Source organism: Arthrobacter globiformis, assembly GCF_003261175.1.
Taxonomy (GTDB): domain Bacteria; phylum Actinomycetota; class Actinomycetes; order Actinomycetales; family Micrococcaceae; genus Arthrobacter; species Arthrobacter globiformis_A.
The window spans coordinates 340,770-433,477 of the sequence record NZ_QLNP01000098.1 but is presented as its reverse complement, the minus strand read 5'-3'; the positions used below and the strand labels follow the sequence as shown (position 1 = coordinate 433,477).

Annotated in this window: 84 protein-coding genes and 1 tRNA gene (1 of these 85 only partly in view); 26 read left to right on the top strand and 59 right to left on the bottom strand. The window is 66.9% G+C overall.

Annotation, left to right across the window (positions count from 1 at the left end):
- On the top strand, positions 1-720 hold a 720-nt coding region (locus tag DBZ45_RS18635), incomplete at its 5' end, for an SGNH/GDSL hydrolase family protein (protein WP_111905336.1).
- A 76-nt stretch (positions 721-796) separates the two neighbouring features.
- Here DBZ45_RS18635 and DBZ45_RS18630 read toward each other — a convergent pair.
- The gene (locus DBZ45_RS18630; protein ID WP_111905298.1) at positions 797-2,671 is read right to left on the bottom strand and encodes an ABC transporter ATP-binding protein; all 1,875 of its coding nucleotides are present in this window, start codon (positions 2,669-2,671) and stop codon (positions 797-799) included.
- Positions 2,672-2,750: 79 nt separating this feature from the next.
- On the opposite strand from DBZ45_RS18630, the gene DBZ45_RS18625 reads away from it, so the two are divergent.
- Complete coding sequence (locus DBZ45_RS18625) at positions 2,751-3,380, top strand: PH domain-containing protein (RefSeq protein ID WP_111905297.1); 630 nt, start codon at positions 2,751-2,753, stop codon at positions 3,378-3,380.
- 43 nt (positions 3,381-3,423) lie between these two features.
- On the opposite strand, the gene DBZ45_RS18620 is transcribed toward DBZ45_RS18625, so the two are convergent.
- From DBZ45_RS18620 to ychF, 4 genes are all read right to left on the bottom strand, one after another.
- Positions 3,424-4,557, bottom strand: coding sequence for an ABC transporter permease (locus DBZ45_RS18620; protein WP_440130533.1), 1,134 nt, complete (start codon positions 4,555-4,557; stop codon positions 3,424-3,426).
- Positions 4,554-6,095 (bottom strand): ABC transporter permease, encoded by a 1,542-nt coding sequence (locus tag DBZ45_RS18615; RefSeq protein ID WP_111905296.1) that lies wholly within the window; start codon positions 6,093-6,095, stop codon positions 4,554-4,556. The genes DBZ45_RS18620 and DBZ45_RS18615 overlap by 4 nt, the downstream gene beginning before the upstream one ends.
- A gap of 178 nt (positions 6,096-6,273) precedes the next feature.
- Entirely contained in the window at positions 6,274-8,052 is a 1,779-nt protein-coding gene (locus tag DBZ45_RS18610; RefSeq protein ID WP_111905295.1) for an ABC transporter family substrate-binding protein, read from the bottom strand.
- Positions 8,053-8,378: 326 nt separating this feature from the next.
- Positions 8,379-9,464: a redox-regulated ATPase YchF gene (ychF, locus tag DBZ45_RS18605; protein WP_111905334.1), complete on the bottom strand. Its 1,086-nt coding sequence runs from the start codon at positions 9,462-9,464 to the stop codon at positions 8,379-8,381.
- Positions 9,465-9,554: 90 nt separating this feature from the next.
- On the opposite strand from ychF, the gene DBZ45_RS18600 reads away from it, so the two are divergent.
- Entirely contained in the window at positions 9,555-10,805 is a 1,251-nt protein-coding gene (locus DBZ45_RS18600; protein ID WP_111905294.1) for a DNA recombination protein RmuC, read from the top strand.
- Positions 10,806-10,869: 64 nt separating this feature from the next.
- On the opposite strand, the gene DBZ45_RS18595 is transcribed toward DBZ45_RS18600, so the two are convergent.
- A complete protein-coding gene (locus DBZ45_RS18595; RefSeq protein WP_111905293.1) occupies positions 10,870-11,946 on the bottom strand; it encodes a 4-hydroxy-3-methylbut-2-enyl diphosphate reductase in 1,077 nt (358 codons plus the stop codon).
- Positions 11,947-11,986: 40 nt separating this feature from the next.
- Positions 11,987-12,835, bottom strand: a complete 849-nt coding sequence (locus tag DBZ45_RS18590; RefSeq protein WP_111905292.1) for a hypothetical protein — start codon at positions 12,833-12,835, stop codon at positions 11,987-11,989.
- Between the two features lie 303 nt (positions 12,836-13,138).
- On the opposite strand from DBZ45_RS18590, the gene xseA reads away from it, so the two are divergent.
- Both xseA and DBZ45_RS18580 read left to right on the top strand, forming a co-directional pair.
- A complete protein-coding gene (xseA, locus tag DBZ45_RS18585; RefSeq protein WP_111905291.1) occupies positions 13,139-14,422 on the top strand; it encodes an exodeoxyribonuclease VII large subunit in 1,284 nt (427 codons plus the stop codon).
- An 82-nt stretch (positions 14,423-14,504) separates the two neighbouring features.
- Positions 14,505-14,780 (top strand): exodeoxyribonuclease VII small subunit, encoded by a 276-nt coding sequence (locus DBZ45_RS18580; protein ID WP_223257151.1) that lies wholly within the window; start codon positions 14,505-14,507, stop codon positions 14,778-14,780.
- A gap of 52 nt (positions 14,781-14,832) precedes the next feature.
- Here DBZ45_RS18580 and DBZ45_RS18575 read toward each other — a convergent pair whose 3' ends face one another.
- The 8 genes from DBZ45_RS18575 to DBZ45_RS18540 form a co-directional block, all read right to left on the bottom strand.
- Complete coding sequence (locus DBZ45_RS18575) at positions 14,833-15,687, bottom strand: PPK2 family polyphosphate kinase (RefSeq protein WP_111905290.1); 855 nt, start codon at positions 15,685-15,687, stop codon at positions 14,833-14,835.
- Between the two features lie 35 nt (positions 15,688-15,722).
- Positions 15,723-16,943, bottom strand: coding sequence for a pyridoxal phosphate-dependent aminotransferase (locus DBZ45_RS18570; protein ID WP_111905289.1), 1,221 nt, complete (start codon positions 16,941-16,943; stop codon positions 15,723-15,725).
- A 244-nt stretch (positions 16,944-17,187) separates the two neighbouring features.
- A complete protein-coding gene (locus tag DBZ45_RS18565) occupies positions 17,188-18,147 on the bottom strand; it encodes an ABC transporter substrate-binding protein (RefSeq protein WP_111905288.1) in 960 nt (319 codons plus the stop codon).
- On the bottom strand, positions 18,144-18,887 hold the full coding sequence (locus DBZ45_RS18560) for an ABC transporter permease (protein ID WP_111905287.1): 744 nt from the start codon (positions 18,885-18,887) through the stop codon (positions 18,144-18,146). The genes DBZ45_RS18565 and DBZ45_RS18560 overlap by 4 nt, the downstream gene beginning before the upstream one ends.
- Positions 18,884-19,597, bottom strand: coding sequence for an ABC transporter permease (locus DBZ45_RS18555; protein WP_111905286.1), 714 nt, complete (start codon positions 19,595-19,597; stop codon positions 18,884-18,886). Before DBZ45_RS18555 ends, DBZ45_RS18560 begins: the two co-directional genes overlap by 4 nt.
- Positions 19,597-20,685 carry an ABC transporter ATP-binding protein gene (locus DBZ45_RS18550; protein WP_317616969.1) on the bottom strand — a complete coding sequence of 363 codons (1,089 nt, stop codon included), beginning with the start codon at positions 20,683-20,685 and terminating at the stop codon, positions 19,597-19,599. The genes DBZ45_RS18555 and DBZ45_RS18550 overlap by 1 nt, the downstream gene beginning before the upstream one ends.
- Positions 20,686-20,952: 267 nt before the next feature.
- Positions 20,953-22,014, bottom strand: coding sequence for a ribosome small subunit-dependent GTPase A (gene rsgA, locus DBZ45_RS18545; RefSeq protein WP_111905331.1), 1,062 nt, complete (start codon positions 22,012-22,014; stop codon positions 20,953-20,955).
- Between the two features lie 386 nt (positions 22,015-22,400).
- Positions 22,401-22,862: an NUDIX hydrolase gene (locus tag DBZ45_RS18540; protein WP_111905285.1), complete on the bottom strand. Its 462-nt coding sequence runs from the start codon at positions 22,860-22,862 to the stop codon at positions 22,401-22,403.
- Positions 22,863-22,918: 56 nt separating this feature from the next.
- Between DBZ45_RS18540 and DBZ45_RS18535 the strand changes: the two genes are divergently transcribed.
- Positions 22,919-23,965, top strand: a complete 1,047-nt coding sequence (locus tag DBZ45_RS18535) for a pirin family protein (protein WP_111905284.1) — start codon at positions 22,919-22,921, stop codon at positions 23,963-23,965.
- A 35-nt stretch (positions 23,966-24,000) separates the two neighbouring features.
- On the opposite strand, the gene DBZ45_RS18530 is transcribed toward DBZ45_RS18535, so the two are convergent.
- The gene (locus tag DBZ45_RS18530) at positions 24,001-24,873 is read right to left on the bottom strand and encodes an N-acetylglucosamine kinase (protein ID WP_111905330.1); all 873 of its coding nucleotides are present in this window, start codon (positions 24,871-24,873) and stop codon (positions 24,001-24,003) included.
- 165 nt (positions 24,874-25,038) lie between these two features.
- Between DBZ45_RS18530 and DBZ45_RS18525 the strand changes: the two genes are divergently transcribed.
- Positions 25,039-26,070, top strand: a complete 1,032-nt coding sequence (locus DBZ45_RS18525; protein WP_190243182.1) for a nitronate monooxygenase — start codon at positions 25,039-25,041, stop codon at positions 26,068-26,070.
- A 38-nt stretch (positions 26,071-26,108) separates the two neighbouring features.
- Here DBZ45_RS18525 and DBZ45_RS18520 read toward each other — a convergent pair whose 3' ends face one another.
- Positions 26,109-27,095, bottom strand: coding sequence for a LysR substrate-binding domain-containing protein (locus DBZ45_RS18520; protein ID WP_111905282.1), 987 nt, complete (start codon positions 27,093-27,095; stop codon positions 26,109-26,111).
- Positions 27,096-27,185: 90 nt separating this feature from the next.
- Here DBZ45_RS18520 and DBZ45_RS18515 point away from each other — a divergent pair, with 90 nt between their 5' ends.
- Together DBZ45_RS18515 and DBZ45_RS18510 are read left to right on the top strand one after the other, a co-directional pair.
- On the top strand, positions 27,186-28,448 hold the full coding sequence (locus DBZ45_RS18515) for an MFS transporter (protein ID WP_111905281.1): 1,263 nt from the start codon (positions 27,186-27,188) through the stop codon (positions 28,446-28,448).
- 118 nt (positions 28,449-28,566) lie between these two features.
- On the top strand, positions 28,567-29,076 hold the full coding sequence (locus DBZ45_RS18510; protein ID WP_076801434.1) for an Lrp/AsnC family transcriptional regulator: 510 nt from the start codon (positions 28,567-28,569) through the stop codon (positions 29,074-29,076).
- Between the two features lie 48 nt (positions 29,077-29,124).
- On the opposite strand, the gene DBZ45_RS18505 is transcribed toward DBZ45_RS18510, so the two are convergent.
- The 3 genes from DBZ45_RS18505 to DBZ45_RS18495 form a co-directional block, all read right to left on the bottom strand.
- Positions 29,125-29,361, bottom strand: a complete 237-nt coding sequence (locus tag DBZ45_RS18505) for a 2-nitropropane dioxygenase (protein ID WP_111905280.1) — start codon at positions 29,359-29,361, stop codon at positions 29,125-29,127.
- Positions 29,358-30,113 (bottom strand): ArsR/SmtB family transcription factor, encoded by a 756-nt coding sequence (locus DBZ45_RS18500; protein WP_111905279.1) that lies wholly within the window; start codon positions 30,111-30,113, stop codon positions 29,358-29,360. The genes DBZ45_RS18505 and DBZ45_RS18500 overlap by 4 nt, the downstream gene beginning before the upstream one ends.
- 139 nt (positions 30,114-30,252) lie before the next feature.
- Entirely contained in the window at positions 30,253-31,488 is a 1,236-nt protein-coding gene (locus DBZ45_RS18495; protein ID WP_111905278.1) for an MFS transporter, read from the bottom strand.
- Positions 31,489-31,662: 174 nt separating this feature from the next.
- Between DBZ45_RS18495 and DBZ45_RS18490 the strand changes: the two genes are divergently transcribed.
- From DBZ45_RS18490 to DBZ45_RS23700, 7 genes are all read left to right on the top strand, one after another.
- Positions 31,663-32,151, top strand: coding sequence for an Lrp/AsnC family transcriptional regulator (locus DBZ45_RS18490; protein WP_440130532.1), 489 nt, complete (start codon positions 31,663-31,665; stop codon positions 32,149-32,151).
- Between the two features lie 9 nt (positions 32,152-32,160).
- Complete coding sequence (locus tag DBZ45_RS18485; RefSeq protein ID WP_111905276.1) at positions 32,161-32,586, top strand: DUF1761 domain-containing protein; 426 nt, start codon at positions 32,161-32,163, stop codon at positions 32,584-32,586.
- Positions 32,587-32,611: 25 nt separating this feature from the next.
- Positions 32,612-33,607 carry a magnesium/cobalt transporter CorA gene (corA, locus tag DBZ45_RS18480; RefSeq protein ID WP_111905275.1) on the top strand — a complete coding sequence of 332 codons (996 nt, stop codon included), beginning with the start codon at positions 32,612-32,614 and terminating at the stop codon, positions 33,605-33,607.
- A complete protein-coding gene (zapE, locus tag DBZ45_RS18475; RefSeq protein ID WP_190243181.1) occupies positions 33,607-34,113 on the top strand; it encodes an AFG1/ZapE family ATPase in 507 nt (168 codons plus the stop codon). Before corA ends, zapE begins: the two co-directional genes overlap by 1 nt.
- A gap of 75 nt (positions 34,114-34,188) precedes the next feature.
- Positions 34,189-34,530: a hypothetical protein gene (locus DBZ45_RS18470; RefSeq protein WP_111905273.1), complete on the top strand. Its 342-nt coding sequence runs from the start codon at positions 34,189-34,191 to the stop codon at positions 34,528-34,530.
- Positions 34,531-35,405: 875 nt separating this feature from the next.
- The gene (locus DBZ45_RS18460; RefSeq protein WP_111905271.1) at positions 35,406-35,807 is read left to right on the top strand and encodes a hypothetical protein; all 402 of its coding nucleotides are present in this window, start codon (positions 35,406-35,408) and stop codon (positions 35,805-35,807) included.
- A 1,332-nt stretch (positions 35,808-37,139) separates the two neighbouring features.
- A complete protein-coding gene (locus DBZ45_RS23700; RefSeq protein ID WP_111905270.1) occupies positions 37,140-37,415 on the top strand; it encodes an EthD domain-containing protein in 276 nt (91 codons plus the stop codon).
- A gap of 119 nt (positions 37,416-37,534) precedes the next feature.
- Here DBZ45_RS23700 and DBZ45_RS18450 read toward each other — a convergent pair whose 3' ends face one another.
- The 11 genes from DBZ45_RS18450 to galU all read right to left on the bottom strand — a co-directional run bounded on the left by DBZ45_RS18450 (position 37,535) and on the right by galU (position 44,370).
- The gene (locus DBZ45_RS18450; protein WP_111905269.1) at positions 37,535-37,756 is read right to left on the bottom strand and encodes a hypothetical protein; all 222 of its coding nucleotides are present in this window, start codon (positions 37,754-37,756) and stop codon (positions 37,535-37,537) included.
- A gap of 29 nt (positions 37,757-37,785) precedes the next feature.
- The gene (locus DBZ45_RS18445) at positions 37,786-38,229 is read right to left on the bottom strand and encodes a DUF3592 domain-containing protein (protein WP_223257150.1); all 444 of its coding nucleotides are present in this window, start codon (positions 38,227-38,229) and stop codon (positions 37,786-37,788) included.
- Between the two features lie 524 nt (positions 38,230-38,753).
- Positions 38,754-39,380, bottom strand: a complete 627-nt coding sequence (locus tag DBZ45_RS18440; protein ID WP_111905268.1) for a hypothetical protein — start codon at positions 39,378-39,380, stop codon at positions 38,754-38,756.
- 265 nt (positions 39,381-39,645) lie between these two features.
- Positions 39,646-40,053 carry a hypothetical protein gene (locus DBZ45_RS18435; protein WP_223257149.1) on the bottom strand — a complete coding sequence of 136 codons (408 nt, stop codon included), beginning with the start codon at positions 40,051-40,053 and terminating at the stop codon, positions 39,646-39,648.
- A 112-nt stretch (positions 40,054-40,165) separates the two neighbouring features.
- The gene (locus DBZ45_RS18430) at positions 40,166-40,429 is read right to left on the bottom strand and encodes a hypothetical protein (RefSeq protein WP_111905266.1); all 264 of its coding nucleotides are present in this window, start codon (positions 40,427-40,429) and stop codon (positions 40,166-40,168) included.
- A 67-nt stretch (positions 40,430-40,496) separates the two neighbouring features.
- Positions 40,497-40,766 (bottom strand): hypothetical protein, encoded by a 270-nt coding sequence (locus DBZ45_RS18425; protein ID WP_111905265.1) that lies wholly within the window; start codon positions 40,764-40,766, stop codon positions 40,497-40,499.
- Between the two features lie 4 nt (positions 40,767-40,770).
- A tRNA-Ala gene (locus DBZ45_RS18420) sits at positions 40,771-40,843 on the bottom strand.
- A gap of 43 nt (positions 40,844-40,886) precedes the next feature.
- The gene (locus tag DBZ45_RS18415; RefSeq protein ID WP_111905264.1) at positions 40,887-41,687 is read right to left on the bottom strand and encodes an SDR family oxidoreductase; all 801 of its coding nucleotides are present in this window, start codon (positions 41,685-41,687) and stop codon (positions 40,887-40,889) included.
- A gap of 33 nt (positions 41,688-41,720) precedes the next feature.
- Positions 41,721-42,710, bottom strand: a complete 990-nt coding sequence (locus DBZ45_RS18410) for a hypothetical protein (RefSeq protein ID WP_111905263.1) — start codon at positions 42,708-42,710, stop codon at positions 41,721-41,723.
- 127 nt (positions 42,711-42,837) lie between these two features.
- The gene (locus DBZ45_RS18405) at positions 42,838-43,458 is read right to left on the bottom strand and encodes a GNAT family N-acetyltransferase (RefSeq protein WP_111905262.1); all 621 of its coding nucleotides are present in this window, start codon (positions 43,456-43,458) and stop codon (positions 42,838-42,840) included.
- 6 nt (positions 43,459-43,464) lie between these two features.
- The gene (galU, locus tag DBZ45_RS18400) at positions 43,465-44,370 is read right to left on the bottom strand and encodes a UTP--glucose-1-phosphate uridylyltransferase GalU (RefSeq protein ID WP_111905261.1); all 906 of its coding nucleotides are present in this window, start codon (positions 44,368-44,370) and stop codon (positions 43,465-43,467) included.
- Between the two features lie 88 nt (positions 44,371-44,458).
- Between galU and DBZ45_RS18395 the strand changes: the two genes are divergently transcribed.
- The 3 genes from DBZ45_RS18395 (at position 44,459) to cpaB (ending at position 46,463) form a co-directional block, all read left to right on the top strand.
- Positions 44,459-45,070, top strand: coding sequence for a 5-formyltetrahydrofolate cyclo-ligase (locus DBZ45_RS18395; RefSeq protein WP_111905260.1), 612 nt, complete (start codon positions 44,459-44,461; stop codon positions 45,068-45,070).
- 147 nt (positions 45,071-45,217) lie between these two features.
- Complete coding sequence (locus DBZ45_RS18390; protein WP_102973764.1) at positions 45,218-45,505, top strand: FmdB family zinc ribbon protein; 288 nt, start codon at positions 45,218-45,220, stop codon at positions 45,503-45,505.
- A gap of 208 nt (positions 45,506-45,713) precedes the next feature.
- Positions 45,714-46,463: a Flp pilus assembly protein CpaB gene (gene cpaB, locus DBZ45_RS18385; RefSeq protein WP_190243179.1), complete on the top strand. Its 750-nt coding sequence runs from the start codon at positions 45,714-45,716 to the stop codon at positions 46,461-46,463.
- Positions 46,464-46,553: 90 nt separating this feature from the next.
- On the opposite strand, the gene DBZ45_RS18380 is transcribed toward cpaB, so the two are convergent.
- From DBZ45_RS18380 to DBZ45_RS18315, 14 genes are all read right to left on the bottom strand, one after another.
- Positions 46,554-46,787 carry a hypothetical protein gene (locus DBZ45_RS18380; protein WP_111905258.1) on the bottom strand — a complete coding sequence of 78 codons (234 nt, stop codon included), beginning with the start codon at positions 46,785-46,787 and terminating at the stop codon, positions 46,554-46,556.
- Complete coding sequence (locus DBZ45_RS18375) at positions 46,784-50,929, bottom strand: AAA family ATPase (protein ID WP_223257148.1); 4,146 nt, start codon at positions 50,927-50,929, stop codon at positions 46,784-46,786. Before DBZ45_RS18375 ends, DBZ45_RS18380 begins: the two co-directional genes overlap by 4 nt.
- A 158-nt stretch (positions 50,930-51,087) precedes the next feature.
- Entirely contained in the window at positions 51,088-52,677 is a 1,590-nt protein-coding gene (gene guaA, locus DBZ45_RS18370) for a glutamine-hydrolyzing GMP synthase (protein WP_111905256.1), read from the bottom strand.
- A gap of 71 nt (positions 52,678-52,748) precedes the next feature.
- Complete coding sequence (locus tag DBZ45_RS18365) at positions 52,749-53,249, bottom strand: DUF3817 domain-containing protein (protein ID WP_111905255.1); 501 nt, start codon at positions 53,247-53,249, stop codon at positions 52,749-52,751.
- The gene (locus tag DBZ45_RS18360; RefSeq protein ID WP_111905254.1) at positions 53,246-54,109 is read right to left on the bottom strand and encodes an SURF1 family protein; all 864 of its coding nucleotides are present in this window, start codon (positions 54,107-54,109) and stop codon (positions 53,246-53,248) included. The genes DBZ45_RS18365 and DBZ45_RS18360 overlap by 4 nt, the downstream gene beginning before the upstream one ends.
- Before the next feature lie 70 nt (positions 54,110-54,179).
- Positions 54,180-54,668 carry a PTS sugar transporter subunit IIA gene (locus tag DBZ45_RS18355; protein WP_111905253.1) on the bottom strand — a complete coding sequence of 163 codons (489 nt, stop codon included), beginning with the start codon at positions 54,666-54,668 and terminating at the stop codon, positions 54,180-54,182.
- A gap of 50 nt (positions 54,669-54,718) precedes the next feature.
- Positions 54,719-56,470, bottom strand: coding sequence for a glycerol-3-phosphate dehydrogenase/oxidase (locus DBZ45_RS18350; protein WP_111905252.1), 1,752 nt, complete (start codon positions 56,468-56,470; stop codon positions 54,719-54,721).
- Between the two features lie 97 nt (positions 56,471-56,567).
- Positions 56,568-57,704 (bottom strand): GuaB3 family IMP dehydrogenase-related protein, encoded by a 1,137-nt coding sequence (locus tag DBZ45_RS18345; RefSeq protein WP_111905251.1) that lies wholly within the window; start codon positions 57,702-57,704, stop codon positions 56,568-56,570.
- A 143-nt stretch (positions 57,705-57,847) separates the two neighbouring features.
- Positions 57,848-59,761, bottom strand: a complete 1,914-nt coding sequence (locus tag DBZ45_RS18340; RefSeq protein ID WP_111905250.1) for an ABC transporter ATP-binding protein — start codon at positions 59,759-59,761, stop codon at positions 57,848-57,850.
- 80 nt (positions 59,762-59,841) lie between these two features.
- The gene (gene guaB, locus DBZ45_RS18335) at positions 59,842-61,353 is read right to left on the bottom strand and encodes an IMP dehydrogenase (RefSeq protein WP_111905249.1); all 1,512 of its coding nucleotides are present in this window, start codon (positions 61,351-61,353) and stop codon (positions 59,842-59,844) included.
- Positions 61,354-61,521: 168 nt separating this feature from the next.
- Positions 61,522-63,582 (bottom strand): acyltransferase family protein, encoded by a 2,061-nt coding sequence (locus DBZ45_RS18330; protein ID WP_111905248.1) that lies wholly within the window; start codon positions 63,580-63,582, stop codon positions 61,522-61,524.
- A gap of 184 nt (positions 63,583-63,766) precedes the next feature.
- Entirely contained in the window at positions 63,767-65,377 is a 1,611-nt protein-coding gene (groL, locus tag DBZ45_RS18325; protein WP_111905247.1) for a chaperonin GroEL, read from the bottom strand.
- An 86-nt stretch (positions 65,378-65,463) separates the two neighbouring features.
- The gene (groES, locus tag DBZ45_RS18320) at positions 65,464-65,757 is read right to left on the bottom strand and encodes a co-chaperone GroES (protein WP_003805290.1); all 294 of its coding nucleotides are present in this window, start codon (positions 65,755-65,757) and stop codon (positions 65,464-65,466) included.
- Between the two features lie 218 nt (positions 65,758-65,975).
- Positions 65,976-66,392 carry a hypothetical protein gene (locus tag DBZ45_RS18315; protein ID WP_111905246.1) on the bottom strand — a complete coding sequence of 139 codons (417 nt, stop codon included), beginning with the start codon at positions 66,390-66,392 and terminating at the stop codon, positions 65,976-65,978.
- A gap of 55 nt (positions 66,393-66,447) precedes the next feature.
- Here DBZ45_RS18315 and DBZ45_RS18310 point away from each other — a divergent pair, with 55 nt between their 5' ends.
- On the top strand, positions 66,448-67,689 hold the full coding sequence (locus DBZ45_RS18310) for a class I SAM-dependent methyltransferase (protein ID WP_111905245.1): 1,242 nt from the start codon (positions 66,448-66,450) through the stop codon (positions 67,687-67,689).
- Positions 67,690-67,724: 35 nt separating this feature from the next.
- On the opposite strand, the gene DBZ45_RS18305 is transcribed toward DBZ45_RS18310, so the two are convergent.
- Both DBZ45_RS18305 and DBZ45_RS18300 read right to left on the bottom strand, forming a co-directional pair.
- Entirely contained in the window at positions 67,725-68,552 is an 828-nt protein-coding gene (locus tag DBZ45_RS18305) for a shikimate 5-dehydrogenase (protein WP_262982872.1), read from the bottom strand.
- A gap of 42 nt (positions 68,553-68,594) precedes the next feature.
- On the bottom strand, positions 68,595-70,031 hold the full coding sequence (locus DBZ45_RS18300; protein WP_111905328.1) for a glycoside hydrolase family 3 N-terminal domain-containing protein: 1,437 nt from the start codon (positions 70,029-70,031) through the stop codon (positions 68,595-68,597).
- A gap of 490 nt (positions 70,032-70,521) precedes the next feature.
- On the opposite strand from DBZ45_RS18300, the gene DBZ45_RS18295 reads away from it, so the two are divergent.
- The gene (locus DBZ45_RS18295) at positions 70,522-71,673 is read left to right on the top strand and encodes a glutamate--cysteine ligase (protein ID WP_111905243.1); all 1,152 of its coding nucleotides are present in this window, start codon (positions 70,522-70,524) and stop codon (positions 71,671-71,673) included.
- 5 nt (positions 71,674-71,678) lie between these two features.
- Here the strand turns inward: DBZ45_RS18295 and tsaD are convergent, their stop codons facing one another.
- The 6 genes from tsaD to DBZ45_RS18265 form a co-directional block, all read right to left on the bottom strand.
- The gene (gene tsaD, locus DBZ45_RS18290) at positions 71,679-72,851 is read right to left on the bottom strand and encodes a tRNA (adenosine(37)-N6)-threonylcarbamoyltransferase complex transferase subunit TsaD (RefSeq protein ID WP_111905242.1); all 1,173 of its coding nucleotides are present in this window, start codon (positions 72,849-72,851) and stop codon (positions 71,679-71,681) included.
- The gene (rimI, locus tag DBZ45_RS18285) at positions 72,848-73,399 is read right to left on the bottom strand and encodes a ribosomal protein S18-alanine N-acetyltransferase (RefSeq protein WP_111905327.1); all 552 of its coding nucleotides are present in this window, start codon (positions 73,397-73,399) and stop codon (positions 72,848-72,850) included. The genes tsaD and rimI overlap by 4 nt, the downstream gene beginning before the upstream one ends.
- A gap of 44 nt (positions 73,400-73,443) precedes the next feature.
- Positions 73,444-74,115, bottom strand: coding sequence for a tRNA (adenosine(37)-N6)-threonylcarbamoyltransferase complex dimerization subunit type 1 TsaB (gene tsaB / locus DBZ45_RS18280; protein WP_111905241.1), 672 nt, complete (start codon positions 74,113-74,115; stop codon positions 73,444-73,446).
- The gene (gene tsaE / locus DBZ45_RS18275) at positions 74,115-74,711 is read right to left on the bottom strand and encodes a tRNA (adenosine(37)-N6)-threonylcarbamoyltransferase complex ATPase subunit type 1 TsaE (protein WP_440130534.1); all 597 of its coding nucleotides are present in this window, start codon (positions 74,709-74,711) and stop codon (positions 74,115-74,117) included. Before tsaE ends, tsaB begins: the two co-directional genes overlap by 1 nt.
- 2 nt (positions 74,712-74,713) lie before the next feature.
- A complete protein-coding gene (alr, locus tag DBZ45_RS18270; protein WP_111905240.1) occupies positions 74,714-75,997 on the bottom strand; it encodes an alanine racemase in 1,284 nt (427 codons plus the stop codon).
- A 63-nt stretch (positions 75,998-76,060) separates the two neighbouring features.
- Positions 76,061-77,152 (bottom strand): carbohydrate kinase family protein, encoded by a 1,092-nt coding sequence (locus DBZ45_RS18265; protein ID WP_111905239.1) that lies wholly within the window; start codon positions 77,150-77,152, stop codon positions 76,061-76,063.
- 125 nt (positions 77,153-77,277) lie between these two features.
- On the opposite strand from DBZ45_RS18265, the gene DBZ45_RS18260 reads away from it, so the two are divergent.
- The 4 genes from DBZ45_RS18260 (at position 77,278) to DBZ45_RS23495 (ending at position 83,157) form a co-directional block, all read left to right on the top strand.
- The gene (locus DBZ45_RS18260) at positions 77,278-78,762 is read left to right on the top strand and encodes a family 4 glycosyl hydrolase (protein ID WP_111905238.1); all 1,485 of its coding nucleotides are present in this window, start codon (positions 77,278-77,280) and stop codon (positions 78,760-78,762) included.
- Between the two features lie 189 nt (positions 78,763-78,951).
- Positions 78,952-80,229 (top strand): D-inositol-3-phosphate glycosyltransferase, encoded by a 1,278-nt coding sequence (gene mshA / locus DBZ45_RS18255; RefSeq protein ID WP_111905237.1) that lies wholly within the window; start codon positions 78,952-78,954, stop codon positions 80,227-80,229.
- 21 nt (positions 80,230-80,250) lie between these two features.
- Complete coding sequence (locus DBZ45_RS18250; RefSeq protein WP_111905236.1) at positions 80,251-81,963, top strand: formate--tetrahydrofolate ligase; 1,713 nt, start codon at positions 80,251-80,253, stop codon at positions 81,961-81,963.
- An 822-nt stretch (positions 81,964-82,785) separates the two neighbouring features.
- Complete coding sequence (locus tag DBZ45_RS23495; protein ID WP_317616968.1) at positions 82,786-83,157, top strand: DUF559 domain-containing protein; 372 nt, start codon at positions 82,786-82,788, stop codon at positions 83,155-83,157.
- A 99-nt stretch (positions 83,158-83,256) separates the two neighbouring features.
- Here DBZ45_RS23495 and DBZ45_RS18240 read toward each other — a convergent pair whose 3' ends face one another.
- On the bottom strand, positions 83,257-83,805 hold the full coding sequence (locus tag DBZ45_RS18240; RefSeq protein WP_223257146.1) for a DUF2306 domain-containing protein: 549 nt from the start codon (positions 83,803-83,805) through the stop codon (positions 83,257-83,259).
- A 99-nt stretch (positions 83,806-83,904) separates the two neighbouring features.
- Between DBZ45_RS18240 and DBZ45_RS18235 the strand changes: the two genes are divergently transcribed.
- Entirely contained in the window at positions 83,905-84,528 is a 624-nt protein-coding gene (locus DBZ45_RS18235; RefSeq protein ID WP_111905235.1) for a MerR family transcriptional regulator, read from the top strand.
- A 110-nt stretch (positions 84,529-84,638) separates the two neighbouring features.
- Here the strand turns inward: DBZ45_RS18235 and DBZ45_RS18230 are convergent, their stop codons facing one another.
- The 5 genes from DBZ45_RS18230 to glgX all read right to left on the bottom strand — a co-directional run.
- Positions 84,639-85,724, bottom strand: coding sequence for an inositol-3-phosphate synthase (locus DBZ45_RS18230; protein ID WP_111905234.1), 1,086 nt, complete (start codon positions 85,722-85,724; stop codon positions 84,639-84,641).
- A gap of 177 nt (positions 85,725-85,901) precedes the next feature.
- A complete protein-coding gene (gene mgrA, locus DBZ45_RS18225; protein ID WP_111905233.1) occupies positions 85,902-86,942 on the bottom strand; it encodes an L-glyceraldehyde 3-phosphate reductase in 1,041 nt (346 codons plus the stop codon).
- Between the two features lie 88 nt (positions 86,943-87,030).
- Positions 87,031-88,839 carry a malto-oligosyltrehalose trehalohydrolase gene (gene treZ, locus DBZ45_RS18220; protein WP_190243178.1) on the bottom strand — a complete coding sequence of 603 codons (1,809 nt, stop codon included), beginning with the start codon at positions 88,837-88,839 and terminating at the stop codon, positions 87,031-87,033.
- Positions 88,839-91,178 carry a malto-oligosyltrehalose synthase gene (gene treY, locus DBZ45_RS18215; RefSeq protein WP_111905232.1) on the bottom strand — a complete coding sequence of 780 codons (2,340 nt, stop codon included), beginning with the start codon at positions 91,176-91,178 and terminating at the stop codon, positions 88,839-88,841. The genes treZ and treY overlap by 1 nt, the downstream gene beginning before the upstream one ends.
- Positions 91,175-92,708, bottom strand: the 3' portion of a protein-coding gene (glgX, locus tag DBZ45_RS18210) for a glycogen debranching protein GlgX (protein ID WP_111905231.1). Its footprint extends 857 nt past the window's final position; 1,534 of the gene's 2,391 nt are visible here — the last part of the coding sequence; its start codon lies beyond the right edge, outside the window — the gene reads right to left on this strand; the stop codon is at positions 91,175-91,177. Before glgX ends, treY begins: the two co-directional genes overlap by 4 nt.

The following is a 92,708-nucleotide window of genomic DNA, read 5'->3' as shown; positions in this document are numbered from 1 at the left end:
GCCGCCCCGGTGGCCGCCCCCGGTGAGGCCGTGGCCGCCGGCTCGGCCGTCGTGACCGACCTGGGGGCCGCCGTCGACCCCGCCAGCCTTCCCGCCGGAGCGCTGTACCGCAATCCGGCCAACGGGCGGGACGAGGTAATCGTGGGCAACATCGCCCGCACCGCCCTGCTGATCGGCGACTCGCAGTCCGAGCCGCAGGCCAGCTGGCCGCGCCGGGCCCTGGCGGGGCTGGGCTACGACGTCTTCTTCTGCGGCAAGGGCGGCACCGGCTATGTCGCCTCCAACGGCACCACCGGCAATTACGTCGATGCCCTGCAGCGCGGCGACTGGCACCTCCCCTACGGTTTCCCCCCGCTGGTGGTCATCGAAGGTGGCGGAAACGACGCGAAGCAGGGGGCGAGCGACGAGCAGATCTCGGCCAACGCGGACCGGCTGATTACGACGATCAAGCAGCGGTACCCGGGCGCGAAGCTTGCCATGGTGGGAACCCTGGGCAAGGGAGCGGACCACGGCGGCGCCCGGCGCGCCGAGGTGGACGCGCTGCTGGGGACCGTCGCCGGGGACCACGACATTCCGTTCGTCAGTGTCGGGGACTGGCTCACCCGCTACGGACTGGAGGCGCAGCTCAAGGACAGCGTCCACATGAACAGCGACGGTCACCGCGCCCTGGGTGCGCTGCTGGGCGACAGGCTCGCGAAGCTGGGGCTGGCCCTGTCCTAGGGCCGGCACCTATCACTTAGACAGGAGCCGGTATCCACGTTGAGTGGATACCGGCTCCTGTTTTTTGTTGTCCCGGCTACTCCGGTCCGGTGGCCAGCAGCTGTGCCCGCAGTTCCCGGCGCTCGCGCTGCTTTTCCGGGTCCGGCAGCGGCACGGCGGCAAGCAGCCGCTGCGTGTAGGCCTCCTGCGGGTTCCGCAGGATCTGGTCGCGGGAGCCCTGCTCCACGATGCGGCCGCGCTGCATGACGCAGATGCGGTCTGCCAGCACGTCCACGACGGCGAGGTCGTGGGTGACGAACAGGCAGGCGAACCCGAGCTCACGCTGGAGGTTCTGGAACAGCTCCAGGACCTTGGCCTGCACGGACACGTCAAGCGCAGACGTCGGCTCGTCCGCCACCATGAGCTTCGGCTTGAGCGAGAGTGCCCGGGCGATGCCGACGCGCTGCTTCTGCCCGCCGGACAGCTCGTGCGGGTACCTGTTCCGGTAGTTCCGGGGCAGCTCCACCTGGTCCAGCAGCGCCTCGATGCGCTTCTGCAGGTCGGCGCCCTTCGCCACCCCGGCAAGGTACATCGGCTCGCCGATGCTTTCGCCGATGGGCAGGCGTGGGTTCAGCGACGAGGACGGGTCCTGGAACACCATGCCGATGTGGCGCCGCACCTGGTGCAGCTGCTTGCCGTTCTTCTTGGCAGCGGAGATGTCCTCCCCCACAACACGCATCGTTCCGGCAGCCACCGGCAGCAGTCCGACGGCGGCACGCCCGATGGTGGTCTTGCCCGATCCCGACTCCCCCACGAGGCCCACCACCTGCCCCGGATGGATGGTCAGGTTGGCCCCCTCGACGGCGCGGAAGGCCGGCACGCGTCCCTGCTTCGGATACTCGATGGCGACGTCGGTCAGCTCCAGGACCGGTTCCCCCACGGGTCCCCGGGATTCGGCGGCTGCCAGGGCCGCCGCGTTCTCCCGCTCGCGCCGGACCAGTTCGTCGTGGTCAACGGAGTCAAGCTCGGCATGGGTGGCCGCTGCCAGCGCAGCTGTCACGTCAACGTCCGGCGCGGTGTCCGCCCCGCCCTGCCCGAGGTGCGGCACGGCCGCAAGCAGCGCCTGCGTGTAGGGATGCTGGGGGTTGTGGAAGATCTGCTCCGCGGTGCCGGTCTCCACGATCAGGCCCCTGCGCATGACGGCGATCCGGTCCGCCAGGTCCGCCACGACACCCATGTCATGGGTGATCAGGACGATGGCGCTGTCCAGCTTGTTGCGCAGGTTCCGCATCAGGTCCAGAATCTCCGCCTGCACCGTGACGTCCAGGGCCGTGGTGGGCTCGTCGGCGATCAGCAGCTTGGGATCGCAGGACAGCGACTGGGCGATCATGGCACGCTGCCGCTGGCCGCCGGAAAGCTGGTGCGGGTACGACTTGAACGCCTTCACCGGGTCCGGCAGCTCCACCAGCTCCAGCATCCGCAGCGCGCGCTCCTTGGCCTGGTCCGGAGAGACTTCATTGTGAAGCCGCACCGTCTCGACGATCTGCGCACCCACCGTGTAGACCGGGTTCAGCGCGGTCATGGGCTCCTGGAAGATGACGGCCACGTCCTTGCCGCGGACACTGCGGAGGTTGGCCGCATCCGCGCCCAGCAGCTCCCGGCCGGAGAGCCTGACGCTTCCGGACACCCTGCTGTTGCTGGGCAGCAGGCCGAGCAGCGCCATGGAACTGGCGCTCTTGCCCGAGCCCGACTCCCCCACAATGGCCAGGACCTCGCCGGCGCGGACCTCATAGTTAAGTCCGACGGCGGCCGGCACCCACTTCTTTTCCACGCCGAAGTCGACGCTGAGGTCGCGCACTTCGAGGACGACGGACCCCTTCCCGTCTGCCCTTCGCCGTCCGGCGCCGGGCTCAATGGAGTCCGGCTCCAGCGGGTCCGTCGAGGGGCGGTCAGGGCTGATGTAGTCAGACATGTTGGGGTTTTCCTTCCACCCGGGCCAGCGGAGCAGCTGAGATTAGTGCTGCGGCCGGGAATACTGAATTATTGGGGGCATGAGCACAGTGCCGCATGCCGGAAACGCCGCAATCTTCAAGGCGCGCACCAACAAATGGTTTGCCGGTTTCTCGTGGTGTGTGGCGGCCACGGGGCTGGCCGGCCTGGTGGTGGCGGGTGGGCTCCCCGCCCTGGCCGGTGCCGCGCCGCTGCTGCTCATCGCCTACCTGGGCTGGCTGCTGTTCTGGCGTCCGGCGGTGGTTGTCCACGACGCCGGCGTCACCATAGAAAATCCGTTCCGCGCCATCACGGTGCCGTGGGCGGCGCTCGTGCAGGTGGACACCCGGTACGCGCTGACCCTCGTCACGCCCGGCCGAAGCTACGGGGCCTGGGCGGCTCCCGCACCCGGCATCTGGGGCGGACGCAACGCCCGCCCGGAGGACCTCAGGGGACTGCCGGACAGCACGTACGGGCCTGGGAACTCCGTCCGCCCCGGCGACCTCAAGAGCACTGACTCCGGGCAGGCCGCGCAGCTGGTCCGCGGACGCTGGCAGCAGCTGGTCGAATCGGGGCTCCTTGATGCCGGAGCAGCCGAGGCCACGCCGGTCAGCGTGAAGTTCCGCTGGCGCGAAGCTGCCGCGACCCTGATCCTTCTCGGGCTCAGCTACTGGAGCGTGGCCGCCCTGTAGGCCGGCAGCCCGCTGCACCCGCCCACGGCATCCCACCAGCACGTCAGGCTCCCCTGTCCCCGCCGGCGGTCCGGCCGTCATCAGCCCTGCTCTCCAGGGCCGCCACGGGCGTCTTCTCGGGAACGGCAGCGTCGGCGTCCTTGGCCTTCTTGGCGTTAAACTTCTTTTGCCTCGGGTCGAAGGCGTCCCGCAGGCCGTCGCCAATGAAGTTGATGCTGAGGCAGATGAGGACGATGAACAGCCCGGGGAACCAGAAAAGCCACGGTCGGGTGGCGAAGGCTTCCTGGTTCTGCGAGATGAGCAGGCCCAGCGAGGTGTCCGGGGACTTGACGCCGACGCCGAGGTAGCTGAGGGCCGTTTCGGTAAGGATCGCCGCTGACATGGTGAGGGTGACGTTGACGATCAGCACGCCCACTGCATTGGGCAGGATGTGCTTGAAGATGATCCGGGCGTTGCTGGCCCCGGAAATCCGCGCCGCATCGACGAACTCGCGCTCACGCAGGGTGAGGAACTCGCCGCGCATGAGCCTCGCCAGGCCCACCCAGCTGATCAGCCCCAGGAAGATGCCGAGCGCGAGGACACCGTTGCTGCTGGCGAAGGACGCAAACCAGCTGCCTTCATCCCGGCGTCCTGCCAGCTGCGCCATGACGGCGGCGAGGAGCAGCGCCGGAACAATGATGATGACGTCGGTGAGCCTCATCAGGACGGCTTCCATCCAGCCCCGGAAGTAGCCGGACAGCGCCCCGACCACCACACCGACCAGGCCGGCGATGAGGCCGATGACCACCATGATGGTGATGGACTGCTGGGCACCGCGCATGGTCATGGCGAAGAGGTCGCGCCCGATCCGGTCCTGACCGAAGGGATGCTCCCCCCAGGCCAGCGGCCACAGCGACGCCGTGGGCGTGCCGTCGTTGACCAGCGGCGAGACGGCCTCATGGGTGTACTTCCACCAGCCCGGGATCCCGGCGTACCCCACGGACGTGAAGGCCATGACGAAGATGATTGCGAAGACCACAAGGCCGACGATCGCCCCGGAATGGCCAAGAAGCCTTTTGCGGACGATCTGGCCCTGGCTCAGGCCCCGGGCTTCGGAGACAGGCTCGATCCCGGCAGCTTCCTGCCGCAGGGCGGCCTCCTCCGCCATGATTTCGTCCTGCTGGCTGGGCTGGCTCATGCTTTCACCCTTACTCGTGGATCCAGTGCGGAGTAGGCGAGGTCCGCGATGAGGTTGAACGCCATGGCCGTGATGGCGACGCAAATGAAGACGCCCATGACGGGGTTGGGGTCAACGTGCAGGATGCCGTCCAGGAACAGGAACCCCATGCCCCGGACGGAGAAGACCGTCTCGGTGATCACCGCCCCGCCGATCAGGCCGCCGATGTCAAAGGCGACGATGGTAGCCACCGGGATCAGGGCGTTGCGGAAAGCGTGGCGCATGACGACAGTCCGTTCCGACAGGCCTTTGGCCCGCGCCGTCCGGATGTAGTCCATGTTCATGATCTCCAGCATGGAGGCCCGGGTGAACCTGGTGTAGCCGGCGAGGGAGATGAGGATGAGCGCGGTGGTGGGGAGGATCAGGTGCGTGAAGGAATCCAGGCCGAGGATCCAGAAGTCGCCTTCGATGTTCGGCGTGCCGGCGCCGATGGTGGCAATCGGCCGTCCCCGGACCCTGCTGTTGTTGAAGTACGCGGGCCAGGCCTGCATGAAACGGTCGAGCACGATGAGGAAGCCCACCAGGAAGGAGGTGATGGCCGCCGCGCGCATGGACTGGCCGCGGTCGTAGCCGCCCATGAAGTAGCCAATGGCCATGCCGATGAGGACCGCGACAACCGCCAGTAGCACGACCATCAGGAATGTGGCCTGGTTCAGCAGCGGCTGGACCACGAAATAGAGGACCAGCCCCACGCCCACGGCGATCAGGGCGGACTGCAGCGCCTTGCGGTTCCGGAGCCCTGCGGTCAGCAGGGTCACGGCAAAGGCGATGCCTACCCCGGCGATGGCGATGACCACCGGGCCCAGGCCCGGCGTCTTGAACCACTGGGTCACGGAGAAGTAGATGAGGACCGCGGCGACGGCGGCGAAGACGATGCCGCCGGTCATCACCTTGCGTCTGGCATCGCCGCCAGCCACGATCAGGGCCACGGCACCCAGGACGGCGCCGATGCCGAGACAGACCGGCAGCGGAATCTCCGGGTTGCGGAGGAAGTTGTTGAAGCCGATGGCGCCGAATTCCTTGAGCAGGACGGCGACCCAGAAGATCGGCAGGGAGAAGAACAGGAAGGCCATGAAGGTCACGCCGTAATCCAGTGTGCTGTACTGCCGCAGGGCGGTGATGATGCCCAATGTGATGCCCACGAGGATGGCCAGGACGGCGGCCCCGGTGACCAGCGTCAGGGTCTGAATAAGTGCATGGCCGAGGGCGTCCGTAATGGGCTGGCCGGCGATGTTCTTGCCGAGATTGCAGGACCCGGTGAACGGCACTAGGCACTGGGCCGCACCGCCGAGCCATTTGAAGTACCGCACGGGCGCCGGCGTATCGAGGTCCAGCAGCGCGGACCTCGAGTCCATGAGCTGCTGCTTGTTCGGCGCGCTGCTGGCACGGAACTCTGCGAGCGGGTCGCCTGATGCTGCGGTCAGCAGATACACCAGGAAGGACGCGCCCAAAAGGATGAGTGCGGCGGTGACAAGCCGCCGGACTATGTAGGTCACCATTGTGATAGAACCTCAGGATTCGGGCCCGGGGATCGCCCGGACCGGTCGCAGGTTTGGCGGCGCCTTACTGCTTGTGCTGCCAACACAGGCACTGCCGAGAGATGGCGCTGCAAGGCGCCGGGACCGTGGTGCATGGTCCCGGCGCCTCACCTAGCTGGTTGAACTTCGTGGCACGGGCTTACTTCTCGGCCCACTCCCAGAAGTTCCACCAGACGCCCGTCTGGTTCGGCATGAACTTCACGCCGGTGATGCGGTCGCTGTAGGCGTCAACACCAACGGACTGGAACAGCGGGAGGCCGTAGGCCGAGTCCCAGATCTTCTTGTCGATCTGCTTGATCAGTTCATCCTGCTTGCTGCGGTCAGTCGTCACAATGAGCTCGTCCATGAGCTTGTCGGCTTCAGGATCGCTGAACTTGTTGAAGTTGGAACCGTTGCCGGTGCGGAAGATCTGCGGCACGCCGGAAACTCCGACGCCAGGGTTGATCCAGCCGAAGATGGTGGCGTCGTAGCCGCCCTTGCCGAGGGCCTTCCCCCAGTCAGAGGCGCCAAGTCCGCCGTCGACAATCTTGAAGCCAGCCTTGGTTGCGGACTCGCGGATGAGCGAGAACGCGTCCACACGGTTCGGGTTGTCCTTGTTGTACATGATGCGGACCTCGGGGGTCGCACCGTTCAGGAGCTTCTTGGCGCCGTCAACATCTGCATCGGCGTAGGACGAGGAACCGTTGGCCTGGACGGAGGCGTCGTAGGCCGGCTGCGCGGGAACGAACAGCTGCGAATCCAGGGGCTTTGCCTCGGGGTCGAGCTTCTTGATGATCTTGTCAACGATGTCCTTGCGCGGAACCGTCTTCATGAATGCCTCACGGACATTCTTCTCGGCGAACGGTCCCGAGTAGTTCAGGTCGATGTGGTCGTAGGAGAGCTGGTTGCCCTGCTCGACCGTGACACCCTGGCTCTCGAGCGCCTTGAGCTGATCGAGGGTGTCAGCCGAAGCCTGCGGGGCGATAATGTCGGCTTCGCCATTCTTCAGCGCCTGGACCTGGGCCGGGGAGGAACCGATGTAGCGGACGGTGATCTCGTCCAGCTTTGCCTCGGGGCCCCAGTTGTAGTCCTTGTTGCGGACCATGGTCAGGGACTGGTCCTGGTTGATGCTCTGGACAACGAACGGGCCGTTGGAGAGGAATAGGCTCGGATCGCTCGGCAGGGTCTTGGAGTCGAAGCCGGTGTTCCACATGTCGGACATGGCCTTGAGCTTGGCGTCAGCGGCCTTGGGCGCCTTGGCGTCGCCGCGCGGCATGCTCTTGAGGTGGTCGATGAAGGCCTGCGTGTCGGCCAGCCCGGCCTTCTTGGCCAGGACGTGGGCAGGGATGTCAATGCCCGGTCCGCCCAGTGCGATCTCCCAGTCAGCGAACGGCTTGGAGTACTTGATGGTCATGGAGCGGTTGTTGTCGCCGATTTCGGGGAAATCGGTGAGCGCCAGACCAGTGGGGTCGCCGGCGTAGGAGAAGTAGGACGTTCCCGCCTTGCCCTCGGCGTCGGCGTCGTTGTAGTACCCGGAGAAGGCTGCCCACTGCAGGAGCAGGTCAGCTGCGGTGACGGGCGTGCCGTCCGACCACTTCACGCCTTCGTTGATGGTGTACTTGACGGTCAGCGGATCGTCGGACGTCTTTTCCATCTTGCCGAACTTGTCGTTGTGGACAATGTTCAGCTGGTTGTCGATGTAGTAGAACCCGGAGTGCGTGGCGTAGCTGACCTTCGAGTTGATGTCAGTGTTGCCATCGGCCGTGTTGGGGTTGAAGGTGTTGAACGCGTTGACCTCAACTACAGTGGCTGTTCCCCCCTGCTTGCCGGCCGCATTACTGGACGGGGTTGTCCCGCCATTGGTGCTCGCGCAGGCGCTGAGCGCCAATGCAGCCGCGGCTGCAACGCCTACTGCTTTGGAAATACGACTGACTCGCATTCCGCCTCCTATGTTTCTGTGAGTGTGGAAAGGACCTTCGCTGTGGGCGCCGGCCAGACCCGCCACATCCCCCCAGTGAGATGTGGCGAGTCTCACATGACAAGTAGCCTAGACCCGAACCCGCCACCCGCGGTCCGAAAGTTGTCCCTCAGTAAAGGTTGTTATCGAGATGCAACCAAGCTGTTGCCGTGTGAAAAGTCCGCCCCCTTTTTCCTTGACGCCATGTTGCACGAAGGGTAGAGGAACCAATCACAGAAAAAGCCCCGATCCACAGGACCGGGGCTTTTTGCCGTTAATACTCAATCACTGAGTAGCTCAGCGCAAACTCACACGTTGAAGCGGAACTCCACCACATCGCCGTCGGACATGACGTATTCCTTGCCCTCAATGCGGACCTTGCCCCGCGATTTGGCCTCCGCCATGGAACCGGCGTCGATGAGGTCCTCGAAGGAGACGACCTCCGCCTTGATGAAGCCGCGCTGGAAATCCGAGTGGATGACGCCGGCTGCCTGCGGGGCGGTGTCCCCCTGGTGGATGGTCCACGCCCGCGCCTCCTTGGGCCCGGCCGTGAGGTAGGTCTGCAGCCCCAGCGTGTGGAACCCGACGCGGGCTAGCTGGTCCAGCCCGGATTCGTCCTGCCCGTTCATTTCGAGCATTTCACGCGCCTCGGCCTCGTCCAGTTCCACGAGGTCCGACTCGAGCTTGGCGTCCAGGAAGATGCAGTCGGCCGGCGCAACCATCGCGCGCAGCTCGGCCTGCTTCTCCTCGCTGCCGAGAATTCCTTCGTCCGCGTTGAACACGTAGATGAAGGGCTTGGCCGTCAGAAGGCTGAGCTCCTTAAGGTGCTCCATCTCCAGCTTGTCGCTCGTGACGGAGGAGTAAATGGTGTCACCGCGCTCCAGCACGGCCTGCGCGGCCTTGATGGCAGCGAGTTCCGCGGCCTCGCGCTTCTTGATCTTGACCTCTTTTTCGATCCGGGGAATGGCCTTCTCGATGGTCTGCAGATCGGCGAGGATCAGCTCGGTGTTGATGGTTTCCATGTCCGAGCGGGGGTCGACCTTGCCGTCGACGTGGATGACGTCGGGGTCGTCGAAGACGCGCACCACCTCGGCGATGGCTTCCGCTTCACGGATGTTGGCGAGGAACTGGTTGCCCAGGCCTTCCCCTTCGGAGGCGCCCTTGACGATGCCGGCGATGTCGACGAAGGAGACAGCCGCGGGCAGTACGCGCTGCGAGCCGAAGATTCCGGCGAGCTGCTGGAGCCTGGGGTCGGGCAGGTTCACGACACCGACATTGGGTTCGATGGTGGCGAACGGATAGTTCGCGGCCAGGACCTGGTTGCGGGTCAGTGCGTTGAAAAGAGTTGATTTGCCGACGTTGGGCAGTCCGACGATGCCAATAGTAAGAGCCACGGACATTGATTCTACCTGTTCGGCCCCCGCATCCCGTGCCGGGCTGTTGCCTTTCCAATAAATGTCACAGCCCCGTGCCACAGTGAAGGCATGGAACCTTTTGCAGTCATTCTGGCCCTTTTGATGCTGTTGCTGGGCGCCGTGTCGGGCGCCGCCGCGGTATACGTGGTGTTGCGCCGGCGGAGCGCCGCCTTGGAAGCGGATTTCGACGGCGTTTCGCAGCGGCTTTCGGAAGTCAGCGCCCAGTTTGCTGCCGCGGACGCCGAGCGGAGGCTCCTGTCGGCCCAGAACCGGGAGCTGGGCATGTCGCGTGAGCAGGATGGAAGCGTACTTCGGGCCCTGGCGCCGGTGGCTGAGAAGCTGACGGCGGTGCAGCAGCAGGTATCCCTGCTGGAACGGGACCGGCTCGAACAGTACGGGCAGCTGGCCCAGCAACTGCAGGAAGCCCGACTCACGGACGAGCAGCTGATGCGCTCCACGCATGCCCTTGAGTCGGCGCTCCGGTCGAACAGCGCACGCGGCCAGTGGGGCGAAGTGCAGCTGCGCCGTGTTGTGGAGGCGGCCGGCATGATGCGGCATGTCGATTTCCATGAGCAGCAGCACGGCACGTCAGGCGCCGAGGCCGCCGTCCGCCCGGACCTTGTGGTCCAGCTGCCGGGTGACAAGCAGCTCGTTGTCGACGCCAAGGTCCCCCTGTCCGCCTACCTTGAGGCTCAGGAGCTGGGGCAGTCGGCCGGCGACAAGCCCGGGCTCAGCCAGGCGGCATTGCAAAACCTCATGGCGGCACACGCCAAGGCGCTGAAGTCCCACGTGGACGCCCTCAGCACCAAGAAGTACTGGGACATTTCGGGGAACTCGCCGGAGCTGGTGATCTGTTTCGTCCCGGCCGAGTCCATCCTCGCCGCCGCTCTCTCCGCCGATCCCGCGCTCCTGGATCACGCCTTGTCCAGGAATGTGGTGCTTGCGTCCCCCGGCACACTGCTCGCGGTGCTCAAATCGGTGGCGTTCACGTGGCGCCAGGACGTTCTCACGGACAGTGCACGGGAGCTCTTCGAACTTGCCCGGCAGCTGTACGAGCGCATGGGCACGCTCGGGGACAACGTCGGCAAGTTGGGGTCCGCGCTGAAGAGCTCGGTGGACCGCTACAACGCGATGGTCGGCACGCTGGAGGCACGGGTGCTTCCCACCGCGCGGAAACTGAACGCGCTGGACACCAGCGGACTGGTCACGCCGCCGGCTGTGCAGGTCACGCCGCGTTCCGTCGCAGCCCCGGAACTGCAGGGCACGGAACCGGGACCCGCCGAGCTGCGGGCGGCCGTGGAGGAAGAGGACGCCGCTTAAAGCGCCGAAACGCACGACGCCGGAACTCAACGTGAGTTCCGGCGTCGTGCGTTATCCGCGGCTGCTAGCGCGAGCGGCGGCCGCCGAGGGCGCGGGATACGTCCCCTGCCTCCTTGAGCGTGGCACGGAGCTCCTTCGGCAGGGAGAAGAGCAGGTCCTCCTCCGCAGTCACAATTTCCTCAACAGCGTCGTATCCGTAGTCGGCCAGGAGCCGGAGCACATCCTTGACCAGGACCTCCGGAACGGACGCGCCCGAGGTAACGCCCACCGTGGCAACACCCTCGAACCAGGACTCGTCCACCTCGTTGGCGAAGTCGACCCGGTACGACGCCTTGGCGCCGTACTCGAGCGCCACCTCGACGAGGCGGACGGAGTTGGAGGAGTTGGCCGAACCGACCACGATCACCAGATCGGCCTGGGGCGCGATCTTCTTGATGGCCACCTGACGGTTGGTTGTGGCGTAGCAGATGTCGTCGCTGGGCGGATCCTGGAGCGTGGGGAACCGGTCCTTGAGCAGCCGGACGGTCTCCATGGTCTCGTCCACGCTGAGCGTGGTCTGCGAAAGCCAGATGACCTTTTCGGGATCCCGTACCGTCACCTTGTCCACCTCATGGGGGCCGTTGATGATCTGGATGTGTTGGGGAGCTTCGCCGGCCGTTCCTTCAACCTCTTCGTGGCCGTCGTGGCCGATCAGGAGGATGTCGAAGTCGTCCTTGGCGAAGCGGACGGCTTCCTTGTGGACCTTGGTCACGAGCGGGCAGGTGGCATCAATGGTGCGCAGTCCGCGGTCCTCGGCGGACTGGACCACAGCCGGGGACACGCCGTGGGCCGAGAAGATGACCAGGGCGCCCTCGGGCACTTCATCAGTTTCGTCCACGAAGATGGCGCCCTGCTCCTCAAGGGAGCTGACCACGTGCACGTTATGGACAATCTGTTTCCGGACATAAACCGGCGGTCCATAGTGCTGCAGGGCCTTCTCGACGGCGATGACCGCGCGGTCAACGCCCGCGCAGTATCCGCGGGGAGCCGCCAGCAGAACCCTCTTCGGGCCCGGGACCGGTGCCGCCGCGAGCACTTCCTCCGGCGAACGCCGCCGGCGCGGGACGGTTGGCATCGAAAGGGAAACTGCAGAGGAAGTCATTGTTCCATGCTACCGGCTGGGCCGCAGGCATCCTGGCAGCTCATCGTCCGCGGGCAGGACCGCCGACCAGCCTGAGCAGCAGGCCTGCCGCCACCAGGACCACACCGACGATCGCCGCCGCCAGCGTCCAGGACGCAAACCCGGCAGCGGAAGCGGCAACAAACTCCCGCTTGAACAGGTCTGCCATCTCGTTTCCGCTCGCGGTGCCCATCACGGCGTCGGCGGCCCAGCGGGACGCCAGCGTCCACAGTCCGGAAAGAGCCAGTGCGCCCACTCCTATGCCGGCCAGGACTTTCCACCGCCGGCGGGCAGTCACGAGCGCCAGGAGGAACGCCACCCCGGCACCGACGGCAAGGCTGTATCCGAGCGGAGAGTAGGCCGAAACCCGTTCAACGAGCTGGCGCTGGTTCGTCTGGCCGATGCTCACCAAGGTCTGGCCCGGGGCTTCCAGCGGAACACCAACCTGGCTGGAAATCTGCTTGGCTGCGAGAGCGACGAGCGGGGCCACGTCCAAGGTCAGCGAGGTGCTCGAATCAGCTTCGGGGGGAAGGGATGCCGGATCGGCGAAGTTGAGCCGGTGGCTCTTTCGAAGCGTCTCTTCCCAGGCAGCCGGGTACTCGGGCAAGCCGGTGAGGGAGGTTGCCGCCTTCTCCAGCACCGGCCGGACCAGTTCGGCCGCCTGCACCGGGATGGTGCCGCCGGTATCAATGCTGTTGACGGCGGCGGTCGCCAGGCGCTTCTGGAAGTCCGGATCCTTGCCCAGCGGTGCCGCCAGGGCTACGAAACCATCTTCCTGCACGATGTTGCGGTCCACCCAGATGGCCGGAACGGCGGCGGCGGAGAGGAGGAGACCAAGGATGACGGCCAAGGCCGCAAGAAATGAGCGCAAGGGATTCCTAGCTGGTCGGGTTTCTCGGCTGGTCGGGTGCCTGGCTGGTCAGCAGGACACTGCAATCCTAGGCGCGCCGTCCCACTATCGGAAAAGTAGGGCGATCAAAGATGCCAGCGATCAAAATGCCGGACCACCCAGTTTGCCGGGTTATTAGCAGTCGCTGCAAATGCCGCGTTATCAACAATGTCGCAGCCCGGTGATACAGCTATGGATAGAGTTGATTAACCCACCGCGCACGCACCATCCACAGGCAAAGGACCGCGACCATGCAACTGGCATTCGCCGCCAACGGGGCTGCACATGGCTGAAAACGCCACTGTCCCTGTACCCGGCACGGCCCCTGCTGTCGGCACCAGCACGGTGCCTGCCACCGCGGCCGAGACAAGCCCGGACAACCCCTGGCCGCTGCAGTTGCTCTCCCAGAAGCTCAAGACCCACATCGAGCGGGCTCCGGCAGCCTGGGTTGAAGGGCAGGTCATCGAACTTAACCGGCGCGGCGGCAGTGCGTTCCTTACGCTCCGGGATGTGGACGCCGAGATCTCCCTGCCCGCCTCCATCTGGTCCAAACTGCTCGACCGGCAGGAAACGCCGCTGGAGCGCGGAAGCCGGGTGGTGGCCCTGCTCAAGCCCGAGTTCTGGCTGAAGACCGGGCGCCTGAACATGTCCGTGAAGGACATCCGCCCTGTGGGACTGGGCGATCTCCTCGCGCGGATCGAACGGCTCCGCCATGCCCTGGCCGCTGAAGGACTGTTCGCGGAATCGCGGAAAAAGCGTCTGCCCCTGCTCCCCCACCGGATCGGGCTCATCACCGGCCGCGACTCCGATGCCAAGAAAGACGTCCTGCGCAACGCTGCCCTGCGCTGGCCGGCAGTCGAATTCGAGATCCGCGAGGTCGCGGTGCAGGGCAACACCGCCGTATCCCAGATGGTCAAGGCGCTGCGCGAACTCGATGCCCGTCCCGAGGTGGACGTGATCGTGATCGCCCGCGGAGGCGGCGCGCTGGAGGACCTGCTGCCGTTTAGCAGCGAGGAACTCATCCGCGCCGTGGCGGCCACGGTGACCCCGGTGGTCAGTGCAATCGGGCATGAGGCGGACCGGCCCATCCTGGACGACGTCGCCGACCTCCGGGCCTCCACGCCCACGGACGCAGCCAAGCGGATCGTGCCGGAAGTTTCGGAGGAACTTGCCCGGGTCCGGCAGGCTGAAGCCCAGCTGCGGCGCTCCGTCACTATGATGGTGGCCCGGGAAACGGACCGTCTGGCCGCGATCCGGTCCCGCCCGGTCCTCGCGGCCCCGGAGAGCATGATCACGGCGCGCGCGGATGACGTGGAACGGCTGACCCGCCGGTCCACGGCGGCCATCAGTGCAGCCGTGACGAGGGCTTCCGACCAGCTGGTCCACCTCCAGGCGCAGGTCCGGGCATTGTCACCGCAGCAGACCCTGGACCGCGGCTACGCCGTGGTGCAGCTTTCCGGCTCCGCCGGGGCGGTTGTCCGCCAACCGACCCAGGCCCCTGCCGGAACACCGCTCGCGGTCAGGGTGGCCGGCGGACGGTTCGGCGCGGAATCCACCGGCGCCCCATAAGTAAGCCGGGTGGCCCATGACCGGCACCTCAAATGACGCCAGCACCGAATGACAGCACCTCCGACACGACAGGCCAGTAACCATGACAGATCCAACCATCCATACAGATCAGCAGCACAGCCCGGAACAAAACACCTCGGCCCAGCCCGGCCCCGCGCTTCCTCCGGACATCGATGCCCTCAGCTATGAGGAAGCACGGGAACAGCTGGTCGCTGTGGTTTCGAAGCTTGAGGCCGGCGGGACCAGCCTTGAGGATTCCCTGGCTCTGTGGGAGCGGGGCGAGGCCTTGGCACGGCGCTGCGAAGACTGGCTGGAGGGCGCCCGGAAGAGGCTCGCGGCTGCCCGCAAGGACAGCTGAAGCCAGCGGGATCCAGCCGGGGTGAGGCCCGGCTGAGGACCGCCCGGCCTGGTCAGGACCGCTCGACGAGGCGGCGCTCAGCCTCAACATCGAACTCGGCCTTGGGCCACTCCAGTTCAAGCTCTTGGAGCGCCTCCAGCAGCAGTTGCTGGACCGCAATCCGCGCGTACCACTTTTTGTTGGCGGGCACGGCGTACCACGGGGCGTGATCGGAGTTGGTCGCGTCGAACGCCGCCTGGTACGCCTCCATGTAGTCGTCCCAGAAAGCGCGCTCTTTCAGGTCCCCGGTGTTGTACTTCCAGTGCTTGGCCGGATTGTCCAGCCTGGCCAGCAGCCGCTCCTTCTGCTCCTCGTTGCTGATGTGCAGCATGACCTTGATCACCCTCGTGCCCACTGACACCTGTCGGGCCTCGAACTCGTTAATGGCGCGATAGCGCCGCTCAAGCTCCTTCGGGTCCGCCCAGCGGTGGACCTTGTGGATCAGAACGTCCTCGTAGTGGGATCGGTCAAAGACCCCCAGCATCCCGGCGGCCGGCACTTCCTTTTCGATGCGCCAGAGGAAGTCGTAAGCCTGTTCTTCCGGTGTGGGAGCCTTGAAGGACTTGAACTTCACGCCCTGCGGATCCATGGCCCCCAGCACGTGCTTCACAATTCCGCCCTTGCCGGCGGTGTCCATTCCCTGCAGGATCAGCAGGACCCGCTTGGTGCCGCCGAACTTGGACTCGGCAAACAGCCGTTCCTGAAGGTCCGCGAGTTTGTCATCGAGTTCCTCAAGGAGCGTTTCGCCGTCCGCCTTGTTTCCGGGGTAACCGGGGGTGGCATCCGGGTCCACATCTGCCAGCTTGAATCCTTTACCGACTTTCAGTGATTTGGAGGGCAACTCCGTAAATTCCGCAAGGCTGGCCATGGGGACCTCTTTCCACTGTTGTCTGTGGGTAAAGGCTAGTTCCCCTGATACCTGCTGAGGAAGTCTCCCATCCGGCCAATTGCTTCCTCGATATCCTTGACGTTGGGCAGAGTGACCATCCGGAAGTGGTCGGGCCGGACCCAGTTGAACGCCCGGCCGTGGGAAACCAGGATCTTCTGTTCCTTGAGCAGGTCCAGCACAAACTTTTCGTCGTCCCGGATGCTGTAGACCTCTGGGTCAAGCTTCGGGAACAAGTAGAGCGCTCCCCTCGCCTGCTGCGTGCTGACCCCGGGGATCGCGTTGAGCATGTCGTATGCCTTGTTCCGCTGTTCCAGCAACCTCCCGCCGGGCAGGATGAGGTCGTTGATGCTCTGGTACCCGCCCAGGGCAGTCTGGATGGCGTGCTGGGCCGGAACGTTGGCGCAGAGCCGCATGTTGGCCAGCAGGTTGATGCCCTCGAGGTAGTCAGCGGCCTCCTTCTTGGGCCCGGAGATGGCCATCCATCCCGCCCGGTAACCGCAGACGCGGTAGGCCTTGGACAGCCCGCTGAAGGTCAGGCACAGCACGTCGTCGCCCGTGAGCCCGGCCATGTTCACGTGCACGGCATCTTCGTAGAGGATCTTTTCGTAGATCTCATCGGCAAAAATGACCAGCCCGTGTTTTTCCGCCAGGGCAACGATCTTGCGCAGCGTACTTTCCGGGTACACCGCGCCGGTGGGGTTGTTCGGGTTTATGACCACGATGCCCTTGGTCCGGGGCGTAATCTTGGCCTCGAGGTCCTCCAGGTCCGGCTGCCAGCCGGACTCCTCGTCGCAGAGGTAGTGCACCGGACGGCCGCCCGCCAGCGCCACTGAGGCGGTCCACAGCGGATAGTCCGGGGTGGGGATCAGGATCTCGTCGCCCTCTTCGAGCAGGGCCATCAGCGACATCGTGATGAGTTCGCTGACGCCGTTGCCGAGGTAGATGTCGTCCACGTGGATGCTCTGGATGCCGCGCGTCTGGTAGTACTGCGAGACGGCGGTGCGGGCGGAGAAGATGCCGCGGGAATCGCTGTATCCCTGGGCGTGGGGCAGGTGGCGGATCATGTCCACCAGGATCGCGTCCGGCGCTTCAAACCCGAAGGGTGCGGGGTTGCCGATGTTCAGTTTGAGGATGCGGTGACCCTCTGCCTCCATCTGCTGGGCGGCCTGAAGAATCGGTCCACGGATGTCGTAAAGGACATTATGAAGCTTGGTGGACTGCTTGAATTCTGCCATTCATCAAATATGCCACAAGCGGGATGTACTTCCGGGGAGACGTGCCTCACACAGATGACACGGACCCGCCGGGCCAGTCAACGGCTGCCCTCGCCCAAGTAGCTCGCAGTTGTTGTCGTTTTGAGGGTTCAAAACGACAACAACTGCGAGTGAGTTGGGTCCGTCCCCCACTTAACGCCGACGGCGGCTGCCGGTCCCCGCGGAACCGGCAGCCGCCGTCGTACTTCCTAGTGAGCCAGAGGGCCTACTTGACGATGCCCTTGTCCTTGAGCCACGCAGCGGCCGCATCCTTGGCGTTCTGCTTCTGGCTTCCGCTCACCGCACGGTTGAGGTTGATCAGATCCTCGGTGGTGAGGGTCTTGGAGACGTTGTTGAGCGCCTCCTTGGCCTTGTCCGTCACCTTCGCGGTGTTGTATAGCGGGAGCACCTGCTGGGCCTTGAAGTTGTTTTTCGGATCCTCCAGCACAACCAGGTCGTTGTCGGCTATGGACGGCGTGGTGGTGAAGATGTCGGCCACCTGCACCTCGTCGCTCAGGAGCGCCTGCAGCGTCAGGTTGCCGCCGCCGTCGCTGAACGGCTTGAGTCCCTTGAGTTCGCAGTTGTAATTCTTCTTCAGCCCCGGGAACCCGTAGGACCGGGTTTCAAACGTTGCCGGCGCGGCCATGGTCAGGTCTTTGCAGACCTTGGCCAGGTCCTCGATCGACTTCAGCTGGTACTTCTCCGCGGTGGCCTTGGTTACCACCATGGCGTCCTTGTCCTCGGCCTTGGATGGGTCCAGCACGGCGAGACCCTGCGGCAGCTTGCCCGGCAGTGCCTTGACGATGTCCTCCGGCGTGACCTCGGCAGCCTGCGGGTCAACGTGGGACAGGAGGTTGCCGGAGTAGTCCGGAACAACGTCCACCGACCCGTCCTGCACCGCCTTGAAGTAGATCTCCCGCGAGCCGATGTTGGGCTTGGTGGTGGCGGTGACACCGGCAGCGTTCAGGGCGCCGGCGTAGATCTCGGCGATGATCTGGCTTTCCGGGAAATCCGCGGAGCCGACCACGAGGGAACCGCCGGAGGTGGCACCGCCGGCTGCACTCGTGGAGGGGGACGACAGCGGACTGCCGCTGCTGCAGGCGGACAGGGCAAGGGCGACGCCGACACCGGCGGCGAGGCCGCCCAGGCCACGGCGGGTAAGAGTCGTGCGGACGGGGTACTTCATGCGGTGCCTCCTTGAACAGCGGCCGCCGCGGGTGCGGCAGCCGAGAGATCGGTGGCGGCCTTGCGGCCGCCCTTGGAACGTGCGGAAAGTCCCGGTGAAACGACCAGCCGCTGCACGGCCGCCAGGACGAGGTCGACGACGATCGCCAGCGCCGCGATGAGCAGCGAACCGGCCAGCATCCGCGGGAAGTCCTGAAGCACCAGCCCGTCGAACAGGTAGCGCCCCAGGCCGCCGAGCGGAAGGTAGGCCACCACCGACACGGTGGCGATCACCTGCAGCACGGCGGTGCGGATACCGCCGAACATCACGAGGAGTCCGTTGGGAACCTCCACGCCGAAAAGGACCTGCAGCTCTTTCATGCCCATGGCCCGGGCGGCGTCCACCACGTTTGAATCCACGCTGGAAATGCCGGCGTAGGTGCCGGCCAGCAGCGGCGGCACCGTAAGGATGACCAGCGCCCACACCGGCGGCATGAGGCCGCTTCCGGCCACGAGCGCGAACAGCACCAGGAGTCCGAGCGTGGGAAGGGCGCGGAGGGCGCCCGCCACGGCCACGGCCACCACGCGGCCCCTGCCGGTGTGCCCGATGTACAGGCCGACCGGGACAGCGATGGCGGCGGCGATGATGAGGACCAGGAAGCTGTACTGCAGGTGCTCGAGCAGGCGGACGGGGATGCCGCCCGGACCGGACCAGTGCAAGGGATCGGCGAGCCACGCGAAGGTTTCGGTGAAGATGTTCATGAGCCCGCCCCCGTGTGGACTTTGGCGTCCGCGATGAACTCGGCGCCGGACCGGGCGTGCGCGTCTGTCTTTATTGAGCCGGCCCTGGTCCAGGGGGTGAGGACCCGTTCCAGGATCACCAGCAGCGCGTCCATCACCACTGCCAGCAGCAGGATGGCGATAATCCCCACCACCACTTCCGTGACGAAGTTCCGCTGGAGCCCGTCCGTGAAGAGCATCCCGAGATTTCCCACGCCCAGCAGGGCGGCGACGCTCACCAACGAAATGTTACTCACGGACACCACACGGAGGCCGGCGAACATCACGGGCAGGGACAGCGGCAGGTCGATCTGCAGGAACCGGGCCGCAGGCTTGTAGCCCATGGCGACGGCCGCCTGCCGGAGGTCGTCATCCACGGAGTCGAAGGCGTCCATGGCGGCCCGCACCATCAGCGCCACGGCGTAGATGGTCAGGGCGACGATGACGTTGAGCGGGTCGAGGATCCGCGTTCCCAGCAGCGGCGGAAGAATGATGAACAGCGCGAGTGACGGGATGGTGTAGAGCAGCGAGCTCACGGTAGACACGAGCTGGCGGAGTACGCTGTGCCGCCGCGAGAACTGTGCCAGCGGGATGGAGATCACCAGGCCCAGGACCATCGGAACCAGGGCCAGCACCAGGTGCTGGCCGGCCCGTTCAAAGACCATGGGGCTGTTCGCCAGGAGCCACTCCATCAGAGGGCGCCCTGCCGGACCTGGCGTGCGGATTCGATGACAGCGAGAACCTCCGGCCCCTTGACGACGCCGGCAACCTTGCCGTCGCCGTCCACCGCAACGCCGAGCCCCGATGGCGAGGACAGCGCGGCATCGAGGGCGCGCCGCAGGGTGTCGCCCGGCCGGAACAGGGAGCCGCCGGGGATGAGTTGGGAGTCGAGGCCGGGCCCCTCCCAACCGAGCGGGCGCTGCTGGTCATCCACCACCAGGCGCCAGTCGCCGGCGTTGGCCCTGGCGTCCCCGCCCCGGGCGACCGTGTCCACGGGGTGGACCGCGACGCCGTCGGCCGTGGTGAACGCGAGGTGCCGGAACCCGCGGTCCCGGCCCACAAAGGAAGCCACGAACTCGTTGGCCGGTGCCCGGAGGATCTCCTCGGGCGTGGCGTACTGCGCCAGCTTGCCGCCGACGGCGAAGACCGCCACCTTGTCCCCCAGCACGGTGGCCTCGTCGATGTCGTGCGTGACAAAGACGATGGTCTTGGCCAGGTCCCGCTGCAGGCGCAGGAGTTCCTGCTGGAGTTCGTCGCGGACCACGGGATCCACGGCGCTGAAGGGCTCGTCCATCAGCAGGACCGGCGGATCGGCGGCGAGCGCCCGGGCAACGCCAACGCGCTGCTGCTGGCCGCCCGAGAGCTGCGACGGATACCGCTTGCCCAGCGAGGGGGCCAGCCCCACGACGTCGAGCAGTTCCTCCGCGCGCTTGCGGGCGTCGGCTTTCGAGACGCCGTTGAGCCGGGGCACGGTGGCGATGTTGTCCACCACGGAGCGGTGCGGCATCAGCCCGGAGGACTGCATGACGTAGCCCATGGAGCGCCGGAGTTCAGCTGCAGGCACGGAGGTGACGTCGCGGCCGCCGACCGTGATGGTCCCGGAAGTGGGCTCCACCATCCGGTTGATCATGCGCAGGGAGGTGGTCTTGCCGCAGCCTGATGGTCCTACGAACACCGTGATGGAGCCGCGGTCGATGGACATGCTCAGCTGGTCCACCGCCGGTTGCCCGCTCTGGTACTGCTTGGTGACGCTCTGGAACTCGATCATGGCTTCGGCCACACCCGGCTTACCTAACTGTTGGGCGGCAACATCGGACGGTAAAGCGAATTGATCATAAGCACGCTGTTTTTTGGCTGTAAAGCGCGCCTTGACACAGCGTAACCAGTGCCAGAAGCAAAACCGCCGCAGGCACGGATACCGTAATCATTCGGAGACAAACACGATTGATTCGGCGTCCTCCCCCACCCGGATGGGTGGAGTAGTTTTTGTCCCGATAATGGGCGCTCCGAGGGCTCTTGGAGCCATTATCTGGACAAAAACTCCAGTCTAGGAATGTCGGTAGCGTTCCGCGGCCCGCTGGCTCCGCCCGGCCACCACCACCTTCTGGTGCCATTCCCGCTGGTACGCCCTTCGCGCCGCAGCGTCGTGGCGCCGATCCAGGGCCGCGAGTTCGCGCTGGAGCTTGACGTAACTGGCCCACCGCCTCTCCTCAAGGGACCCGTCGTCGAGCGCCGCGCGGACGGCGCACCCGGGTTCCCGGTCATGGGCGCAGTCGGAGAAGCGGCACTGCTCGAAGAGCACGTGCAGATCGCCGAACATCTCCTCCATGCCGTCCTCGGCGTCGAACAGGCCGAAACCGCGGACACCGGGAGTGTCCATCAGCACGGCGCCATTGGGCAGCGGCACCAGCTCCCGCGACGTCGTGGTGTGCCGCCCCCTGCCGTCAGTGGCCCGCACGTCCCCGGTGGACCGGACGTGGTGCCCCACCAGCGCGTTGATGAGGGTGGACTTCCCGGCGCCTGAAGGGCCCAGCAGGGCGAGCGTCCACCCCGGCTGCACCTTGGAGAGCAGTTCGTCGATGCCGTCCCCCTGCTCCGCCGAGGTGGTCACCACATCCACCCCGGCAGCTTGCAGGATCACCTTCCCGACGACGTCGTCGGCGATGTCCGCCAGGTCCGCCTTCGTGATGATCACCAGCGGGGTGGCGCCGGAATCCCAGACGGCCACCAGGGTCCGTTCGAGCCTGTTGTGGCTCAGCGGACGGTCGACGGGAACAACCACGCCCACCATGTCGATGTTCGCTGCGAGGACCTGCGCCTGGGTGGACGGGTCGAAGGCACGTTTACGGCTCAGCTCCGACGTGCGCGGAAGAACGCCGACGACGGCCGGTTCCGCGGCCCTGTTGCGGCCGAGCCAGACCCAGTCGCCGGTGGCCGGCACGGCACCGGGCGGATACGGCAGGTGCACCAGTCCGACGGCCGTGGCCGCGACGATCCGGTTCCGGTCCACCCGGACGACGCGCGCGGCAGCCTCGGCGCCGCCGGCCGGATGCGCCGCGAAGTGCTGCGCCTTGGCCTCCGTGAAACCGTACTGGCTTGGGCCGGGCAGGGGCTCAATGTTTATGAAATCAGTGTTTAGAAAAGGGGTTGGGTTAGGGGTTTGGTTTTGAAGCTGGTTGGCACGAGTGCCGGAAGAATTTTTCACTGTGAACCTCGGGTTGGCCCCGAAATGCCGCCGGCCGGCACGCGCTGCGCTGCGGACAGTTGCGCTGTGCGCGCTGGGCTGGCTACGAGTGGGCAGCAGCGGGGGCAGGAGTAATGAAGGTGTTTTCGAGAAGGCGCGGAGCGCGCACAAAATCTGCAATCATCAGGTCCACCTCCCCCGTACGAAGTTCATGCCGGACTGGCCGCCGCCGGACAAGAAGGTCCGGGGACTCCCCCAGAATAGCCAGCAGGGCGCCGGCTGGCTAGGGCAACCGGGGGGCTGCAGGGAAATCAGTCCAGTGAATCCAGCTTGCCGTTAACTGGCCGCTCCGAGAACAGCCGAAGCGCCGCGTCAACCAGGGACACCCTGTTCAGCGAACTGACGTCCTGCAGCGGAATCCACGCGGCATGCGTGGTGGTGCCGTTCGTTTCGTGGGTGAGCTCCCCGCCAGTCACCCTCGCCTCATAGACCAGGCGGAGCGCCTGGAAGTCGCGGTCTGCCCCGTCCAGCCGCGAATCCGCCGGCCAGTGACCGACGTCGATCCCAAGCATCTCGCCGATTTCGGCGTGATACCCCGTCTCCTCGAAGACCTCACGGATGCAGCCGTCCACGGGGTGCTCGGCCAGGTCCAACCCGCCGCCGGGCAGTGTCCAGCCTTCCTTGCCGTCCTGCTTCCAGTACGCCAGAAGGATGGCGCCGTCGCGGATGATGACCGCGTAGGCGGCGGGGCGGGTGTCAAAGAGAACGCTCATGGCTCCAGCGTAGCCCCGCGCTATCCGCCTGCAGGCAGCCGTCCTAGAGTGGGACTGTGACGAATCTGGAGCTCCTCCCGCAGGAGGAAACCTGCCCGCCCGCCGGCCCGGACACAGGGACGGGAGGCGGGCCCTGCCTGCAGCTGTGGCCGGCACGCGAAGTGCCGCTCGGCGGGGTCCGCGCCATGTCGGTACTCCGCACCCTGCCCCAGCGCGGCCTGCCGACGGTGGGTGCCTGGTGCTTCCTGGACAGCTTCGGCCCCGACCGGACGGCGATGTCCGTGCTGCCGCACCCGCACACCGGGCTGCAGACCGTGACGTGGCCGCTGGCCGGGCAGATCAGGCACCGGGACAGCGTTGGCAGCGACGTCATTGTCCGCCCCGGCGAGCTGAACATCATGACCGCGGGCCACGGCGTCTCGCACTCCGAGTTTGCCGTGCTGCCGGCCACGGACGACGGCGGTGGCATGGACGACGGCGGTGCAGGGCTTCCGCTGCAGCGCGGGCTGCAGCTGTGGGTCGCGTTGCCGGACGGGGAGCGGGACAGGCCTCCCGCCTTCGAGCAGCACCGCGACCTGCCCACGGTTCATGGCCCGGGCTTCACCGCCACGGTGATGGTGGGAACCTTCGCCGGCGCTTCCTCGCGGGCCTCGATGTACACGCCGATCGTCGGCGCGGACATCAGCTGCGGCGCGGCGGCCGCCTTCCCGCTCGACCCGGCGTTCGAGCACGCCGTCCTGGTGCTCGACGGCGGCCTGACGGTGGACGGGCAGGAGATCGGCCCGGGGCCGCTGGGCTACCTGGGTGCCGGGCGCGAAGTCTTGGCCGTGGACGCCCTGCCGGAGACCCGCTTCGTGCTGATCGGCGGCGAGCCGCTCCAGGAGGAGCTGCTGATGTGGTGGAACTTCGTGGGCAGGACCCATGAGGAGGTGGCCCAGGCGCGGGCGGACTGGGAGGCCCAGGCCGAACTGCCGGATCCGGCCGCGGAAGGTGCGCGCTTCGGACTGGTCCGCGGCCACGGGCCGGATGCGGGCCGCGAGGCAGGCAGGATCCCCGCGCCGCCCTTGCCCGGAGTGAAGCTCAGGCCGCGGACCCGGTTCTAGGGCGCGGTCCTAGGGCCCGCTGTCAGGGCCCGGCGTCAGGGCTGGCCGCGGACCAGCAGCGGGACACCGAAAACGGGGTCCTGCGCCAGGATCCGCACGTCGCTGACTCCGGCTGCCGCCAGGTGCTTCCGGAATGAATCCTGCAGCCGGACAACGTTCATGCCCAGGCCGCTGCCCAGGATGACCGGACCGTCCAGCCCCAACTGCCGGAGGACCTGGGCGGCCATCTCCGCCAGGTCCTTGCCCGCCTGGTCGATCAGGTCCCGGCTGACGCGATGGCCGGCATCGGCCGCCTCCACCACCAGCCGGGCCTGCTGCGCCCAGAAGCGCCGCCCGGTGTCCGGGGAGTGGAACAGCGCGATCAGCTTGTTCGGGTCATCGGTGTTGCAGGACTCCAGGAGTGCCCGTGTCAGCTCGTCCGGTTCCTGCCCCTGGTTCATACGCCGCAGGCTGTGGCGGACCGCCTCGCGGCCCAGCCAGTAACCGCTGCCTTCGTCGCCCAGGAGGTAACCCCAGCCGCCCGCCCGCGCCTCGCCGCCGTCCCCGTTCGCGCCCCAGGCCGCCGAGCCGGTGCCCGCGATGACAGCGACGCCGGTGCTGGCGCCGCCGGCCGCGAGCAGAAGCCGGGAGTCGTGGACCACGGTGATCCGGGCCCCCGGGGCGTGCGGCTCGATGAGGGCGGCCAGGGCGGCGGCGTCCTCATCGGTGTCGATCCCGCCGGCGCCGGCATAGACCTGTGCCACCGCCCCCCGGCCGATTTTGGCGAAAAGCTCCGCAAGGTGCGCCGCTGCTTCCGCACGGCTGACGTTCTGGACGTTGGCGCTGCCCACGCTCTGGTCGGCCACCGGTTCCCCGTGCTCGAACCGGACGCCCCTCGTCTTGGTGCCTCCGATGTCGAGGCCGATCACGACGTCGTTGGCGCCGCCCGTGCTGGAACCGGCGGCGCCGGCCGGGACTGTGCTGGGCGAAACAGCATCGGACGCGGCTGCGTTGGACGAAGCAGGGGCCACACCGGATAGGTTGTCAGAGTTAGTCACCTGAACAGATTACTGATTAGCCCCAAGGAGCCGGCCATGCCCCACGCCGAGATTGATTCCCGCATCATTGCAGCGCCCATGGCAGGCGGGACGTCCACGCCGGACTTCGTCCGGGCCGTCCACCGCGCCGGAGGCCTTGGCTTTCTCGCCGCGGGGTACAAGAGTGCGGAGGCGGTCAGTGCGGAGATCCGCGCCTGCCGGGACGCCGGTGTCCGGTTCGGGGTCAACGTTTTTGTGCCGGACCATGCACAGCTGAACCCCTCGCCCGACGCTGTGGCAAGGCTCGAGGAGTACCGGAGCAGCCTCAGCCACGACGCAGGGCGCTATGGCGTGGCCGTGCCGCCCCTGCTGCTTGACGACGACGACGCCTGGCAGGCGAAGATCGACCTCCTGCTGCAGCACCCCGTGGAACTGGTCAGCTTCGCGTTCGGATTGCCCGATTCCGCAGTTGTCGAGGCGCTTCGGAAGGCGGGGTCCACGGTCATCGCCACGGTCACCAGCCGGGCCGAGGCCGGGCTGGCAGCGGACCGCGGAGTCGACGCCCTCGTCGTCCAGCACAGCAGCGCCGGTGCCCACTCCGGCGCGTTCCTGGCTGTGACGAAAACTGGAGGGATGCCGCCGTCGACGGCGGACCTGATCCGGGAGGTGGCGGCCGCCGTCGACCTGCCGCTGATCGCCGCCGGCGCGGTGTCCGACGCCGCCGCTGTTCGGTCGGCCATTGCCGCAGGGGCGGTGGCCGCGCAGGTGGGAACGGCGCTGCTGCGGACGGACGAAAGCGGCGCGCGGCAGCTGCACAAGGACGCCCTGGGCGATGACCGCTTCACCGAAACAACACCCACCCGCGCGTTTACTGGCCGTTACGCACGCGCGCTGGTCAATGACTTTGTCCGCGACCACGGGGATGCCCCCGAGGGCTACCCCGCCATCCACCATCTGACGGCTCCAATCCGAGCGGCAGCTGCCGCTGCAGGTGACCAGGAACGGCTGAACCTTTGGGCGGGGAAGGGCTGGCGCTCGGCCAGGACGGGACCCGTGGCCGAGGCCGTGGGCGCTCTCCTGGACGTTTAGCGCCCGGCGCCGGTTTGAGCCCCGGCGCCAGCGGCCCGTCAGGCGCCTGAGCGGGACCGGACCAGCCCCGCCAGCAGCCCTGGCCCCTCCTCCAGCACCAACTCCCGGAAGAGCCTGACGGCGTCAGGTTCGCTCTCCCGCCCGCTGCGGCGCTCCCGCCACGCCAGGCCGATCTCGCGGTACGCCAGTTCCGATTCCAGCGCAATTTCGACCCAGCCCAGGTCGCCGGTGTCCGCCGTGACGCCGCGGCCCGGTCCGCTGCCTCCCTCCGGGGGGAGGATGCTGACGCCCAACCCGGCGGACACCAGACCACGCGCGGTGTGTGAATCCTGGCTTTCGAAGGCGATCCGCGGTCTGAATCCGGCCTCCCGGAACAGGGCCTCCGCCAGGGAGCGCAGCCCGTAGCCGGATCCGAGCGCAACGAACGGATCTTTCCGGATCTCGGCCATGGCCACGGACTTCCGGTCCGCCAGCGGGTGCCGGTGGTGCACCACGAGCCGCAGCGGTTCCCGGTACAGCGCGGCGGAGCCGATGGCCCTGCTGGCTGGCGCCACTGGCGCAGTCAGCGCGAGATCGGCGGCGCCGGAGGAGAGTTCCGCCAGGCAGCTGTCGCGGGAGCCTTGGCGGAGATCGAACTCCGTCTGCGGATAGCGGCCCCGGAATGCGCTGATGAGCAGGGGCAGCGTCGCCTCGCCGAACGTGTGCTGGAAGGTCACGGCCACCCGGCCACGCACCACCTCCGATTCGTGCCGGACGAGGTCCAGGCCGGCACGGAACTCGGCGAGCGCCGATTCCACATAGGGCAGCAGCGCAGTGGCGGCAGGTGTCAGCCGGACTCCCCTGCCGTCCCTGACCAGCAGCTCGGTCCCCACCACGGCGCTGGCGCGCGCCAGCGCACGGCTGACCGTCGACTGCGGAACGCCGAGCAGCTCGGCGGTTTCGGTGATGTGCTGCGTCCGCCCAAGCTCCGCCAGCAACGGCAGAATCGGAAGCAGCTGCACCAGCTGCCTGTGCTCGATATCCACTGTTTCCCTCCGTCATTCAATCCGTTCCAGCATGAATCACTGACGAATCATGCATTGGATACTAGGTCAGCATAGATCTACGCTGAAGGCATGCCAACGCCCCACAAGCACGCCCCCGGAAACCTGGAGTGGAACGGGCACCGGAAGGGTTCACAGGCCTACGGCAGGATCCTGGCCGGCCTCGCGTTCGCCGGCGTGGCCACCTTCGCGCAGCTCTATTCCACCCAGGCCGTGCTCCCCGTGATGGCCGCCGAGCTTCGGGTTACAGCGGCCGAAGCCGCGCTGACCATTTCGCTGGCCACCGTCGGCCTCGCCGTCACCGTCATTCCCTGGTCGTTCCTCGCAGACCGGATCGGGAGGGTGAAGGCCATGACCTGGGGAATCTGCCTGGCCACGGCACTGGGCCTGTTGGTGCCCCTGGCCACGTCCTTCCCCGTCCTGCTCGGCCTCCGGATGCTGGAGGGCATGGCCCTGGGCGGCATTCCTGCCATCGCCATCGCCTACCTCAACGAGGAAATCGACCGGGCGCACGCCGCCGTGGCCGCGGGCAGCTACGTCGCGGGCACCACACTGGGCGGCCTGGCGGGAAGGCTCGTCGCCGGACCGGCCGGGGAATTATGGGGATGGCGCGCCGCCGCGCTCTCGGTCTCCATTCTGGCCACCGTGGCCGCCGTGCTCTTCCTGGTCCTGATCCCCAAGGCCCGCGGCTTCAGCCCGGCCCGGGGCCGAGGCCTCCGCGGTGCGGCCAGGACGCTGTCCGGCCATCTGGCCAACCCGAGGCTGCTGGCACTTTACGTGCAGGCCTTCCTGCTGATGGGCGGCTTTGTGGCCGTCTACAACTATCTCGGGTTCCGGCTCTCCGGCGAGCCGTTTAGCCTTCCCGCCACGCTCATCAGCCTCATCTTCCTGGCCTATCTGTCGGGCACCGCGACCTCGCGCTGGGCCGGCGCCCTGACGCAGCGCTTCGGCCGGCGCACCGTGCTGCTGGCCGGCATTGCCGTCATGGCGGCGGGCCTGGCCCTCACCCTCACCCAGGTACTGGCGCTAATACTGGCCGGGCTCGTCATCTTCACCGGCGGCTTCTTCGCTGCGCACAGCATCGGCGCAGGCTGGACCGGAGCCATTGCCCAGACCGGCCGGGCACAGGCGGCATCGCTGTACAACCTCGCGTACTACCTCGGCTCCAGCATCCTGGGCTGGGCAGGAGGACTGGTGTTCCAGTCCCTCGGCTGGCAGGCGCTGGCTACTGCCGTCATCATCCTGGGGTGCACGACGGCGGTGATCACCGCCGTCGTGCACCCCGCCTCCGGGCGGCAGCGGCGGCAGGACGAGGCGAGCCTGCAGCATCCCTGAATAATCCGCCGCCCAACGAAGGAGGAAACCTGCAGATGTTCGGGAGTGCCGCCCACAGGTGAATGTCTCGGCGACTTTCACGCCGCTAAGATGAACGGAGAACACTTCAGGAGGATCCGTGAGCAGCAACGCGAAGAATATTCGCCCGGCGGCGGGGCACGAACCCCTCGACGCCATCGACGAGCGGCTGCTGGCGGCACTTGTGGACGACGCCCGGATATCCAACAAGCAGCTGGCTGAACTGGTGGGCATCGCCCCCTCGACCGCCCTCATGCGCACGCGCGCGCTCTCGGACCGGGGCATCATCCAGGGGTTTGAGGCGAAACTGAGCCTTTCCGCGATTGGCCGGTCAGTGCAGGCCCTCATCGCCGTCCGGCTCCGCGCCCACGACCGGGAGCAGATCGACCGGTTCACCTCCCGGGTCCCCAAGCTGCCTGCCGTCCTGTCAACCTTCCACACGTCGGGCTCGGTCGACTACCTGCTGCACATCGCCGTTGCCACCACCGAGGACCTGCGGGACTGGGTTCTGGACAACCTCGCCACGGACCCCGTGGTGGGCCACACCGAAACCACGCTGGTGTTCGAGCACATGCCAGGCAACCACGGGCCGCTGCCGGATCAGGACTGAGCCCGCACCGGGACTGAGCCTGCACCGGGACAACCCGCCCGATGCTGCCTAGCGGCGCGAAAGCAGCAGGCCGGAGTGGGCTGCGCCGATAATGTCTCCGCGGAGAAGGTTCAGTTCATCTCGGCGCCGAGCGGCGTCCCGCTGCAACCGGACGGTTTCCTCGGGAACAACCCGGCGCCGCTCCGCCCATCCCACCAGGCCGGCGCCGATATGGACGGCCACGGCTTCCAGCACGGAGGCACGGCGGTAGCCGGTGACGGACTGGTTGACCGATAGAGCACTCATGGCTCTTTCCTTTCGGGGCTCGTTGACTCTTTTGTGCTGCTGTATTTCGCCTGGGCTGCATTGTGCTCCGCGGTGTGCTCCGCGGCGTGCTCCGCGGGCTGCGCTTTACGCTGGCCGCGGCTGCCGGCGGACGCGGGGACGCCAAGGATGGGGAAGGCGTTGAAGTGGATCTGGACGGGACGGGCGCCTTCCTGCTCGTCCTCACCCCGGATCCCCTCCAGGAGTCGGTAGGAGTAGGCGTCCATCGCCCGTGTATACGCGGCCAGCTGTTCTTCGTTCATTCGCACGTTGGCGGTGCTGACGATGGCCGCTTCCAGCCACTCGCGGTCGAGGGTGTCCGCCCCGTGCGCCATAAAATCGGCCAGCACGGCCTGGCGGCGGTGTTCGAACTCCCGGTTGACCAGCCGTGACGCTTCCTGGGTGGCGGGCGAACTTGCGAGCTCAGGTGACGAAACCTCAATGGCGCCGCGCGGCCGCTCCCACCACCGCTCACGTGCCGTGCCTTTTCCCTCCACTTCCCGCACGAAGTCGTGCTTGGCCAGCTGGCGCAGGTGATAGCTCGTGGAACCGCTGGACTCCCCCAGCAGGTCGCCGAGGCTGCACGCCGTCTGCGCCCCGTACCGGGACAGCATCTCCAGGATCTGGACGCGCAGCGGATGTGCCAGGGCTTTGAGGGAGGCCGGGTCCATCTTTCGTACGGGGTACGGCAGATCCTGCACGTCGGGGGTTTCGATGTTCGGCTTAGCGGCCATACGGCAAGCCTACTCTTGCAAAGATTTCTTTGCAACGGTTATTTTGCAACCACTTCTTTGCAAGTGTTTCTTTGCAAATCGGTGTTTTGACGACGACGGCGGTGCCTCCCGCCGCTGCTGCGGGTGCCTCCCGGCGCTGCTACCGGCGGATACTGCGGCGCCAGGTGATCACGGCCAGCAGCCCCGCCGCGCAGGCGGACGCAGTCACGAATCCGGCGACGGCCGTCTCCAGGCCGTACGCCGCCGTTGCTAACCCGAGCCCCACCACCGGCACGGCACTTCCGAGGTAGGTGATCATATAAACCGTGCTGACGATCTGTGCATGCCGGGACGCCTCCACCTTGCCCGCCACGTCGTTGAAGACGGTCCGGAAGGCTACGCCCTGCCCGGCGCCTGCGGCCAGGCTCGCCGCAACCAGCAGCCACGGGTTGCCCGCGGCAGCCGCCGCCGCGAGGAGCGCCACCCCGCCGCCCAGCACTGCCAGCCCCGCGGGCACTGCGAACCTGCTGCGGACGGCGATCAGCTGGCTCAGGGCCGAAGCGCCCAGGGTGAGCCCGGCCAGCAGGCCGATCAGTGGCCGCGAATCGGTGACGAGAATCTTCGCGAAGTAACTTGGCGCGAGGGACAGGCAGAAGCCGAAAACGGCAAAGCTGAGGAAGCCGACGGCTGCTGCCAGCCAGAATGCACCACGGGCCTCCCGGGACACCGTCGGACGGCGCGGCGCCAGGACCTTCAGCGGGCGGGGACCGGCAGCAGGTTTGATGGTGGGACGGGCGCGCAACAGGTACAGCGGGACCAGCAGGGCGGCCAGGACGAGCGAATGGATGAGGTACGGCGTGGTGGTGGCACCCGGCAGGAGGGAAAGGATCCCGCCGATCGCGGGGCCTGCCGCCACTCCCCCTGCCGATGCCAGCAGCGTGAAACGGGAGGCCCACTCCGGGCGCTTCGGCAGCAGCTCGCGCAGCGCTGCGGAGCTCGCCCCCGTAGCCAGTGCCACGGCAACGCCCTGCAGCGCCCGGCCGCCGCAGAGCCCGGCAAGACTGTCCGCGTTCGCAAAGAGCAGGCCGCCCGCGAGGCCCGTCAGCACGGCAAGGAGGAGGGCCGCACGGCGCCCGATGTGGTCGGACCAGTGCCCCGCGAGCATGAGCGTAGCCACGAGGGCCAGGACATAAGCGGCGAACGCGACGGTGATGCCCAGGGAACTGATGCCGAGCCGGGCCTGCAGCAGCGGGTACAGCGGGGTCGCCAGGTTTGCTCCCACCAGGAGAGTGAAAATGACGACGCCGGCCATGGCAAGCCGTGAGGTGGTGGACGCATCCCAGCCCCAGCGGGTAGCTGAAGCCGGACGCATTCGAAGTTCGCTAAAGACGGTCATGCCCGTGCCCTTGCCTGTGTGCCCGGCGAACCTGCCCCTTGTGGGGGCTGCTCGCACGGATGGAATCCTGGTACCTAAAGAATGCGGCAGGAGTGCGTACCGAGTGCGTCATTCTGTGGGAATATTGAGCAAAACCATCAATCTTTGGCCGGATTCATGAACCGGAGTGACGATTTGAACACATTGGACCCTACGGATCTGAAGATCCTGCTCGAGCTGATCCGCGACCCCCGCGTCCAGATCGGCGAGCTGAGCGAAAAACTCGGCATTGCGAGGAACACTGCCCAATCCCGCGTGCGCCGGATGCTGCGCTCTGGCATCCTGCACGACGGCGGCCGTGAGATCGACCTCGAGGCGGTGGGATTCGACGTCGTCGCCTTCGTGACGATTGAGGTGACCCACCGGGAACTCGACGGAGTGATCGCCGCCTTGCGGCTGATTCCCCAGGTCCTCGAAGTGCACGAGATCTCCGGCCGGGGCGACGTCTGGTGTCGGGTGGTGGCCACGGACACGCAGAATCTCCAGGCCGCGCTGCGCTCGATCCTGCGTATCAAGGGTGTGATCCGCACCGAAACCGTGCTGGCCCTCCACACGCACATCCCGTACCGGACCGAGCCCCTGATCAGCCGCCTCGTGCAGTCTGCCGGCGCCCAGTCGGAATAGGATTCGAGGATGGACTGGCTCTCTTACTTCTTACAGGTCAACTGGCTTGCGGTACTTCTTGCCTTCATCGCGAGCATGGCCATCGGCTTCGTTTGGTATTTGCCCGCCGTGCTCGGCAATCGCTGGATGGAGGCCGTGCGCAAGACGGAAGAGGACCTCAGGAACTCGGAGGGCGGCGCCGCGGTCTGGGTTCCCATGATGGCGGCGGCAGCCCTGACAGTCATCCTCCTCGCAGTGCTGATCAACAAGCTTGGACTCGACAGCGCGCTGGCCGGCGGATGGTTCGCTTTTGTGCTGGCAGTGGTGTTCCGGGTGGGAGGCCACGTAATCCACAACGGTTTCGCCGGACGTCCTGTTGCAGTGACGCTCATCGACTCCGGCCATGATGTCCTCGCTGTGACCGCAGCGGGAGTGATCATCGGCGCGATGTCCTGACTCAACAGACGGAGACCTGCAGACTGTGACCATCATTGACAACGCCGTGTACGTCGACGGGGTCCGCACAGCGGAGCCCGAAAACCTGGAGCAGACGTTTGAGACGCTTGACAGCCATGGCGGAATGGCCTGGATAGGCCTGTACCGTCCTTCGAAAGCCGAAATGGCCGCCGTAGCCGAGGAGTTTGGGCTGCACGATCTGGCCGTCGAGGACGCCATCTCGGCCCACCAACGGCCAAAGCTGGAGCGCTACGGTGACAACCTCTTCACTGTTCTGCGGCCGGCCCGGTACCGCGACGACACCGAAACCGTGGAATTCGGCGAGCTCCATATTTTCGTTGGCAGGAACTTCGTGGTGACCGTCCGGCACGCGGAGATGTCCGGCGTCGGACAGGTGCGCCGCCGGCTGGAGTCCAGGCCGGATCTCCTCCGCCACGGACCGCCGGCAGTACTGTACGGGCTGCTGGACCAGGTGGTGGACGATTACGCCCCCGTGGTGGCCGGGCTGGAGAACGACATCGACGAAATCGAGGACCAGCTTTTCTCCGGCGACTCCGCGGTGTCCCGCCGCATCTATGAACTCGCCCGCGAGGTCATCCAGTTCCAGCGGGCCATCCATCCGCTGCCAGTCATCATGCAGCAGCTCAACGATGGATTCGACGACTTCGCTGCCGACGCCGAGCTCCAGCACAACCTTCGGGACGTCGAGGACCACGTGGAGCGGGTGATTTCGCGGGCTGATTCCTTCCGTGACCTCCTGCAGAACGCGCTGACCCTGGACGGCACGCTGACGGCCAACCGGCAGAACGAGGCCAGCGCGCAGCAGAACGAGCAGGTAAAGAAGATCTCTTCCTGGGCGGCCATCTTCTTCGCCCCGTCCTTTGTGGCCGGCGTGTACGGCATGAACTTTGACCATATGCCGGAGCTGCACTGGGCCTACGGCTATCCCATGGCGATGCTGCTGATGGCCGCCACCGCCGCGCTGATGTATGTCATCTTCAAGCGGAAGGGCTGGCTCTAGTGGCCGGTTTCGATCAGGGCCTGGTCATCACGCCCGGCACGGAACGACAGCTGGGCGCCTACGGGCTGTTCCGGCCCTCGCCTTCCCAGCGGGACGTCCTGGCGCTGCCCACCGGTCCGCTGCCAGTTAAGGGTGCCGACCCGGACATCCTGTGGGCCAGCTTCGCCGAGCTGTGCGGCGGGGCCCGGGCGGCTGCGGACTATGTGTTGCTGGCGGGAAGGTTCCCCGCGTGGGTGGTGGACGCCATCCCTTTACCCTCAGCGGAGTCCGCAGCCGGCACAGCCGACTGGCAGCGGTTCCTGGCCTTGCTGGACGTCCTCCACGAGCGGGACATCACTCCGTTCCTCATCGCCCCGGCCCCGCTTGGCGATCCCCTTGGTGCGCCGGCGGGCAGCGTCCCCGTGGAACTGGCCGCCGTCCTGTCACGGATAGACCAGCGGCTCTCCGCGCTTCGCCGGCTCGAGTCGGACGAACAGTTGGCGGATGAGCAGTCCCGCGGCTGCTAGCAACAGCCGTAACCCGTCCGTCCTTAGCTGGTTGCGTCTGCTTACAATCGATTGACATCAACTACTGAGGGAAACATGAAGAAACTCACCACCGCCCTGCTTGCCGCCGGGTTCGTCCTCTCCGCTTCCGCCTGCGCCGCGCCGCAGCTCACCACCGCACAGACGTGCGACCGGATCCGGACGGTTGTCTCGAACCCCGCGAACTCCGTCGGCAAGACCGGCATGACCCGCCTGGCCAACCAGATCCGCCCCATCGAGGCAGTGTCCTCGGACGAGCTGCGGCCCGCGCTGCAGGCCATCCTGGCATACACGGATGAGTCCGCGAAAGAAACCCCGGACGAGGCGAAACTCACCGAGCTGAAGACCGGCTACGAGCAGGCCGGCAGCACCTACAGCAGGTTCTGCGGCGGCCAGTAACCCGCACCTCTTGCACGTCTGGCGGCCACGGGCAGGGAATTCCCCCTCCCCGTGGCCGTTTTCGCGCCAGGGCTGGCAGCGATTTCAATGCGGCCGCCGTCCGACGCAAAGGTCGTTACCTGGAACAGGCGGTGCCTCACATACTTTGCGTCCTGCCGGCTGATCCTTCCCTGCTCCAGCGTGGCAACGCCCATGTCCAGATTCCATTCAAGGCGCCGGGGCGGGCGTCCGGGTAGCGGAGGTAAATCAGTACCTGCCCGTGCTCCGAGAGTCTGTCCGCCGTCTTCCTGCTGCGCTTCCAGGTGAAATACCCGGCTATGGCGGCGGCCAACATCCAGAATGACGCGTTGAAAAGGGCATCCTCCGGGGGCCCGCCCACGGATCATGTCCACGGCCACCACGGCGCCCCATCCAACCAGCACAGCCATGACGGCTACCCGGAAGCGGTCTCTTCGGCCCAGCTTTTCATGAGAGCGATGCTAGGCGAAGCTTGGGAAAACCTGGGGAGTGCGGGATCTAACCCCGCGCCCAGGGGGTAAAAACGAAGCCCTGCTATCAGGTAGCACCCGCATTTCACAATGTTCAGGCTGCAGACTGTTCCTGTCCCTGAAGCAGAAGGTAGCCGCGAACCGATGCTTCAGAATGCCGGGTCCGGATCGCATTCCCCCCGATGTACCCGGACCCGGCGGACAATTACATGCGGCGGCCAGGGGCCGCCGGAGCTCCCTGCCTGCGGGCCGTCTGCAGCTCCCTGGATTGATACTGGCAAACTCTTGATCCGAACCTGCGACGACGGTGGCAGGTTCTTGAGCTGCGTCCGGGAGCATTTGATTCAGAATCACAGAACGGCGTGGACAAATGGATGAGGTGGCTGCATGACGGAGGACCCGGACGCGGGCCAGGACCTTCCGGTCCTGGATGACGGTGCATTGCAGGACCTCAGCGACGAAGCCGGCGAGGATGCGGCGCGGAAGTTCATGGAGGAGTATCTGGTGATGCTCCCCGTGCGGGCGGCCAGGATCTTCAAGGGCCTCACCCGTGGCGATACCGAGACGACTTTGGAGGCTATCATCAGCCTGAGGGTCAGCTCCGGGATGGCCGGCGCGCGGCGCCTTGAATCCTACTGCGGCAGTCTCGAGAGCGCACTGAAGCAGGGCCATACCCCTGACATGACAGCGGTGAAGGCCGTGCTGTTCGCGAACATCCGCCAGGTGGTCCGTGAATCGTCCCGGCGCGGCCACCTCCCGCCCAAAGGACAAGGTCCTTCCGGCTTATGAGCTGTAGCCGCGGATTAGCCGGTGACCACGGGGGAAAAACAACAACACCCGGGTCCGACGACCGGGGTGTAGCTGTGGGGCAGGAGGCGTGTAGTTCACGACATAGTTGACATATGAGTCGGGACATCGTGAACAGGTGACGCTTCACCGGTGAGTCGGGACATGGGTGACACTTCTGGGTTGCAGCCGGCTTCAAGTGCCGACCCCTCAGCCGCGCATGGCGAGCTCGACGTCCGCCCCGTCGAGGCACAGCCCGGTGCTCACCCCGTCAACCCAACCCTGAGCGCAGTCCGGCCGGCAAGTCTTCCCAACCTCCAGGTCATATCCCTCAAGGCGGCCAACTCGTCAACATACACCGGCTCCGCCGTCCGCCACGTCCGGTACAAAACGTGGCAGGACTGGTCGAACGGGATGCAGCCAATGTCGTGTTTCGGGTTCGAGGAGTACGTGAGCTCCCAGTCGCGGCCGGGATGCCGTCCGCGATGGAGACCATCATGCCGATCTTCCCAGCCTCATTGCCAATCTTCCCAGCCCCATTAAGGTTGGCACTCACCAGCAGGACGCCGGCGGTTCGCTGCTCACCAGCCACCCCCGGAGTGGTAGGAGGAGTGGTCCTGGTGGCCGATGAGCTGGCCGGGCAGCTGGACGGCGAGGTCGGTCCAAAGGCGGGACGTAAGCCTGCGTCAAAGCCAGCTGGGTCACCCCAGACGGCCGGGGCCCGGCGGACCAGGTGAACCGCGGCCGATGTCGTTCCGGGCGTAGACCCACTCCCCTGTCTGCTGGTCTTCCTGCGCCCGGGGACCCAGGCGCCAGTTGATCCCGCCCCGGTCAGGTCCATCAGCTTGCTGCCGTCGATCCCGAGCCCGGTGACGGCGGCGAGGCCCTTGACCAGGCGCACGTGCGCGGAGAAATGCGTGTAGGGCAGCAGGCCTGCTCCGTGCCGGCCAGCCCCGGCAGGGGCACATGCGTTCCCAGGAAGTCCTCGTCGAAACCCCTTCCGGGTCGGCAAGGTCCCCAACGGTAGCGGTCGGAGCTAGGAGCACTTCGTCCATGACCGGACCCCACCAGTGGCAGATGACAGCCAGGTGAAGATTCCAGGTTCCTTCCGTGCGGGGCGGGTTGAGCGCGGCCTTGGAGCTCTGGGTCACCAGCTCGTAGCAACGGAGCGCGAGGGAGTTGCTGATCGCGAAGACGGAGCCTGGGGATCTCTTCATGGTCAACTGATAACTTGAGGCTCCGCTCCTGTCCGAGGCAATGCGAGGCGTCCATGATCAAGAGACTTACTACCTGGAGGGTACAGGCGGGACTGGACCCTGAGGTGGCTGTTGAACGGTGGCTGACCCGCCATGTTCCCTTGGTTCTGGCCGTTCCAGGGGTGCGGGCTTACGTTCAGAACCGCTGTGTTCCAGCACCCGATGGGGCAACCGTCCATATGCGGGCTTGGGTGAGGTCTGGTTCGAGACCCGTGAGGCTGCAGCTGCGGGAAGACAGTCCCCGGAATGGTCGGCGGTCGTCGCTGACGCCCGCGAATTTATGGACATGCCGACAATTGTCGTGGCCTGGGCAGAGGAGCATCGGGCCTCCCCCAAACGATCGGAATCGGGGTAAGCCGAAGCCCCCTATGAATCTCCCCGCCGCCTACGGTTCCATGGTCCTCCCGAGGTGCGGCAGGATTGCGGACGCGCGCGGCCGCGTGTTCCCGGGCTCCACAGAGCATCGTTTGGCGGTCAGAAGCGTCCGTCATAGCTTTCCCTAATGGCCAAAGCAGTGAACTTCCATCCTGCAATGATCTCGCCCAGATCATGTTCTGGGGATGCCTTGCCCAGCCGGCGAATCATGTCCATTTCCGCCTCCATAGACGTGGCCATCCGGTCCGCATAGTCGATCAGCTCCCGGATCTTTTGCGCCGGAAGGTCGGGCGGCTCAGGATAAGTGATGATCTCCTCCATGCGACCAGTGTGCCACGGGGCAGTTCCGATTAGCCGAGGGGGAAGACCCCGATGAACCAGAATGAGGCCAGCGCGAAGAGCCCGAAGAACGGAGCCAGGCAGCCGAGCAGCAGCTTGGACGGGTGGGCGACCTCGAATGATTCCTCGGGATTCTCCGCGTTGTAGGCCACTTCCAGGACTGAGCCGGGAACAGGCCGCTCCACCAGGGAGACCTCCGATTCCCCGAGGTAGAGGACACCCTGCGGCCCGGTGAATTGGTAGGTCGGCCAGTAGCGGCGGTTTCGGTTCGTGTTGCCGACACCTGAGGTCCAGCCTTCCCGACCGCCGGTGACGGTCACCTGAACCTTCGGCCAGCCATCGATCCGCCGCTCCTGGGCCTTCGTCTTTCGCAACGAAAGGATGCAGGCGGCCGCGGCGGCCGCGGCGAACAGCGTCCAGATGATGTACAGCACGATTTTCAAAGCGTCCCCCATGTCGCAGCCAGCATGCATAGTCTCTCAGTGCATGTGCCTGATCCGTAAATTGACCTCAGGCAGGGCATGGACAGCGACGGCTGGTGACTGGATGCTCAGGTCAAGTCAAGGACGAACCGGGGCTGGATGGGGGCGGCAGGCAGCATGGGATCCAACGCTTATCTGGAGGCCGTTGCATGTTTCCTCCTGGCTGCGGCATGTTCCTTCGTCGGGGTAACCACTCGGTGGAATCAAGCCATCCAGTCCACGGAGGGAGCCCGGTCGGCTATGGCCGGGTTCTGTTCAGTGCCCTGACTCTGGGTATGGATCTTCTCAAAGGCGAGGGATCGAGCGCGCGCGTCGTCTTTTCGAACTAGGACGTCAAGCTGCTGCCCGGCAGTAATGATCCGATGGGGTGTTCGGGCCTCGCTTTGGCGCCGGCCTTTGCTTAGTCACTTTCTTCGGCACTGCTCCCCCACGTCGTTCACCGACCCTGCTGGAGGCAATCTACCGGGCGCGCCGGGCCGGTTACTGGTGGATGTCCATCAGTTGGTCGTCCGCGGAAGAGATCGGACGTGCACAATGATGACCTGGACGTCCTGGGAGCCGTCGTAGCGGAGGTCGTAGGTGACCTCAAGACCAGTGGACGTTCCCGGCTGCAGGGCGAAGTCGCTCTTCTCCTCCGGCCGCCGGGAGGTGGATTCAATCCAGCGCTCAGCGGAGTCGGCGGGGACGCCGTAGCGCTCCACGGCGTCCCGGATCAGTGCCACATATTCATCGAGCGAGTCGGCCGTGAGGAAGTACGTGACCTCGCTGAAGTCTGAGCGGTTGTTCATGCCGTTGAGCCGAAGCCGGTCAGTTCGGGCGGTGAGGACTCCGTGCGGGGATTCGATGAGCACGTCCATGAGCCCGTCGGGGATGTGGACTTCCGGCGCCTGGCTGATCCCGTCTTCCAGACCGACGCCTCCCTTTGTCAGCCGTCCGGCCCTCATATCCAGGCGGGCGATCTTTGAGGCCTTGATCTGCTCGATGCCGGGAGCATCCAGATTCGAAAAGATCTTGGCGCCTGCTGGCGGGGCGGCTGTTTCCGTCGGAGTGGCCCCGCCCAAGGGCACGACGCACCCGGTCAGTAGCAGCGGTACGGCAAGGAGCAGGGCGGCGAAGCGCTTCATCGGTTCCCCAGTGTTGAGCAGATATGGAAAGACTATCGGAGCTTGCCTCCGGGAACGGCATGCCTAAGGCTGGCTGACGTACATTGGACGGGAGAAGTCCGGCTCGGCCCTGTGTCCCCTAGCCCCTCCGGCGGTGTTCCTCCGACACCTCGAAGAAGTAGTTGGCACGCAGATCGTGTCGTCCCACCAGCCATCTCCATGCCTAGTTCGTGTGCGGCTGGTTAGGTGTCCTCGCGCTTCACACCGCCTGCCAGAACGCCTGGCCTCAGGAAGTGGGCCAGTCCAGTTGCTTAGCTGTCGGTTCGGGCACGCCGCGCTCGTCACGGAGGCGCTTTGCCCTCGCCGCGGTTAAGGCCAGCCGGGCGGCGTACACCACGCCTCCGGCAGATGCGGCCGACAGAACACTGGCCCCCCAGAGCGGGTCCTGGCCCTGACCTGTCGGGGCGAACACCAACAGGATCGAACCCACCGCAACGGCTGCGAAGACGACAGCCATCACAATGAAACCGGCAGCTGAACGCACCTGCGGCTGGGAGCTGGCGGGGACGATACCGATCTCGTCCTTGGCGTAGCTGTGCAGGCTACCGTCCACGGTGCGGCTCAGGACGCGCTTCTCTCCCCGCGCCAGCGCCTGCTCATGCTCGCTGCGGACCTGATCATCAGTACTTGGCATCTGCCCCCCCATGACATCCAGTCGGCGACCATGCCCTTGGCTGCCCAGATCAATTCTAGTGTCAGCGGCATTTAGGGGCCGACCGGTCATTGTCTCACCGGGCCCATCCGTCCTAGGCGTCCCGGCGCTTCACGGTTACGGGTGCGCCGGCCAGGGCGGCCGGGGACCATGCCAGCATCGGGAGGCCGGCTTGGACCTGGTTCGGATGCTCCGGAAGGGTCCTGATGGCAACGAAGTCCATGCCGAGTGAAGATGGCAGGTAGCGGCGGACGTGCATGAAGAGCTCACTGTGCCCGGAAAGGATCGCGAGTACCATCGGCACGACCAGAAGCAGCCCGAGGGTCGCACCGGCTCGCACGGGGCTGTTGCGCAGCATCGTTCCGATGGCCAGGCCGAGGACGGCAATCAGAGCCAGGTAGGCGTCCGCCTGAGGATGCTCGGGATCACACCACCGGCGGTGATCGCATAGGCCAGCCCCTTCGGTTCAAGCATGGGCTGGACCGTACGTCCGAGACGAGCGCCGCGGTGGTACCTACGATGAACGGGACTGCGGCGATGACCAGCGTGTTGGCCAACAGGGCCGTGAGGCGGCGCGGGACGACTGTGAGAGTGGTGCTGATCATCCGGGTGCCGTATTCGGAGCAAATCTGCATGACGGCCAGGGAAGCGATGAGGAACTGTGCGATGGCTCCGAAGATGCAGAACCCCTGCATTACGTGGAGTTAAGGGGATTCGAACCCCTGACCTCTTCGATGCGAACGAAGCGCTCTACCAACTGAGCTATAACCCCATGGCGCCGTTTTCCTGAGGAATTCAACGCCAGCTTCCCTAGGCTACAAATTTTCCTGCCGGTTTGCCAACCAGGACTCAAATGTCGCGTGTCCGTAACGCTGTTCGGGCGCCAGGTTCTTTCCTTCGCGCAGGAATCTGCCAGTCGAGCCGGGCAGCGGCAGTTCGGTCACGAGGCCCCTTGCTCCGGTTACCCGCTTCCAGGCGCCGGCCAGCGACCCCATGCCCAGCACCTCCGGGCCACCGACCGTCTGCACCGTGTGGGAATCACCCGACGGCGGCCCCAGTGCGGCTTCCAGTAGCGCCGACCCCACGTCGGCCGGCGAGATCGTCTGGAACCGGGCACCTTTGATCACCGGCACCAGGCCAAGCCGGGAACCGGCACCGAAAATCCCCGCCAGCAGGCTGTGGAACTGCGTTGCCCGCACGGTGCGGGTATCGAGCGGCGATCTCGCATACACACGCTCCTTGTCCGCCTTGGACCGGTAATACGCGAGGGTGCTCTGATCGCAGTTGACGATGGAAAGCTGCACGGCCCGGGCCACGCCCGCAGCGGCTGCTTCGCCCAGCAGCAGGGCGCCGCCGGCCGCATAGTGCCTGAGTGCCTTGCCGGTCCGGGCTTCGAGGCAATCGACGACGACGTCGGCACCCGCCAGCGCTTCCGGCAACCCTTCTCCGGTGGTGACGTCCGCACGGAAGTAGGAGGCGCCGTCGTAATACTCCCGGGTACCCGCTAGCGGCGGGTTTCGGGTCAGTACGGCAACGGTGTGCCCCAGGCCAAGTGCCTGGCGCACCACTTCACGGCCGGCCTCGCCCGTGCCGCCGGCAACGCAGATGCGGACCACTACTGCGACGCCTGATGCTGCACGGACGCCCGGCTACGCGCGCCGGCGCTGCAGGACGTCGTCAAGGTTGCTGAGCGCGCTCTGGGCCTTCGTCAGCGGCTTGGCGGGTGTCGCATTCGGGGATGCTACAGGAGGAGCGGCGGCCGGACCCTGCTTGAGTGAAGGCTTGCCCACGGACTTTGGAGCCTCGGGCAACGACAGCGGTTCGGGTGCCGGACGCTCGGCTTTGGGCGCCTCGACGTATGTCGGCTTGGGAACTTCCACTGGCTCCCAGCTGGATGCGGGTGGGGCCGCTGGGCCCTGCACCGGGGCGGCGGCGCTTTCATCGCCGGCCGCAAGGGCAACTGCCAGTGCGGCCTCGCGAAGTTCGATCGCGGTGAGGGGCTTGGGCTTCGGAGCTTCCGCCTCGGCATCGAAGAGTGCACTTTCTCGGGGCTTCTCGGGCTCCGAAGCGGGTGCCGCCCCGGGAAGTCGCTCAGCGACTGGCGCCCGGCCGTTGGTCCGGTCGGAGGGCGAGCTCATGGCTGCCCTAAAGGCAGCGCTGACTTTCCTGCGCCGGTCACGGACGGCAAGCCGACGCAAAACCACGACGGCGGCAACACCGGTCAGGAGCGCCACAACAGGAATCCAGGGGTTTCCGATCGCGAAGAGACGCAAGAGACCGGCAATGATCGCCGTCAAAAAGGACAGCAGCCCAACGAACGCGATGGCCGTCCGCCCGTACCGGATCCGGAAGGCACCGGTCCCCTCGGCGGCAGGCCTGCTACCGGCCGGAGCCGGGGTAAGGCCTCTTGCGGGTTCGCTGCTCTTCCTGGTGTCCATGCGTTTCTCCTGCTGGGCGGCCATATACACAACCGTCCCGGCTTGCGGGTTTGCAGTTTCGGCGTCGACGCTCTCCAGCGTCAGGTCACCGGCAGTCTGGAACTGGTGCCGGCCGTTGCGGAGCACGTAAGGGGCGACCCAAACGATCCAGAGCGCAACAGCAGCCACAAGGATGACTGAGCTGCTAAGGGGGAAGTCCACACACAAAACCGTATGAGGAATGTTGGGGCTCTTGTGGCATTCGTCTCGGTGTGTCGCGGCCGAGCTTCAAATCAATGGACTTATGCGCGGAACCCGGCTTTGACCAGCGGCTCTGCCGGCCTGCGGGTCAGGCGGGCCTGACCCGCAGCCAGCGGCTGAGCAGTCCTTCGGGAATTTCCTCCGACGTCAGTGCGAACGAGCGGTGGTCGGCCCATTCCCCGTTGATGTGCAGGTAACGAGGGCGGTAGCCCTCGTCCCTGAAGCCGAGCTTTTCCACGACGCGCAGGCTTGGGCCGTTTTCCGGACGAATGTTGATTTCCATGCGGTGCAGGCCAAGGGTCCGGAAACAATGGTCGGTTGCCATTGCCACGGCTGTCGGAGCGATCCCATGCCCGGCCCGGGCCTGGTCCACCCAGTAGCCGAGGGTCGCCATCAGGGCGGATCCCCACACAATGGAGGAGACAGTCAGCTGCCCCACGATGACCGGGTCACGGAATCCGGGTGTCCACTCAGCGATCACAAACGGCAGTGCCGTGGCCTGGGCCGCTTGCGTGTTCAGGGACCTGACCATCTGCCGGTAATCGGGCAGAGCCCCGCCGGGAATGGGATTGGAGGCCTCCCAGGGTGCCAGCCAGTCGCTGTTGCGCGAGCGGACCTCGGTCCATTCCTTCCGGTCACGGTACCTGATGGGCCGCAGGACAATGTCCCCGCACTCCAGCGTGACCGGCCAGATGTGGCTGACCCTCACGAAAGGTTACTCGGACAAACGGGCGGCAACCTGCGGAAGCCAGGCACGCAGACCAGGTCCGAGGTCGTCGCTGTCGATGGCGAGTTCCACGCAGGCCTTGAGGTAGCTGAGCTTGTCCCCGGTGTCGTAACGGCGGCCACGGAAGACCACGCCGTACACGCCGCCGCCTTCTCCGTCCCTGCTGGCCAGTTCCTGCAGGGCGTCCGTCAGCTGGATTTCGCCGCCGCGGCCGGGTTCGGTCTTTTCCAGCACATCGAAGACATCGGGGTGGAGCACGTAGCGGCCGATGACGGCCAGGTTGGAGGGCGCGTCGTCGACGTCCGGCTTCTCCACCAGCTTGTTGATCCTCACAAAGCCTTCGCCGTCGATCTCGGAGATGTCCGCACACCCGTAGGCACTGATCTGGGACGGTTCCACCTCGATGAGGGCCACGACCGAACCGCCGGTCTTCGCCTGCACGTCGATCATGATGCTGAGGAGATCGTCGCGGGCATCGATGAGGTCGTCGCCGAGCAGAACGGCAAACGGCTCATGGCCCACGTGCTGGCGTGCACGCAGCACAGCGTGGCCAAGGCCCTTGGGGTCACCCTGGCGGACGTAGTGGATGTCGCCCAGGTTGCTCGCGGCCTGGATCGACTCCAGCTTGGCGGTGTCGCCCTTGGCCTCCAGCGTCGCTTCCAGGGTCGGGACGCGGTCAAAGTGATCCTCGAGCGCGCGCTTGTTGCGGCCGGTGATCATCAGGACGTCGCTCAGGCCGACCTTGACGGCCTCCTCGACGACGTACTGGATGGCCGGCTTGTCAACCACCGGCAGCATCTCCTTGGGCATGGCCTTGGTGGCTGGGAGGAACCTGGTGCCGAGCCCAGCAGCGGGGATTACGGCCTTGCGGACTGAACAATTAGTGGAAGTCACTGGTCTAATCTATCCGAGGGAACATTCATACGGTAAATGCTTCCGGCAGCGGCCCGCCCGCCTGCCGCTGCGACAAAGGAAGACACCCATGCCAACAGGGACCATGCCTTCGAAGGACGTTATCCGCTCCCGGCACCGGCAAGTACGGGCGACGATGACGGCGGCGGACCTCGCAAACGCCGGCGACGGCATCGCCTCCCACGGCCTGCCCTGGGCCGAGGCTGTCGCCGCGGGCAACCCGGCCACGTTCACCGCCTACCTCGGCGTCGATTTCGAACCGCCAACCCTTCCGCTGCTGCACGCCCTGCATGAGGCCGGCCACAGCATCCTGCTCCCGGTCTGCGAGCCTGACCGCGAGCTCAGCTGGGTCTTCTGGACGCCGGACAGCGAGTTCGTCCGCAGCCGGTATGCGCCCATCCAGGAACCGGCCGGTGAGCGCCACGGCCTGGACACGGTGCGGACTGCGGCCGGCATGTTCATGCCGGCGACGGCCGTGGACCGCAGCGGCAACAGGATCGGGCAGGGCGGCGGCTACTACGACAAGTTCCTGGCTGCGGCCAACGCCGGCGGCCTGCACCTTCCGAAGGCCGCCATCATCTACGACTCCGAGCTCCTGCCCGCACAGACCATTCCGGCGGAAGACTTCGACCGCCCCGTCGAGGCAGTGCTCACGCCGTCCGGGCTGGTAGCCTTCGCGTGACCTCGCCGGGGCGGGGTGATAGAATTGGCACTCAGGCCCTGCGACTGCTAATGGAGTCATTTTCGCCGCGGTGATCCGTCAAGGAGAATCCGGCTAATGAAGCCAGGCAGCACGGGACCTGTCGTTTGTCCAAGAGGAGGATCTACAGTGCCCACGTATGCCTATGCCTGCAAAGATTGCAGCCATGCCTTCGACATCGTGCAGTCTTTCACCGACAGCACTCTGACGTCCTGCCCCGAATGCCAGGGGACGCTTCGTAAGAAGTTCAACAGCGTCGGCGTGGTCTTCAAGGGCTCCGGCTTCTACCGGACTGATTCGCGCGATTCCAAGGGAAGCACGGTCTCACCCTCCCCCGCTGCGTCAGCACCGGCTGCCCCCGCCGCCACCTCGTCGTCTGCATCATCCGCTGCCCCGGCAGCCGCAGCCGCGAGCTAGACGAGTTCCCGCGGCGCGTACCGCCTTCAAGCCACGAGAGTCCGGCCGGGTTTACCCGGCCGGACTCTTCGATTTGAGCGGGTTCCGGCGCCCCAAATGTCCGTTCGCGCTTGCAAAGAAGTCCTTTGATTGCGTTTAGGGAGCGGCTTATCCACATACGACGGCGGGTGCCTGTCGGCGGCCAGCGGGGTGCCGGTAGCGTGGCGGCATGCCAGCTACCGGAATTTTCCCCGCAAGGGCAGCCCGCCCGGCCACCCGCCCCGGGCGCCGCAACGCACTGCCCGGTTCGGCCGCCCGCCCGCGTCCGCGCAGTCGGCGCTTTGCGGGATGGCTGAACCGTAACCGGCGCCTTGCCGTGGCACTCCTCCTCTGCGCAGCCGCGGGGATCGCAGTTCACCAGCTGACGCCAGCCCCTGCGCGGACCGTGGGCGTGCTGGCCGCCGCCCGTGACCTTCCGGCCGGGGCGAACCTGAACGGCAGCGATGTCAACACCGTCAGCGTTCCGCCGGCGATGATGCCGGACGGGACCTTCGCAGATAGCTCCCGAGTGGACGGCAAGCAGCTGGCAGCCCCGCTCCGCAAGGGCCAGCTCCTCACCGATGCTCAACTGGTGGGTCCCGGCCTGCTGACGGGAGCACCGCCCGGGTCCGCTGCGGTGCCGCTGCGAATGGCAGACCCGTCATCCATCCAGCTGGTGTCTCCCGGACAGCTCGTGAACGTGGTCCTGACAAGCGGCAACGGCTACGAGCAGGCATCAGCGTCTAAGGTACTGGCCAAGTCAGTGCCCGTCCTGTGGACCTCCGGTCAGGAAGGCCGGAGCGGTCAGTGGCTTGCTGCTGGGGATTCGGACGGGCTGCTGGTCGTGGCCGCCACCCCTGCCCAGGCCGGCGCCCTGGCAGGGGCGTCAACCCAGGGAAAGCTGTTTTTCGTTCTGGTGGGATCCGGCGCCGCCCGGTGAACCCGCCCGTGCACATCCTCGGCCCCAGGTACCTTGGCTCCTCGAAAATCCTCCGGTCCATGCAAAACCGCAACTTGTCTGTCCGGTTGCTCAGCCCCAGTGCGGGGGCTTCTGCTCCTTCAGCCAAGCGTCGTGGTCGTTGCCGGATTCCGCGTCGCCCCAGGTGCGCGGATCATCCTCGGCAGCCCTCTTGGGCACGACGCCTGTCCGCGGCTGGGCGCCGGTTTTGGCGCGGCGCGCCTTTGCGGGCTTCTCCCCGGCCGCGGCCTGCTCATCTTTGCGCCCGGTTCGGTCTTTGCGTTCGGCCCCGCCGTCGGATGTCACAGCGGGCCCTCCTTCCGTTCCGTGGCCGGCCCGTCCAGGCTGGCCTCAGAACCGAAGCCTACTCCGGCACGCGCGGCGTCGGAGTCAGAGGAGTCGTGATCCGACTGGTTACCGTTCGCCTGGCCAACGTCCGCCTGATCGATGCCGGTCTGGTCAACGTCGCCTTGAACAGCGCCTGTCAGCTCTGCCTCCGGCTGGTGGGCGTCCGACTGGTCCGCGTCCCGCTCGTAAGCATCGTCACGGCTCAGCTCGTCGCCGAAACGGTCGTCCAGGTTCTCGTACGCCGTCTCCTGTCCCGGCTCAGGCTCGAGGTCGTCCACCGCGAGGGTACTGACGTCGTCATCCAGGAAGAATCCCGGTGCGCCAACCGAGCGCACCGACGGCGACGGCTTCTCAAGCCCGAGGTATCCGCCAATCCTGTCTGCGCACGCCGAGGGATCGGTGAAGACCTCGATGGTCCACAGCGGCATGTACCGCCAGCCGAGCCGCTCCAGCAACTGGGGGCGCAGCCGGCTGCGTTCCCGGACTGTCATCTGCCGGTACTGCTCGGTGCCGTCCGATTCGATGGCTACCGGCCGCGGAATGTCAGCGTCGTCCTGGCCCATGGTGCTGAGCGGATCCGCCGCGGCCACCACATCGATGGCGCCGTCGTACTGGTGCCAGACGCGGGCACCGCGGGCCCGGAGCCGGTCGCCGAGATCAGCAACCAGTGGATCAGCCCCCAGCGCCTGTTCACTTGCCGCTGCCCGGGATGCGGGAGTCCCCAGATCGGTGTTGCCGGAGATCTCACGGTCCAGAAGTTCGAAGAGGTCGACGGCGCCGTGGGCCAGCCGCGTCCGGTCAAGGTCCTCCGGCTTGAAGCACGTCAGGACGTGCAGCGACTGCCGTGCCCGGGTCATGGCCAGGGCGAACTTGGCCCGGCCGCCCTCGGCGGACAGCGGACCGAAGCTGTGCAGGGCCCGGCCGTGCGGCGTCCGCCCGTAGCCCGGCGAGAAGATCACACGGTCCCGGACCAGCCCCTGGGCGCGTTCCAGGTCCACAACCCTGAAGGATTCTTCACCTGCCGTAAAGAATCCGGACAGCGAGGGATGGTTGGGCAGCTGCAGCCGGATGGACTCGCCGATGCGTGCCGCGTGCCGGAGGCTGGCGGTCACCACAGCCAGCGAGGTCCGGGGCCGGAGCCGCGCGTGTTCGAACACGAGTTCAACCACCCGGTTGACCTCGGCCACCACCGATTCGACGCCCTCATGGTCCGCGCTGGGCAGGCCGGTGCCGTCGGGCAGATACTCCACCGTCAGCGCACGGTCCAGCCCGGTTGCCGACTGGCCCTCCGGCAGCCGGCGGAGGCCGCCGTCGTAAAAGTTCTTGCTCAGTTGCAGCACCAGGTCCTCGTCCACCGCACGGTAGACAGAGCGCAGCGGCGCCGTCGGCAGCACCGCCGAAAGCGCGGTGAACGCGCTTTCGACACTCTGGTGCGACTGTTCGCCGGCGGCGAGACGCTCCACCGCGACCGTAAAGGTGCGGGGGCTGGCGATCCTGTCGTCGCCGAAGGCGATCACCTGCCGGGCGCGGGCGACGGCCGGGAGCACTGCCTGCAGCGACGTCGCCTCGGCGTCCAGGATCACCACGGCGTCAAACTTCTGCTCGGCCGGGAGGAGTCCGGTCATGAGGTAAGGGCTGACCGACCAGACGGGCACCAGCATGGGAACCAGCCCGGGCGCCTGCGCCGTCAGCGCGGCCAGCGTGACGCGGCCGTCCTTAAGCAGGCTCCGGAGCAGGTCCGCCTGGCGGGCATGCTCCTCGATGGCCGCGCGCCAGCGCCCGGCCAGCTTCCATCGCAGCCGCCCGGCGCCGCTGGCGATGTGCGCGTTGTCCGCGAGCCGGTACTCCGCCTCAAGCTGCCGCAGCGCGTCGCCGTCGGACATGGCGAGGTAGTCGTCACCGCTGATCATCGCTTCGAGCGCGGACTGCCACCAGGCCAGGTCAAGTTCGGCAGCGACGGACCCGGCCCCGACCTCGCGTTCGGAGAGGTCCGCCAGCAGCTCCCCCAGCCCGTGCTCGCGCATGTTCTCGATGAGCAGCGTGCGCTCGGGCAAAGTCTGCAATGTCTGCGTGTCCGCGACCAGCCGCTCCAGTCGCTCCATGAGCTCCGGGTACGGAATGTTTTCAAGCGAACCGCCGGCGGCCGTATGCCGCAGGGCGTCGCCCAGCATCTTCATCTCGCGGGTCAGGCCGCGGTGCATGATGCTGATCTCCGCCAGGCCGGACGGCACCGCCGGATGCCGCTGGGTGGTGGCGTACCCGGCCCACTGGGCACGCTGTTCCTGGACCAGCACCAGAGAACTGTGCAGATCGGCGATATGCACTCCTGGCCGGACGTACTCCTTGGCCACCCGTCGCAGGCGGGATCTCTGCATCGAGGCCATCTCGATGCCTCGCTCCCTGCGCCAGGACGAGGACGCCGTGGCGGAAATCAGGTCGGTCACGGGCCGGTCAAAGATATCGGGGGTGAACTTGTCCAGGCTTTCACGGACGGCCACGAGGAGCTTGAGCTGGGAGCCCCATTCGGCGAAGGTGGTGCCCAGGCGGATTTCGGCGTGGCTGGCCACGTCCTGCATCCGTTCCTGGAGCAGCGGCAGCTTTTTCGCCACCGCACGTGCCAGCTCCTGCGCTTCCTCGGTTTCCTTGCGCGTTACCAGCCGCGCACCGTGCCAGGGGCTGGTGGTCGACGCCCTGCTGAACGCACCGAGTTCGGCCGCGCGCTTTAGGCGTCCGGCGAGCTCCTCGCGGTCCCGGATGCTGTCCAGGACGCTGCGCTTCAGGCGGACGGTGGTGGCCGGGGCGGGCTGGATGGAGGTGAGTTCCGCGAGCGACTGCATTGCCTGGTAGGGCGAGCAGCCCCACCGCTGCCGGACGTTGTGCAGCGACGCGACGTGGTCCAGAAGCGCATGGCGGTGCTCGGTGAGGGTCTTGTGCAGGCCGCCGAGCTGCGGCTCCTGGGCCTTCTCGTTGCGCACGATGGCGCGCACCAGCTGGCCCTTGAGCTGCTGCGGTGTGGCGTTTCCGGACAACTGGAAAAGGATGGAATCCAGGCCCAGGCCCTCGAGGCGCCCGGCCACCTCATTGAGGCTGGCACGCCGGTCCCCCACGACCAGGACGGTCTTGCCTTCGTCCACGAGCGCACCGATCGTGTTGATGGCCGTCTGGGTCTGGCCGGTGCCGGGCGGGCTGCTCACCACCAGCGAGTCCCCGGCGCGGACGGCGTCGATCACATACTGCTGGTCGGCGTCCGCGTCGAGGAGCAGCAGCTCTTCCGCCGGGTCCCGCTCGTCAACGCTGGGGAAGCGACCGGGCTGGAGCGCGGGCACGTCGACGATCTCACCCGACGCGGTCTTGGCCAGCGAGGCCACCAGTTCGTTCTGGCCGTTGATCCACGGATCGTCGAGGTTCCCGGAAAGGTCCGCGAAGGTCGAGACAAGCAGGTTGTGCTCCACTTCGGCGCCGTGGATCGGCTTGACCAGGGTGCTGATCCGGTCCAGTACCGGCAGGGGGTCGAACCGCGCGGTGCTGTACGCCATCCGTGTCACCGCGTTGACGTCGAACACGATCCCGTGGATGGTTTTCAGGTGACGGATCAGGGCGGGGTTGATGCGCGCCTGTTCCGTGAGCTGCAGTTCGTAGTCGTCTTCCCCGGGGCGGATGGTGAGCGACATGGCGGTCAGCATCACCGGTGCCGAGACACGCTGCGGTTTGCCGCCGACGGCGGAGGTCCACACCACGGTGCCGGCCGAGAAGTACCCGGCCTCGATGCCGCGGTCATTGGCCAGTTCGAAGATCTTGGAGCGCAGGTTCCGGCAGGCCCGCGCAGCCACAACGTACTGCTGCTGGTCACGGATCAGCGTGGAAAGCCTCGTGCGGCGTCCGGCCATGAGCTGCGCCAGGCCCGAAGGATGCGCGTGCGTGAGGTCGATGGAACCCTCGGGCGTCTTGGTAAAGCGCAGCATGGTGTCTGCCCCCGTGACGGGCTTGAGCCCGGACAGCCACTTTCTGAGCTCCTCCGAACCCTCGGAGTCGACCTGACCTACTGACACTGCTGCCTTCTTTTCTGTGCTTGCGCGTGACGCCTTGGACCATACGGGCATAGTTTCGAGCGTAGCCGGAAACCGCCGCGGTTGAGAGACCGCAACACTGGGACGGCCCAAGTTGCGGCGCATTTCGCACCATTGCCGGCATGCCCGACGCGGTACCCGGGTAAGCAAAATGGCCGGCCTCCCTACGGAGGCCGACCATTTTTACAACGCTATTCCCACTCGATGGTTCCCGGCGGCTTGCTGGTGACGTCCAGCACCACCCGGTTGACGCCGTCCACCTCGTTGGTGATCCGGTTGGAGATCCGGGCCAGCAGGTCGTACGGAAGCCGCGACCAGTCCGCCGTCATGGCGTCCTCGGAGGAGACGGGGCGCAGCACGATCGGGTGGCCGTACGTGCGGCCGTCGCCCTGGACGCCGACGCTGCGGACGTCCGCCAGCAGCACCACGGGCATCTGCCAAACGTCGTTGTCGAGTCCGGCAGCGGTCAGTTCGGCCCGGGCGATGGCGTCTGCCTTGCGCAGCAGGTCCAGGCGCTCCTTGGTGACTTCGCCGACGATGCGGATTCCCAGGCCGGGGCCGGGGAAGGGCTGGCGGCCGACGATTTCCTGCGGCAGGCCGAGCTGTGCGCCGACGGCACGCACCTCATCCTTGAACAGGGCACGCAGCGGCTCGACGAGCTCGAACTGCAGGTCCTCCGGCAGGCCGCCCACGTTGTGGTGGCTCTTGATGTTCGCTGCGCCCTCGCCGCCGCCGGATTCGACGACGTCCGGGTACAGGGTGCCCTGCACGAGGAACTTGATCTTTTCGCCGTGCGCTGCGGCGTCGGCGATGATGGCACGTTCGGCCTCTTCGAAGGCCCGGATGAATTCGCGGCCGATGATCTTGCGCTTGGTTTCAGGATCGCTGACGCCTGCCAGCGCCGATTGGAAACGCTCCTGCTCGTTGGCCACGTAGAGGTTCACGCCGGTGGCGGCAACGAAGTCGCGCTCCACCTGCTCGGCCTCGCCTTCGCGCAGCAGCCCGTGGTCAACGAAGACACAGGTCAGCTGGTCGCCGACGGCACGCTGGACGAGGGCTGCGGCAACGGCCGAGTCCACACCACCGGAGAGGCCACAGATGACCCGGGCATCGCCGATCTGCTTGCGGATGCGATCGACCTGCTCCTCAAGGATGTTGCCTGTGGTCCAGTTCGGTTCAAGCTTGGCGCCCTTGAAGAGGAAGTTTTCCAGCACCTGCTGGCCGTAGGCGGAGTGCTTCACCTCGGGGTGCCACTGCACGCCGTACAGGCACTTCTCCTCGTTGGCGAATGCGGCAACTTCAGCGCCCGCCGTGGTGGCCAGCACCTCGAAGCCCTCGGGAGCCTCGTGGACGGAGTCACCGTGGCTCATCCAGGTGTTCTGGTGCTGGGGCATTCCCTCAAGGACGGAACGGCCTTCGCCGAGGATGGTGGTCTGGGTGGAGCCGTACTCCCGCAGGCCGGTCTTGTCCACCTTGCCGCCGAGGGCGTTGGCCATGGCCTGGAAGCCGTAGCAGATGCCGAAGACCGGAACGCCTGCCTCAAAAAGGTCGGCACCGACGTTCGGGGCGCCGTCCGCATACACGCTGGCGGGGCCGCCGGAGAGGATGATGGCGGCAGGGTTCTTGGCCAGGAGCTGCTCAGTGCTGTGGGTATGCGGAACCACTTCCGAATACACATTCGCTTCCCGGACGCGGCGGGCAATCAGCTGCGCGTACTGGGCACCGTAGTCAACAACCAGCACCGGCTTCTGGGAAGTCTGGGATGCAGTGGGAGTAGTCACCGTACTAGCCTACTTTGCGCGCTTGCCCTGACGCATCTTGAGCGGGCCCGCTGTGACGCACGGAACGCGGATCAGTAGCGGCTGGCGGCCTGCGGGTTGGCGGCCAGTTCAGCCTCAACCTCCGCGTGGAACTTCTTCTCCACGATGAAGGACAGCAGCGGGACCACGCCGCCGAGTGCCAGCAGGATCATCTTGCCGAACGGCCACCGCATGAGTGTCCACAGGCGGAAGTTGGACATCAGGTACACGACGTACATCCAGCCGTGGACGATCAGCACGGTCACGGACACGTTGAATCCCCCGAGGACGCCCTTCGGTTCCGCCTGGGCGAAGCCGAAGCCGAACGGCTGGCCGGTCAGGGCGTCCGTTCCGCCGGCGAAGAGGTACTGGCCGAAGCCGTAGCGGGCCACCAGCTCCGCGCACAGCAACAGCAGCATGGCACCCGTAAGGTAGGCCATGACCTTGTAGAACTTCAGGGCGGAGCGGATCTGTGCCTCCGTGCCGCCAAAGCGTCGCTTCTTCGCCGCCCCGGCAGGGTTCGAGGGCTGGATGGCCGGCTTGGGTTCGATCATGGCTGTACCTTTTGTTGGATCTCATTGGGTTGGGTAGGTTCTGGTCCGCCGCTGCCACCGGCGTCGCTGTCCCCGCCGGCGTAGTCCTCGGCGTCCTCGAGGCTTCTGCGGTAGTCGTCCTTGACCAGCCGCCACCAGATGAACAGGGCGAAGCCGGCGAAAACGATCCACTCCACGGAGTAGAACAGGTTCAGCCAGTTGACCTTCGCGGCCGGGGGCTGGGCTGCAATGCTGAGCGGCTCCAGGCCGCTGCCGGCGGCAGCACCGACGTCGGCCGTTCCTGACTTTTCCGCAGTGGCGGAAACGAAGGCCGGGTAGCTGCTGACGTTCCAGGCGTTGATGAGCTCGGCCACGGAAACGGCCGTCGCCCGGCCGGGCTCAGGGGCAGTGTTGGGCACCGGGGCCTCGGACGGCAGCAGCCGCCCGGTCAGCCGGATAACGCCCGACGGCGGGGCGCTGGCGTCGGCGGGATCGGCGATCCAGCCGCGGGCCACCGGTATGTAGGTTTTCGGCGAGGCAGCCGCGCCCTTGAGTACCGGGGCGTCTGCCACCGCGAAGGCCGTGACCACCCAGTACCCGGTCTTGCCGTCCTTGAGGCGGCCCGGAACCAGGACCTGCTTGGCCGGATCGTAGGCGCCGGATGCCGTGACCATCTGGTCCGCCACCGAGCCGCGGAAGAAGTCACCGGGCTGCAGGGTTTTCGTCAGGGCCTGGACCTGCTCCGTGGTGGGGCTGACGGGCACTTCTGGCTGCGTGGAACGGCCGAACTGCCATTGGCTCAGGAGCACAAAGACACCCGAAACGGCGATCGCAAAGACCAGGCCTGCGATCCACCGGGGCTGGAGGGCTGTTTTCCACACCCCTTAACGTTACTTCGTCCGTGTGTAGAACAACGAACCGCAGGGAGCGGCCGCCACTGTACGTTCGCGCCTAGTGGTCGAAGAAGACCAGGCTTGAGTTGATGAGCTCTGCGATGATGTCGGCGTCGTAGGCCCGGCGCAGCGACTCGCGGAAGGATTCTTTGGACAGGGACCGCGCCAGGGTGGCGAGGACCTCGAGGTGATCGGAGAACGAGCTGGCCGGCGTGGCAATGAGCAGGACCACAGTGGCGGGGCCGTCCGCGGCCCCGAAGTCGAGGGCCTTGCCGTACTTGGTGATTCCGACGGCGATCGAGGTCTCGGAGACAAACTCGCTGCGGGCGTGCGGCAGGCCCACGCCCCCGGGCAGGCCCGTGGCCAGCTGGTGCTCGCGGGCGTTGACGTGCGCCAGGAAACCCTCGAGGTCTGAGACGCGGCCGGCGTCGAACAGCTTCCGGGCCAGCTGGCCGGCTGCGTCCACCTTGTCCTCGGCGTCCATTTCGAGGATCACCATGTCCGGTGTGGTGAGCTCGGCATCGTAACGGTCCAGTGGTTCCGCCAAGTGGTGTCCCTTCAGTGAGGCCGGGGCCCGTCCGGCGGCGGTTTGCGATCTCAGCGCAGCGGGACGATGTCCTCCGCGCCCAGCCGGGCAGCATCGGCCGATTCATCATCGGGCTGCTGCTGACTGAGCCGTTCGGCTTCCACCCGCGCCAGGTAGTGCTTGATTTCGCTTTCCCGCTGCGCATCGCTCCAGCCAAGAATTTCTCCCATAAGCTTAGCGACTACCGGGACGGCAGACACACCGCGGTCCCACGCCTCGATGGAAATGCGCGTGCGGCGGGTCAGGACGTCATGCACATGCCGGGCGCCCTCATGGGTTGCCGCGTAGACCGCCTCGGCCTGCAGGTAGTCGTCGGCGCCGGGCAGCGGTTCGGCCAGTTCGGGCCGGTCCTGGATGATGGCCAGCACCTCAGGCGTCATGGATCCGTAGCGGTTCAGCAGGTGCTCCACGCGTGCCACATGAACCCCTGATTCCTCGGCGGTCCGGTTGCGGCGGTTCCAGGCGGCCCTGAACCCGCCGGCTCCGAGCAGCGGGATCGTCTCCGTGCAGCTCGGGGGCACGCGCTCGTCCATGCTGCGGACGGCTTCGTCCACGGCGTCCTTGGCCATGACGCGGTAGGTGGTCCATTTGCCGCCGGCCACCACCACCAGGCCGGGCACGGGGTGGGCAACGATGTGCTCGCGGGAGAGCTTGGCCGTGGAGTCGTTTTCCCCGGCCAGCAGCGGCCGCAGCCCGGCGTAGACACCTTCCACATCCTCCCGGGTGAGGGGCCGTTTGAGGACCTTGTTGACGTGCTCCAGGATGTAGTCGATGTCCTTGCTGGACGCCGCGGGGTGGGCCTTGTCCAGGTGCCAGTCGGTGTCCGTGGTGCCGATGATCCAGTGCCGCCCCCACGGGATGACGAACAGCACGGACTTCTCGGTCCGCAGTATCAGTCCCACTGTTGACTGGAAGCGGTCCCGCGGAACCACCAGGTGGATGCCCTTGGACGCGCGCACCTTCAGCTGGCCGCGGTCGGTGACCATGGCCTGGGTTTCGTCGGTCCAGACCCCGGTGGCGTTGATGACCTGCTTGGCGCGGATGTTGAAGGTGGAGCCGTCCTCGCGGTTCACCACCTTGGCGCCCACCACACGTTCGCCTTCGCGCAGGAAATCGACGACGGCGGTCTGGTTGACCGCGTGAGCTCCGTAGTAGGCGGCGGTCCGCACCAGGTTGGCCACGTACTTGGCGTCGTCCACCTGGCCGTCGTAGTAGCGGATGGAACCGACGAAGGCGTCGTCCTTCAGGCTCGGGGCAGCACGCAGGGTGCCCCGGCGCGACAGGTGCTTGTGGAACGGGACGCCCCGCTTGTGCCCGCCGGAAATGGACATGGCGTCGTACAGCGCGATGCCTGCGCCGATGTACGGCCGCTCGACGAAGTGTTTGGTCAGCGGGTACAGGAACGGCACCGGCCGGGCAAGGTGCGGAGCCAGCTCGGAAAGCAGCAGCCCCCGCTCCTGCAGCGCCTCCTTTACCAGGGCGAAGTCGAGCATTTCCAGGTAACGGAGGCCGCCGTGGATGAGCTTGGAGGACCGTGACGAGGTCCCGGCAGCCCAGTCGCTGGCTTCCACGATGCCGACGCTGAGGCCGCGGGTGACGGCGTCGAGGGCCACCCCGGTGCCGACGATGCCGCCGCCGACGATGAGGATGTCCAGTTCCTTGCCCGGCTCCGTTGAAGCCTTGAGCGCCGCCAGCGCGGCCTCCCGCGCCTCGGGGCCCAGGGCTCCCCTGGTTCCCGCCGGACGTTCACCGAAACCGGTCATGACAGGCCTCCATCCTCATCGAACGTTGTAGTTCACCAGAGTACTTCGTACGCCTGCCGATGGGCAGGGCGCAGACTGTGTTGCCGGCAGCCGCAGGTCAGTTTCCGGCGTAGGGCGAAACCACGACGTCGACCCGCTGGAACTCCTTGAGGTCCGAATAGCCGGTGGTGGCCATGGAGCGGCGGAGCGCGCCGATCAGGTTGGAGGTTCCATTGGTGTGGTGGCCCGGCCCGAAGAGCACCTCTTCCAGCGGACCGACAGTCCCGATGTTGACCCTGTCGCCGCGGGGCAGTTCCAGGTGGTGCGCTTCCTGGCCCCAGTGCCAGCCCTTTCCGGGGGCCTCTTCCGCCCGGGCGAGGGCGGTGCCGAGCATGACGGCGTCGGCGCCCATGGCGATGGCCTTGACGATGTCGCCCGAGGTGCCCATGCCGCCGTCGGCAATCACGTGGACGTAGCGTCCGCCGGACTCATCCATGTAGTCGCGGCGGGCGGCGGTCACGTCGGAGATGGCGGAGGCCATGGGCGAGTGGATGCCCAGGGCACGGCGCGTGGTGGTCGTGGCACCGCCGCCGAACCCGACCAGGACGCCGGCCGCGCCGGTGCGCATGAGGTGCAGCGCGGGCGTGTAGCCCGCGGCGCCGCCCACGATGACGGGGACGTCGAGTTCGTAGATGAACTGCTTCAGGTTCAGCGGTTCGTGGTCCTTCGAGACGTGCTCGGCGGACACCGTGGTTCCGCGGATCACGAAGATGTCGACGCCGGCGGCCACCACGGTCTTGTAGTGTTCCTGCGTGCGCTGCGGCGTCAGGGACCCGGCCACGGTGATGCCTGCGGCGCGGATTTCGGCCAGGCGCGAGGTGATCAGCTCAGGCTGAATGGGTGCTTTGTAGAGCTCCTGCATCCTGCGCGTTACGGCCGGGCTGTTGGTCTCGTCAGCAAGTGCGCCGATCTCGTCGAGCACGGATTGCGGGTCCTCGTACCGGGTCCAGAGGCCCTCGAGGTCCAGGACGCCCAGGCCGCCGAGCTTGCCGAGCGCAATGGCCGTTGCCGGGGACATCGCGGAATCCATCGGAGCCGCGATAACCGGCATATCGAACTTGTAGGCGTCGATCTGCCACGAGACGGAGACGTCCTTGGGGTCACGGGTGCGACGGTTGGGGACGATCGCAATGTCATCCAGGGAGTAGGCACGACGCCCACGCTTGCCACGGCCAATCTCAATCTCGTAAGTCACTGCTCTAGGTTATCCCAGCTACGGTGGCCAAATGGGCGGACGCTGGGTCTTCGACGGCCACACTCCTTGGCTCGCTGCTGCGTACGGTGCCCCGCCCGCTTGCCGTCCGCACCCTCGCCCGGGTCAGGACCACCGTGCGGAAGCTAGAGCCCCCCGGCCTCTGGGCCCACGCCAGCAGGGTTCCCTGGCCGAGCGTGCGAGGTTAGGGGGCTGGTGGGGACACTGAGCTGGGACTCGAACATCCGGAAGTAGCGGCCGCGTAGAGCCACCAGTTCGCGGTGCGTGCCCTGCTCCACGATCCGGCCGTCCTCCAGCATGTACACGATGTCCGCCTTCTCGATCGTGGCGAGCCGGTGGCTGATGGCGATGATGGTGCTGCTGCGCTCGGCGAACAGCCGGGTGAAGATGCGGTGCTCCGCCAGCGCGTCGATGGCTGACGTCGGCTCGTCCATGACCATGAAGGATGCATTCCGGTAGAAGTTCCGGGCCATGGCCAGCCGCTGCCACTGCCCGCCACTGAGTCCGCTCCCCTTCCGGCCCCGCGGATCCTCCATCCAGTTGCTGACGTGGTTGTCCAGGCCGTTGGGCAGTTTGTTGATGAAGTCCAGCGCCTCTGCGTCGGCGGCCGCACGGCTGATCCGTTCGTCATCCCGGGGCGAGTCGACGTCGCCGAAGAGGATGTTTTCGGCTGCGGTGGCGAACTCGTACTTGAGGAATTCCTGGCTCAGCACCGCCAGGTGGCGGTGCCAGGAGGTGACGTCGACGGCGGCGAGGTCCACGCCGTCGAGCATCACCTGGCCGGAATCCGGACGGTAAAGCCCGGCCAGGATGCGGATCAGCGTGGACTTTCCGGCGCCGTTCTCCCCCACGATGGCGATGTGCTGGCCCTCGCGGATGGTCATGCTGATCCCACGGATCACTTCGATGTCGCTGCCGGTGTACGTGAAGCGGATGTCCCGCAACTCGACCGTCTTTGGCGGCCCCAGCAGCGGCGGTGCGTGGCTGGAGTGCACCGGCAGTGCCATGAACAGCTCGTAGTCCTTGAGGTTGGCCAGGTCCTCATCGATTGAGCTGAGAGAGGACACCAGGCTGTTCGCCGTGGACAGCGCCCGGCTGACGATCTGCTGGACGTACAGGAACTGCCCCACGGGCTGGGCACGGGCGATGATCTGGCCGACCACCCAGATGAGAGAGACAACCTCCGCGGCGTACTGCAGGGCATCGGCCGCCAGCTGCTTGGGGATGTACCGCTTCTGGAAGTCCAGCCGGCGCTTCTCGTCCGCGTCACGGAGCCGGGAGCGCAGCCCCATGAGGTACCCGACGATCCCGTACAGACGCATCTCGGCAATGTGCTGCGGCCGGAGCAGGTTGGTCTCGATCATCCGCCGCTGACGGCGCGAATCCACCTGGGTGTTCCAGTGGGCGATCTGCTCGCGGGACAGCTTGAACTGCAGGTAGACGCTGGGGACGATCGCGACGAGCACGATCACGGCGATCCACCAGCTCACCAGCAGGAGCGCGCCGATGGCCAGGACCACCGACACCAGCTGCGTGAAAATGGCCGCGATCCTGTCCAGGACCCTGGCATAGGAATCGGAAAACCGCTTGGCGCGGTCGTAGAGGTCCACCGTTTCCTTGTCGTCGTACCGCCAGAAGTCCAGCGCGAGGAACCTCTCGTACATCAGGTCCCCCACGATGGCACCCACCCGGAAGCTCATGAGCTGCTGGATGTAGCGGTCCACGCTGCCGAAGGCGCCCCAGAATAGGCCGAGCGCGGCAGTGATGATGACGTACACGATGGCCTGCTGCCCGGCGGCGGCATCCCCGCTGTAGGCTGCGGCCAGCGCGGTGGTGGTCAGGCCGGCGAAGTACGTGGTGACCAGCGGCAGCACCGCCGAGATCAGCGATCCGGCCACCTTCATGAGCACGGCACCGGGCGACGCGCGGAAACTGACGCGGAGCACCTGGGCCACGGCACGGGCGTAGGGCTTCAGTGCCAGCCGCCGCTGGGGTTCCCTTTTCGGGTTCAGTTCGGCGGGATGGCTCGGTTGGGACATGGCTCCAGCCTAGTCCCGGGGGAACCGCTGGTTGGGCCTGTCGAAGCCTGGGTTTCGACAGGCCCAACCAGCGGAACCGGTCAGCGCGAACCGTAGTTCGGCGCCTCGACTGTCATCTGGATATCGTGCGGGTGCGATTCCTTCAGGCCGGCCGGGGTGATGCGGACGAACTTGCCGCGGGCCTTCAGCTCGGGAACGGTGGGAGCGCCGGTGTAGAACATGGTCTGGCGGAGGCCGCCCACCAGCTGGTACGCCACCGAGGCCAGCGGTCCGCGGTAAGCGACGCGGCCTTCGATGCCCTCGGGGATGAGCTTGTCATCGCCGGAGACGTCAGCCTGGAAGTAGCGGTCCTTCGAGTAGGACGTGTTCTTGCCACGGGACTGCATGGCGCCGAGGGAGCCCATGCCGCGGTAGCTCTTGAACTGCTTGCCGTTGACGAAAATGAGCTCTCCCGGGGACTCGTCACAGCCGGCCAGCAGGGAACCGAGCATCACGGTGTCGGCACCGGCCACCAGCGCCTTGCCGATGTCGCCCGAGTACTGCAGGCCGCCGTCGGCGATCAGCGGAACGCCAGCCGGAATGGCAGCCTTGGCCGATTCGTAGATGGCGGTGATCTGTGGGACGCCCACACCGGCCACCACGCGGGTGGTGCAGATGGAGCCCGGGCCGACGCCCACCTTGATGCCGTCGGCACCTGCGTCGATCAGCGCCTGGGCGCCTTCGCGGGTGGCGGCCTGGCCGCCGATGATATCCACGTGCGCGGCAACGGGATCAGACTTCAGGCGGCGGATCATGTCCAGCACACCCTGCGAGTGGCCGTTCGCGGTGTCCACGAAGAGGGCGTCAACGCCGGCGTCCACCAGCTTCATGGCACGCTCCCAGCCGTCACCGAAGAAGCCGATGGCGGCACCGACACGCAGCCGGCCCTCGTCGTCCTTGGTGGCCAGCGGGTACTGCTCGGCCTTGGTGAAGTCTTTGGTGGTGATGAGGCCCTTCAGGCGCCCCTGGTCATCCACCAGCGGGAGCTTCTCGATCTTGTTTGTGGCCAGCTTGTGCGAGGCCTCGTCACGGCTGATGCCGACGTGGCCGGTGACCAGCGGCATCTTGGTCATGACGTCGCTGACCAGGCGGATCGGGAAGTCGGATTCCGGCACGAAGCGGGTGTCGCGGTTGGTGACGATGCCGAGGAGCCGGTTGCCGTCGTCGACCACGGGAAGTCCGGAGACGCGGTAGCGGGCGCACAGCTCGTCGAGTTCCAGCAACGTGGCCTCGGGGCCGATGGTGAGCGGGTTGGTGATCATGCCCGACTCGCTGCGCTTGACGCGGTCCACCTGGTCGGCCTGGTCGTCGATCGCGAGGTTGCGGTGGACGACGCCGAGGCCGCCCTGGCGTGCCATGGCGATGGCCATCCGGGACTCGGTGACGGTGTCCATGGCAGCCGACAGCAGCGGCGTCTGGACGGTGATGCGCTTGGAGATCCGGGAGGACGTGTCCGCCTCGGAGGGGATCACGTCGGTGTGGCCGGGAAGCAGCAGGACGTCGTCGTACGTCAGGCCGATGAAGCCGAAGGGGTCGTGCTCGGGCTGGGTCATGAGTGCGCCTCTTACCTTGGTTTACAGGTTCACGGGTAGGGGTTGCAGCCGATGACCAGCCCGTCATTACGGGACTGGCCTGTGCAGAAGTATTGAATAAATTCTAGAACCTCTACGGCGATCCCCATATTCCGGGACGGCTTTGTGAGCAAAGGCACGGCCGAGGCGCTATTTCCAGCCGGTCGCCTTCAGCAGTCGCTTCTCGAACATCGGAATCATGGACTGGACGTAGGTCTTGGTGAGGTGGTTGTCGTCCTTGTAGACGTAGACGTTGCCCACCACCGCCGGGCAGATGCCGCCCGCGCAGATGAAATCGCTCATGTCCATCAGGTGCAGCCCGTCCACCTTGCCACGGTACGCCTCCAGCGGCGACTTGGCGGCGAGGGATTCGCCCAGCGGCGGGTTGCACTCGGGAGCGTCGGTGCCGTACTTCTGGACGCATTCGGGCATGTTGATGGCGAAGCGGGGGTTGTCCCGGACGCCCACCACACCGATGCCCGCGTCGGTGAACGGCTTGATCCCCTCCAGGTAGCCGGGCACCTCCGTTTCAAAGGGCGCCTCCTTGTGCGTGAGGGAGGCCACGGTGAACACCGCGTCCGGCTTGTGTTCCATGACGTACGCGGCGCTGGCCTTGTTGAAGGCGTTGCAGTCGGCGTCGCGCTCCGGGGATTCGGCACCGAACCGGCAGTTGCCCTTCAGGAGGGTGACTACCTCCCAGCCGTGGTCCCTGGCGATGGGGCCGAGCGCGGCCATGTACTGCTGCGCGTGCGAATCGCCAAGCACCACGATCCGCTTGGTGATCTTGTCCGGCTTGCTGTTCTGCAGGCAGCCGTTGAGCAGGGGGTCACTGGGGACGTTTTCGTCGGTGCACAGCCCGTCGATGTCCGCCCACTCGTTTTTCATGGCGGCAGGTGCCGGGATCACGGTGGCTTCCGGCGTCGCCTTGCCGGCGTTCTCCGGTGCCAGCGCGGCGGCACCGGGGGTCAGTTCGCGCGGCTGCGCGGCTGCTGCCGCCTCTTCGGCGGTCAGCTTGGTCTGCCACACGGCGACCGGCCCGGCCAGCAGGGCGCCGCAGGCAACAATGACGACGGCGGTGCGCCAGGCCCGCAGTTGCGGCCAGTGCCATTCGCGCAGGGGCTTTTCCACGAAGCGGGTGGTGAGCACGGCCAGCACCACGGAACCGGCCACAATGGCGAGACCCTGGATCAGGTTGGGCTTTTCGATCCCGGTGGCCGCCAGTGACAGGACCAGGACCGGCCAGTGCCAGAGGTACAGGGCGTAGGAGTTGTCCCCCAGCGCGACCAGCGGCTTTACGGTCAGGAGCCTGTCCACGCCGAACCGGCTGCCGCTGTGCCCTGCCACGATGATGGCGGCCGCCGCCAGGGTGGGCCACAGCGCGATGAGGCCCGGGAAGGACCGGTCAACGGTGAGCAGCAGGCCGCAGGAGATCATGGCGGCGAGCCCGGCCCAGCCGAGCACAACGCGCAGCGCCTTGCCCGGTTTCAGGTGGGGCAGCACCAGTGCCAGCAGCGATCCCAGTGCGAACTCCCACAGCCGGGTCCGGGTATCGAAGTAGGCGTAGGCCTGGTTGCTGGCCGTCTGGTCGATGGAGTACGCCAGGGAGGCGATGAAGATGCCGCCGAAGGCAAACATCAGGACGGTCCGGTAGCTGACATCCCGGCGGGCCCGCAGCAGCTGCCACACCAGGGCGGAGCCGGCGAAGATGAGGGGCCAGAGAATGAAGACCTGGCCCTGGATGGACAGCGACCAGAAGTGCTGGAGCGGGCTGGCTCCGGAGTGGTCCTGCGCGTAGTAATCCACTGCCGTGTTGGCCAGCAGCCAGTTCTGCCCGTAGAGGAGGGACGCCCACGCCTCGCTGAGGACGTCGGGCCAGCGGCTCTGCGGCAGCACCAGCCAGGTTCCTGCCAGCACGCCCAGGATCACGACGACGGCGGCCGGGATCAGCCGCTTGAAGAGGTGCAGCCAGTGGCTCACGAGGCGCAGCGGCGTGCCCTTTTCCACCTTGCGGACGAAGGACATGGTCAGCAGGAACGCCGAGATGAGGAGGAAAATATCCACGCCGCCGGAAACCCGGCCAAGCCACACGTGGTAAGTGACCACCATGAGCACCGCGAGGGCACGAAGGCCCTGGACCTCGGGGCGGTAGCCCGGTTTGGCCTTCAGCCGGGCAGCCCGCGGCTCTTGGGTGTGTTCCTTGGTTTCTGGCACAGATAACCCCTCAAACGGCAGCACAAAGTAACCACGTTACCGTTTCGTGATTTTTCAGACCAAATCAAGCGCGCTGGATGTGATCCGCGTCTCAACTGGGAAAACGCCACCGTAAATGCAAAGAAGGCCCGGCCAGCGGTTGCTGGACGGGCCTTCTTGTGAAGCCGCGAGAGCGGGCTGCAGCCTAGTGGCTGTGGCCTGCGTGCTCGTCTTCCTCGGCCGGCTTCTCAGCCACGAGGGTCTCGGTGGTGAGCACCAGCGCGGCGATGGAGGCTGCGTTGCGAAGAGCGGCACGGGTGACCTTGACGGGGTCGATGACGCCCGCCGCGATCAGGTCCTCGTACTCGCCTGACTTGGCGTTGAAGCCGTGGTTGTTGTCCTGCTCGGCAACCCGCGCGGTCACAACGTAGCCGTCGTGGCCGGCGTTCTGGGCGATCCAGCGCAGCGGCTGGACCAGTGCACGGCGGACGATGCCGACGGCGGCAGCCGCGTCACCTTCGAGTGCCGTGACGGCCGGGTCCTCGTCGAGTGCCTTCAGCGCGTGGATCAGGGCGGAACCGCCACCGGCCACGATGCCTTCTTCGAGGGCGGCGCGGGTGGAGGAAACTGCATCTTCGATGCGGTGCTTCTTTTCCTTCAGCTCAACCTCGGTGGCTGCGCCGACCTTGATCACGCCGATGCCGCCGGCCAGCTTGGCCAGGCGCTCCTGCAGCTTTTCCCGGTCCCAGTCGGAATCGGTGCGGGTCAGCTCGGCGCGCAGCTGCGCAACGCGTGCTGCAACGTCCTCGGCCGAACCTGCGCCGTCGACGATGGTGGTGTTGTCCTTGGTCACCGTGATGCGGCGGGCAGTACCCAGCACCTCGAGGCCAACGGAGTCCAGGCTCAGGCCCAGTTCCGGGGACACAACCTGGGCGCCGGTCAGCGTGGCGATGTCCTGCAGCATGGCCTTGCGGCGGTCGCCGAAGCCCGGAGCCTTGACGGCAACCACGTTCAGCGTGCCGCGGATGCGGTTGACGATCAGCGTGGACAGGGCCTCGCCGTCGACGTCCTCGGCGATGATGAACAGCGGCTTGGAGCTCTGCAGCGCCTTCTCCAGCAGCGGCAGGAATTCCTGCACCGAGGAGATCTTGCCCTGGTTGATCAGGATAAGGGCGTCCTCGAGGACGGCTTCCTGGCGCTCCGTGTCGGTGATGAAGTACGGGGACAGGTAGCCCTTGTCGAACTGCATGCCCTCGGTCAGGGCCAGCTCGGTCTGCGTGGTGGAGGATTCCTCGATGGTGATCACACCATCCTTGCCAACCTTGCCGAATGCCTCGGCGAGCAGCTCGCCAACCTCGTCGCTCTGGGCGGAGATGGCGGCAACGTTGGCCACCTGGGTGCCCTCGACGGGACGGGCGTTCTCCAGCAGGCGTGCTGCGATGGCCTCGACGGAGACCTCGATGCCGCGCTTAATCTGGCCAGGAGCGGCACCGGCGGCAACGTTGCGCAGGCCTTCCTTGACCAGTGCCTGGGCGAGCACGGTTGCGGTGGTGGTGCCGTCACCGGCGACGTCGTTCGTCTTGGTGGCGACTTCCTTGGCCAGCTGGGCGCCAAGGTTCTCGTACGGGTCGTCCAGTTCGACTTCCCGGGCGATGGTCACGCCGTCGTTGGTGATGGTGGGGGCGCCCCACTTCTTGTCCAGCACGACGTTGCGGCCGCGGGGACCAAGCGTCACCTTAACCGTGTTGGCGAGCTTGTCGATGCCGGCTTCAAGCGACCGGCGGGCAGCGTCGTTAAACGCAAGCTGCTTTGCCATGGGTTTGTCCTTTCAAGACAGAACCCCGCGCCGCCGCCCGGTCAGAATGAAATCAGACGCGGGCAGCGGCACGGGGATCCAAAGAGTTACTTAACGACGATCGCCAGAACGTCGCGGGCGGAGAGCACGAGGTACTCCGTGCCGCCGGTCTTAACTTCGGTTCCGCCGTACTTCGAGTAGATGACGACGTCGCCAACGGCTACGTCGACCGGTACGCGGTTGCCGTCTTCGAAGCGGCCGGGGCCTACTGCGACAACTTCGCCTTCCTGCGGCTTCTCCTGGGCGGAGTCCGGGATGACCAGGCCGGAAGCCGTGGTCTGCTCGGCTTCGAGCGGGCGGACAACAATACGATCCTCAAGAGGCTTAATAGAGACCGACACTCGGACCTCTCCTTTTCGTCAAAATTCATGGACAGTAAAAACTGTTGCGCCGTGGCGGCAGACCGTCGTCGCGGTGCCGGCAGCAGCCAGGCTGGCAGCTCTTCGTGTGTTAGCACCCTCCTAGGGAGAGTGCTAATGATGACTCTATGTAAGGGGTTAGCACTCGGTCAAGGCGAGTGCCAGAATTTCATCTCACGTAACCCGCGCGGACCTCTCGTTCAGCGCCCGGCGAGGTCGTCGAACCCCAGGTCCTCGCCGCCGTCGGCGTCTTCGTCCCCCGCTTTACGCTGTTCGCGGACAAGCACGGCGGCCGCCGCCGCCGCGGTCAGCACCGACACGATGAGCACCGCGATGCCGCCAACACGCGCCCCCAGGTACAGGTCCCGGATCTGCCCGGCTTCCTCGGTGGCGTCGCCGATGTTCTTGCCGCCCACCGAGTAGACGGTGGCATTGAAGGAGTCCAGCAGGAAGATGATCACCAGCAGGACAAGACAGACGACGGCGACAACGGCTCCGGCGATCAGCACCGGGCGTGCGTACCGGACCAGGCGGCTATGCTGCGCCGGACCGGGGCTGGTGCTTTCGGGCTGACCTGAGTCGGACTGACCTGGGGTTGGCGTTTCGCTGGATTCCATTCAGACCACCCTATCGGGAAGAGCTTGGGGCAGCGGCTCCACTAGGCTTGATCCCATGTCTGAAGCACCGCAGGACCAGATCGCCCCGCTCCTCACAGAAGAAGGATGGGAGCTGCTGGCCTCGCTCGGACCCTACCGGGAAGACGACTCCTTCAGCCTCAATTCAAGCCTCCGCAAGGCCGGCCACTCCCCCGAACTCGTGTCCGCTGTCCTGACGCAGTCACGGCTCCGGACCAGGGCCGAGGCCAAGTTCGGCGAGTTTGCCCGGCAGATGCTCTTCACCCAGGCCGGACTGGAGCAGGCCACCCGGCTCAACGTCGCTGCCCGGCACGCCCAGCGCTTTGCCCAGGCCGGCGTGCGCCACGTTGCCGATCTGGGCTGCGGCCTCGGCGCGGATGCCATGGCCCTGGCATCGCTGGACATCGCCGTGACCGCCGTCGAGGTCGACGAGACCACGGCCGCCTGCGCCACGATCAACCTCATTCCCTTTCCACACGCCACGGTGGTCCATTCGGACGCAACGTCGGTGGAGCTGGAGGCCGGGGCCGGCGTCTGGCTGGACCCCGCCCGGCGCACCACCACCACGTCCGGCACCAAGCGGATCTGGGACCCCGAAGCATTCTCGCCGCCGCTGTCCTTCGTGGAGTCGCTGGCCGCCGCGGGGCGCGCCGTTGGCGTCAAAATGGGCCCCGGCATGCCGCACGAGTCGGTGCCTGCCGGCTGCGAGGCGCAGTGGGTCTCGGTGGGCGGCGACGTCACTGAAGTGGCGCTGTGGTTCAACGCCGTGGCCCGCCCGGGAATCCGCCGGGCCGCCCTGGTCATCGGTCCGGACGGCGCCGCCGAACTCACTAGCGGGGAGGAGTTCGACGCCGGACCCGTGGCCCCCGTGGGCCCGGTGGAGGGTTTCCTCTATGAGCCGGACGGCGCTGTCATCCGTGCCGGGCTCGTGGCCGACCTCGCCATCGGTCTGGGCGGCCATCTCGTGGACGAGCACATCGCCTACATCTGCGCCCCCGAGCTGGTGGAAACTCCGTACGCCCGGGCCTACCGGGTCCTGGAGGTCATGCCGTTCAACGTCAAGGCGCTCAAGGCCTGGGTCCGGCAGAACGGCGTCGGCGTTTTGGACATCAAGAAGCGCGGCACGTCCGTCACCCCGGAGGAGCTGCGCAAGCAGCTACTGCCGGCAGGCAAGGGGGCGGGTAAAGCGGGCGGCAAGGCCGCGGGCAAAAAGACAGCCACCCTGGTCCTCACCCGGATCGGGGAGGAAAGAGTGGCTGTCTCCGTGGAGCCCTTGTAACCCTCTGGCTGTTACAGGACCTACTGGTACAGGACCTACTGGGCGCGGACGAACGCCTCGGCGTCCCGGACCTGCTGCTCGGTGGGGCGGATTCCCGTGTACAGCACAAACTGCTCCAGCGCCTGGATCGTGGCAACCTCGGCACCGGTGATGACCTGCTTGCCGGCCGCCCGCGCCGCCTTGATGAGCGGCGTTTCCGCGGGCAGTGCCACGACGTCGAAGACGATCTTGGCGGCTTCGATGGTTTCGGTGGGGAAAGACAGCGCGTCCGCCTCCGGTCCCCCGGCCATCCCCACGGGCGTGACGTTGATGACCATGTCCGCCGTTGCCTCCGCGCCCGTGCCCAGCTCCGCGCGCCAGGCAAAGCCGTAGAGCTCGGCGAGCGCCCGGCCGGTCGCTTCGTTGCGGGCGATGATGGTCACGTCCTTGAACCCCGCGTCGCGCAGGGCCGCGGCCGTGGCCTTGGCCATGCCGCCGGCGCCCTTGAGCAGCACCGAGGACTCCGAAGGCACGGCGTTGCGCTGCAGCAGCTGCTCGATCGCCGTGTAGTCCGTGTTGTACGCGGTCAGGTGCCCGCCGTCATTGACGATGGTGTTGACGGAATCGATGGCCTTGGCGGACGGGTCCATGGCGTCCACCAGGGCGATCACGTCCTCCTTGTAGGGCATGGAGACGGCGCAGCCCCGGATCCCCAGGCCGCGGACGCCCGCGATCGCCTGGGCCAGGTCGGTGGGCGCGAAGGCCTTGTAGATCCAGTTCAGGCCCAACTGGTCGTACAGGTGGTTGTGGAAGCGGGTCCCGTTGTTGCTCGGCCGGGCCGAGAGGGAAATGCACAGGGTCATGTCTTTATTGAGAATCGGCACCCCTCCATTAAACGGCGGGGCTGGCTTTATTACCGGCAGCTGTCACCTGCAGCCCGTGCCGGCCCGGTAGGGCCCGACGGCGGCCGGCAGCTTTCCGGGGGCGGTGGCCTTCCCCGCCAGGACGGCCAGCAGCGCCTTGTACGCCCCGGGCGTGCGGCCGTAGAGGGCGATCTTCGTGGGCGCGACGGACTGCGCCAGGGGCCACGGGGCATCCAGGGCCACCGCAATGTCGCCTTTCGCGGGGGCGCCGCCGTAGCCGATCAGGGTAACCAGCGGCCCCGTTCCGAGCGCGATCCCTGAGTCCTTGGCTGCGGCGGCGAAGCGGGCCCGGTCCACCGCCGTGCCGCCCGCCACCCGCACGTGGCCGGCCACGGACGCACCCCTGCATTTCCCCGAGACCACGGTGATGGCCCGGGCAGAGATCTTCGCCGAAAGCGCCTCCCCGGCGCCCGGTCCCGCCGTGGGCTTCGGCTGCGCGGTCCGTCCGCGCCAAATCATCATGGTGACCACCCGGCGGGCGGCCTCCTCGAGGCGTGACACCGGGAGCTTCCCCCCGCTAACCGCCCGGACGACGGCGGCATGCGCGGCAGCGGCGTCCGCGGGCATCAGCAGCAGGTCCGCCCCGGCTGCCAGCGCGGCCGGCGCTGCGGAACCGTGGGGGTAGCGGTCTGCCACCGCGCCCATGTTCAGCCCGTCGGTGACCGCCACGCCCTTGAAGCCCAGGCCGCGGAGCGCCGAATAGGTCGCCTTCGAGAGGGACGCGGGCACGCCCGGGTCAAGGGCACGCACGGCGATGTGGCCGGTCATGACCATCGGCGCTCCTGCCTTCACCGCGGACTGGAACGGCTTCCAGTCCCGCGCCTTGAGCTGCGCGAGGGTGGCGTTCTGGACGGGGAGATCCTTGTGGGAATCGGTGGTCACCGAACCGTGCCCGGGAAAATGCTTGACTGTCGGCAGCACTCCGCCGGCCAGCATGCCTGTGGCGAAGCCGGCACTCAGCGATGCCGCGGCACGGGCGTCAGCGGACATGGAGCGCGCGCCGATGGTGGGATCGGCGGGGCCCATCGTGACGTCCGCCGCGGGCGCGAAGTCCACGGTGAAGCCAAGCGGCGCGAGTTCCGCCGCCAGCCCGGCGCCGGCCTCGGCGGCGAGGGGCACGCTGCCGGCCGCGCCGTAGCTCATGGGAGTAGGCCAGCGGGTCAGCGGGGCGCCGACGCGGCTCACCGCTCCGCCTTCCTGGTCAACGCCAATCAGGCCGGGCCAGGTGCGGCCGCCGGAACGGGACGCCTCGTCCAGCCGGCGCGTCACACCGGCCAGCGCCGGGACGTCCACCAGGCCGGTGGCTGTTCCGGGCACGTTGTCGGCCATGATCATGGAGCCGGCAAAGTGGAGCCGTTCCACCGCTGCAGCCTGGGCTTCATGGTCAAGGCCGGTGTAGAAGGGCAGGAGCACCTGCCCGGCCTTCTCCTCCAGGGTCATTTTGGCCACGGCCGCGGCGGCGGCGTCGGCGTCCCGCTGCTGCGGGCCCCAGCCGAGCGCCGCCCTGTCCTTGGGTGCGGGCGCCGCCGTGAACGGGGCCGGACTCTGTGTAGTTGTCTGGGGTGCACCGGAGCGCGGTGAAGAACTCTCTGCCGCCTGCGGTGAGCCGGAAGCGGAAGCCGCGGGGGCCGTCGTCGCACCCTCTCCTGGTTCGGGTGCTGCCGGCGTGCACGACGCAACGGCGAACAGCGCGGCGAGCGCTGCCGCAGACGCCGCCGGTGCGTTGCGCGCAGGTGCCATGCCGGGACGTTTCCTGGGGGATTTGGGGCGGCTCGTGGTGTGAACACTCTCACGCGCCCTGTGTAGCCAAGCCATCACCTCGATGCTACCCCTGCACTAGACTTGGATGACCGTTCCCCTGCCAGCCGTTCGCCAGGAACGGACGGCGACCGGACCCGACGTCATTAGGCCAGCACACAGCGAGGAACACATGAAGATTGATTTCGCTTCATCCAGGCAATCAACTCTTGGTGTGGAATGGGAACTCGCGCTGGTGGATGCGCAGACCGGTGAACTGTCGTCGGTGGCCAACGAGGTCCTGCGCGGGGTCGTGGCACGGCACCCCGAGCTGAACGAGGATGACGAGCACCCCCACATCAAGCAGGAGCTGCTCCTTAATACCGTGGAGCTGGTTACCGGCATCTGCGAGACCGCCGCGGAAGCGAAGGAAGACCTCGCCCGCTCCCTGGCTGCCCTTCGCGAAGTCACGGACCCGATGGGCGTGGAAGTGTTCTGCGCTGGAAGCCACCCGTTCAGCCCGCCGCAGCTGCAGCCGGTCACGGATAAGGAACGCTACGCCAAGCTGATCGACCGCACACAGTGGTGGGGCCGGCAGATGGTGATCTACGGGGTACACGTTCACGTCGGCCTGGACCGGCGCGACAAAGTCTTGCCCGTGTTGGACGGCCTGGTCAACTACTTCCCGCATTTCCAGGCCCTGTCCGCGTCCAGCCCGTTCTGGGGCGGCGAGGACACCGGCTACGCCTCGCACCGCGCCCTCATGTTCCAGCAGCTGCCGACGGCGGGTCTGCCCTTCCAGTTCGCCAGCTGGGAAGAGTACGAGTCCTACGTCCAGGACATGTTTACCACCGGCGTGATCGACACCATCTCGGAGATCCGCTGGGACATCCGCCCGGTGCCGGCCCTCGGAACTATTGAAATGCGCATCTGCGACGGCCTGGCCACGCTCGAGGAAGTGGGCGCCGTGGCGGCCCTGACGCAGTGCCTGGTCCACGAATTCTCCAGCATCCTCGACGCCGGCGGCAGCATCCCCACCATGCCGCCCTGGCACGTCCAGGAAAACAAATGGCGGGCCGCCCGCTACGGCATGGATGCGATCATCATCCTCGACGCCGAGGGCAACGAGCGGCTCGTCACCGACCACCTGCTGGAGACGCTCAACCGGCTCGAACCGATCGCCGCGAAGCTGGGCTGCCCGGATGAGCTGGCCGACGTCGAAAAGATCATCAGCCGCGGCGCCGGATACCAGCGCCAGCGGCGGGTGGCCGCCGAAAGCGGCGGCAACCTCCAGGCCGTGGTCCTCGACCTCGTGAAGCAGATGCGGAACGGGCCCACCGCGTAACCCGACTAAGTAGCAGTTGAGGGCGTTCCCAGCGCCGAGAACGCCCTGATCTGCGACTCACTTGGCGCTGACACCGTGGTCACCGGCATGGACGAGTCCGGCGCGAAATTGATGCCGCTGGGTTCAATGCCGGCCATGACCAGCTGCGCCCCGAGCGCCGCCACCATCGCGCCGTTGTCCGTGCACAGGTCCAGCGGCGGAACGTGCAGCGTGATGCCGGCGGCAGAGCAGCGCTGTTCGGTCAGCTGCCGGAGCCGCGAATTGGCGGCCACTCCCCCGCCCAGCAGCACGTCCGTGATGCCACGCTCCCGGCAGGCCAGAACCGCCTTGGATGTGATGACGTCCACCACGGCTTCCTGGAATGCGGCCGCGATGTCCGCCACCGGCACGGGATCGCCCGCGGCTTCGAACTGCTCCACGCAGCGGGCCACCGCGGTCTTCAGTCCACTGAAGGACCAGTCGTAGCGGTGCTTGCCGGGGTCTTCCGCGGTGCCCATGTATTTCGGCTGCGTCAGTCCGCGCGGGAACCGGATGGCCTTGGCGTTGCCCTCGCGGGCCAGCCGGTCAATGGCCGGGCCGCCGGGGTAGCCCAGGCCGAGGATCCTGGCGACCTTGTCGTACGCCTCGCCGGCGGCGTCGTCGATGGTTGAACCGAGCAGCTCGACGTCGTCAGTGATGCTGCGGATGCGCAAAATCTCGGTGTGCCCGCCGGAAACCAGCAGGGCGCCGAGGTTCTCGGGAAGTACCGGCCTTTCAGTGTCGCCGCCGGTGTTGCCTGTGTTGGCGGCGCCGGGCCGCGCGTTGAGCAGGCCGACCCCCACATGGGCGACGAGGTGGTTGATGGCGTAGAGCGGCTTGCCCGTGGCCAGGGCGAGCGCCTTGGCGGCGCACACCCCGACCATCAGGGCGCCCGCCAGCCCCGGACCGGACGTCACGGCGATGGCGTCGATCTCGTCCAGCGTCACGTCCGCTTCGGTCAGGGCGGCCTGCAGGGCTGGAACGAAGGCGTCCAGGTGGGCGCGCGAGGCAATTTCGGGGATGACGCCGCCAAAGCGGACATGCTCCTCCATCGATGAGGACACCGTGTTGGTCAGGAGGTCGGCGCCGCGGACGATGCCTACGCCCGTTTCGTCGCACGATGACTCAATGCCGAGTACCAACGGCTGCGAGCGGTTCATTTCTGGTCTTCCTCCATGGGAGCGGTCTCGCCGGCGGGGCCGGCTTCGTCAGTCTGCACAGGCTGGGGTCCGGCTTCGTGGACGGTGTCCCGGTGCACGATGTCCTGGTGCACAGCGAGCACGTCCTCCAGCTGAAGCCGCATGATCAGGGCATCGACGCCGTCGCGGTAGTACCTTTTCCGCACGTGGATCTGTTCGAAGCCGAAGCGGATGTACAGCTGCTGGGCGCGCGGGTTGTCGGCCCGGACCTCGAGCAGGATGTCGGCTGCGCCGCGGCGCCGCCCCTCGGCGATCAGGTCGGTGAGGAGCGCCGTGCCGATTCCCCTGCCCTCATATTCGGGAACCACGGCGATGGTCTGGACGTCGGCGATCGGCTCCACGCACATCAGTCCCGCATAGCCGACGATGCCGTCCGCAGCCTCGGCCACGAAGTACCGGCGGGTTTCGGGCTGCACCAGTTCGTCCCAGAACATCTGCAGCGGCCATGCGTCCACCGGGAACAGCCGGACCTCCAGCTCGTGGACGGCAGGGATGTCCGCAGGAAGCATGTCGCGGATGGTCACGCCCGAGTCCAGCTGGCGGGGCAGCCGGTTCACAGGGCACGCTTCCGGGGGCCGGGGACCTGCGCGTCGGATTCACGGAGGTAGAGCGGCGTGGAGTCCAGGAGCTCCTCGCCCGCTTCAAGTCTCGCCAACGCAAACTGGCCCAGGTACAGCGCATCCGGCTGTTCAGTGCTGAAGTCGGGATCCGCACGGAGGGCATCGGGGTAGAGCCCTGCGCCCGCGCCGAAAGCCGGGAGGTCGGGAAGGTCTGCGGCGAAGCCCACGTGCGGACCGTCCGTGAGCTTTGGCAGCTGGCCGGCGGCCAGGGTGTAGCGCGCCCAGTAGACCTCTTTGCGCCGGGCGTCCGTGGCCACGAGGAACTCGGCCGGCGCATCGGTGGACTCGGCCACCTCGAGGGCGACGGCGTCGAGGCTCATCATGCCGTGCAGTGGTGTATTCCAAACAAAGGCCAGGGTACGCGCCGTCGCTATGCCGGACCGGAGCCCGGTGAAGGGGCCGGGGCCAACGCCCACAACGATCGCGTCGATGTCCGCGCCGGTCACCTCGGCGTCTGCCAGCAGCCGCTCGATTCCGGGCGCAAGGACCTCGGCGTGGCTCCTCGTGTCCTCGGTGGAAAAGCTGCCCACCACGCCTTCCAGGGCGTCGTCCGACACCAGCGCTGCGCTGGCCACGGCTGAGGTGTCAATGGCAAGAATGAGCATCAGGAGGTTCCTTCCGCGGCGAGAACGGGCTGTTCGGCCCAGCGCGGCCCGAAGCCGCGGATGATGATGGTGCGGGGTTCGTCGTCGTCCTCGGACTCGAAGTCCAGGGCGCCGTTCCCGGTGTGGTGGGCCGCGGTGGCGCCGCCCAGCTGGCGGTGCAGCTCCACCTCGAGCCGGCTCTCGGACAGGTGCTCCACGCGGTCGCGGCCCCACTCCACCACGGTCACGGCGGAGTCCAGCGTGTTCTCCAGGTCGATGTCGTCGATTTCCGACGCCGATCCCAGCCGGTAGGCGTCCACGTGCACCAGGTCCGGCCCGCCCGGGCGCGACCCGTCGGGCAGGTTGGGGTGAATGCGCACCAGCACGAACGTCGGGGAAATGATGCCCTCGCGGACGCCCAGGCCCTCGCCGAGGCCCTGCGTGAAGGTCGTCTTGCCGGCGCCCAGTTCGCCCGTGAGCACCAGGAGGTCCCCCGCCCGGAGCACCTCTGCCAGAGCCGCGCCGAGTGCGTGGGTCTGGTCCGCCGTCGTGACCGTCAGGGTCTGGACCCACAGCGGAGCGTTGCCGGTTTCCGGGATGCCGCCGGTGTCCGGGATGCTCACGGCGCCGGCGTTCCGGTTGCGGTCGATTCGCCGGCGGGCGACTCGGCGGCCGGCCCTTGGCCCCTGGGCGATTCGTTGATGTAGGTGCGGGGCACGCGGGGGCTGATGCGGGTGACGATCTCGTAGTTGTTGGTGCCGGCGGCTCGGGCCCAGTCATCGGCCGTCGGGCCGCCGTCGGCACCGTCGCCGAAGAGGACGGCCTCTGCCCCGAGAACGCTGTGGCCGCCCCGGGAAACGTTCAGCGGGCCGAGGTCAATCACCATCTGGTCCATGGCGATCCGTCCCACCACGGGGTAGGTGACGCCCTCCACCCGGACGGGGCCGCCGGTGGCGACGCGGGGAACGCCGTCGGCATATCCGAGCGGAATGAGCCCCAGCGTGCTCGCGCCGGAGGTGCGGTAGTTGAAGCCGTAGGAGACGCCCTGGCCGGAGTGCACGTCCTTGCAATGGGACACGACGGTGCGCAGGGTCATCGCGGGGCGGAGGCCGAGTTCCTCGGAAGTCTGCCCCTCGAATGGCGAGAGGCCGTAGATTCCGAGCCCCGCGCGCACCAGGTCGAAGTGCGTGTCCGGCCGGGAAAGCGTGGCCGGGGTGTTGGCCAGGTGGCGGACTTCGGGGTCCACCCCGGCGTCTTCGGCGATGGCCAGAACCTCGCGGAACGCGGCGAGCTGGTCATCGGTTTCCGGGCGTTCGGGTTCGTCGGCCACGGCAAGATGGGAGAAGATGCCCACCACGCGCAGCAGCCCCTGGTCCTGATACTCCACGGCTTCGCCCACCAGCCGGTCCCACACCTCGACGGTGGCCCCGTTGCGGCCCAGTCCGGTGTCCACCTTCAGGTGGACGCGCGCCGGCCGTTCCTGTTCCCGGGCCGCGGCCACGATCTGTTCCAGCTCCCAGCCGGAACACCCGATGTCGACGCCGGCGGCCACCGCGGCGCCGAAGTTGCTGTCCGGGGTGTGCAGCCAGGCGAGCAGCGGGGCTTCGATGCCTGCCGCGCGCAGCGCCAGCGCTTCGGAGATGTGTGCCACGCCCAGCCAGCTGGCGCCGGCTTCGAGGGCCGCCCGCGCCACCGGCACCGCGCCGTGGCCGTAGGCGTCGGCCTTGACGACTGCCATGACCTTCGCCGGTTCGGCGGCCGCGGCGAGCCTGCGGACGTTGTGCCGGATGGCCTCGAGGTCGATTACGGCGGAGCGTTCGTGGGCCGTCCGGTTGAAACCGTGGGACGTCCCGGCCTGGCCCGTTACTGCCGGGCGGTCTCCTGTTGCTGCTGGATAAATCACGCTATTGATTCTAGTGCTGGCGCTTCGGGCCGAATAATTGCCGGGCCGGTGGCGCTCCGGGACTCAGGCGTCCGAGAGGTGCGCGATGGTGGCGGCGGCGCGCCGCTGCGCCTGAAGGGGAACGTCCCGGACGATGTCGGCGAGGAAGGAGTAGCGGCGCAGCCACTGGCTGCCGCGGCGTTCCGGCCGGGCGTTGGCGCGCTTCCACCAGTCGGCGATGTCGCCCCAGCCCGGCGCCGCGAGGGACCCGCCCACCTCCTGGACTGCCAGCGCGGCGCAGAGGTTGGCGAACCGCAGCCGGTCGCTGAGGGGCCACCCTGCCAGGCTGCCGACGATGAATGCGGCCCCAAAGCAGTCCCCGGCACCGGTGGGATCATAGGCGGCCACCGGCAGGGAGGGCACCCACTCCTCCTCGCCGGTTTCCGAATCCACGGCCACGGCCCCCTGCGCCCCCAGGGTCACCACCGCCACCGGCACCCGGTCCGCCAGGGAGTACAGCGCCGCCCAGGCATCGTCCTTGCCGGTGAAGGCCATGGCCTCGCGCTGGTTGGGCATGAAGGCGTGGAAGTACTGCAGGTTCGCCAGCCGGGCATGGGCCCACTCGCCCGTGGGGTCCCAGCCGACGTCGCCGAACAGCTTCACTCCCTCCTTGTGCGCCGCGAGCGCCCACGGCTCCAGTTCATGGCCGAGGTCCGCCACGGCTGCCAGCGCGCGGGGCGGATCCCCGATCAGCTCGGAGGAGGTCACCGGCGCCGGGTGCCCGTGCGTGACCATCGAGCGGTCGTGGTCCACGCTGAGGGATACGGTCACCGGCGAGTGCCAGCCAGGGATCCGGCGGGACAGGGACAGGTCCACGTGCTCCTGCCGGTCCAGGATTTTCCAGTTGTAGTCGCCGTAGCCGTCGTCGCCGAAGGCGGCCGCCAGCCCGGTCCGCAAGCCAAGGCGCGCGGCCGCGATGGCCTGGTTGGCCACGCCGCCGGGGCAGCTGCCCATTCCTTCGCTCCAGATTTCCGTTCCGGGCTCGGGCGCGTGCGGCAGGCCGGTGAAGATGATGTCCTGGAAAACGGTCCCGGCAAGCAGCAGGTCGAACTCGCCGACCGCCTGGGTACGGACGGCCGAGAGCGGGTCGAAACGGCGTGCTGGATTCGCCTCCATGTTCGGCACATTACGCCGTGTACCTTGGCGTTGAAACCCCGCGATGTGGGGGTTGGGAAGGGACGGCGTGGCTGCGTCGCCGCAGTTCAGGCCATGTTGTCGGCTGAGCCGCATAGACTCCTGCCATGCGGCTCATGATCGCCGGCGGCGGCGGATTCCGGGTTCCCCTCGTTTACCGTGCCCTGTGTTCCGGGCCTTATTCGGGCCTGGTCAGCGAGGTGGTCCTGTTCGACGTCGACGGCGGCCGGCTGGCCGCCATCGAGGCTGTGCTTCGGTCCATGTCTTCGGAGGTGAGCGGCGCTCCGGACGGAGGTTCCGCCGTCGGGCGTTCCTGGCGTCCGCCCGCGGTCACGTCCACGACGTCCCTCCCCGGAGCCCTCGACGGGACGGACATGGTGTTCGCCGCCATCCGCCCGGGCGGAACGGCCGGGCGTGTCGCCGACGAACGGGTCGCCCAGAATCTCGGGCTGCTGGGCCAGGAAACCACCGGGGCGGGCGGCATCTCCTACGCGCTGCGGTCCATCCCTGCCATGCTGGAGCTGGCCGGCAGCATGCGGACGCACTGCCCGGACGCCTGGCTGATCAATTTCACCAACCCGGCCGGGATGGTCACCCAGGCGCTGGTTCCCGTACTGGGCCGGAAGGTGATCGGTATCTGCGATTCCGCCAGTGCGCTGGTGCACCGTGCCGCCCGGGCGGCCGGGGTGCCGCTGCCGGCGGGAAGGCTCGACGGCGTGGGCTACTACGGGCTGAACCATCTCGGCTGGCTGTACCGGCTGGAGAGCGGCGGCCGGGATCTCCTCCCCGGCCTGCTGGCCGACGCGGATGCCCTCGCCGGCTTCGAGGAGGGCAGGCTGTTTCCGCAGCCGTTCCTGCGCGACCTGGGACTACTGCCGAACGAGTACCTGTTCTACTACTACGAGGCGGCGCGCGCGGCGGCGGGCATGCGGGCCATGGCCAGGACCCGCGGCGAGTCCATCCACGGCCAGCAGGCGGAGCTGTATCCGCGGCTTGCCACCGCCGGCGACGAAGCGTACGCCTTGTGGGAGGACGCGAGGCGGTCCCGCGAGGAGGGGTACCTGGCCGAGGCCAGAGCCGGCGGCGAGGCGCGGCACCCCGAGGACCTTGCCGGCGGCGGTTACGAGCAGGTGGCGCTGGCGGTGATGCGGGCGCTGGCCGGGGATGCCGGCGCAGACGGGGATGCCGGCGTAGACGGGCATGCCCGCGTAGACGGGGCGGGGGCTGGCGCCACGGAGCTGATCCTCAATACACCCAACTCTGCTGGACAGTCCCTTGCCTTGGCGGGCGGCGCCCGGGCCGCGATTCCCGGGCTGCCGGCGGACGCCGTCGTCGAAGTTCCCTGCACGGTCACAGCCGAGGGGGCGTTGCCCATTCCGCAGGCTCGGCCCGCCGCACCGCAACTCGGCCTTCTGCAGCAGGTTAAGAAGGTGGAGCTGCTTACTGTGCGTGCGGCCACTGCTGGCGACCGCGATGCAGCGCTGGAAGCCTTCGCCGAACATCCGCTGGTCGGCTCGGCGGCGCTGGCCAACGCGCTGCTCACCGGCTACGAAGGCGCGTTTCCGGATTTGCCCCGGTTGTGGCGCCGCTGAACGTGCCCCAGCCGTGCGGCGTTGAGGGACGGGACCGGTTTTGGCAGGATCGTGCTACATCCGCTGACCGCCCCGGTTGGCGTGTGGTACACCACGTCCGGGGCACTTGAACCGCCACCGTTGCCGGGACGGTTCAGGAGTAGTGTTTTATCCGATGCAGTTCCAGCAGTACGGAGAGGACGGAGGCTCATGTCTGCGATCAAGCGCGTGGCTCTCCTGTCGCTGCACACCTCCCCCATGGAACAGCCCGGTTCAGGGGACGCGGGCGGCATGAACGTCTACATCCGCGGCCTCGCCTCCGCCCTGGCCGAAACCGGCATCGAAGTGGAAATCTTCACCCGCTCCACCGCCGCCGGGCAGCCCGCCGTCGAACATCCCGACCCCGGCGTCTGCGTCCACAACGTCCTCGCCGGACCGCCCCGCAAGCTCCCCAAAGAAGAACTCCCCGAACTGCTGCACAGCATGGTCGCCGAAATCGAACGCGTCCGCGCCCAGCAGCCCCATGGCCGCTACGACCTCATCCACTCCCATTATTGGGTTTCCGGAGTCGCCGGCCTCGAGCTCTCCGGCCTGTGGAACGTCCCGCTCGTGCACACCATGCACACCATGGCCAAAGTCAAGAACCTCCTCCTGAACTCCGGCGAACAACCCGAACCCCGCCGCCGCGAAGACGGCGAACACCGCATCGTCGACGGCGCCACCCGCCTGATCGCCAACACCAGCGCCGAAGCCGCGGAACTCGTCTCCCACTATGGCGCCGACTTCGACCACATCGACATCGCACCCCCCGGCGTCGACCTCTCCGTCTTCACCCCCGCGTTCCGGACCCGGTCCCGGACCGAACACGGCATCGCACCCGGCACCTTCCACCTGCTCTTCGCCGGCCGCATCCAGCGGCTGAAAGGCCCGCAGATCCTGCTCAAGGCCGCCGCCCTGCTCCGCCAGCGCCGCCCCGACGTCGACCTCAAACTCACCATCCTTGGCGCGCTCAGCGGCGCCAAGGATTTCAACCTCAAAACCCTCATCAGCGCCGCCGGACTGGACGACGCCGTCACCCACCACCCGCCGGTCGGCGCACCGGAACTGGCCTCCTGGTACCGCTCGGCCGACGTCGTCGTTATGCCCTCCTACAGCGAATCCTTCGGCCTCGTGGCGCTGGAAGCCCAGGCCTGCGGCACCCCCGTGGTTGCCACCCGCGTCGGCGGACTCGCCCGCGCGGTCAGCCACGGCCGCACCGGGCTTTTGGTGGACGGCCACCGGGCATCAGACTGGGCCGACGCCCTCGAAGCCCTCCACGACGACCCCGCCACCCGCCAGCACATGGGCACCGCCGCCGCCATCCACGCGGCAAACTCCGGCTGGCAACGCACCGCCGCCATCACCCTCGACAGCTACCACGCCGCCGTCGACGAATATGCCTCCAGCCACCCCCTGGCCGCCGTCTACGGGTCTCGGCTCACCGGCTAAACACCTTCGGAAAGGACGACGATGTCTGACAACACTCCCCTGAGCGATACCGGCCAGAGCAAGACTCCCCTGAGCGACCTGGACATTGCCCGCAGGGCAGTGCTCCGGCCGATCGAGGAGATCGCCGCGGCCGCCGGCATCGATGCCGGGGCCGTGGAGCTCTACGGCCGCTTCAAAGCCAAGATCGACCCCGCGAAGCTGTCTGCCCCGGCGCCCGCCGGCAAAGTGGTCCTGGTTTCCGCGATGTCGCCAACACCCGCCGGAGAAGGAAAATCGACCACGACGGTGGGGCTCGCGGATTCGCTCGCGCGGGCGGGCCACAAGGTGATGGTCGCGCTGCGTGAGCCCTCGCTCGGGCCGATCCTCGGCATGAAGGGCGGGGCCACCGGCGGCGGGCTCTCCCAGGTGCTGCCCATGGACGAGATCAATCTGCACTTCACCGGCGACTTCCATGCCGTCACGTCCGCCAACAATGCCCTCATGGCCCTCGTGGACAACCACATCTACCAAGGCAACGAACTGAACATCGACCCGCGCCGGATGACTTTCAAGCGGGTCCTGGACATGAACGACCGTTCCCTGCGCGAGGTGGTCATTGGCCTCGGCGGGCCTTCACAGGGTGTCCCCCGCCAGGACGGCTTCGACATCACCGTCGCATCCGAAATCATGGCGGTCTTTTGCCTCGCCACCGACGTGGCCGATCTCCGGGACCGGCTGGGCCGCATCACCTTCGGCTACACCTATGACCGGACGCCGGTCACCGTGGCGGACCTGGGCGTGCAGGGCGCGCTGACCCTGCTGCTGAAGGATGCGATCAAGCCGAACCTCGTCCAGACCATCGCGGGCACTCCCGCACTGGTCCATGGCGGGCCGTTCGCGAACATTGCCCATGGCTGCAACTCGCTGATCGCCACGCAGACCGCCCGCCGGCTTGCCGACATCGTAGTGACGGAGGCGGGGTTCGGGGCTGACCTCGGCGCGGAAAAGTTCATGGACATCAAGGCGCGGATCGCTGATGTGGCGCCGGCCGCCGTCGTGGTGGTTGCGACCGTTCGCGCACTCAAGATGCAAGGCGGGGTGCGCAAGGACCGGCTGAAGGAGCCGAATGTCGAGGCCCTGGCCGCGGGCGTGGTGAACCTGCGCCGGCATGTCCGGAATGTGGAGCGGTTCGGCGTGACGCCGGTGGTGGCGATCAACAAGTTCCCCGCGGATAGCCTGGAGGAGCTCAACTGGCTGCTCGGGTGGTGCGCGGGCGAGGGCATCCAGGCCGCGGTGGCTGACATCTGGGGAAAGGGCGGGGGCGGCGACGGCGGCGATGAACTGGCTGCCAAGGTCGCCGCCGCGGTGAACGGGCCGTCGTCGTTCCGGCATCTCTACCCGCTGGACATGTCCGTGGAGGACAAGATCCGCACCATCGTCCAGGAAATCTACGGCGCCGATGGTGTGGACTTTTCGGTACCTGCCCTGCGCCGCCTGGCGGACATCGAGAAGAACGGCTGGTCCGGGCTGCCGGTCTGCATGGCAAAGACGCAGTACTCGTTCACGGACGACGCCTCGCGGCTGGGAGCACCCAAGGGCTTCACCATCCACGTCCGCGACCTCATCCCCAAGACCGGTGCCGGCTTCATCGTGGCCCTGACCGGAGCGGTGATGACCATGCCGGGCCTTCCGGCCGTTCCGGCGGCCATGCGCATGGACGTGGACCGCGACGGCAACCCGATCGGCCTGTTCTAGGACGCCCTCTCACTACCTACCGGTTTTCCCGGGACCCTCTCTCACTACCTACCTGTTTGCCGGCGGCCCTCTCTCACTACCTACCGGTTTTCTTGGCACCCTCTCTCACTACCTACCTGTTTGCCCGCGACCCTCTCTCACTACCTACCGGTTTTCCCGGCACCCTCTCTCGCCACCTACCCCCTGTGGATAACTTCTGCGGCACCTCCTCAATATGGGTCACAATGCCTGCATGGAAACGCGCGCCGGCTTACCTCCCCGTTTGGCATCAGCTCCGTTCACCTTCGATTTGGCCCGAACCGAAGGCATTCCCGCGTCGCGGCTGCGACGTCGGGACGTGATCCATGTGGGGCGCGGACTCTACCGCCCGTGGGACTGGAACTTTGACCTGGAGGCGGCGGCGCGGGCGCTGTCTGAAGTTTCGCCTAGTGCCTGGATCTCGCATGTCACTGCCGCGCGTCTTCGATGCCAGGTGCTGCCATCATGGTTGGCGGACTCTACGGAACTACATTTGAGCAAGCCAAAAAGACTGCCCTCGGCTCGTCGCAAGGGGGTGTTTGGCCATACGCTGCTGGCCGAAGAAGACGAGATTGAAACGGTTGATGGCATCCGAATCAGTACCCGTTCAAGGACATGGCTGGATTTGGCGCGAAGGCTGCCGCTTAGGGACTTGGTGTGCTTGGGTGACCAGATAATCCGTATCCCTCGAATGGATTTGAGGGCCGGACACAGCCCTTCGATACCCCAGCCGGGCTGCGTTCCCTCGTTCTGCGGCACCCCAATCTGCAGGGCGTTGTCCGCGCCAGGGAAGCCCTGGACCTGATGCGGGTGGGCGCAGACTCGGCGCCGGAATCAATGCTGCGCTTGGCGATGGTGGACTCCGGACTCCCTGAACCCGAACTCCAAATCACGCTAAGAAGCGGCGACCCCTTCTCGCCGTCGGCCGATCTCGGATACCGCGCCCAGCGGCTGGCCATTCAATACGACGGCGGCCATCACCTAGTCGAGGCTCAGATCTTCAGCGACAAACGGCGAGACAAGGCCTTCGAAGCTGCAGGATGGACCGTCCTCACCGTAAGAAAGGATGACCTCGACGAGGGTTTTCGTGGAACAGTCATCCGTATCAAACAAGCAAGGCGAAGGGCCCAGTTGGATCACCCTTATGCTTCGGGCTTTGCGGACGCTGGTGAGTGAGCGTGGCCGTGACAGCTGCCGAAAGTGATAGAGGATCGCACCGCACGTTGCAGAAAGTGATAGAGCGTCCGGCGCGGGAGCCGTGCGACTAACAGGCAGCTACCCGTCCACCTTGGCAGCGGCCTCGGCCGCATGCCCGGCGTCTCGCTCGGCGAGCGACGCTGCTGGACCCTTCGATTCGGACCGGTTCAGAGAACGGCCTCCGCGCCGGAGCGAAATGAAGACGACGCCGACGGTGAGCGCCACAAGCGCGGCAACGAACATAGCCGTCGGCAAGTCCTCGGCCAGGAGGCGCGGAATGCCACGACCGGGCACAGAGACGGCGAAGCCGAACGCCACAGCGATGCCGATGTAGCTGCCGATCATGTTTCCCCTATGCGCCGGGATGTTCCGGCGCACCGCGCTGATCAGCCCAAGGGTGACCGTCACGATCGTGAACGCCGAGAGTCCGTGAAGCCAGCTGAAATGCCCGTCGGTGACGATCCAGAAGCTACTGAAGCAGACGTAGTACATTGCCGCGACCCACAGGTGTCCCATGGTCCGGTGGATGCGGTCCCGGTGGCGCCGGAGGATCTGCACCGGGCCAATGGCAAGGACAAAAAGGGCGGCAATGACGTGGCTGGCAAGCAGTACATTCCAAGGCTCCATGCGAATAGGATAGAGCCACTATCCAGAGGGTGTAAATCAAGATAGCCAGCGGCCCGGCAGCTATCCAAGAGGCTGCCATCCGCCGAGGAAGGAGCGGGCATGCAGCTGAAGGAGCTCAGCGAGCGGACGGGAGTCTCCCCTGCCAGCATCAAGTTCTACCTCCGCGAGGGCCTGTTGCCCGCGGGCCGCTCCGTCCACTCCACCCGGGCGGAGTATTCAGAGCATCACGTGAGCCGGCTGGAACTGATCCAGTCGCTGCGGCGCGTGGTCGGGTTGAATATCGCCCAGATCGGATCCCTGCTCAGGATGGCCGACGGCGGCACACCCCGCCTTGATCTGTTGGCCGCGGTCCAGCGCACAGTGCTGGGCCTCGACGACGTGAGCACGGAGCACGGCGACCTGCGCACACCGGCGGGCGACGCCGTCGTACGCTTCCGGAACTGGCCGGATGTACCGAGCGACGCCAGAAACTCCCTCAATGCCCACTTGGCCCTAATGGAAAGTCTCGGCGTGCCGGTGACCGATGACCTGCTCAACGCGTACAGCCAGGCGGTGGACACGATTGCCGCAGCGAATATTTCTGCCACAACCGCGCCAGATGACGTCAATCAGCTGATCATGACAGCAGCCGTCGGCATGCATCTGCATGGCCAGCTCGTCCTGAAGCTGCTGGCACTCGCGCATACGAGCCACGCCATTCGGCGCTACGAAACGCACGCTTAAGCGGCGATGCTCCCCCACCCGAAGGTGAGAGAGCATCGCGGGAAAACCTGCAGGACCTGAGGACGCGTCCGGGGAAAACCTGCAGGAAGTGATAGAGCGTCCGGGAGTGTTTAGCGGTCGAGGTCGCCGCGGATGAAGGCCTCGACCTTTTCGCGGGCAAGGTCGTCGTTGAACTGCTCCGGCGGGGACTTCATGAAGTAGCTCGACGCCGAGACCAGCGGACCGCCGACGCCCCGGTCCAGGCCGATCTTCGCCGCACGGATCGCATCGATGATCACACCCGCGGAGTTCGGCGAGTCCCAGACCTCCAGCTTGTACTCCAAAGACACCGGCGCGTCACCGAAGTTCCGGCCCTCCAGGCGGACAAACGCCCACTTGCGGTCATCGAGCCACTGCACGTAATCGGACGGGCCAATGTGGACGTCCTTCGCCGCCAGCTCGGCCTCAACATTGGAGGTCACGGCCTGGGTCTTGGAGATCTTCTTCGATTCCAGCCGGTCCCGCTCCAGCATGTTCTTGAAGTCCATGTTGCCGCCCACGTTCAGCTGGTACGTGCGGTCCAGCGTCACACCGCGGTCCTCGAACAGCTTCGCCATCACACGGTGCGTGATGGTGGCACCGATCTGGCTCTTGATGTCATCGCCCACGATCGGCACACCCGCTGCGGTGAACTTATCAGCCCACTCCTTGGTGCCGGCGATGAACACCGGCAGCGCGTTGACGAACGCCACACCCGCGTCGATCGCGGCCTGCGCATAGAACTCCGCGGCCTCCTGGGACCCGACCGGCAGGTAGCAGACCATGACATCGGCCTGGGCGTCCTTCAGGGCCTGGACGACGTCGACCGGCTCCTCGGTGGACTGCTCGATGGTCTCCAGGTAATACCGGCCCAGACCATCCAGGGTGGGCCCGCGCTGCACCGTCACACCGCTCGGCGGGACCTCGGCGAGCTTGATCGTGTTGTTCTCGCTGGCCAGGATCGCATCGGCCAGGTCATGACCGACCTTCTTGCCGTCAACATCAAACGCGGCCACGAACTGCACATCGTTGACGTGGTACTTGCCGAACTCCACGTGCATCAGACCCGGAATCGTGGCCTGGGGGTCGGCATCCCGGTAGTAATGGACACCCTGGACCAGCGAAGCGGCACAGTTACCCACGCCGACGATAGCTACACGAATCGGATTTGAAGACACGGAACTCCTTTGAGAACAAACTTCAAGTGCCCTGCGCGTCCGTACGTTGTTGTACAACGGCGTCTGACGGGCACCGCGCCACGCGGCGCGCTTATCAGTGTAACCAAACGCCGCCGGGACCCGCTTTGTTCCCGCCGGCCCCGGCCGCTTGGTTACGCCGCTTTTTGTCGTGCCGGTTCAGACCCTCTGCGCCCAGAGGTTGATGTCGGATTCGACGGCGAACTCGTCGATCGCGGTCAGCTCGTCGCTGCTGAACTCAAGGTTGTTGATGGCGGCCAAGGTGTCCTCGAGCTGCCGGACGCTGGACGCCCCGACGAGAGCGGAGGTTACCGGGGAGCCCTTGGGCTGGTCGCGCAGGATCCAGGCGATGGCCATCTGCGCCAGCGATTGTCCGCGGCCGGCAGCGATGGCGTTGAGCCCGCGCACCCGGTCCAGTTTGTCCTCCGTCAACGAGGATTCGGACAGGAACCTGGCCTTGGCGGCGCGGGAGTCAGCCGGGACGCCGTCGAGGTAGCGGTCGGTCAGCATGCCCTGGGCCAGAGGGGAGAACGCGATGGAGCCGGCGCCCACCTGCTCCAGCGCCTCGTACAGGTTGGGCGAGCCGTTCTCGGTCCAGCGGTTCAGCATGGAGTAGCTGGGCTGGTGGATGAGCAGCGGGGTACCGAGCTCCTTCAGGATGCGCGCAGCCTCGAGCGTCTGCTCCGGGGTGTAGGACGAGATGCCCGCGTACAACGCTTTGCCGGAGCGCACGGCGTAGTCCAGCGCGCCCATGGTCTCTTCCAGCGGCGTCTCCGGGTCCGGACGGTGGCTGTAGAAGATGTCCACGTAGTCCAGGCCCATCCGCTGCAGCGACTGGTCCAGGCTGGAGATCAGGTACTTCCGGGAGCCCCATTCGCCGTACGGCCCGGGCCACATGAAGTAACCGGCCTTGGTGGAGATGACCAGCTCGTCGCGGTAAGGCTTGAAGTCGTCCTGCAGATGCCGGCCGAAGTTGGTCTCCGCGGAGCCGTCCGGGGGGCCGTAGTTGTTGGCGAGGTCGAAGTGGTTGACGCCGAGGTCGAAGGCGCGGCGCAGGATGGCGCGCTGTTCGTCGAAGCGCTTGTCGTCACCGAAGTTGTGCCACAGGCCCAGCGAGATGGCTGGCAGTTTCAGGCCGCTGCGTCCAACGCGGCGGTACGGCATGGTGTCATAGCGGGTGTCCGAGGCCACATAAGTCATACGTTCCATCCTGCCAGCCCCACCAGGGCTGCGGGGCTGGCGTCCACCATCCGGTCACCGGCGGTGGACGCCGCCCCAGCAAATTCACTCAGTCACTGACGACGGCGGCGCTCAGCGGGCCGAGTTCCGCGCGCTCACCCTCCAGCCGGACGGAGTCGTCGGTGGCCAACAGCAGGGCCGTCCCCGCACCTTCCAGACTTACCGGCTGCTCCGAGAAGTTGAGCAGCACCTGCACGCCGCCGCGCCGGAACCGGAGCCAGCGGGCGTCGTCGTCGAACTCCACCTGCGTGTCCTCAAAGCCCAGCTTGGTGAGGTCCGGCGTTGAGCGGCGCAGCGCGGTGAGCGAACGGTACAACTCCAGCAGCCGGCCGTGGTCGCCGTGGGCGGCCTCCGCCCAGTCCAGCTTGGACCGGCGGAAAGTCTCGGGATCCTGGGGATCGGGCACGACGGCGGGATCCCACCCCATGCGCTCGAACTCCTTGATCCGGCCTTCCGCGGTGGCCTTGCCGAGGTCCGGCTCCGGGTGGGAGGTGAAGAACTGCCACGGCGTGCTGGCCCCGTACTCCTCGCCCATGAACAGCATGGGCGTGAAGGGCCCGGTCAGAGTCAGCACCGCGGCGAGCGCCAGGCTCCCGTACGGCAGCGTCTGCGAAAGCCGGTCCCCGGTGGCGCGGTTGCCGATCTGGTCGTGGTTCTGCGAGCAGACCACCAGGGCGGCCGGATGGACGGCGCTGAAATTGATCGGCCTGCCGTGGTGGCGTTCCCGGAAGCTGGAGTAGCTGCCGTCGTGGAAGAAACCGTCCCGGAGCACTTTCGCGAGGGCTCCGAGCGAGTCGAAGTCGCTGTAGTAGCCGGTGGTTTCGCCGGTGACGTTGACGTGGACGGCGTGGTGGAAGTCGTCGCTCCACTGCCCCTCCAGCCCGTAGCCGTTGACGTCGCGCGGATACAGCAGCCGTGGGTTGTTGAGGTCGGATTCGGCAATGAGCGTCAGCGGCCGTCCCACCTCGGCGGAGATCTGATCAGCCAGCGCCCCGAAGTCCTCGAGGATGTGGACCGCGCGCTCGTCCTTCAGGGCGTGGACTGCGTCGAGCCGCAGGCCGTCCACGCGGTAGTCGCGAAGCCACATGGCCAAGTTGTCCAGGATGAAGCGGCGCACATGGTCGGAGCCGGGCCCGTCCAGGTTCACGGAGTCGCCCCACGTGTTGCCCTCGCCCTGCTTGAGGTAGGGCCCGAAACGCGGGAGGTAGTTCCCGCTGGGGCCGAGGTGGTTGTAGACCACGTCCTGGATCACACCAAGGCCTGCCGAGTGGGCAGCGTCGACGAACCGTTGGTACGCTTCCGGTCCGCCGTACGCCTCGTGGACGGCAAACCACTGCACGCCGTCGTAGCCCCAGTTGTGCGTGCCGTTGAACGCGTTCACGGGCAGCAGTTCGATGAAGTCCACGCCCAGGCCGGCCAGGTAGTCCAGCTTGCCGGCGGCCGCATCCAGCGTCCCTTCGGGCGTGAATGTTCCGAGGTGCAGCTCGTAGATGACCGCCCCCTGCAGTTCCCTACCCTGCCAGCCGTCCTCCTGCCAGGTGTGCGCGGCGGGGTCGAAGGTGCGGGACAGGGCGTGGACGCCGTCGGGCTGGCGGCGGGTCCTGGGGTCAGGCAGCGGTGTTTCGTCGCCGTCCAGAAGGTACCCGTAGTCGACGTCGCCGTCAGCGGGTGCGCCGGCGGCGGTCCACCAGCCCTCGTTCTCGGGTCGGGTGCCGGGCCGGCGCTGCATGGCGTAGCGCTCCCCGCCGGCCAGCAGCGTCACGGATCCGGCATCAGGGGCCCAGACGTCGAAGCGTTCCGGGCCCTGCACGGGCTTCGCGGCTTCGCGGGGGTATGTTGCCTGGCCTGTCTGCCTCATCACTCTTCTCCCGTCTGCGTCACATCTGTATGGGGCACCAGCAGCGCAACGGGGTAGGTCCCGAAGATCTCAGCGATCTTCACGGTCCCAGGTCCGAAGCCCGTGCCGGTCAGTTCGTCCTTCATGGCGGTCTCAAGTTCGACGGCGGTGTCCCGCCAGCCGCCGTCACGTTCCAGTCCGTAGGGCAGCCGGGTTGCGAGGGTCACCACACCCGGCGCTCCCGGGGTGCCGCGGTGGAACGCGAGCAGGTGCCCGGCAGCCGGGCCGTTGGCCTGGACCGGGCGGTAGCCGGTGAACAGCTCGGGCCGGTCCCGGCGCAGACGCAGCGCCCGCGAGGTCACCAACAGCTTGGTCCGCTCATCAGTAAATGACGGGGGCAAGTCGCCGGCATCAAGCTGCTCCAGCGCTGCACGCCGGTCATCGAAGCTGAACGGGCGCCGGTTGTCCGGGTCCGTCAGCGACCGGTCCCAGAACTCCGTGCCCCGGTACACGTCCGGGACACCGGGCATGGTGAGCTGCACAAGCTTGGCGGAGAGGGAATTCGAGGCGCCGTGCGGCTCCAGGAGTTCCACCAGCGACTCGACTTCAGCCCGGACCGCAGGGTTGTCGAACGCGGCGTCGACGGCGGCGGCCAGCTTCTCCTCGAAGGATGGATCGGGATCGGTCCAGTTGGTCGAGTTTCCGGCTTCGCGGGCGGCCTTCAGCGCGTAGTACTGCAGGCGCTCCCGGCTGGCGGGCCAGGCGCCGGCGATGGCCTGCCACAGCAGCGCGGACAGCGGGCCGTCCGGCAGTGGGGCCAGGTCGCGCAACCGGTTCAGGGCCTTCTCCCATTCACCGGCAACCTCGGAGATGACCGAGATCCGCGCCCGGGTGTCCTCGCTGCGTTTGGTGTCGTGCGTGCTGAGCGTGGTCATGGACAGCGGCAGCTCGGCCTGCCGGCGGGCCATCCTCGCGTGGAACTCGTCGGGCTCCACGGCGAACTCGGTGGGGTCGGCGCCCACTTCCGTGAGGGTGCCCAGACGGTTGTAGCGGAAGAACGCGGTGTCCTCCACGCCCTTGGCCATGACCATTCCCGAGGTCTGCTGGAAGCGCCTGGCAAGTTCCAGGTCGGTGTCCAGCAGCAGCGGCTGCAGAACCTGGACGGCCTGGTCGAGGTCCGGCCGCCTGCGCGCAGCAAGCTCGCACGCTTCCTTGAGGACTTCCGCACCCTCCGGCAGGTACGTGCGGTAGACCGGGAAGGCGGCGATGATTTCGGCGATCGCGTCGGCCGTGGCGTCGGCGGACAGTCCGGCGTCGCCCGGAACCAGCCGGGCCAGACGCAGGATCTCGGAGTGGAGGATGCCGTCGGTGATCCGGCGCTTGGTTCCCCGGATCATGTCCTCGTAGTCGGCAGGCTCGCCGCCGCGCAGCGAGGCGTCCAGCCGGTCCAGAGCTTCCTGGCCGCGAGGGTCCACGAGAACCCGGTCGACGTCGGCGAGGGCGTCGTAGCCGGTGGTGCCCTCGCATTCGAAGCTGGTGGGCAGCTGCTCCCCCGGCTCGAGGATCTTTTCGACCAGCAGGTAGGCGCCGCCGGTGGCTTCCCGGAGCCGCTTCAGGTACCCCTCGGGGTCGGCGAGGCCGTCCGGGTGGTCGATCCGCAGACCGTCCGCGAGCCCCTCACGGAACCAGCGCACCACCTCCTGGTGTGCCTCGTCGAAGACAGCGGGGATCTCCACGCGGACACCGGCGAGCGTGTTCACTGCGAAGAAGCGGCGGTAGTTCAGCTCGTTGTCCGCGCGCCGCCAGCCCATCAGTTCGTAGTGCTGCCGGGCGTGGACGTCGCGCGGGGAGTCGCCTTCGGTGTAGCTGCCGTCGGCCAGCGGGAAGCGGTGGTCGTAGTACCGGAGCTCCCCGTCCTTGATTTCGAGCTGGTCCAGGTCATCGTCGCTGCCGAGGATCGGGAGCCGGATACGTCCCCCGCCAAGGTCCCAGTCGACGTCGAACGCTTCCGCGTACCGGGACTGGCGCCCCTCCTTGAGCAGCGACCACCACCAGGGGTTCTGCACCGGTGTGGCGACGCCAACGTGGTTGGGCACGATGTCGATCAGCACGCCCATACCGGCGGCGCGGGCCGCCTTGGAAACGGCGGCCAGGCCCTCCGGGCCGCCCCGTTCGGGGTCGACGGCGGAGGGGTCCGTGACGTCGTACCCGTGGTCGGAGCCCTGCTCGGCGGTCAGGACCGGAGAGAGGTAGACCCAGTCGACCCCAAGCGAGTGCAGGTACGGCACGGTTTCGGCGGCGTCGAACAGTGTGAAGCCCTGCCTGATCTGCAGCCGGTACGTGGAGACTGGCGTTCTCATGCGTCCTCCCCTTCGGGCTTGACCGCCTTCAAGTGGTTATTCCGCCGCCCGGCAGGCTTTTGCGCCGGCTGCTCCTGCGTGGCCTTCGCAGGCTCCACGGCAGGTTCAGCAGCAGGCTCCGCGGCCGGTTCAGGCGCGGACTCTGTAGCCTGATCAGCCGGCTGCTTCGTCTTGGCCGGATCCGGGACCGCGGGCGCGGTGAGCGCTGCCGTCTCAGCGGTGGCTGTCTGCGTCAGTGCTGCCAGCGAGGCCGCCACGGAGTGGTCGGGTTCCTCTTCAGGCGCACTGTGGGCGCGGAGTACCACGAGGGACTTGGCGGCGACGGACAGCAGGCTGCCCGCGTTGGCCGGCTTGGAGTCGGCGCCTTCACCCGCGGTGTCGATGATGACGTCCCAGGCCGGTGCGTATTCGTCCGGCGGCAGCGTGAATTCAACGTCGCCGTCGTGGGCGTTGAAGTACAGCAGGAAGTTCACGTCCGTGATCCGGCGGCCGCGGTCATCGTGGCCCTGGATGCCGTCGCCGTTGAGGAACATGCCCACCGACCGGCCGAAGCCGCTGTCCCAGTCCTCCGGGGACATGACGTTACCGTCGGGGTCGAGCCATACGATGTCCGGCAGCCGCTCGCCCTCGCCTCGCCGGACGGGCCGGCCGTCGAAGAAGCGGCTGCGCCGGAAGGTGGGGTGCTTGGCGCGCAGCGAGTTGACGGCCGCGGTGAATTCGATGAGCGGCTGGTCCACACTGTCCCAGTTGACCCAGGTCAGCTCGGAGTCCTGGCAGTACCCGTTGTTGTTGCCCTGCTGGGTACGGCCCATCTCGTCGCCGTGCAGGATCATGGGCACGCCCTGCGAGAGGAGCATGGTGGCGATGAAGTTGCGCTGTTGCCGCGCCCTCAGCGCCAGGACCTTGGGATCGTCCGACGGGCCCTCCACTCCACAGTTCCAGGAGCGGTTGTGCGACTCGCCGTCCTTGTTGTCCTCGCCGTTGGCGTCGTTGTGCTTCTCGTTGTAAGACACCAGGTCACGCAGCGTGAAGCCGTCGTGCGCGGTGACGAAGTTGATGGACGCCACCGGGCGGCGGCCGGAGTGCTCGTAGAGATCCGCCGAGCCGGTGATGCGCGAGGCAAACTCGCCGAGGGTGGCCGGTTCGCCGCGCCAGAAGTCGCGCACGGTGTCGCGGTACTTGCCGTTCCACTCCGTCCACTGTGGCGGGAAGTTGCCCACCTGGTACCCGCCGGGCCCGACGTCCCACGGCTCGGCGATGAGCTTGACCTGGGACACCACGGGATCCTGCTGGATGAGTTCGAAGAACGTGGAGAGCCGGTCAACGTCGTAAAATTCACGGGCCAGAGCGGCGGCGAGGTCAAAGCGGAACCCGTCAACGTGCATCTCGGTAACCCAGTACCGCAGCGAGTCCATGAGCAGCTGCAGGGAGTGCGGCTGGCGGACGTTCAGCGTGTTGCCGGTGCCCGTGTAGTCCATGTAGTACTGCTTATCATCCTCCACCAGGCGGTAGTAGGCCTCGTTGTCGATG

Excerpts from the sequence above, each read along its gene's own strand:
- DBZ45_RS18630 (WP_111905298.1), bottom strand. The coding sequence starts at position 2,671 with ATGTCTGACTACATCAGCCCTGACCGCCCCTCGACGGACCCGCTGGAG.
- DBZ45_RS18625 (WP_111905297.1), top strand. The coding sequence starts at position 2,751 with ATGAGCACAGTGCCGCATGCCGGAAACGCCGCAATCTTCAAGGCGCGC.
- DBZ45_RS18620 (WP_440130533.1), bottom strand. The coding sequence starts at position 4,557 with ATGAGCCAGCCCAGCCAGCAGGACGAAATCATGGCGGAGGAGGCCGCC.
- DBZ45_RS18615 (WP_111905296.1), bottom strand. The coding sequence starts at position 6,095 with ATGGTGACCTACATAGTCCGGCGGCTTGTCACCGCCGCACTCATCCTT.
- DBZ45_RS18610 (WP_111905295.1), bottom strand. The coding sequence starts at position 8,052 with ATGCGAGTCAGTCGTATTTCCAAAGCAGTAGGCGTTGCAGCCGCGGCT.
- DBZ45_RS18600 (WP_111905294.1), top strand. The coding sequence starts at position 9,555 with ATGGAACCTTTTGCAGTCATTCTGGCCCTTTTGATGCTGTTGCTGGGC.
- DBZ45_RS18595 (WP_111905293.1), bottom strand. The coding sequence starts at position 11,946 with ATGACTTCCTCTGCAGTTTCCCTTTCGATGCCAACCGTCCCGCGCCGG.
- xseA (WP_111905291.1), top strand. The coding sequence starts at position 13,139 with ATGGCTGAAAACGCCACTGTCCCTGTACCCGGCACGGCCCCTGCTGTC.
- DBZ45_RS18580 (WP_223257151.1), top strand. The coding sequence starts at position 14,505 with ATGACAGATCCAACCATCCATACAGATCAGCAGCACAGCCCGGAACAA.
- DBZ45_RS18575 (WP_111905290.1), bottom strand. The coding sequence starts at position 15,687 with ATGGCCAGCCTTGCGGAATTTACGGAGTTGCCCTCCAAATCACTGAAA.
- DBZ45_RS18570 (WP_111905289.1), bottom strand. The coding sequence starts at position 16,943 with ATGGCAGAATTCAAGCAGTCCACCAAGCTTCATAATGTCCTTTACGAC.
- DBZ45_RS18565 (WP_111905288.1), bottom strand. The coding sequence starts at position 18,147 with ATGAAGTACCCCGTCCGCACGACTCTTACCCGCCGTGGCCTGGGCGGC.
- DBZ45_RS18560 (WP_111905287.1), bottom strand. The coding sequence starts at position 18,887 with ATGAACATCTTCACCGAAACCTTCGCGTGGCTCGCCGATCCCTTGCAC.
- DBZ45_RS18555 (WP_111905286.1), bottom strand. The coding sequence starts at position 19,597 with ATGGAGTGGCTCCTGGCGAACAGCCCCATGGTCTTTGAACGGGCCGGC.
- DBZ45_RS18540 (WP_111905285.1), bottom strand. The coding sequence starts at position 22,862 with ATGAGCGTTCTCTTTGACACCCGCCCCGCCGCCTACGCGGTCATCATC.
- DBZ45_RS18525 (WP_190243182.1), top strand. The coding sequence starts at position 25,039 with ATGCCCCACGCCGAGATTGATTCCCGCATCATTGCAGCGCCCATGGCA.
- DBZ45_RS18515 (WP_111905281.1), top strand. The coding sequence starts at position 27,186 with ATGCCAACGCCCCACAAGCACGCCCCCGGAAACCTGGAGTGGAACGGG.
- DBZ45_RS18505 (WP_111905280.1), bottom strand. The coding sequence starts at position 29,361 with ATGAGTGCTCTATCGGTCAACCAGTCCGTCACCGGCTACCGCCGTGCC.
- DBZ45_RS18500 (WP_111905279.1), bottom strand. The coding sequence starts at position 30,113 with ATGGCCGCTAAGCCGAACATCGAAACCCCCGACGTGCAGGATCTGCCG.
- DBZ45_RS18495 (WP_111905278.1), bottom strand. The coding sequence starts at position 31,488 with ATGACCGTCTTTAGCGAACTTCGAATGCGTCCGGCTTCAGCTACCCGC.
- DBZ45_RS18485 (WP_111905276.1), top strand. The coding sequence starts at position 32,161 with ATGGACTGGCTCTCTTACTTCTTACAGGTCAACTGGCTTGCGGTACTT.
- DBZ45_RS18470 (WP_111905273.1), top strand. The coding sequence starts at position 34,189 with ATGAAGAAACTCACCACCGCCCTGCTTGCCGCCGGGTTCGTCCTCTCC.
- DBZ45_RS18460 (WP_111905271.1), top strand. The coding sequence starts at position 35,406 with ATGACGGAGGACCCGGACGCGGGCCAGGACCTTCCGGTCCTGGATGAC.
- DBZ45_RS18450 (WP_111905269.1), bottom strand. The coding sequence starts at position 37,756 with ATGGAGGAGATCATCACTTATCCTGAGCCGCCCGACCTTCCGGCGCAA.
- DBZ45_RS18445 (WP_223257150.1), bottom strand. The coding sequence starts at position 38,229 with ATGGGGGACGCTTTGAAAATCGTGCTGTACATCATCTGGACGCTGTTC.
- DBZ45_RS18440 (WP_111905268.1), bottom strand. The coding sequence starts at position 39,380 with ATGAAGCGCTTCGCCGCCCTGCTCCTTGCCGTACCGCTGCTACTGACC.
- DBZ45_RS18435 (WP_223257149.1), bottom strand. The coding sequence starts at position 40,053 with ATGCCAAGTACTGATGATCAGGTCCGCAGCGAGCATGAGCAGGCGCTG.
- DBZ45_RS18430 (WP_111905266.1), bottom strand. The coding sequence starts at position 40,429 with ATGCTGCGCAACAGCCCCGTGCGAGCCGGTGCGACCCTCGGGCTGCTT.
- DBZ45_RS18425 (WP_111905265.1), bottom strand. The coding sequence starts at position 40,766 with ATGCAGGGGTTCTGCATCTTCGGAGCCATCGCACAGTTCCTCATCGCT.
- DBZ45_RS18395 (WP_111905260.1), top strand. The coding sequence starts at position 44,459 with ATGCCAACAGGGACCATGCCTTCGAAGGACGTTATCCGCTCCCGGCAC.
- cpaB (WP_190243179.1), top strand. The coding sequence starts at position 45,714 with ATGCCAGCTACCGGAATTTTCCCCGCAAGGGCAGCCCGCCCGGCCACC.
- DBZ45_RS18375 (WP_223257148.1), bottom strand. The coding sequence starts at position 50,929 with ATGCCCGTATGGTCCAAGGCGTCACGCGCAAGCACAGAAAAGAAGGCA.
- DBZ45_RS18365 (WP_111905255.1), bottom strand. The coding sequence starts at position 53,249 with ATGATCGAACCCAAGCCGGCCATCCAGCCCTCGAACCCTGCCGGGGCG.
- DBZ45_RS18350 (WP_111905252.1), bottom strand. The coding sequence starts at position 56,470 with ATGACCGGTTTCGGTGAACGTCCGGCGGGAACCAGGGGAGCCCTGGGC.
- DBZ45_RS18340 (WP_111905250.1), bottom strand. The coding sequence starts at position 59,761 with ATGTCCCAACCGAGCCATCCCGCCGAACTGAACCCGAAAAGGGAACCC.
- guaB (WP_111905249.1), bottom strand. The coding sequence starts at position 61,353 with ATGACCCAGCCCGAGCACGACCCCTTCGGCTTCATCGGCCTGACGTAC.
- groL (WP_111905247.1), bottom strand. The coding sequence starts at position 65,377 with ATGGCAAAGCAGCTTGCGTTTAACGACGCTGCCCGCCGGTCGCTTGAA.
- DBZ45_RS18315 (WP_111905246.1), bottom strand. The coding sequence starts at position 66,392 with ATGGAATCCAGCGAAACGCCAACCCCAGGTCAGTCCGACTCAGGTCAG.
- DBZ45_RS18310 (WP_111905245.1), top strand. The coding sequence starts at position 66,448 with ATGTCTGAAGCACCGCAGGACCAGATCGCCCCGCTCCTCACAGAAGAA.
- DBZ45_RS18300 (WP_111905328.1), bottom strand. The coding sequence starts at position 70,031 with ATGACCCTGGAGGAGAAGGCCGGGCAGGTGCTCCTGCCCTTCTACACC.
- DBZ45_RS18295 (WP_111905243.1), top strand. The coding sequence starts at position 70,522 with ATGAAGATTGATTTCGCTTCATCCAGGCAATCAACTCTTGGTGTGGAA.
- tsaD (WP_111905242.1), bottom strand. The coding sequence starts at position 72,851 with ATGAACCGCTCGCAGCCGTTGGTACTCGGCATTGAGTCATCGTGCGAC.
- rimI (WP_111905327.1), bottom strand. The coding sequence starts at position 73,399 with ATGCTTCCTGCGGACATCCCTGCCGTCCACGAGCTGGAGGTCCGGCTG.
- tsaB (WP_111905241.1), bottom strand. The coding sequence starts at position 74,115 with ATGCTCATTCTTGCCATTGACACCTCAGCCGTGGCCAGCGCAGCGCTG.
- DBZ45_RS18265 (WP_111905239.1), bottom strand. The coding sequence starts at position 77,152 with ATGGAGGCGAATCCAGCACGCCGTTTCGACCCGCTCTCGGCCGTCCGT.
- DBZ45_RS18260 (WP_111905238.1), top strand. The coding sequence starts at position 77,278 with ATGCGGCTCATGATCGCCGGCGGCGGCGGATTCCGGGTTCCCCTCGTT.
- mshA (WP_111905237.1), top strand. The coding sequence starts at position 78,952 with ATGTCTGCGATCAAGCGCGTGGCTCTCCTGTCGCTGCACACCTCCCCC.
- DBZ45_RS18250 (WP_111905236.1), top strand. The coding sequence starts at position 80,251 with ATGTCTGACAACACTCCCCTGAGCGATACCGGCCAGAGCAAGACTCCC.
- DBZ45_RS23495 (WP_317616968.1), top strand. The coding sequence starts at position 82,786 with ATGCGGGTGGGCGCAGACTCGGCGCCGGAATCAATGCTGCGCTTGGCG.
- DBZ45_RS18240 (WP_223257146.1), bottom strand. The coding sequence starts at position 83,805 with ATGGAGCCTTGGAATGTACTGCTTGCCAGCCACGTCATTGCCGCCCTT.
- DBZ45_RS18235 (WP_111905235.1), top strand. The coding sequence starts at position 83,905 with ATGCAGCTGAAGGAGCTCAGCGAGCGGACGGGAGTCTCCCCTGCCAGC.
- mgrA (WP_111905233.1), bottom strand. The coding sequence starts at position 86,942 with ATGACTTATGTGGCCTCGGACACCCGCTATGACACCATGCCGTACCGC.
- treZ (WP_190243178.1), bottom strand. The coding sequence starts at position 88,839 with ATGAGGCAGACAGGCCAGGCAACATACCCCCGCGAAGCCGCGAAGCCC.
- treY (WP_111905232.1), bottom strand. The coding sequence starts at position 91,178 with ATGAGAACGCCAGTCTCCACGTACCGGCTGCAGATCAGGCAGGGCTTC.